The 115,343-nt window shown below is 42.7% G+C and carries 91 protein-coding genes, 1 tRNA gene and 1 pseudogene; 35 read left to right on the forward strand and 58 right to left on the reverse strand.

The features are described 5' to 3' along the window. Positions 1–244: 244 nt before the first annotated feature. The 8 genes from GGD38_RS32780 to GGD38_RS32815 all read right to left on the reverse strand — a co-directional run bounded on the left by GGD38_RS32780 (position 245) and on the right by GGD38_RS32815 (position 13,283). Positions 245–1,321, reverse strand: coding sequence for a dipeptidase (locus tag GGD38_RS32780; protein WP_375302325.1), 1,077 nt, complete (start codon positions 1,319–1,321; stop codon positions 245–247). Between the two features lie 163 nt (positions 1,322–1,484). Next, on the reverse strand, positions 1,485–2,516 hold the full coding sequence (locus GGD38_RS32785) for a PfkB family carbohydrate kinase (protein WP_375302326.1): 1,032 nt from the start codon (positions 2,514–2,516) through the stop codon (positions 1,485–1,487). 114 nt (positions 2,517–2,630) lie between these two features. Further along, on the reverse strand, positions 2,631–3,095 hold the full coding sequence (locus GGD38_RS32790; RefSeq protein WP_375302327.1) for a RidA family protein: 465 nt from the start codon (positions 3,093–3,095) through the stop codon (positions 2,631–2,633). A 23-nt stretch (positions 3,096–3,118) separates the two neighbouring features. Beyond that, positions 3,119–4,435 (reverse strand): gluconate:H+ symporter, encoded by a 1,317-nt coding sequence (locus GGD38_RS32795; RefSeq protein WP_375302328.1) that lies wholly within the window; start codon positions 4,433–4,435, stop codon positions 3,119–3,121. Between the two features lie 16 nt (positions 4,436–4,451). Then, positions 4,452–6,725, reverse strand: a complete 2,274-nt coding sequence (locus GGD38_RS32800) for a family 20 glycosylhydrolase (RefSeq protein WP_375302329.1) — start codon at positions 6,723–6,725, stop codon at positions 4,452–4,454. Between the two features lie 27 nt (positions 6,726–6,752). Continuing rightward, positions 6,753–8,387 carry an alpha-L-fucosidase gene (locus tag GGD38_RS32805; protein WP_375302330.1) on the reverse strand — a complete coding sequence of 545 codons (1,635 nt, stop codon included), beginning with the start codon at positions 8,385–8,387 and terminating at the stop codon, positions 6,753–6,755. A gap of 192 nt (positions 8,388–8,579) precedes the next feature. Then, positions 8,580–10,112: a SusD/RagB family nutrient-binding outer membrane lipoprotein gene (locus GGD38_RS32810; protein WP_375302331.1), complete on the reverse strand. Its 1,533-nt coding sequence runs from the start codon at positions 10,110–10,112 to the stop codon at positions 8,580–8,582. Between the two features lie 21 nt (positions 10,113–10,133). After that, the gene (locus tag GGD38_RS32815) at positions 10,134–13,283 is read right to left on the reverse strand and encodes a SusC/RagA family TonB-linked outer membrane protein (protein ID WP_375302332.1); all 3,150 of its coding nucleotides are present in this window, start codon (positions 13,281–13,283) and stop codon (positions 10,134–10,136) included. Positions 13,284–13,720: 437 nt separating this feature from the next. On the opposite strand from GGD38_RS32815, the gene GGD38_RS32820 reads away from it, so the two are divergent. Next, on the forward strand, positions 13,721–14,503 hold the full coding sequence (locus GGD38_RS32820; protein ID WP_375302333.1) for a DeoR/GlpR family DNA-binding transcription regulator: 783 nt from the start codon (positions 13,721–13,723) through the stop codon (positions 14,501–14,503). 5 nt (positions 14,504–14,508) lie between these two features. Here GGD38_RS32820 and GGD38_RS32825 read toward each other — a convergent pair whose 3' ends face one another. The 6 genes from GGD38_RS32825 to GGD38_RS32850 all read right to left on the reverse strand — a co-directional run bounded on the left by GGD38_RS32825 (position 14,509) and on the right by GGD38_RS32850 (position 23,005). Beyond that, the gene (locus GGD38_RS32825) at positions 14,509–15,615 is read right to left on the reverse strand and encodes a bile acid:sodium symporter family protein (protein WP_375302334.1); all 1,107 of its coding nucleotides are present in this window, start codon (positions 15,613–15,615) and stop codon (positions 14,509–14,511) included. Positions 15,616–15,680: 65 nt separating this feature from the next. Next, complete coding sequence (locus GGD38_RS32830) at positions 15,681–16,607, reverse strand: RraA family protein (RefSeq protein ID WP_375302335.1); 927 nt, start codon at positions 16,605–16,607, stop codon at positions 15,681–15,683. Positions 16,608–16,616: 9 nt separating this feature from the next. Continuing rightward, positions 16,617–17,879, reverse strand: coding sequence for an amidohydrolase/deacetylase family metallohydrolase (locus GGD38_RS32835; protein WP_375302336.1), 1,263 nt, complete (start codon positions 17,877–17,879; stop codon positions 16,617–16,619). Positions 17,880–17,914: 35 nt separating this feature from the next. Further along, positions 17,915–19,141, reverse strand: a complete 1,227-nt coding sequence (locus GGD38_RS32840) for an aminotransferase class V-fold PLP-dependent enzyme (RefSeq protein WP_375302337.1) — start codon at positions 19,139–19,141, stop codon at positions 17,915–17,917. Between the two features lie 221 nt (positions 19,142–19,362). Next, the gene (locus GGD38_RS32845; protein WP_375302338.1) at positions 19,363–19,830 is read right to left on the reverse strand and encodes a RidA family protein; all 468 of its coding nucleotides are present in this window, start codon (positions 19,828–19,830) and stop codon (positions 19,363–19,365) included. Between the two features lie 271 nt (positions 19,831–20,101). After that, positions 20,102–23,005, reverse strand: a complete 2,904-nt coding sequence (locus tag GGD38_RS32850) for a TonB-dependent receptor domain-containing protein (protein ID WP_375302339.1) — start codon at positions 23,003–23,005, stop codon at positions 20,102–20,104. A gap of 477 nt (positions 23,006–23,482) precedes the next feature. On the opposite strand from GGD38_RS32850, the gene GGD38_RS32855 reads away from it, so the two are divergent. Together GGD38_RS32855 and GGD38_RS32860 are read left to right on the forward strand one after the other, a co-directional pair. Continuing rightward, positions 23,483–24,250: an SDR family NAD(P)-dependent oxidoreductase gene (locus GGD38_RS32855; protein ID WP_375302340.1), complete on the forward strand. Its 768-nt coding sequence runs from the start codon at positions 23,483–23,485 to the stop codon at positions 24,248–24,250. Positions 24,251–24,341: 91 nt separating this feature from the next. Beyond that, entirely contained in the window at positions 24,342–24,926 is a 585-nt protein-coding gene (locus GGD38_RS32860) for a Crp/Fnr family transcriptional regulator (RefSeq protein ID WP_375302341.1), read from the forward strand. A gap of 597 nt (positions 24,927–25,523) precedes the next feature. Here GGD38_RS32860 and GGD38_RS32865 read toward each other — a convergent pair. The 7 genes from GGD38_RS32865 to GGD38_RS32895 form a co-directional block, all read right to left on the reverse strand. Then, positions 25,524–26,051, reverse strand: a complete 528-nt coding sequence (locus tag GGD38_RS32865; protein WP_375302342.1) for a hypothetical protein — start codon at positions 26,049–26,051, stop codon at positions 25,524–25,526. Between the two features lie 344 nt (positions 26,052–26,395). Beyond that, a complete protein-coding gene (locus tag GGD38_RS32870; protein WP_375302343.1) occupies positions 26,396–27,073 on the reverse strand; it encodes a hypothetical protein in 678 nt (225 codons plus the stop codon). Between the two features lie 14 nt (positions 27,074–27,087). Continuing rightward, the gene (locus GGD38_RS32875) at positions 27,088–27,522 is read right to left on the reverse strand and encodes a hypothetical protein (protein WP_375302344.1); all 435 of its coding nucleotides are present in this window, start codon (positions 27,520–27,522) and stop codon (positions 27,088–27,090) included. Positions 27,523–27,821: 299 nt separating this feature from the next. Continuing rightward, positions 27,822–28,673 (reverse strand): hypothetical protein, encoded by an 852-nt coding sequence (locus tag GGD38_RS32880; protein WP_375302345.1) that lies wholly within the window; start codon positions 28,671–28,673, stop codon positions 27,822–27,824. After that, positions 28,673–30,064 carry a DUF3696 domain-containing protein gene (locus tag GGD38_RS32885; RefSeq protein ID WP_375302346.1) on the reverse strand — a complete coding sequence of 464 codons (1,392 nt, stop codon included), beginning with the start codon at positions 30,062–30,064 and terminating at the stop codon, positions 28,673–28,675. Before GGD38_RS32885 ends, GGD38_RS32880 begins: the two co-directional genes overlap by 1 nt. Positions 30,065–30,543: 479 nt before the next feature. Then, the gene (locus GGD38_RS32890; RefSeq protein WP_375302347.1) at positions 30,544–30,843 is read right to left on the reverse strand and encodes a hypothetical protein; all 300 of its coding nucleotides are present in this window, start codon (positions 30,841–30,843) and stop codon (positions 30,544–30,546) included. Between the two features lie 67 nt (positions 30,844–30,910). Next, complete coding sequence (locus GGD38_RS32895; RefSeq protein ID WP_375303941.1) at positions 30,911–34,009, reverse strand: DEAD/DEAH box helicase; 3,099 nt, start codon at positions 34,007–34,009, stop codon at positions 30,911–30,913. Between the two features lie 267 nt (positions 34,010–34,276). Here GGD38_RS32895 and GGD38_RS32900 point away from each other — a divergent pair, with 267 nt between their 5' ends. Further along, positions 34,277–34,969 (forward strand): hypothetical protein, encoded by a 693-nt coding sequence (locus GGD38_RS32900; protein ID WP_375302350.1) that lies wholly within the window; start codon positions 34,277–34,279, stop codon positions 34,967–34,969. Between the two features lie 11 nt (positions 34,970–34,980). Here GGD38_RS32900 and GGD38_RS32905 read toward each other — a convergent pair whose 3' ends face one another. Together GGD38_RS32905 and GGD38_RS32910 are read right to left on the reverse strand one after the other, a co-directional pair. Beyond that, the gene (locus GGD38_RS32905; RefSeq protein ID WP_375302351.1) at positions 34,981–35,484 is read right to left on the reverse strand and encodes a hypothetical protein; all 504 of its coding nucleotides are present in this window, start codon (positions 35,482–35,484) and stop codon (positions 34,981–34,983) included. 42 nt (positions 35,485–35,526) lie between these two features. Next, positions 35,527–35,757 (reverse strand): hypothetical protein, encoded by a 231-nt coding sequence (locus GGD38_RS32910; RefSeq protein WP_375302352.1) that lies wholly within the window; start codon positions 35,755–35,757, stop codon positions 35,527–35,529. A gap of 305 nt (positions 35,758–36,062) precedes the next feature. On the opposite strand from GGD38_RS32910, the gene GGD38_RS32915 reads away from it, so the two are divergent. The 7 genes from GGD38_RS32915 to GGD38_RS32945 all read left to right on the forward strand — a co-directional run bounded on the left by GGD38_RS32915 (position 36,063) and on the right by GGD38_RS32945 (position 40,595). Beyond that, on the forward strand, positions 36,063–36,398 hold the full coding sequence (locus GGD38_RS32915) for a helix-turn-helix domain-containing protein (protein WP_375302353.1): 336 nt from the start codon (positions 36,063–36,065) through the stop codon (positions 36,396–36,398). Between the two features lie 59 nt (positions 36,399–36,457). Next, a complete protein-coding gene (locus GGD38_RS32920) occupies positions 36,458–36,838 on the forward strand; it encodes a hypothetical protein (RefSeq protein ID WP_375302354.1) in 381 nt (126 codons plus the stop codon). Positions 36,839–36,847: 9 nt separating this feature from the next. Continuing rightward, positions 36,848–37,789, forward strand: coding sequence for a toprim domain-containing protein (locus GGD38_RS32925; RefSeq protein ID WP_375302355.1), 942 nt, complete (start codon positions 36,848–36,850; stop codon positions 37,787–37,789). A 195-nt stretch (positions 37,790–37,984) separates the two neighbouring features. Continuing rightward, on the forward strand, positions 37,985–38,338 hold the full coding sequence (gene mobC / locus GGD38_RS32930; RefSeq protein ID WP_375303942.1) for a plasmid mobilization relaxosome protein MobC: 354 nt from the start codon (positions 37,985–37,987) through the stop codon (positions 38,336–38,338). After that, a complete protein-coding gene (locus tag GGD38_RS32935; RefSeq protein ID WP_375302357.1) occupies positions 38,335–39,342 on the forward strand; it encodes a relaxase/mobilization nuclease domain-containing protein in 1,008 nt (335 codons plus the stop codon). Before mobC ends, GGD38_RS32935 begins: the two co-directional genes overlap by 4 nt. 27 nt (positions 39,343–39,369) lie before the next feature. Further along, positions 39,370–39,858 carry a hypothetical protein gene (locus GGD38_RS32940; RefSeq protein WP_375302358.1) on the forward strand — a complete coding sequence of 163 codons (489 nt, stop codon included), beginning with the start codon at positions 39,370–39,372 and terminating at the stop codon, positions 39,856–39,858. Positions 39,859–39,992: 134 nt separating this feature from the next. Next, positions 39,993–40,595 (forward strand): WG repeat-containing protein, encoded by a 603-nt coding sequence (locus GGD38_RS32945; protein WP_375302359.1) that lies wholly within the window; start codon positions 39,993–39,995, stop codon positions 40,593–40,595. 66 nt (positions 40,596–40,661) lie between these two features. Here GGD38_RS32945 and GGD38_RS32950 read toward each other — a convergent pair whose 3' ends face one another. From GGD38_RS32950 to GGD38_RS32965, 4 genes are all read right to left on the reverse strand, one after another. Continuing rightward, entirely contained in the window at positions 40,662–41,081 is a 420-nt protein-coding gene (locus GGD38_RS32950) for a hypothetical protein (protein ID WP_375302360.1), read from the reverse strand. Between the two features lie 6 nt (positions 41,082–41,087). Beyond that, positions 41,088–41,363: a hypothetical protein gene (locus tag GGD38_RS32955; protein ID WP_375302361.1), complete on the reverse strand. Its 276-nt coding sequence runs from the start codon at positions 41,361–41,363 to the stop codon at positions 41,088–41,090. Positions 41,364–41,371: 8 nt separating this feature from the next. Next, complete coding sequence (locus tag GGD38_RS32960) at positions 41,372–41,578, reverse strand: hypothetical protein (RefSeq protein ID WP_375302362.1); 207 nt, start codon at positions 41,576–41,578, stop codon at positions 41,372–41,374. Positions 41,579–41,719: 141 nt separating this feature from the next. Continuing rightward, positions 41,720–42,148, reverse strand: coding sequence for a hypothetical protein (locus GGD38_RS32965; RefSeq protein ID WP_375302363.1), 429 nt, complete (start codon positions 42,146–42,148; stop codon positions 41,720–41,722). A gap of 811 nt (positions 42,149–42,959) precedes the next feature. Between GGD38_RS32965 and GGD38_RS32970 the strand changes: the two genes are divergently transcribed. The 9 genes and pseudogenes from GGD38_RS32970 (at position 42,960) to GGD38_RS33010 (ending at position 50,026) form a co-directional block, all read left to right on the forward strand. After that, positions 42,960–43,220, forward strand: a complete 261-nt coding sequence (locus tag GGD38_RS32970) for a hypothetical protein (RefSeq protein ID WP_375302364.1) — start codon at positions 42,960–42,962, stop codon at positions 43,218–43,220. A gap of 56 nt (positions 43,221–43,276) precedes the next feature. Further along, positions 43,277–45,157, forward strand: coding sequence for an ATP-dependent endonuclease (locus GGD38_RS32975; RefSeq protein WP_375302365.1), 1,881 nt, complete (start codon positions 43,277–43,279; stop codon positions 45,155–45,157). Positions 45,158–45,322: 165 nt separating this feature from the next. After that, positions 45,323–46,033 carry a phospholipase D family protein gene (locus GGD38_RS32980; protein WP_375302366.1) on the forward strand — a complete coding sequence of 237 codons (711 nt, stop codon included), beginning with the start codon at positions 45,323–45,325 and terminating at the stop codon, positions 46,031–46,033. A 12-nt stretch (positions 46,034–46,045) separates the two neighbouring features. Continuing rightward, positions 46,046–46,591 (forward strand): hypothetical protein, encoded by a 546-nt coding sequence (locus GGD38_RS32985; protein WP_375302367.1) that lies wholly within the window; start codon positions 46,046–46,048, stop codon positions 46,589–46,591. Between the two features lie 71 nt (positions 46,592–46,662). Then, entirely contained in the window at positions 46,663–47,640 is a 978-nt protein-coding gene (locus tag GGD38_RS32990; RefSeq protein ID WP_375302368.1) for a phospholipase D-like domain-containing protein, read from the forward strand. Positions 47,641–47,882: 242 nt separating this feature from the next. Beyond that, positions 47,883–47,954 (forward strand): annotated as a pseudogene (locus tag GGD38_RS32995) (DUF3885 domain-containing protein); the annotation flags it as partial. Positions 47,955–48,002: 48 nt separating this feature from the next. Next, positions 48,003–48,737, forward strand: coding sequence for a hypothetical protein (locus GGD38_RS33000; protein ID WP_375303740.1), 735 nt, complete (start codon positions 48,003–48,005; stop codon positions 48,735–48,737). 32 nt (positions 48,738–48,769) lie between these two features. After that, positions 48,770–49,504, forward strand: a complete 735-nt coding sequence (locus tag GGD38_RS33005; RefSeq protein ID WP_375302369.1) for a metallophosphoesterase — start codon at positions 48,770–48,772, stop codon at positions 49,502–49,504. 24 nt (positions 49,505–49,528) lie between these two features. Continuing rightward, on the forward strand, positions 49,529–50,026 hold the full coding sequence (locus GGD38_RS33010) for a hypothetical protein (RefSeq protein ID WP_375302370.1): 498 nt from the start codon (positions 49,529–49,531) through the stop codon (positions 50,024–50,026). 312 nt (positions 50,027–50,338) lie between these two features. Here the strand turns inward: GGD38_RS33010 and GGD38_RS33015 are convergent, their stop codons facing one another. Together GGD38_RS33015 and GGD38_RS33020 are read right to left on the reverse strand one after the other, a co-directional pair. After that, entirely contained in the window at positions 50,339–51,472 is a 1,134-nt protein-coding gene (locus GGD38_RS33015) for a YhcG family protein (protein ID WP_375302371.1), read from the reverse strand. A gap of 176 nt (positions 51,473–51,648) precedes the next feature. Beyond that, a complete protein-coding gene (locus GGD38_RS33020) occupies positions 51,649–52,866 on the reverse strand; it encodes a site-specific integrase (protein WP_375302372.1) in 1,218 nt (405 codons plus the stop codon). An 873-nt stretch (positions 52,867–53,739) separates the two neighbouring features. Between GGD38_RS33020 and GGD38_RS33025 the strand changes: the two genes are divergently transcribed. Continuing rightward, entirely contained in the window at positions 53,740–53,955 is a 216-nt protein-coding gene (locus tag GGD38_RS33025; RefSeq protein ID WP_375302373.1) for a helix-turn-helix domain-containing protein, read from the forward strand. A 95-nt stretch (positions 53,956–54,050) separates the two neighbouring features. On the opposite strand, the gene GGD38_RS33030 is transcribed toward GGD38_RS33025, so the two are convergent. Together GGD38_RS33030 and GGD38_RS33035 are read right to left on the reverse strand one after the other, a co-directional pair. Next, positions 54,051–55,073: a hypothetical protein gene (locus tag GGD38_RS33030; protein WP_375302374.1), complete on the reverse strand. Its 1,023-nt coding sequence runs from the start codon at positions 55,071–55,073 to the stop codon at positions 54,051–54,053. Positions 55,074–55,376: 303 nt separating this feature from the next. Beyond that, a tRNA-Ser gene (locus GGD38_RS33035) sits at positions 55,377–55,461 on the reverse strand. Between the two features lie 448 nt (positions 55,462–55,909). On the opposite strand from GGD38_RS33035, the gene GGD38_RS33040 reads away from it, so the two are divergent. From GGD38_RS33040 to GGD38_RS33050, 3 genes are read left to right on the forward strand one after another with little or no spacing between them, the layout of a single operon-like run. Then, positions 55,910–56,392: a hypothetical protein gene (locus tag GGD38_RS33040; protein WP_375302375.1), complete on the forward strand. Its 483-nt coding sequence runs from the start codon at positions 55,910–55,912 to the stop codon at positions 56,390–56,392. Then, positions 56,385–56,915: an AAA family ATPase gene (locus GGD38_RS33045; RefSeq protein WP_375302376.1), complete on the forward strand. Its 531-nt coding sequence runs from the start codon at positions 56,385–56,387 to the stop codon at positions 56,913–56,915. The genes GGD38_RS33040 and GGD38_RS33045 overlap by 8 nt, the downstream gene beginning before the upstream one ends. 13 nt (positions 56,916–56,928) lie before the next feature. Continuing rightward, complete coding sequence (locus GGD38_RS33050; protein ID WP_375302377.1) at positions 56,929–58,209, forward strand: hypothetical protein; 1,281 nt, start codon at positions 56,929–56,931, stop codon at positions 58,207–58,209. Between the two features lie 4 nt (positions 58,210–58,213). Here the strand turns inward: GGD38_RS33050 and GGD38_RS33055 are convergent, their stop codons facing one another. From GGD38_RS33055 to GGD38_RS33080, 6 genes are all read right to left on the reverse strand, one after another. Continuing rightward, positions 58,214–59,164 carry a nitrilase family protein gene (locus GGD38_RS33055; RefSeq protein WP_375302378.1) on the reverse strand — a complete coding sequence of 317 codons (951 nt, stop codon included), beginning with the start codon at positions 59,162–59,164 and terminating at the stop codon, positions 58,214–58,216. 54 nt (positions 59,165–59,218) lie between these two features. Beyond that, positions 59,219–60,016, reverse strand: a complete 798-nt coding sequence (locus GGD38_RS33060) for a DUF6597 domain-containing transcriptional factor (protein WP_375302379.1) — start codon at positions 60,014–60,016, stop codon at positions 59,219–59,221. Positions 60,017–60,025: 9 nt separating this feature from the next. After that, positions 60,026–61,396 carry a glycoside hydrolase family 28 protein gene (locus GGD38_RS33065; protein ID WP_375302380.1) on the reverse strand — a complete coding sequence of 457 codons (1,371 nt, stop codon included), beginning with the start codon at positions 61,394–61,396 and terminating at the stop codon, positions 60,026–60,028. A 35-nt stretch (positions 61,397–61,431) separates the two neighbouring features. Beyond that, positions 61,432–64,332 carry a glycosyl hydrolase 115 family protein gene (locus tag GGD38_RS33070; protein ID WP_375302381.1) on the reverse strand — a complete coding sequence of 967 codons (2,901 nt, stop codon included), beginning with the start codon at positions 64,330–64,332 and terminating at the stop codon, positions 61,432–61,434. Positions 64,333–64,466: 134 nt separating this feature from the next. After that, positions 64,467–66,110 carry a family 2A encapsulin nanocompartment cargo protein cysteine desulfurase gene (locus GGD38_RS33075; RefSeq protein WP_375302382.1) on the reverse strand — a complete coding sequence of 548 codons (1,644 nt, stop codon included), beginning with the start codon at positions 66,108–66,110 and terminating at the stop codon, positions 64,467–64,469. 2 nt (positions 66,111–66,112) lie between these two features. Beyond that, positions 66,113–67,036 (reverse strand): family 2A encapsulin nanocompartment shell protein, encoded by a 924-nt coding sequence (locus GGD38_RS33080; RefSeq protein WP_375302383.1) that lies wholly within the window; start codon positions 67,034–67,036, stop codon positions 66,113–66,115. A gap of 206 nt (positions 67,037–67,242) precedes the next feature. On the opposite strand from GGD38_RS33080, the gene GGD38_RS33085 reads away from it, so the two are divergent. Further along, complete coding sequence (locus GGD38_RS33085; RefSeq protein ID WP_375302384.1) at positions 67,243–67,509, forward strand: hypothetical protein; 267 nt, start codon at positions 67,243–67,245, stop codon at positions 67,507–67,509. Between the two features lie 82 nt (positions 67,510–67,591). On the opposite strand, the gene GGD38_RS33090 is transcribed toward GGD38_RS33085, so the two are convergent. Then, the gene (locus tag GGD38_RS33090) at positions 67,592–67,945 is read right to left on the reverse strand and encodes a hypothetical protein (RefSeq protein ID WP_375302385.1); all 354 of its coding nucleotides are present in this window, start codon (positions 67,943–67,945) and stop codon (positions 67,592–67,594) included. Positions 67,946–68,086: 141 nt separating this feature from the next. Here GGD38_RS33090 and GGD38_RS33095 point away from each other — a divergent pair, with 141 nt between their 5' ends. Both GGD38_RS33095 and GGD38_RS33100 read left to right on the forward strand, forming a co-directional pair. Beyond that, the gene (locus tag GGD38_RS33095; protein ID WP_375302386.1) at positions 68,087–68,554 is read left to right on the forward strand and encodes a hypothetical protein; all 468 of its coding nucleotides are present in this window, start codon (positions 68,087–68,089) and stop codon (positions 68,552–68,554) included. An 86-nt stretch (positions 68,555–68,640) separates the two neighbouring features. After that, the gene (locus GGD38_RS33100) at positions 68,641–69,120 is read left to right on the forward strand and encodes a GNAT family N-acetyltransferase (protein ID WP_375302387.1); all 480 of its coding nucleotides are present in this window, start codon (positions 68,641–68,643) and stop codon (positions 69,118–69,120) included. Between the two features lie 12 nt (positions 69,121–69,132). Here GGD38_RS33100 and GGD38_RS33105 read toward each other — a convergent pair whose 3' ends face one another. Then, positions 69,133–69,792 (reverse strand): tetratricopeptide repeat protein, encoded by a 660-nt coding sequence (locus tag GGD38_RS33105; RefSeq protein ID WP_375303943.1) that lies wholly within the window; start codon positions 69,790–69,792, stop codon positions 69,133–69,135. A gap of 112 nt (positions 69,793–69,904) precedes the next feature. Between GGD38_RS33105 and GGD38_RS33110 the strand changes: the two genes are divergently transcribed. The 5 genes from GGD38_RS33110 to GGD38_RS33130 all read left to right on the forward strand — a co-directional run bounded on the left by GGD38_RS33110 (position 69,905) and on the right by GGD38_RS33130 (position 74,357). Continuing rightward, a complete protein-coding gene (locus GGD38_RS33110) occupies positions 69,905–70,825 on the forward strand; it encodes a hypothetical protein (RefSeq protein WP_375302389.1) in 921 nt (306 codons plus the stop codon). Between the two features lie 254 nt (positions 70,826–71,079). Then, the gene (locus GGD38_RS33115; protein WP_375302390.1) at positions 71,080–71,553 is read left to right on the forward strand and encodes a carboxymuconolactone decarboxylase family protein; all 474 of its coding nucleotides are present in this window, start codon (positions 71,080–71,082) and stop codon (positions 71,551–71,553) included. Positions 71,554–71,662: 109 nt separating this feature from the next. Then, on the forward strand, positions 71,663–72,001 hold the full coding sequence (locus GGD38_RS33120) for a YciI family protein (protein WP_375302391.1): 339 nt from the start codon (positions 71,663–71,665) through the stop codon (positions 71,999–72,001). A gap of 92 nt (positions 72,002–72,093) precedes the next feature. Next, positions 72,094–73,344, forward strand: a complete 1,251-nt coding sequence (locus GGD38_RS33125; RefSeq protein WP_375302392.1) for an RNA polymerase sigma factor — start codon at positions 72,094–72,096, stop codon at positions 73,342–73,344. Positions 73,345–73,448: 104 nt separating this feature from the next. After that, on the forward strand, positions 73,449–74,357 hold the full coding sequence (locus GGD38_RS33130) for a hypothetical protein (RefSeq protein WP_375302393.1): 909 nt from the start codon (positions 73,449–73,451) through the stop codon (positions 74,355–74,357). Here the strand turns inward: GGD38_RS33130 and GGD38_RS33135 are convergent. Continuing rightward, entirely contained in the window at positions 74,354–74,695 is a 342-nt protein-coding gene (locus GGD38_RS33135) for a DUF488 domain-containing protein (protein WP_375302394.1), read from the reverse strand. The two genes, GGD38_RS33130 and GGD38_RS33135, sit on opposite strands and share 4 nt — an antisense overlap. Before the next feature lie 343 nt (positions 74,696–75,038). Beyond that, positions 75,039–76,040, reverse strand: a complete 1,002-nt coding sequence (locus tag GGD38_RS33140) for a helix-turn-helix transcriptional regulator (protein ID WP_375302395.1) — start codon at positions 76,038–76,040, stop codon at positions 75,039–75,041. Positions 76,041–76,148: 108 nt separating this feature from the next. Between GGD38_RS33140 and GGD38_RS33145 the strand changes: the two genes are divergently transcribed. The 3 genes from GGD38_RS33145 (at position 76,149) to GGD38_RS33155 (ending at position 77,782) form a co-directional block, all read left to right on the forward strand. Beyond that, on the forward strand, positions 76,149–76,628 hold the full coding sequence (locus GGD38_RS33145) for a hypothetical protein (RefSeq protein ID WP_375302396.1): 480 nt from the start codon (positions 76,149–76,151) through the stop codon (positions 76,626–76,628). A gap of 238 nt (positions 76,629–76,866) precedes the next feature. Next, positions 76,867–77,163, forward strand: coding sequence for a T9SS type A sorting domain-containing protein (locus tag GGD38_RS33150; RefSeq protein WP_375302397.1), 297 nt, complete (start codon positions 76,867–76,869; stop codon positions 77,161–77,163). A gap of 172 nt (positions 77,164–77,335) precedes the next feature. After that, positions 77,336–77,782, forward strand: coding sequence for a response regulator (locus GGD38_RS33155; protein WP_375302398.1), 447 nt, complete (start codon positions 77,336–77,338; stop codon positions 77,780–77,782). 888 nt (positions 77,783–78,670) lie between these two features. On the opposite strand, the gene GGD38_RS33160 is transcribed toward GGD38_RS33155, so the two are convergent. From GGD38_RS33160 to GGD38_RS33240, 17 genes are all read right to left on the reverse strand, one after another. Further along, positions 78,671–79,315 carry a hypothetical protein gene (locus GGD38_RS33160; protein ID WP_375302399.1) on the reverse strand — a complete coding sequence of 215 codons (645 nt, stop codon included), beginning with the start codon at positions 79,313–79,315 and terminating at the stop codon, positions 78,671–78,673. Positions 79,316–79,341: 26 nt separating this feature from the next. Continuing rightward, positions 79,342–79,650 (reverse strand): hypothetical protein, encoded by a 309-nt coding sequence (locus GGD38_RS33165; protein WP_375302400.1) that lies wholly within the window; start codon positions 79,648–79,650, stop codon positions 79,342–79,344. Between the two features lie 354 nt (positions 79,651–80,004). Next, a complete protein-coding gene (locus GGD38_RS33170) occupies positions 80,005–80,715 on the reverse strand; it encodes a LytR/AlgR family response regulator transcription factor (protein WP_375302401.1) in 711 nt (236 codons plus the stop codon). Continuing rightward, the gene (locus tag GGD38_RS33175; RefSeq protein WP_375302402.1) at positions 80,712–81,746 is read right to left on the reverse strand and encodes a sensor histidine kinase; all 1,035 of its coding nucleotides are present in this window, start codon (positions 81,744–81,746) and stop codon (positions 80,712–80,714) included. Before GGD38_RS33175 ends, GGD38_RS33170 begins: the two co-directional genes overlap by 4 nt. Positions 81,747–82,023: 277 nt before the next feature. Then, positions 82,024–82,602 carry a collagen-like protein gene (locus tag GGD38_RS33180; protein ID WP_375302403.1) on the reverse strand — a complete coding sequence of 193 codons (579 nt, stop codon included), beginning with the start codon at positions 82,600–82,602 and terminating at the stop codon, positions 82,024–82,026. Between the two features lie 41 nt (positions 82,603–82,643). Then, a complete protein-coding gene (locus GGD38_RS33185) occupies positions 82,644–83,663 on the reverse strand; it encodes a type IX secretion system membrane protein PorP/SprF (RefSeq protein WP_375302404.1) in 1,020 nt (339 codons plus the stop codon). Between the two features lie 135 nt (positions 83,664–83,798). Beyond that, positions 83,799–85,802 carry an OmpA family protein gene (locus GGD38_RS33190; RefSeq protein WP_375302405.1) on the reverse strand — a complete coding sequence of 668 codons (2,004 nt, stop codon included), beginning with the start codon at positions 85,800–85,802 and terminating at the stop codon, positions 83,799–83,801. Positions 85,803–85,890: 88 nt separating this feature from the next. Continuing rightward, a complete protein-coding gene (locus tag GGD38_RS33195) occupies positions 85,891–86,886 on the reverse strand; it encodes a PorP/SprF family type IX secretion system membrane protein (RefSeq protein ID WP_375302406.1) in 996 nt (331 codons plus the stop codon). Between the two features lie 274 nt (positions 86,887–87,160). Next, a complete protein-coding gene (locus GGD38_RS33200; RefSeq protein WP_375302407.1) occupies positions 87,161–91,414 on the reverse strand; it encodes a PKD domain-containing protein in 4,254 nt (1,417 codons plus the stop codon). A gap of 28 nt (positions 91,415–91,442) precedes the next feature. Beyond that, complete coding sequence (locus GGD38_RS33205) at positions 91,443–103,715, reverse strand: right-handed parallel beta-helix repeat-containing protein (protein WP_375302408.1); 12,273 nt, start codon at positions 103,713–103,715, stop codon at positions 91,443–91,445. A gap of 317 nt (positions 103,716–104,032) precedes the next feature. Further along, a complete protein-coding gene (locus tag GGD38_RS33210) occupies positions 104,033–105,358 on the reverse strand; it encodes a DUF4302 domain-containing protein (protein WP_375302409.1) in 1,326 nt (441 codons plus the stop codon). Positions 105,359–105,603: 245 nt separating this feature from the next. Then, a complete protein-coding gene (locus GGD38_RS33215; protein WP_375302410.1) occupies positions 105,604–106,506 on the reverse strand; it encodes a putative zinc-binding metallopeptidase in 903 nt (300 codons plus the stop codon). 106 nt (positions 106,507–106,612) lie between these two features. Next, positions 106,613–108,064 carry a RagB/SusD family nutrient uptake outer membrane protein gene (locus GGD38_RS33220; RefSeq protein ID WP_375302411.1) on the reverse strand — a complete coding sequence of 484 codons (1,452 nt, stop codon included), beginning with the start codon at positions 108,062–108,064 and terminating at the stop codon, positions 106,613–106,615. A gap of 214 nt (positions 108,065–108,278) precedes the next feature. Further along, positions 108,279–111,917, reverse strand: coding sequence for a SusC/RagA family TonB-linked outer membrane protein (locus GGD38_RS33225; protein WP_375302412.1), 3,639 nt, complete (start codon positions 111,915–111,917; stop codon positions 108,279–108,281). A gap of 385 nt (positions 111,918–112,302) precedes the next feature. Continuing rightward, the gene (locus GGD38_RS33230; RefSeq protein WP_375302413.1) at positions 112,303–113,430 is read right to left on the reverse strand and encodes a FecR family protein; all 1,128 of its coding nucleotides are present in this window, start codon (positions 113,428–113,430) and stop codon (positions 112,303–112,305) included. A 59-nt stretch (positions 113,431–113,489) separates the two neighbouring features. Next, a complete protein-coding gene (locus tag GGD38_RS33235) occupies positions 113,490–114,071 on the reverse strand; it encodes an RNA polymerase sigma factor (protein ID WP_375302414.1) in 582 nt (193 codons plus the stop codon). Between the two features lie 576 nt (positions 114,072–114,647). Further along, entirely contained in the window at positions 114,648–115,265 is a 618-nt protein-coding gene (locus GGD38_RS33240) for an RNA polymerase sigma factor (RefSeq protein WP_375302415.1), read from the reverse strand. Positions 115,266–115,343 lie beyond the last annotated feature (78 nt).

The raw sequence follows: 115,343 nt of genomic DNA on the forward strand, positions 1-115,343 counted from the left end.
CTCAACCTGTAAAGCAACTTCAGGATTACCAAATACCTATGTATAGTTGCTTCAGGATTTATTCTTCACGTGTATAGCTATTTCCGGACGAGACACGTGTCTTTTCTTCGGGACTGAGTTTATCCTTCTTCGCCCCACGTTCGTACATTCTTCGCAAGTTGTTCGCAAATTTGCGAAGAAGCCCCTAAGCATTCCCGAAGCAAGTACGAACAATTTGCGAACAAAGATGAGCTGTAAAGCTTTGCTACAAAGTGTCCCACGCTTTCCGCAAAAAGCGCAACCAGTTACCATGCATAATGGCTTCAATGTCTGCAGGGGCATAGCCGCGTTTTGCCAGTAATGTGGGGATCTTTTGCAGATCTGCAATGGTTTCCAGGTCGTAGGGCGATTGTTCTTTACCAAAAGCGCCATCGAGGTCGGTGCCAATGCCTACTTGCCGGGCATTGCCTGCCAGTTGGCAGATATGGTCCAAATGGTCGAGCATTTTTTCGAGGTTGCAGTGCATGCCTTCAGGGGTAGATTGCTGCCGTACCCAGTTAGGCACCATCATCCAGGCATCGAGCGCCCCGCCAATAACGGCATCTCTTTCTATCAATGCCCTTATCATATCATCACTGAACTGGCGGTTGTGATCAACCAGCGCCCGGCAATTATTATGACTGGCCCATACCGGCCCTTTAAAGATATCCAGCGCATCCCAAAAGGCATCATCGCACAAATGCGTGGCATCGAGGATCATATTTAACCGGTCCATTTCCCTTACAAGTTCTTTGCCCATGGCATTCAACCCACCGGTAGCATCGGTACCGTTGGCGTAGCGACCGGGGCCATAGTGGGCCGGACCAACCGCGCGCAATCCGTATGCCTGAGCAATTTCAAGGTGTTTTAGTGTAACAAGGGAATCGGCCCCTTCCAGGCTCAGGATATAGCCGATGGGTTTATTATCATTGGATTCGCCATTCAGCCACAAAGCCAGATGGCTTTCGAGACCGGTTTTGTTTTTTATCATTACCATTTCACCCGCGGCTTCCATGGCTTTGTACCAGGCCAGCTGTGCCTGCGTTTGCGCCCATGCCTGTTCGGGCGAATGCCAGCCGGGCAAAAGATTATCGGGCGCCACATATCTTGCAATTTGTGTGGCTACTACCAATCCAATATTTCCCTGTCGTAATTCGGGCAAGGCCACTGTGCCTTTGGCCCTATCTGGTTTATCAGTTAATCCGGTCTCACGTTTGCGAATGTCCATAACCGGCTGCCGCAGATCGCGGTTCCATTCCATGGCATTCATACTCAGATCGAGGTGTGCGTCTATAGTAAACATGCTAAGTTCTTGCTTGTGGATTTTGAGTTCTAAAATTGTTGTTACCAGTCGCCGGTTACCAGTTGCCAGGTTCGCGGCCAGGCAGGTAATCATGAATTATATAGCGAGTTTCGAATTGAAGCCCGGAAACCGGCGACCGGTAACTGGTAACCCGCTTCTATCATTATCTAATAATTCTTCCCGACGAACCAGTCTGTATAAATTGTTCTACCTCCATCTTAGAGACAATCGCCCAGTCGCCATGAATGCTTTGTTTTAAGGCACCGCAGGCAGTGGCAAATTCAATAATGGCCTGTGGCTGCAATCCATTCATCAACCCATATAACATACCGGCGGTAAATGCATCGCCTGTACCTATTTGATCAGTGATAAATGGTAACCGGTATGCAGCAGAAAAATAATACTGGCCGTCGAGCATAAAAGCGCTGGAATAAATATGCACCGGTCCATCTGTTTTTCGAAAGCTCATGCCCAGCGTTTTCATATTCGGCAGCTGTTTTTGCAATGCTTCACTACATTGTTTGAACCGGTCTTCCAATGAATCATTTACATCAGTATTGATGCCATAGTATACGGCTGCGGAATCCAGGTCGGCCACTACAATTTCACTGGGCTCTAATAAGGCCGGCATAATATCGGCCGCCTTCCTGCCATATTTCCATAAAGTGCTGCGATAATTGAAATCGGCTGAGATGATGACGCCGTTCTGTTTGGCTGCTGTAATTGCTTCAGCACATACGTCCGCGGCACTTTGTGACACTGCAGGCGCCACGCCCGACCAATGAAAATATTGCGAATCGCTAAGCGACTTTTTCCAATCAATCATACCGGGTTGCAGCTCTGCATAAGATGAGCCAGCCCGGTCATAGATCACCCGCGTTGCACGGATATGATTACCCGGCTCGGTAAAATAAAGGCCCAGCTTCTCGCCCCCATATATAACATGATCGGTAGCTACACCATGACTTTGCAATTGCTGAATACCGGCCAGTGCAAGATCATTTTGCGGAACACGGGTAACATACCTGGTAGTAACACCCAGGCGCGATAACAACACACACATATTGGCTTCTGCTCCTGCATAGTATGCTTTGTACTCCTGGGTCTGTAAAAAACGTTGCGATCCGGCGCTGTGCAACCGCATCATAAATTCGCCAAATGCGGTTAACTGAACAGGACTGGGTGTCATCATCATTCATTGCATTTTCAACAATTATAACCCAAATTCGGCAGTCGGCAATCGGCAATCGGCAATTTCGCTCATCCTCAACCTCGCGTCAACTGGTTAACTCGTCAACTTGTTAACTTGTCAACTTACCAACTCAAACATAGCTTCGATCTCCACCGGAATATTATCAGGGAGAGAACCGAAACCCACGGCGCTGCGAACGCCGATGCCGTTCTCTTCGCCCCATATGGCGGCAAACAATTCGCTGCAGCCATTAATGACATAAGGATGCCGTTCAAAATCGGGCGTACAATTCACCATACCCAGCACTTTTATAACCCTTTTTATTTTGTCAAGACTGCCAACATGCGTGCAGATCGTTGACAACATGGTAAGGCCAACCTGCCGCGCTGCCAGCTTACCCTCTTCCATATTCAACTCACTTCCTATTCTACCAATAATAAGGGTCTTATCGTCCCGCACGGGCCCGTGGCCAGATAAATACAGGTATTTACCATCGATAAGAAAAGGTTTGTACACTCCCAGTGGTGTGGGGGCAGGAGGTAATTTCAATCCCAGTTTTTTGAATCTTTCTTCTGCGTTCATGTGTTCGGTGTTTGTAATTTATATTAACCTATTGTGGAATTCAGGATCATTACACCAACCAGTCCGGCTACAGCTACAATTGTTTCCATAACCGACCAGGTCTTTAAGGTGTCTTTTATGCTCAAATTGAAATATTCTTTAAAAAGCCAGAACCCCGCATCATTTACATGCGAAAACAATAAACTGCCGGCGCCTACTGATAATACCATCAGATTGGCATTCACCGATGTTTTAACTAACAAAGGCGCAATGATGCCTGCTGTTGTTAATCCCGCCACTGTAGCCGAGCCTACACAAATGCGAATGATACCTGCCATACACCAGGCCAGTACCAACGGGTGCACAGGCCAGGTTTCCAATGCAGACGCTATTTGTTTGCTTACGCCGCTTTCTGTTAACACCTGTTTCAATGCACCTGAGCCGGCAATGATCAGCAGGATCATACCAACATCCTTAACCGCATCGGCATAAATGGCCATCACCGATTTCATTGACCGGCCACAGCCAATGCCTAACGTAAAAGCAGCCACTAACACAGACACCAACATGATCAATGCTGGTTCGCTGATAAGGGCTAGTACCCCTTTTACTGAATTATTATTCTTTAAGAAATAATTCAACACAGTGGTAGCTGTAAGCAAAAACACCGGCAACAAGGAAGTGAAAAAGCTATTGGCCGTTCCCGGCAACTGTGTTTTATCAATTGCCTGCGGCTTAAACAGCTCCAATGGTTCAGACTTTATATTCCCCACAATTTTTGAAAACAGTGGACCGGCAATGATAATGGCCGGAATGGCAATGAGCAATCCATATAATAATGTAATACCCATGCTGGCCCCAAACTGTGTTACCAGTGCAGTTGGCGACGGGTGTGGCGGTAAAAAACCATGCGTTACCGATAAAGCCGCCAACATAGGCAGGCCAATATATACAGCAGGTAATTTATACTGATATACAACGGAAAAGATCAGCGGCACCATCAACACAAATCCTACCCCATAAAACAAGGGAATGCCAATGATGAACCCGGTGATCATTAACGCCCATTGCAGATAGCGAACGCCAAATGCGTGCATCAACACGGTAGCAATTTTTTGTGCAGCGCCACTTTCTGCTACCAGCTTGCCCAGCATGGCACCCAAACAAATGATGCTTACCAATGACCCCAATGTATCGCCCATACCCTGCTGCACAGCCGACATAATTTTTTCCGCCGGCAGTTTCAATAACAAACCTGCCAACAGGGAAACTATCAAAAAGGCCAGAAAAGCATTCACCTTTCCCCAGGTTATAAGCAGGATGAGTATAACAATACAAAGCAATACGATTAGTATGGACATTTCTTACTATTATTTTTTATTCAACCACAATTTCATCGATCAACAACAGCGCATTACCCCCGGCGCCATATTCACCCGCAGGTATTACGCCCTTGTTGGTGCCTATCACTTTTATATATTGCACCTGTACTGGTGTTACGGGTACATCCACTTTATTGATGCCATTGACAGGAAATGAATTTTGCCGGTATAGTTCCGTATAATGTTCGCCATCTTTTGATGCCAGCAACTGCAGGGTAACCGGGGCCCACATACGCTGCCAGTGATAATTGAGCACTTGCAATGCCAGGTGTTGCACCGTTTGCTGCTTACCCAAATCGATCACTGCCTCCAGATCATTTCCGCTAAAGCCCAGCCACTGATTATCGTTATACCGGTTGCTGCCAAACAATCCATTTACAAGGGTTGTATTACCGGGGTTGAACCGGTCAATAGGTTTATTCAGCAAAGTTACGGTGGCGCCCACTGCTTTATGTATACGAAATGATTGCTGAAACAACCGACCTGTAGGTTGATGTTGTCTGTTAAAGAGCAATGCCTTTACTGTACAAGTATTTTTAATTTCAATTGCACTGGTATATAATGAACTTTGTATAGTAGGCACCGTATTATCGGTTGTATACCTGATGTCGCTGCCGCGTGCAGCACTTTGCAAATTTATTTGCAAAACATTGTTTTGCACAGGTACCGCAGTGTAGGTGATGTCATCAAAATGGGGGTCGTAATTAATTTTCTGGTGCTTCAGCAGCGATGCTTCTCCACGTAACCGGTTCAGGAAATTCTCATAATTGCGTTTTGATTTCGGTGTCCAGGCCAGCTCGGCCAGCGCCAGCGCGCGGGGAAAGATCATATAAGCAGCCTGCGCTTCACTGGTGTAATACTCGCTCCACGCCTGCCCTTCTACTCCCGCTAAATAAGTTGTTGTTGCACTATCTGCATTTCCGGCCAGCGGTTCGTACCCATATACTTTTTGCAACGGCGTAAAACCACCGGCTGCCAGTGGCTCTTCAGCATATAAGGATTGGTAGTAATCAAAATAGCAATTCGTTTCAGGAGTCATGATTACGGAATGATGTTGTGCTATAGCTGCCTTGCCACCCTCCTCGCCACGCCAGCTCATAACAGTAGCGTTAGGCGCCAATCCGCCTTCCAGTATTTCATCCCAGCCAATGATCTGCCGCCCTTTACTGTTAACGTATTGCTCCATGCGTTGAATGAAATAGCTCTGCAACGCATGCTCATCGGGTAAGTGCAGGGTTTGTTTACGCTGCTGGCATTTTGCACAAACCTTCCATCTTGTTTTGGGGCATTCATCACCGCCAATGTGAATATATTTTGATGGGAAAAGCGTCATAACTTCATCGAGCACATTTTGCAAAAACACAAAGGCGCTATCGTTGCCTGCGCAATACACATCATCAAACACACCCCAGAATGTAGCGGTAGTATAAGGCCCACCCGTACAACCCAATGTTGGGTACGCCGCCAGTGCAGCGGATGCATGTCCGGGCATTTCAATTTCAGGAATGATGGTTATATGCCGGTCTGCCGCATACTGCACCACTTCTTTTATTTGTTGTTGTGTATAGTAACCGCCATACCGTTTGCCATCGAAACGATGAGGCAATTCTTTTTTATGGCCTATCAATGTTTCATTGCGCCAGGCGGCTACTGATTGCAACCTGGGATATTTTTTTATTTCTATCCGCCAGCCCTGATCGTCGGTCAGGTGCCAGTGAAAAGTATTGAACTTGTACAGGGCCAGCCAATCGATGTACTTTTTTATAAAGGAAACCGGGAACAAATGCCGGCTTACATCAAGCGCCATTCCTCTATATGCAAAACGCGGATCATCGTTTATGGTATAACACGGGACTTCGATACTGCCTTTTCCGGCTTGCCACAATTGTCGTAGGGTCTGCAATCCATACAACACGCCACTGGCATCATGCCCAATACAACGGATCGATTTTTTATCTACATGAAGCAGGTATCCTTCTTTATGTGGAATGCCAGTGGAGTCGATGGACAGGGAAATAAAGTTATTGCCGGGCGTTATAGTAGTTTTTGATAATGGTTTATTTCCATAGGCCAGCACATAGCCGTTTAACAATCCGGCCATTTTGTTCAATGCGCTATCAGTTACCACAATTTTTGTAGTGCCATCTATTATAAATGATCCTGTTGAAGGTGTCATTGTTACTGGTAAAGGGATCACAGCGGGCAATGCCTGGCTGCCGGCCTGTGCCAGCGCCCATAATGGCATTGCAATCAATAGTACCTTCGCCAAGAGGTATGTACGTATACACTTCATAACTTAGGGGTGCCCCAATTTTTTATCTCCATCTAATTCAATGCCGCTGTATTCTGCCACGGCCTTATATTCATACTGTCCTTTTTTCAACCCACTGACCGTACCTGAAAAATTTCCATTTTTATCAATGGGTACGGTAGCCGATCTTATCCAGGGGCCGGTGTACAGGTCTTCAATTTGACCGTGATACGGCCGGTAATAAAACCGGGCCTTCACTGGCGTGCCCGGTTTAAAGTTTAGCACTTTACCCGACAACACCATGGCTGTTGCGGATGAACGGGCATCTAACGTTACCACCTGTACGGGTTCAATGGCAGGTTGTATATTTTCAATTTTTATAACTACCGGGTTGGGCCATTTATGATCGTCGTAAATGCGTTGGGTACGAAAAACCGACACTACCAGTCCGGTATCTGTTTGCCTAAATGACGGGCTCACCTTTTTACCGGGTTTGTATTCCTGAATAATACCATTTTGTCCCAGCACACTGATTGCCGTATTGGCTGTTGCTTTTACCGAATGAAGTGTAAAACTTTTTTGATCCCCTTCTATCCAATCAGGTAAACCGGTAACCAGGGCATACAGCGTTTGTTTGTTAGCAGTTGTAGTGAACCAGATATTCTTCTCCCGGCTGATCACCCATGGGTGCACATTGTCAACCGCTTCCCGGTTTATAAAATACCAGGCCGCCAACTCCCGCAATCTGTCCTCCTGCTCCCCTGCCAATTCTCCATTGGGTTTGGGACCAGTGTTCAATAATAAGGAACCGCCTTTGCTTCTGGCTTCAATCAGCAATTCAATCAGGTTAGTACCCGATTTGTATCTTTCATTTGTAGGTTGAAACTGCCAGGCCGTACCAATGGTAATACACGATAACCAGGGTTTTTGAATGGTTACACCCGGCAACATTTGTTCCGTTGTTTTTAACGCGCCTCTGGTTATCAAAATGTCTGGTTGCAATTTCCAGCAGGTGGCTTTCACAACTTCTTTCGGTTCGCCATCTATGAACAGCAGATCTATCTTTCCATAGTTGGTCATCAACTCTTCACATTGAGTACGGGTGAACTCGTCAAACTCCTTTTTTACTGCATCGCTCATTACTACGTTATCGCGACTGATAAGCATATTATGGGTATGCAGAAAATTAAAATCCTCGGGTGAAAAATAAAAACCTACCTGTAGCCCCGCCTTGCGCGTAGCTTCAACAAATTCTTTCAACAGGTCTTTATGGTAGGGCGTATTCATGATGTTGAAAGCGGTTGTCTTCGTATCCCACATACAAAACCCCGAATGGTGTTTGGTAGTGAACATGATGTATTTCATGCCAGCCAGTTTGGCAAGGGCAGCTATCTCTTCCGGATTAAACTTTGACGGATTAAATGTTTTTGGCAACTCGTTAAAATACCGGTTCACATAGTCGTCAGATGCGCCTACCAGCGAATGACTGATCACAATACCCAGCTGCGCATCTACACTGAAATGAATGAACAAACCGCCCGCCGAATTGCGCAACCACTCTTCGCGTTCCGGTTTATTCAGATTATAATCACTGGCTTCTCCATCCTTCACCACATCGTGCTGTGCCCATGCCATTATACATTGTACGATACAGATTAAAACAACGATCGATCTTTTCATGCAACTCTTTTCTTTTTTGAATGCTTATTAAAAGAGGGCATAGACATACCCTCTTTGTTACACTTAAAATCTACTTGAAATTTGTATGAGAACTCTTTCCAATAGGCAATAGGCAATAGACAATTGGCAATTGGCAATTATGATTCAGAGGGCTTAGTTTTGCCAATTGCTTATTGCCTATTGCCATTTGACTTACTTATCCCACCAGATATGGGTTAACAGATCATTTGCTCCCTGCCGGGCTATAGCAGCCTGATAAGAATCGCCATTAAGGGTTTGCTCGGTGGTTGGATACAACATTCTTCTAAAGAACCTGCCCCCCGTTGCATTGCCTGCATAATTATTGGGCACCAATGCGGGGTAACCCGTACGGCGGAAGCTGGCAAACACCTCCTGCGCATCAGGGAAAATGCTCACCCAGAACTGGGTATAGATCTGTTTCATTTGATCATCGAAAGAGCCACCGGTGTTCAGCGGATTGGCCGCTACATAATTGTCGATAGCAGCCTGAGCAATAGTTCCGTCCTTGCCACCAATAATAGCCCATTGCCGCATGGCAGCCTGAATACCCTTTTGATACAGGGAGGTGGCAGTAGAGCCACTGTACCAACCTCTCAACGCTGCTTCTGTTAACAGGTAATATGATTCTGCAGCTGTAAACACCAGGCGCGGCGAATTCATTAACAACAGTGTTTTAGGGTTAGGCTCTGAATAGGTAATAAAATCAGCAGGCTTGGCATTGGCCAGGGTGGCCGGCATACCTTTCGCCAGCGTTACCGATGTATCGGGCACCTTGTTATTCCATACAACAGCCATCATCGGTAACCGGGGATCGTTGGTACTTTTCAAATAAGAAATGAAAACATCGTGGTATTTGCCCCCTTCCGTATTCTTGTTGCCATCCTGGGCAATGTAATCGCTGTTCCACAGGTTAAATGCCAATGGGTTTTTATTGATATCCTGGCCGGCAGCCAAATAACTCATTTTGGCAATGTCTGCATCATCTGTGATCACGCCACCGGCAATGGCTTTGGTGACCCAGTTCTTGGCGGCACTGGCATCAACTTTTGTCATGCGCATACCAAGGCGCAACATTAAGGAGTAGGCGAATTTTTTCCACTTATCAGTAGCACCGCCATAGATGAGGTCAGATGCGCCAAAAGTTATTTTATTAGATGCATCGAGCATTTTCGCTGCTGCATCCAGTTCAGATAACATGTCGGCATAAATAGCGCTTTGCGGATCATACGCTGGTTTAAAGAGAAAAGAATCATTGCCCAACCCCGCCTGAAAGTATGGAATATCTCCGTACAGATCGGTTAGGCGGCTGTAACAATATACCCGCCAGATCCTGGCTTCTGCATACAGATTCACCTGCGATGGTTCATCTTTAACTGCTTTTATCACAATGCCCAGTTCGTTGATCTCTTTGGGATAGGCATCGTCAAATGCCTTATACGTTTGTGAGATCTGGGCGGCATTATATTTTGACCCAAAACCAGCCACATCGTTATAACTGGTGGTATACTGCATAGTGCCTAACAAAAAGTTCAGCATATTGGCGGTACCATCATACTCAGCTTTTGTAAACACATATTGTGGATATACTTTAGCCGTAGTTTCGGGATTGGTATTGATGTCTTCAAAATTCTTGTCGCACGATTGCAGTGACAACATGCCCATTAACCCCAGTAAACCACCTGCATATTTTATTATATTTTTCATATTGTTCTTCTGTTTAGGTAATTATAATTTAATGGACAGGTTAAGGCCATACGATCTGGTACGGGGCAACCCAATTGATTCAAAGCCCTGCGCATTGCTGTTGGTAAAGCTTTGCTCAGGATCGAAGTTTTTGGTATCCCTATACAAAATGAACAGGTTGCGGGCCACAAATGAAATGCTGGCCGCCTGAATCTTAGCCAACTTTATTTTGCTTACAGGGATGTTGTAAGAAAGAATTACCTGGCGCAGTTTTATGAAGCTGCCATCGTGCAGGAACAGATCTGAATATACTTTATAATTATCGTAGTAGTTGCGCAATACGCCGCCGGCCTGCGTTATGGTAGTATCGTACGGCGCGCCGTTTTGGTCAACACCTTTTAACTCCAGGCCTTTATCGCGACCGGGCAACGTGCTTTTTAACTTGCCCATCCGCGTAGCATATACTTCGAAAACAGAGAAGATCTTGTTGCCGAATTTTCCATCGAGCAGAATGTTCAATCCCCAGTTATGATATTTGAATTCATTGGTAATACCCATAGTATAGGGCGCCACGCTGTTCCCTAATGGCATCAGGTCGCTCATTACCGGCAGGTGATTGCCCCGGTTAAAGATCACATTGCCCTGCGCATCTTTTTTCATAGTGGTGCCCACAATAGTTCCATACGGCTGGCCCTTGATGTGTTGTAAAAAGGCCCAGTTACCAACGGAGTTGGCTATTTGAACTGAGCTTAAGCCGGGCGCCAGGTCCACTACCTTGCTTTCATTCCAGGCAAAATTGTAGCTTACATTCCAGCTGAAATTAGGGCGGCTGAGCGGCTTGCCGGTCAACAATACTTCAATACCCCTGTTCCTTAATTCCCCAACGTTCATGATCACGGAATTATAGCCCGAGGTACCAGAGATACTTGTTTTAACTATATCATTGGTGGTTTGGCGGTTGTAATAAGTAAAGTCGAGCCCTAACCGGTTATTGAATGTTTGCAATTCAAAGCCGCCTTCATAGGTAGTAGATGTATACGGTTTCAGGTCGGGGTTAGGGATATAGTTCTGCTGGTTTACATCCTGTGTTACGTTCAGCAGGGGCTGGCCTGCGCTGGCCACATTGCTATACGTTTGATAGATGGCATAGGGATCAGGCGCGCCACCACCCACCTGCGCCCATGAGCCGCGCAATTTGGCCAACGTAATAAAGCCGGGCAGTTCAAATGCATCGGACAGTATTAAGCTGCTACCAACACTGGGATAAAAGATATGGTTGTTCTTTGTACTTAAGGTAGAGAACCAGTCTTCACGTGCCGTAAAGGTCACAAAGAACAGGTTTTTGAAATCAAGGTCGGCTGAACCAAAAACCGAATTGGTAGTAGATCGCTGTGTAACGGGCCTGGTAGTAGAAGATGCTAAGTTTGAAACACTATAGAAATACGGAATGATAAATTGTTTACCGGTAATATTTTGCTCTTTGTTTGCAAACCTGCGGGAGTTGCCCCCTACCATGGCGCTCAACCCAAAATTTTGGGCAAACCTGGTGCGGTAAGTAACATTCAACATGCTGTTGGTTTCAGACAGATCCGATTTCAACCCCACATATTCACCTAACGGCGTATACAGCGCACCGGTTGGCAGCACGTTTGTATAATTATAGTTATAAAAATCACGACTTACAGTTCCTTTTATTACCAGGTTTTTTATAAGCTCATATGAAATAGATGCCTGGCCAATAAAGCGGTTCTTCACATCATCTTCCTTCCATTTGTTGATGACAAAATAACCGTTGGAGGCAATGGCGGCATCGTTCCAGATGGTTTCATTACCGGCTGAATCGTAACCGGGTTTTAGCCAGCCTACATCAGCAGTGTTAGCAATTTCAAGGGGCGTCCAGTTGGGATTACCCAATGCGTCGCCCGCACCTGTACGGTTATGTCCCTGCTCAAGGTTGTATTGCGCCAGCGCTTCGATATTTATTTTGGAACCCACTTTGCCATTGAGGGCCACATTAAACGTTTTTCGTTTATACGTGGTGCCGGGCAAAATACCCCTGCTGTTGAGGTCGGCCATTGAAAAGCGGTAATTGAAATTATCGCTGCCACCTACAAAGGCCAGGCTATTGGTAAACGTGGTACCGGTTTGATAAAAATTCTGAAGATTATTTTTCTGGGCAACATAGGGATGGGTTTTTCCATCTACGCCCATATAATTGGTAGAACCATCGATGGGGGCGCCCCATGATTTTCTTCCCGATGCCTGCGCATCAGACAAAGTGGTGGGCATAACCCCATCGAGCCCCTGGCCATATTGATACTGAAAATCGGGAATTACGGCTACATTATCCATGGTGAGGGTGGAATTATATTCAACCCCAAGGCCGCGTTGCGCCTTTCCTTTTTTAGTAGTGATAAGAATGACCCCGTTACTGGCGCGTGAACCATACAATGCGGCAGCAGTACCGCCTTTCAACACCGTGATAGACTCAATATCATCAGGATTGATGCCTGCAATACCATCGCCTTTATCAACGTTGCTGGTGGTACCATTTACCGTGGGGGCGCCGCCAGGCACGGTATTATCGAGCGGCATACCATTAATTACATATAAAGGCTGGTTATCGCCGATCATGGAGCCATTACCGCGGATGGTAACCCGGCTTGAACCGCCCGGACCGGTTGACAAACCTGCCGCATTTACCCCTGCAATTTTACCAGACAGGGCGTTGGCAATATTGTTTTCACGAGCCTGGGTGAATTCGCTTCCTTTTACTTCTGATACGGCGTAAGCAACCGCTTTACGGTCTTTCTTCATGCCTAATGCAGTTACCACCACATTATCGAGCATATCGCCGGTCCCTGCTTTTAAGGTTACAGATACCGGCCCCTGCGTGGGATCAACGGTGATGAGCTTTTTTTCATAGCCTACCGACGTAACAGATAATTGAAATGTGGAAGACTGAAGACTGACAGGAATGTTCAAAGCGAAGTTCCCCTTTAGATCTGTGGTAGTTGAAGTAGAACTTTTACCGGAAGTGAGGGTTACCGATGCATTGGGGATGCCTGTTTGGTCTGCTTCATTTTTAACCACCCCTCTTAACAGGGCAGATTGCGACAGACCTGTAAGCGAGATCAGCAGATGGAAACATAGCAGCAGGCTGCCCAAAGCAATAGTGTTGACTCGTTTCATAAGCGTTTGAGTTGAGTAGAAATGTTTGGTTACGTTGCAAATTCTGTTACAATTTAATAACAAAAAGAATACAAACTGCAAATTATTTGCATTAAATGAAATTATTTCTGCAAATAGCTAGAATAATTAAATCTTGTAATAGCGAGTACATACCAATTGCAAAAGATCGCTTATCTAGCTGTAAGTCAATGGTGGCAAGAAAGGTGTCGTAAATTATTTGACATTGAAGAAGGGTGTAATTATATTTGCAAAATATTTGCACCTGCCGCATTATTGCAAGGGTTGCAGAAACAGACGCACTAAGATTTGTGGCCCTTAGGATCGTTTTGTGAAAATAAAATGTTGCAACCCTTGAATAAGCTTACTTATTTCGTGCTAAAAGTTTGAATTTTGTCAATTGAAGACCTATCCCAATCTCATTAATGCGTTAACAGATTATGGTAAACAATAACCCAAATACGCCAGCGCCGGTTGCCTTGCAAAAAAAGGAAAGGAAGAAACTGATCATCAAACAGGTGAATATACATACCCGTTTAATGTTTACCGACCTGGTAAAACTTATAGATGTATCAGAGGATACCATCCGGCGGGATGTGAACGAACTTGCCGAAGAAGGACAGGTGATAAGAATAAAAGGCGGGGTAATGTCTGCAGCCTACCATATTGGCCATGAATCACAAACCTACTCACAACAACACAAAGAGATCATAGCCGATAAAACCCTGCAGTTATTAAGGGAAGATATGATCGTGCTCATCGGCGGCGGCACTACCATCAGAGAGTTTATAAAAAAGATCCCGCCCACTTTACGTGCTACGTTCATTACCGTGAACGTGCTTACGGCAGTGGAACTGCTTGATAAACCAATGATCAAAACCATTGTCATCGGCGGCCAGATCTCTACCTATAGTCAAATGACCGTAAGCGGCGAAGTGTTTCAATACCTCAGTAATATTAAAGCCGATCTGTGCGTGCTGGGCATAAATGCTATTGACAGCAAAAGCGGCCTTACCGATTCTGACTGGGAAACCATTCAGGTAAAAAAAGCCATGATCAACGCTGCTGATAAGGTGGCTGTGCTCACCATTTCTGAAAAAATGAATTCGGCAATGCAAATGAAAATTGCCGATCTGAATGAGATCGATTATTTAATTACAGAACTGCCACCCGATCATCCTGAACTGCAGGCTTACAAAGCTAAAAACCTTACGCTTTTATAGAAGTTTTAAGAACCAGCATCGGTATTCAGCAGATTGCGTTCTTTTTCAACCGGCGGCGGATTCCTGTGCCAATAAGAGGCTAAAATAGAACCGGTAATATTCATTAACGGACCGAAGATGGCAGGCGCCAATCCCAATGTAGCCGCCTTGCCCATTGCCTTCGCCAACCCCGACGCCAGTCCTCCGTTTTGCATGCCTACTTCAATAGCGATCGTTCGTGCGTCCCGTTCGGGCAGGTTAAATAATCTTCCTATCCAGAAACCGAACAAATAACCGGTGGTATTATGAATAAGGGCGCATATTATTAATGCCGGACCGATCACGATGAGGTTATCACGACCGGCAGCCACAATGATCACAATAATGAATGCGATCCCAAACATCGAGATCAGCGGCATGATCTTATCGAGCCAGGCTACCTTTCCCTTAAAGAACCTGTTGAACAACAAACCGGCGCCAATGGGTATTACCACTATCTTCACGATCTCCCACATCATAGCCAGTGCGTTAACTTGAATAAATTGTCCGCCCAGCACTTTCATCCACAACGGTGTTAAAAACGGCGATAACAGCGTGGCGATGGCCGTTAGTGTAACCGACAGCGCCAGGTTCGCATTGGCCAGATACGACATTACATTAGAGGCCATGCCACAGGGCATGCTGCCGATGAGGACAACACCGGCTGCAATTTCGGGGGGAAAATTAAACAGGCGCGCCAACGCATAACCAGCCAGCGGCATAAAGGTGAAGTGCCCGAATAAACCAATGAGCACGGCTTTCGGCATTTTTATAACACCGGCAAAATCTTTAACGCCCATTTCGGTGCCCATCCCAAACATGATGATCTGTAACAAAGGAGTAAAAAACGACGCCAGCTTTACCCCATGCCAGGTTGAAAAGTATTGCGGATAATATAACGCGGTAGTCACCGCGGCAAAGATCACAAGCGTGAAGGAAAATCCCTTCAATGCTGCGTATGACCTGACACCAATGGATAAACTTAGAAAGCAGCCGATGAGCCAGGGGCCTGCAAATGCGACGCTATCAATTACACTGAATACAATATACGCTATTAAACATACAGCAGCGATAGGCAAGGTAATCTTTGTCATGGTTCGTCCTAAAATGTGGATGATCAAAAGTCAATTTTCAAAGGAAAAGATGTTTTGAGTTTATGCTACCAGGTCCGGTTCTTCATATACTCATCCAGTTGGGCGCGGGTCATGGGAATCTCATTGGGGTTCTTTTGTAACCAGTCCAGAAAGTCCTGTTTTATTTTATCGGTCCATTGGTTATCGATCTGCCCGGGCGTGTATTTACCGGCCTTTAACATGCTGATGCCAAATTTGTCTTTAAGAACAATAAACTCCGCTGTTACGATCACCTTTTCGGCAAGGTGGGCCGGAATGAACAGCACCCCGCCTTTTTTCGCGATCACCAGGTCGCCGGGCATAACCATGGCGTGGCCGATGCGAATGGGAGTGTTCAACCCCATCAACACTTCCTCTTTCAGGTACGATGGGTGCCACTCACGCACATACGCATTGAAACCTTTTATTTCCGACAGGCCTTCCAGGTCGCGGGCGGCTGCGTCAAAAACGACACCATTGCCCGACTTGCTGTAGATGGCATTGCCCAGGTTACTCCCTATCAATGTACCACCAGAAATTTTCCCAAAGCCATCGGCCACATACACATCACCTTTTGTAAGCATATCGATGGGCCAGGCATTGGTATTCCCTACGCGGCCATCCTTTTTGCCCCGTTCTTTTATATTCTTCTCCACGTCTGGCCGGCTGGGCATAAAGCAGGCCGTTAAAGCCCGTCCTACAACCGGCGTATCGGTGTGCACCGTTTTCCAGTTGCCTTCATACTGACAGGTATAACCTTCATTGTTCAGGATCGTCCAGGCATCTTCAATAGCAATACTGCGGGCCCTGCGAATAAGGTCATCAGGAATCTTCGGGCGGCCATCGGCAAACCGCTCCCCTTTCCATTCGGCCGTTAAAAAAATCAGTTCATCGCGTGGAATTGTTTGCGCCTGTATAACTATCGGGAACAGACATGCTAACCAAACTATCGTACAAATAAGGATCCGTTTCATGATACTATTTTAATGGCCACCGGCACCTGGTTTAACAATTGTAACAGGTGTTGTAATGCCATTGAGGTCATATACAATCTTTCCGCCCCTGATGGTCATTTCACATTCCAGCTTTTGGGTGCCTTCCACTTTATAACCTGTATAATCGAAATAACCGAACTTACCCGTGCGAATGCCGAAGATGGCAATGTCGGCAATGGCGCCTTCGGATAAATGCCCTAATTCTTCGTGTTTTATTTCCTGCGCCGGATTCCAGGTAACGGCCTGTATCACACTTTGCAGGTTCATACCTACGCTCATAAGTTTCGACATAACATTCAACATATCTTTCATGGATGCATTCATGCTATTGGTATGAATATCGGTGCTGATGGAGTTGGGGTAGAACCCGTTCTTAATGGCGGGTATAGCCTGTGAAAATGCAAAACTGATGGAGCCATAGCCTACATCAAATAAGATCCCTTTCTTTCTTGCTTCCAGTACAAAGGGTTTAACTTTTTGTGTATTTATATCAACCACAGGTTCCCGATCGCGCAACTGGCCAAAGCAATGCGTAAAAATATCGCCGGGCCGCAGGTGTTTCATAAACAATTCTTCAATAGATAACGGCGGATTGCTGCCGCCAAAATCGATCATCACCGGCGTATTGGCCATGGTGCCGGCTTTCACCGCTTCATCAACCGGCGTCCATTCACTGCCTACATAATGCGCTACTTTAATGCCTACTATGTAATCGTGAAAGCGCCTGGCCGTGATGCCGGAGAGTTTGCCATCCATGTCTTTTGTATCCTGTTCGTATACGCCACCCCGCATGCCTTCGCCCACGATATTTAAAAAGGCAAGCACCCGGGTTTGCGACAAATCGATCACCTGTTTTTTAAAGAGGGGGAAGTTACGCCAGCCCGAACTGCCGGCATCTACCACCGTGGTGACGCCATTTCTGAAAGTAAAAGCATCGGGAATTACGGCCAGGGGGCCATTGCTGTAAGCGCGTTCCGGATCGGTTCCATAAAAAACATGCACATGCGCATCGATAAGTCCGGGAGTTACATATAGTCCTTTAGCATTAACAACCTGCGCGGCCTTCGACTCATCAATGCTTTTTGCCACCTTCACAATTTTGCCATCGTTCACGGCAATGTCCATCACTTCATTAATATTATTCTTCGCATCAATTACATGTCCGCCTTTTATAACTATAGCATAATTCTGCGCAGTAGAGATGTGCCATACAAACGTTAACAGCGCCAATAATATACCCGCTTTTGCCATTGGTTTGGAGTTTAGTAATGGAAAGTGGATATTTTTTAACCAACTGCCTTCATCAATTCTTCTTTAATTCGGCCGGCAACAATTTTCTCCTGGCCCGGTTTCAACATCCAAACGGTAACCGTGATGCTGCTTTCTTTTGCCCCACCGATCTCGATAGAAGGAGCGCCACTGCGTAATTTTTCCTGCAGGTCTTTCCCTGACAATTTCACTTTACCTGCATCCCATGCTATCTGTAAAGTGGGCGTTACATTACCAAGTTCCGGCACGGTGATACTGGTAGTTACGCCGCTTACAGTTTTGGCAGCATTGTCAATTACTGCAGTGGCTGCTTCCCACGCTTTCCATTCTTTGTCATGATCATCTTTAATATATTTATCAAGGGCTACATACATGCCCAGTATTTCTTCTTTATTTACTTTAAAGCCGCGGCCGATATTAAAACCACGGGGCGGCATGTGCAGGCGGGCTGCAGCAATGATCTCCTTTTTACCCATCAGCAAGCCGGCGCTTTGCGGGCCGCGTATTGCTTTACCACCGGAGATGACTACAAAACTGAAACCCATATCATTGAACTTCCACAGGTTTGATACCGGCGGCACGTCGGCGGCAATATCAATAGAGGTAGGAATATTGTGCTTTTTGCCAAGGGCTACCCACTCTTCATGTTTTATTTTGCCCTTATCGGCTTCTATATTCAAAAAGTGTAACAAGGCTGTTTTCTCATTAATAGCCTGTTCCACTTCTGCAACGGTTTCAACATAAATTATTTTACAACCTGTATTCTTCAGGGCGTGGTTGTATACTATGTCATGTGCTTTTTGAATGATCACTTCCGACTTCATGCCTGTACCATCGAGGTGCGGCAATTGTTCTACTTTTTTTTGGTCCATACCGGTTAATATACCAGCCAGGCCCAGGGTCATGCCCGAGAAGGCGCCCGAGGTAACCACGGCTGCTTCGGAATGCACCAATGCTGCGATCTTCTCTCCTACTTTATCCTGCAACTCATCGAGCATGCAAAATTCAGAGGCGGCGCTTTGTATGGCATCCAGTACATAATCGTGCATCAATGAACCGGTCATGGCTGTGAAAGTGCCGGCAGCATTGATAAAGGTGCGAACACCCAGTTCTTTAAAAAGAAAACGTTTTTCTGCATTTTGAGGTGCGGATGCGGGTGCGGCGGCAGCGGTAAAGGGAATAATGGAGACGCTGCCGGCATAAGGTACCAGTGCAAATAATTTGATCAATTCTCTCCGTTGCATACAGTTAATTGGTGGTTACTGCCCGCCCGCAAATAGGACCGGACGGAGCGATTGTTATGGAATCTGTTTGGTTGGGTGAGTACACCTGTTTCAACAGGGCAATGGTAAAACGGGCCAGAAAGAATAAGCACATTGAGAACCGCAGTGACAAAGTGATAAGAGAATAAGAACTGCGACACTGCGGTAGAGTAATCGAACCTTAACCTAATGTTGCCGCGGGTTTATACATAGGCAATGCAATCCATTTCAACTAAGGAATCACCAGGCACGCCGCCTTTGGCAACCGCCACGGTAGTACGAACCGGCGGCTTTTTTCCAAAACGGCCTTTAAACACTTCATTCATTGCCTTGTAATCGTTGATATCGTTGAGGTATACGTTCACCTTCAATACTTTTTCCATGGAGGAACCGGCTGCCAGCAATTCTTTTTCCAGTTCTTTCAACACATGATCGGTATGGGCTTTGATATCTCCGGCAAAATGAGCGCCTTTGCCAGCAATAAATACCATTCCGTTAAACTTTGTGACACCGGAAAAAAGCGGCACATCCTGGTCGTCAGTTATTACATTAAAGACTTCTTTTTCATTGGGCTTGTCGGCAATTCCGGCTTTTGCGAATAAGCCCAGTCCTACAGTTCCGGCAACGGAGGCAAACAGTTTTTTCAGGGCATTTCTGCGTTCAGTTATCATCTGCAATTCTCTTTTAAAGCGTTAATGATGGTAAGAAGTGGTTACATTTCCTTCCACTAATTTAGTCCTATCATGCAAATCTGCAAAAATTAATTGCAAATAATTTGCATAATGGTATCAAAAGTGTATACAAATGCGGTAAAATGGCTGAAACGGAAGAAACAAATCGCATTTTTTGCAGATTTCTTCAGTACAACCAGTGCATGGATATAAAGCTAAACCCCGGCGGTGTTCTGCCGGGGTTTGTTTTTTATATATAGTTAAGACCGCCTTAGAAATTTACAGCCAGCTTTGCGAATAGGCGCATTCCATTATAACCCATTTGCACGGCATCCCATGGGCCGCCTGTTTCACCGTCATATGCCTGGGCATTGGCGGCGGGTACGATGCCCAGATCGGGATGCACATTGAAGATATTGTCAGCTCCCCAGAAAAGGCTGACGGTTTTGGAGAACCTGTACGAAAAGAACAGGTCAGAAACCACTTTGCCATTATAGTTAAAGATCTCAGGCACCAGCGGGCCCGATTGGTCCGCTCCCAGGTTAACAACCGGCGTGATCCCCGTCCCTATCAAATCGGGGTCGCCCTGCTTCCCTGTTCCTGCCAATGAATTGTCTCCTGAATAGCCATATCCTTTTAGACTGATCTTTCCAAAGTAGGTGAAATGCGTGCCTACCGTAAATTTATTGACATCGTACTGCAGGTTGAGGCTGATCTTGGCGGGCGGAGCCGAAGCCTTTACAAAGTATTGTTCCCTTCCACTGAAAAACGTCTGTTGATGAAGATAAGTATCATTCAGTACCGCAGGCACATTGACCTTGTCGATCTTCATATGCTGAAGATTTCCGGCAAGCAGAACGCTGAATTTGTTCCTGCCCCAACTCTGTTTCCAATCGGCCACAACATCTAACCCGTAATTCGAGGTATTGACGGCATTGGCGAAAAATTGCGCGCTATTGACCTTCAATGCCTCCAGCGTATTGGTAAGTTTTGAATTGAGCGTAATGTCTGTTGCCTGGAAGGTACCGGAAAGAACGACCCTGTTCGTGATCTTTACGTAGTAGCCGTCTATGGTGAGGGTAAAGTTATTCGCCGGCTTCCAGGTGCCGCCCACGCTGGCATTCACCGATTTCTCCTGTTTAAGATCAGGAATGCCTGCGGCCCGGGTTATGGGGCTATAGTTTGGGGCGATTTTCACCAGAGAGGGCACTCCTGCCACCACATTGCTTTCTGTAATGCTGAAATTTATCTGCTGCAGGGAAGGCGCTCGGTAACCCGTGCTCACGGAGCCCCGGAGGTTGACGCTGTTGGATAGCCTGACACGTGTGGCCAGTTTATAGGTATTCACGAATCCAAAGTCTGAATAGTTCTCCAGCCTAACGGCGCCGTCTACCAGCCAGGCCTTTGTAATGTCAATGGCTACATCTGCATAACCGGCTATGTTGGAACGCCTGGCCTTGTGCTCATCTGACGGCTGAAAACCCGGAAAACCCTGCGCGCCTGTAGCGGGATAGGTAGTATCTCCGTTTGGATAGGCGATTGGTTGAATGCTGTAATTCGCGTAGGAGGCTTCTTCTCCTTTGTAAATCGCATACTGCTCATGCCTGAATTCAGCGCCAAAGGCAAGGGTCATTCCTTCTGCAACGTCGTTGTATCGCTTATCTATATCAAGGTTGGTCGTGTTCTGTAAAAAATAGAACCCGCCGTCATTGAAATGGTTTTTGGTGGCACCGGCTGCTCCGAGCGAGGAATTGAAGGTCCCATCACCGTAGTAGTGGAAGTTATTGCCGCCTGCCGTATTGCTGATGTCCCAATTCCACTCATTGGCTGTTCCCCTGAAGCCCACCGCCAAAGATGCGTCGGTTATATGTACGTTTTCGATGGGATTGTAATAGATATCAGCATCCGGAGTAATACTCACCGGATCGGTATAAGAGATAGAGGCTGGCCCGGAAAAATGCATGATACCCGGTACGAAGATCAGGTTTCCATTGCCATCGTTGGGGAACCGCTCGGGATGCCCGGTGAAATTCCTGGAGTAAGCAAAGGCATTGGAGTTTTTATAATTGTAAACGCCAAATGCATAGAAGCTGGTCTTGGTGGTGAGAGGGATCTCTGAATTGAGCATGAACCCGCCCGAAGTGACGGAGGCGTCGCCCATGGCCCTGCGCACATTGTTAACAGGGAGTGCTTTCGAATTGGAAAATATATTGGTGTCGGGCGCCTGACGAAAAGTTTTGCCCTGGCTCAGGAAATTAAGGGAATAATTGAGGAATCCTTTATTAGGGCCTATGGAAAATCCGTGATTCAGGCCAAATGAGAACGTTTGTCCGTCGAACCGGTTTCCCGTAACATATTGATCAGGTTGAACACTATTGAGCGAATTGTATTTATGGTCATAAAAGGCGGAATAGCCGGCGGTCACAGCAAGGTGATCCACATCCCTTTTCAACATGATATTCATTACCCCTGCTATGGCGTCGGACCCGTATTGCGCGGAGGCCCCGTCGCGCAGGATCTCAACTCTGTCGATGGAGGCCTCCGGAATGGCGTTCAGGTCGGTGCCTGAATTGCCGCGGCCGCGCGTGCCAAACAATGCTACGAATGCAGTCTGATGGCGGCGTTTGCCATTGATGAGGACCAAGGTTTGATCGGGTCCCAGGCCCCGAAGGGTTGCCAGGTCGATGGCATCGGCGCCGTCGCCCCCGCTTTGCTTATTGTAATTGAAAGAAGGTGCTGTCATATTCAGCAGGGAGGTAAGCTCCATTTTACCCGTAGGCAAACCCACCTGATTCACTTTGATGACATCCACCGGAACAGGTGTTTCCGTCTTAGCCCTTCCGGCGCCACGGTTTCCCACGAAGACGATATCAGTTAAAGTGGTGGAGGCGGGTTGAAGGGCGAGTGTAACCTCGGATTGGCCATTGAGCGGGAAGGATTGCGTACTGTACCCGATGAAGCTTATTTCCAAAATATCATTGGCCGCCCCTACCTTGATATTAAAAACGCCATCGTTATTTGTAGAGGTACCCACTTTGCCGATGCCGCTCTTTACCGTAGCACCCACCAGCGGAGTTCCTGTTTTAGCATCGACCACTTTGCCGGTGACCATCTTCTGGGAATATAGCAGGCAGGAGGATAGCACATGGCATATCAGCAGCAGTGTTTTTCTCATATAGCAAGTAATTGTTACCATTAAGTTAACTATATTCAAAGAGGTAAAAAAACCAACTGCAGGTTGTAACGAACTTCGTTTTTAGCAAAATTGATTTAGATTTAGGAAAGATACCACGCTAACATAGGAATATAAGAAATACCATCAACGCCGATGATAATCTCGGAGCGTTTGAGCTTTTTTACATCAGCATAGGCCAGGCCGGTATAACAACTAAACAATAAAATATCGTGTACAATCGCAGTCGGCCGGCGGTAAATTATTGTGCGGTCAAGCTTGTAGTCCGCTTCTGTTAGGCCTATTCGTTCGACTTCCCGTAAGGTCATTTTGAATTGGCAAACGGGTCTTTTAACAGCCAACCGTATCCGGCGACAATAAAGGCCATTCAATAGTCGCTGTGTTTACGTGACATTTATCACCATTATTTTGTGGCAAAAGTCCTTGTAGCAAAGGACATGTGTGGGTGACATTTGTTGAATGAAATTAAAAAACAAAGTAACTGTGGTTACCGGCGGTAACAGCGGTATCGGTTTCGGCATATCTGCTTCCTTTAGTAAGGAAGGGGCAAAAGGTGCTATCACCGGAAGAAACCAGCAAACAATAGACAAGTCTGTTGAGCAATTGGGAACAAATTTTATTGGAATTAAGGGTGATGTAACAAATCTGGATGATCTGGAACTGATCTTTAAAGAAACGTTCAACAAGTTTGGTAAGATTGATGCATTAGTGGTGAATGCAGGCGGCGTGGTGGATGGGACGCCAATGGGATCAGTGTCGGATGTAGGAGAGGATGGATTTGACAAGTACATGGACCTGAATCTGAAAAGTGTCTATTTCACGGTTCAAAAGGCGCTACCGTATTTAAATGATGGTAGTTCGATTATCTTAATAGGCTCTACAGCCTCTCATCGGGCGGCCCCGGGCATGTCTATCTACAGCGCCGCTAAAGCTGCTGTAGTTTCCTTCGCAAAAGGGTTTTCACTGGATCTGTTAGCCCGTAGGATCAGGGTGAATGTGCTTTCGCCCGGCAGTATCGATACGCCGGTGTTTGACAAATTCGCACCTCCCGAACAGGTTGACCTGATTAAACAGTTCTGGGTGAACCAGATCCCTGTGGGCCGGCTTGGCCAACCTGCTGATATCGGAAACGCGGCTGTATTTCTCGCGTCTGACGAATCAACCTTTATTTTGGGCAGCGAGCTGTTGGTGGATGGCGGTATGACAAATATCAGTCTGATGAAATAAAGCTTTAGTAAATGGCAGCTTGCCTTTGTGATAGCAGGCTGCCGTTTGTTGCTACGCGTTTTTTGGATAGCTTTGGCAAAAGCTTTTTAAAATGTTCGAAGTTTTTGCCAACTACCTGAGGGTAAATGGAGGGCTGACCGATGAGGATCTGAAACTTGTAGAGGCGGTAACGATACCAAAACGGATTCGTAAACGTCAGTATTTACTACAGGAAGGTGATGTCAGTCGTTTTAATACTTTTATTACCAAAGGATGCCTTCGGTTGTACCACGTAGGGAACGACGGTACCGAACATATCCTTCGATTTGCCGTAGAAGATTGGTGGATCAGTGATTATGAAAGTTATCATTCCGGACTTCCTTCTAAATTTAATATCGATGCGTTGGAAGACAGTGAGCTGTTGCTGATTGAAAAAGAAAGGTTCGATGCCTTGTGTGAAACAATTCCGCGGTTTAGAAAACTCAGAGAAAAATTAGACAATAAAAATTTCGAAATAACCCAGAACAGGATCCTTAGCAATATCAGTGAAACTACCGAAGAGAGATACAACAATTTCGTTAACATGTGCCCGCATATATACAACCGCGTTCCGTTGCATATGCTCGCTTCTTTTCTGGGTGTATCTCGCGAAACCTTAAGCCGGATGAGGCAACAGCAACAAAAGAAAACAGAATGACTAGCTGGCGGTAACAATACAATGTGTCTACCGGAATTAAAGATCGGAAGAGTAAAGCTGTCCGTTGTTATGAATGCCTGAATCATCAACTCCCAACTTTTCATCTGATTCCTAATCCTCTATCCAATCAACATGCCCCCTTAAATCCCCAACTTTTCAACCTGAGCCATAAAATGCAGTAAAAGCAGGTATGCCTAAAAAGCAAAAAACCTGCAAATCATTGATTTAGCAGGTTTTATTACTTTAAGTTTATCTCATTTAACTGAGCCGAGCGGAGAGAGAGGATTTGTAACCTACCCTACCCCTTATTGTTAGTCAGTTAGTTGAGTGCTGCAAAATGGGTGACTCAATGGATGACGCTGGGAATTTTTTAATTTATAAGAACTGATATCGTTATATAAAGATAATAAAAAACAAGTCTTACTATTACGTTCTATATGTATGTATTAAAAAGTGTCCAACAAACCAATCAACAATTGGCCTTACAAAACCATTACAATCGACGTCTTACCGTAATTTTTCAATTCTTATAAAATAAAATTGAGTAAAAAATGCTACCTGTGAATGTTCTAAAATTCTACTAACGGATTTGCATAGTTATTGTCCGTAAAAAGCTTTAGCATTGATATAATGTTCAAGTTTTGAAACGATTTCGTTTTGAAATCGTTCTGATATTCGCCGTTCTTCGGAAGTACTAATATCACTTTCCTTTGTCCAAACATAATCTGCACCGTTATCAACCGCTCTTATTGAAATACCCGTCTTAGTTGTGTCAACTTGAAGTGAATCATTAGCGTCACCATAAAATGAAACATAATACATTTCTTCTGGCTCTGATTTAAAATAAAAAATTCTACTGTCTAAAAAATTATATCCTCTTTCTTTCCAATCATCTCTTTTTTTCCACTTGTCAGGTATTTTGTATTCAGGATATTGGGCAAATAGAGAATCAATCGCAATAATTACTTTTTTCTTTGATGCGGGAAATGTTATAGTTGCAAAACCTCCTAGCGTCCCTGCACCAAGACCACAACCAGTCAAAGCGACAGTAAATAATGTGGCTATAATTCGAGTAGTCGTCATATAATTTACGCTAATATCAACGATGAGCTGCATGGCTGACATTCCGTGTTAGTTCAGCCGGAACAAAAGTTAAGCAGCGGACTAGAGTTGAAGATATAAAACAAATCTGATAATAATAATCATGACTTAGGACTAAGCAACCATAATCCCTTTAGTTTATCATCTTCTGTTCGGTTGCATAAAATATTTGATATGGCATTTCCATATTCAAACAACGCCTAAGGATTATTATGGACCGGACGGGATATGTGCGGTCTTTATATCTTCAGGAAAATCAGCTATTTAATTTTTCGGTCGATTTTTTGGTCGATTCAATGAGCTGGGGAGGGTTATTCTTACCTGGGTTAGTGCAGGTAGACGTTGGCTTTATAAAGGTAGGTTTTATTTTATTTATCCTGACAGGCCGCTATCATGTTCCCCAAGTCTGAATATGAGGCCTCATTTAAAGTTTCCAAATTTTCGACCAGCCATTCCATAACATTAATAATATTTGCTGTTTTCGAACCTTCACTTGGAGAATGCTTGAATACCGAAACTTGTTTACCATTTAGGATTCGAGAAAATACATAAACAACACCATCAAGTACAAACCCACCCGCTTCAGGTTTTCTGGCTTCTAAAATAGCGGTATCTATTAAAGAGTAAAGCTTGTCGCCAATCTCCTCTCTCAATTCCGCAGCTACAATCTTTTTCTCTACTTCAGTTATGCTGTTATCTTGATAAAAAAGATACCAATAATTTGTAACCAACGCAGTATAGGTAATCGAATATTTGCCGGGTTTCTTATCAATTACTAATAAACTTTCCGGCTCAAAAGCCGGCTTTATAATCAATGAAAGTTCACTTTCAGATATTTTATCGAATGGCAATAACTCTGCCAAGTTGTTCTCGTACCTGCTTGAAACATCATTGCCCGTTTCATATTCAAAGGGCTCAAAATATTTTTGCGCTTCAATATGTAAAAGTTGACTTTTATAATGACTTTCACAAATAGCCAGTTTTTCCGGCGTATCTATTTTTCCAAAGATCTCGAATTGTTTTCTGTATTCTTCAAATGAAATCATATATCGATGCTATATTACCATTCTATATTCAATTTGTCATCAAAAGGTACTTCTAACTTTTTGAAGTCCCTTATTCGCTTAACAGATTTCTCCTTTACATTAATAATGTAAATGCCTGGATTATCAGACCAAGGATCTTCTAAAATTTCTACTTCAAAGTCATTGATTTGCTTGGCTGAATAGGGCCATTCAAATATTTCTTCACAGGTTGAGTGGATTTCACTCAATTTGAATGTTTCGATGGGTGTCCATAAATAAGAAGTATGACCTAGAAGCAAAGCCCATTGCTCCTTTTGATCAATGATACCCAAAGTAGGGTCGCCACAGGAGGAGCCAAGATAGATTTTTGAATAGATTTTCTTGTTTATTATATAACCATATTCAAATTCATTACCTAGAATATAGACTTGGCTTTCTGCGAGTATTTTGAAGTGTTCAGACAATTTCATAATAATGATACAAATGAGAGAGGGCTGTGAACCTACCCTAACCCTTATTATTAGTGAGTTAGTTTAGTTCTGAAAATGGGATACTCAGTGGATGACACTTGTGGTTCTTGACACTATAAGAATTGATAATATTTGGTAAAGATAAATAATGCCAGGCAGAACCAATTTGATTTATGATGATTTCGATACAAATCGAAGGGAAAACGGAGAAGGTTAGCATCCGCCGAGTAACGTCTTTTCGTACAGGTTAAAATTTAATATCATTAACAGGTCAAACGCTAGGCAAGGATATTCTTTTATTAATTAACCTCCGAAAAAGTACAACATTTATCTTTCCATTTTTTTGCCTTTTCTGAATCATATGTAATTGTTAATTCCCAAGTGGGCTCGGCCACTGTTATATTGTTTAGTGAGTTATCAATCGTCAATATAATATTTTCGAAGATTACTTTCCTTTCATGCAATTTTCTTGGATCGCTTGTATAAAACAACTTTACCTTGCCACCTAAGGAATTAATCAGTTGTTTTTTTGTTTGTTTTCTAATATGCTCATTTTGCTTTCCTCCACTTTGGATTGTATAAAATTCTATATGCTTACCCTTGATACTCGATAGATATACGGTATTCTGTTCTCTATCAAAAATACTGACAGTGGTTATATATTTAGGAATTGAAAATACTTCTTTAAAAAACTTAATTATTTCTTTATCTGTTTTAAAATTTTGATAAGAAACATTACAAATATTTTTGGATAATAGTTCGATAATTAACCAATGCCGATTAATTGGTGTCGCATGTTCAAAAATGGTTAAAAAAGGAATAATTCCGATCAAATTGTTTACATCTTTTATTGTAACAGGAATTAGCAGTGGTACTTTAGCCGTTTTTGCAATTTCTATGAATTCTTGCATTAAAGTATTCTTCGGTACTGTTCTCTCTATTTTTAATCTATTTTCATCCTGTAATTCTTTAATTAATGCCTGAAAGGCATCTCTATTTGAAACATTTTCTTCAATGAGGTCAATAAACTTTCTTGAAAGGCAAATTGATGTGGTACTATTATAAATAATATTGAAAAGCTTTCTATTGTTTTTATAATTATTAAATTGAACGCAAGATTCAATCACGTCAATATTAGGAAGTAAAACCATTATAGAAGTTCTTTTACGAGTGAGTAAGATGAATCGTAGAAACCAGATGGAAATGCAGGAACTAATTTTCCACCATCAATTATTTTGTGTTCAGTTACCTTGAACTTTCGCGGCTCCCTTTTAAAGTAATGAATAGTAATGTCTTCAGGCTTTATATTAAACACCTTGTTCTTCACTAAAACCTGGAGTTTACGGACTATGTGTTCACTATGTGTTTCAATGAAATAAGTATTTTTAGCGCCAATACTCAAGAGGGTTTCAATAAACTTGGCCTGTAATGTAGGATGAAGGTGTACTTCTGGCTGTTCAATTAATATAGTCTGACCATACTTTGTATAATGTTCTGAAAGCAGGGATTGAAAAAGAATAGGTATTTGAAGAGATACGCCATAACCAACATCTGTAATATTAGACCAAAAGTCTTTAGTTTTAACTTTTAAGGCTACAACCGGTATTTGTTTTTCTTTAATTATGCTTACTTCCTCAGCAATTCCAAACGCCTTAATAGTACTGTTTAAGAGTCTAATACGTTCATTATATTGTTTAACTGATAAAGTATTATCACTAAGTGTGTTTATAAACTTTTCAATATCAATTAATTTATAGGTTGATTTTTTATCTTCTTGAAAATAAAACCGTCTGGGTGACGTCCCAATTGGATTTACAAATCTAATTTTGTCAATTTGATCTTTTATATAATTCTGGAAAACTAATAAATATGCAATAGAATGATAAACATACGACCCTTTGTCTCCAAATTGTTCCTCACACTTGATTTTAAATTCTGCAGCTACTAATGTTAAAAAACCATCTTTAAACGAGAAGCAATTTTCAATTAATCCACTATGCTCCTTAAAAGAAAACCTTAAATCGCAATTTAAGTCTCTGAAATTTTTATTTTCGTCTTTAAACCGCTTTTGAACAATTTCCAAACTCCCAATCCTATCGTTTCTAAAGACAGTTTTGATCGAGCTATGATCATTTAATTTTGAGGAAAAATCAAATGACACTTGAGTAACCGAATTCTTGTAATCATTAACTATTCTTTTTATTCCTGCCAACCTGGACTTATTTGCGTCTCTGTGTGAAATATCGGAGAAAAAATCAAGGAAATAATCAAAATATTTTTCACCGACGTTAAACCCAATCGAAATTTTTCGATTTTTTTTGTTATAATAAACAACTTCTTCAAAATTCCCTAAATTCGTATAGTCTCCATTTAGTTTTAAATTGACTTCCGTAGGCGAATCCAGTGTTTGTTTCAGAGCAAGTAATAATTTCAACAGAGAGCTTTTCCCTCCACTATTTTCTCCAATAAGAATATTTATTCTAGAAAAATTGAATGTTTGATTTTGAAAACTCCTATAATTATGAACTGATAAATTAAACATATTAATTAATAATCTTTAAGTATTTACTTAGATGATAACTCACAAAACCATTCTACTTGAACTAACGCTAACCTAGTCAATTTATATTAATATTGCAACACTTCAGCTTCCAAATCTTATTACCTTCAAACAAAAAAGGTGTTTTTCACGTTGTTCAAAGTGGACCATTTGTATTTTAGGTATTGTCTCTATACTTTGATATATGCTACACGCATAAAATAATATTCGATAGCTCTCAAGTTAAGGACAATGAAGCTATAGCCTAGTATTGGCAAAACGAAATAACAGCAATACAAACGAGTAGCCCGACAGTATTCAATGTCAAATAATATCAAATGAAGTTAAATCATTCATTTAATACTCTATCAATATGCCGGATCGTACAAACAGCTGTTAACTGTTCAAGAAAAATTAGCCGGATTAATATAAAGTCCACATCAAAAAAGCGATTGATATTTAGAAATAAAGAGTCAGGCATGTTAGTAGTCATCTGTCATTTCAACCCAAGTACCAACATATTTTCGCGACAGTTTTTTGTTTAATACAAGCGTCACCGGCTTTTCTGTAAAAAGTTCGACAATTAAAGGCTCAGTGCCTAACAGACTATTATGTTCAAGAATAAACTGGCCATCCTGTTCTTCAAGCCGGTATTGTACGGAATCGACCAACCGACCATTAACCTGCAATGTTGTCTCCTCAATAAAGCGATATCGAAATCCCTGATCATTGGATCGGAAGGTTTTGTTTCGGATCATTTCTTTTAATTTTTCCAAAGTCATTCGATAAGTTTTTCATGATGGAAGAATATTACGGCATGCAATTGGATTAATTAATCTGTTTGCAAAACTATGTTTCAAATATTGGAAGTACTTCCATCACTTGTACATTATTTTGCTGCATCTCTTTATACTTAGCTATTGATTGCAGGGCGAAACTATATTTTGTTTCATTACGACCTAGCAAACCGAACAACACATTCGAATCTGTGTTTGCTAGAGCATCCATAGTATGTATATCTTCCGCGTAAAGCTTCAAGTAATCTCCTCTGGAAAAATTTCTTCCAATATAAAAACCAATGTGGGAGAGTTTAGAGGGAATACCGAGTTCTAAACGAACAAGCAACCGAGATAGTTGAGTCGGTATACTAATACCAGGAAACAATATTTCTATTACACGCCCAATAGTAGGAAGTACGTCACAGGCCCTTGAGGTGATGCCTCTGATCGCCCCTGCTGCACCATCAAAGCCTCCGCCGAATTGAGTCATTACAGTTTCAATTTTATTCATTGGCGTATTTGATACCCATAATATAGATGCAACCGCTTTTTTAGCACGTAAGGTACCAATCGTGGAAGCCTCTCTGCCGGTTCCCCGCATCATATTGATAATTGGTATCGGCACACCTTGACGGCTTATTTCTGCAAACCATGTTTGGGGTTCTTTCTGTGTGCTTTTTTTGTTCATTGGAAAATAGACTTGTTCAAGCTCGGTGGTCAGTTGAGCAAGTGCGATCATACTTAACTCGCTGACTTCTTCTTTTTTTAAATGCTTTAATGCCGAAACCACATTTAGCATAGAGTCGACCTCCAGACCAGCTTCACCAGTAAGGCGGCCAAGTGGGGTAAGCAGATATAAACCATTTGTTACTGTTACAAGGTTGTTTAATCGCAATTCTGTTAATGCCTTCGATAACAACTCGTGGCTCCACTTCCAGGTTTCTAGTTTGCGTTTATTTTGAATGGCTCCAAAACTTGATTCTAAAAACAAGCATATATCTTCTGCTGATAATCCGGTTTTTACCAAGTTTGCTGCCAACACTCGTAAAATAAGAGTTTTAGGATCGGTGGACTGGGAAAGGAAAAGCGACTGGATATCTTCCGGGTCAGCCTTAATGTAGTTCTGCCAGATAAAATATTCTTCATGCGCGTTCATGGCAACCACAAACGACATACCCCTATTTGCGAATCCCAAACGCCCCGCACGACCTATGATATTTTTATATTCAGCAACACTGTACGGGATTTCCCCTGGATGTTGAAGCCCCGCAACAATAACGGCTTCTGCTGGAGTGTTGACACCCATTGCAAGTGTAGTAGTTGCGGCTATTACTTTAAGTTCAGAAGAAGATTTACGAAATTGTTCTTCAACAATTAATCGTTCTTCGGCATCAAGATCAGACACATGAAAAGCCACGCCTCCGGCCAACACCTTACGAAGTTTCTGGGATGAAAGTGAAGGATCTCCCTGCGGCATTGACTTCAGTGCCTCATTCGCTGGTGGAAGCTGTAGAGAAGTTGCAAGATATCCAGCACAACCACTTGCTTCACCCCGGGTCTCTCTAAAGACGATCACTTTTTTATCTTCACTAATCAATTTAGTTACAAGCGGAATGATCAAGTCCTGGCTGCTGCCTTTTCGATAAAAAGGTTGTATAAAATTGGGAATAACTTTTTCTTCTTTTGTATCAGAAGCGATATAGCGAAAACTGCCATCAGCCCTAATAATACCTTCATCAAGAGGCACCGGTCGCTCTGTTCTTTTCAGAAGTTCTGCTTCCATCCAGTTTTCAAAACCATTGGTATTTCCTATGACAGCGGAAAGTGCGATAAGTTGAGGCGCTATACCCTGCTGGCGCCTAACTTTTAAAAGGGTCATTAAAAATTCCAGGTTAACACCCCTACTTTTATCAGTGACCATCTGTACTTCGTCAACAACCACAACACTAATTTGCCTAAGTATATGAGAGTTTGCTATGGCTAACGCGGAAAATTTTTCATAGGTCATTAAGCAGATATCAAATTGTCCCCGCATCAGAGGCAGTATGTCATCGCTTGTGCTTTCTCCAGTAGCTTTTATTGTTTTGATACCATATTCACCATAAGAGGTTCGAAAATAATTCAGTTTATCATTGACCAAAGCTTTTAAAGGAAAAAGAAAAATACTTTTTTTTCGATTTAACGCATGATTTATCGCAGTCAGTTCTCCGATCATCGTTTTGCCCGAGGAAGTTGGTGCAGAGACAAGCAGGTTTTTCCCCTGAAATAAGCCAAATTCATTAATGGCATCAAGTTGTAGCTGATTGAATGTGGAGAATTGTTTTAGCCATACATTAATTATAGTCTGAGGGAAACCATGTGCCAGTAATGATTGAGGAGAAGGATCGACCTTTGCTGCGCACCGTTCAGGAAATACTGCTTGATAACACTTTCCACGGATGAAAACCGGCCATTCCAGGCCTCCATCGATATGGCCCAGTAAAACAGGATGTTGAATTTTACCTATACTTAACGAATAATCCTTAACACGTGTTGTAACATACTCCAATAGCTTAAAAATAGATATACGACCGTTTGTAAGAACTTCTTCAGCACCCTCCATTGCATTGAGCAAATGATATGTAAGTAAGCCATGTCCATGTTTAGTTGTCTCCCAAGCCGGTTCAGTCGCTCCCGAAGCTGTGAGAATTAATCTTCCTTTACCGGACAGTTGCTCCAAGAGAGTTTGAGTAGATACCAAAGATCTAGACTTATGTGGCGCTTGAATAGCTTTTGCTCCCATTCCACCTGAAAAGCAACAATCGAGTATACAGACAAGTTGTTTTGAAGGAATATTTGTTAGCCATTCTGCAAGTGTACTCAAAGGAATACCTGAAAACACCAAGTCTTCCAAATTTGTGTCATAAGCTATTAATTCATGAGTATCAGATCCGTGCCCAGAAAACGTGATCACAACAATATCGTCTTTGTCACAATCATACAGTGATTTTATCTGAGTTTCAATATTAATTCTTGTGGCTTGCTGATCAGTCAATAAAGTTGTTTGACCTCCCAGTGTATCTGAGAACAGTGCGTGAAGAGCTGACGCATCTCTTTTTGCACAATTTAACCAGGGTATACTTACAGACTCGAACCTGTCAATACCTATAAATAAACCTTTCAATTTCATATAGGGTTATTTTTAAGATTTACTTTTTTAAATATATGAAATAAGACCAAATCAAATGTTGACAAACAATAATTTAAACAACAATTCGGTCGTCTTACTCTTTTTTCAAAACATGAAAAAGCCTTAGAATGATAATTCATCTATAATAAAAACATTGCTTTTTAATAAATTTCATCCCTATATGAAATATTAGCCACTTGATATGAATCAATTTTTCTATCTTTAAGTAGAAACCGTTAGTATATGCGAAGAGTGAATTTGAGGAACATGAAATCCTTCATAACGAGGGAGCACACATTAGACATTAACACCATAAGATCGTTGTTTATAGCGGAAAATGAGAAACATCTTGAGCTAAATCCCACCTGGAATTTTAAGGCGACCCGAATATCAGTAATCGGAACTTATTGGTTCAGAGAGGTTTTGATGCATTTTGCGCTAATCATGGCAATTAGCGTACTACTAACACTAACACATTGCAATAGCTGGCGCTCACTGTTTGCCGCCATTTTAATTGGTGGTCTTCCAGCCTTGTTTAGCCTAACGGCATTTATCTACTTTCCCTCTTTTTATTGGAACTTTTTGCCGAAACTCGAAGTGATAACTGGTGAACAAGAAAAATTGGCAATCCAGATCGCGGAAACCACCAAGTGCAAACGCACCCAGTTCCAATCGCCTACCCTTATAATTATATATTACGTCAATTCTAAAATTAGCAACGCGCCGTTACTTCCTGCCAATAATCAATCGGCAGCACTCCTTAATAAGCTCTATGGTTCGGACAAAGACAAATTAAAACAGAACCTTTCCAGGCTATATAGGTTACCCAGTCTTTCTGCAAAAGAGCGTGCTGAAATGTTAAAGGGAGTTGAATATGCAAGATCATTTTTCAAAGAGACAGGCAATACTAATTCAGCAAAAATCCTTGATGAACTTGAATTGAAATTAAGCAAACCATAAAACGGTTTATTCTACTTTACCTGCATTGACTCATATTTACCTTTCCACTCCAGGAACTGGGCATTGATAATCGTATCAATGTTATCGGCATTTGCGCCTTCCCAATAAAACTGCTCTCCCGCCTCTTCTAAATCCTGCCGAGCAAAGGACAATAAGTAAAAATCAAACAACTTTTTGTCATAGTCTCTATCGCGACACAATTCCCTTAGAGTACCTAAGATCACTTTTGTTGACATCTTTAAACTGAGCGCTTGGTCTATTAAATAATAAACGTAACCATAAACAATTTCCTCTTCCGGCATTGCATCTAAAGTAAGCTCCTTTAGGGTATGTTTGATGATTTCCTCTAATTGAAAACGGTTAACATCTGCGGACAATCCTGCCAATAATATAAGATGCTCTGTTTCAAAACCAGCCTCCATCATTTCCAAAGCCCAATCCTTCCAATCTTCAACCGACTCATACGGCAATACTTTATTTATAAGTACTTTATATGTTGACTTTACTATGTGCATGTCATAATTTTATTTTGGTGGAAATGTTGCAAAAGTCGACCATCAAGAAGCATAATAATCAACTTTCCCATCCTGGGTCAGTTCAAATGTGATTTCATATTTCTTTTCGAATTCATTCGCAGATTCCTGGCTGCATAGCCAGCCCATGTTGGGATCAGGCACATTGCCCATTTTATAACAATCTTCGGCTGCCGGCACCATTGCATCTTCAATTATTTCGGCAATAATTCTTTCGCAGTTCTTACACTTTACATACAGCTTATTTGTGTCCATTTTATCTAAATCATTACTTATTAGGTCAAATATACCTGTTAAAACGGCATTTTTTCAATCTCTAAGTATACTTGGCTTTTTTCCGCTTACCCCACTTCGTATGTTGCAATTCTAAAACAGATAAGTGTATGAAAGATTTTGTGCAGAACGGTAACGCTGTTACCTACATGCTTTTCTTGTATGGGTCACCCGTTCTGTGGTGCAAGGCAACGTTTTCTATACGAGCCTCGCCCCACACTCTGCTATTTCCCTTTTTCCCTAAAGCATCTTTACATTATTAATTCACCATTAAACCAGTAACGTGTATGAAAGAACTATCGCAACATGGCAACACGCCCATATTGTTTCCTTATGAGCCGACTATATACTGGCAAAACATCCGCCAGATTATCCGGGAAGAAGTAGCCAAAATAGAAAAAGACACGCCAAAAGGCAATGTGCTGGAAACACCCGGACTAATCTACAAACCACTTTTGAAGATCACGGAACTGTGTACCCTGTTCCAGGTCACCAAACCAACCATTTACAGCTGGATCAAAGTCGGCAAATTGAAACCGGTAAAAGTCAGGTCAAGGGTTTATTTCCTGTTCCAGGACGTACAAAAACTTATGAGTACGGAATCCCAGGACACGGATGCGTAACCGTTTCTTTTCACCAGCTCAATTGAAAACGCATTTATAACATTTAAAACTTAATTCTTATGGCTGAATTTAAAAGGCAAACATTCCAGCTAAGTACCGGAAAGCAGATCAGGTTACACGGAAACAGTTTCTTTATTAACCGGAATTTGGAGATTGGCGAAGGCTTTGTCCCCAATGTCTTTTCCTTATTCGAGGAGCAATCGGACGGTAAACCATCCTCCACAGTATCAAACCCACACAAGTTAACACCTGAGGAGCTGGGCGAGCTGGCGGATTACAATATCCGGCTCTGGCTGGATCTAAAAGATAGTATCCGTAACAGTGGCATCAATAATCCCAAAGTTTTCAGCCGGGAATCTATTCGCGGGACAGATAATAATATCGCTGATTCTATCCCAAAATACAAACGGGAAAAACCTAATTCTAACAAAGAATCTTAAAACTAAAGTATGAAACAGTTATCGTGTGAACAGGCAAAGCAGATTGATATGATCGATTACTTGTCTTCATTAAACCATCACCCACAAAGGGTGCATCACCAGGATTTTTGGTATCTGTCGCCATTACGTGAGGAACGGACAGCCTCCTTCAAAGTAAATAGACCGCTCAATGTATGGTTCGATTTCGGACTCGGCAAGGGTGGCGACATTATTGATTTCACGACCCGATACCATAATTGCACAATCAGCGAAGCGCTTTTAAAACTATCAAGCTCTCAAAATCAGCCAACCCTTTCTTTTCAAACGCCTACTGTCTTTGGCGGGCCGATGGTGCCGTCTCTCCGCCTTGCTGGTGAAAAAAAGGAGGCCACAGACTCCAAAATTATGGTGCAAGACATCCGTCCATTGGCAGCAAACAGCCTGGTAGAATACCTGGCTAAAAGACATATCCCGCTGGAAATTGCCAGCAAATATTGTCAGGAAGTTGATTTTAGTCTTTATGGAAAACAGCATACCGTAATTGGTTTTCCGAACAATTCCGGAGGATTCGAGCTTCGAAACGAAAATTTTAAAGGTAGCAGTTCACCAAAAGACACCACTTTTATTGACAACAAAATGGAACACATCACCGTATTTGAAGGTTTCTTTTCCTTCCTTTCATTTTGCGCAATCAATAAAAGTGGCACCTCTCCCATTACAAACAACCTGATACTTAATTCGCTTTCATTTCTTGACAAAAGCCGGGAATTACTCGACAAACATCTGCGTGTTCACTTGCTCTTAGACCAGGACACCGCAGGTAAAACCCATACGCAAAAAGCGTTGGACTGGAACCGGGATAAGTATATCGATAGAAGTGAACTTTATCGTGGCCACAAGGATTTAAACGATTGGTTAATACATCACCAAACCCAATTACAGCAAAATCTACAGCCTAAACGACGGCTATAACAGCTTTATGCAATCGTGTTTGCTTTAATGCCACATCGAGCACAGCACGAAGGTGAAAACCATTAATACCATTGGCCAGTTTTTATGGCGAGCGGTGTGTTTGTAGAACAAAAATTGCCTGATGGCCAAACACACGCTCGCTTTTTGCTCCCGCTGGTCGCAAAAAGAAATACAAAATACATTAAACTGAAGTGTATGAATCATGAGGAAAAGAAAAAGAGAAAAGCCGGAAGACCGGCTAAAAATATCAAAAAGGAGATAAATGCCAGTGTGCGGTTTAGTCGGGTCGAGTATTTTATAGTTAAAGAAAAAGCCGCCAGCTGTGGCTTCTCAGTTTCAAATTATATCCGCAGGGCATCTATTCATTCAACAATAACTCCGCGTTTAACGGCCGAAGAACAACTTTTAACCAGGCAATTAGTGGGCATGACCAACAACATGAATCAAATGGCAAAGGCCTGTCACCGGGAAGGATTATTTCAATCAATGGTCATTTTTGAGAAATACCGTCAGCAATTAAACGAGATCATTAAAAAATTGAAATCATGATCAGCAAAGTAGTTCCTGCCGATTCTGTTTATCATACCTGCCGCTACATCTGCAATAAACCAGGATCAGAAGTATTGGCAACCGATGGTGTGCGAGAATTTGATTACAAGTTGATGGCAGAGGATTTTATCCGCCAGCAGCAATTACGTCCGGGAAAACAAAAAGCATTTTTTCACGGTATACTAAGTTTTCATCCCACAGAAAAACCATCAAATGAAACATTAACGACAATTGCCGCACAGTACCTGGATCGATTAGGAATTGTAGACACCCAGTATTCAATCGTTAAACATACCGATAGATCACACCTGCACCTGCATGTTGTTGCCAATATGGTTGACAATAATGGTAATGTCATAAAAGATAATTTCACAGGAATGCGGGGCAAGAAAGTAGCCCAACAGCTTACACAGGAATACAAATTAATACCCGCTATAAAAAAGGATTTGGCCCTTACCAACCTGGAAAACATGAACGAGCATGAGGTTGTCCGGTATAAGATATACATGGCCATTGCAGAAAATCTGCCGAATTGTAATTCATTAAATGATCTCGTAACGCGGCTGAAACATCAGGGTATTGACACGCAATTTAAATACAAGGGACAAACACAAGAGATACAAGGTGTAAGTTTTAAAACAGGTAATTACTCCTTTAAAGGCAGCCAGGTTGACCGAAAATTTTCATTTGCGGGATTACAGAAAGCGCTTACAGATGGAATAAAAGAAAATCTTGATACTGTACCCGACGAAAAAGAAGAAACGATTCAACACACGAGCACCAAAGAAACTTTTAGGAAAATTCATTCTTTATCAAAAAGTAATTCGCAAAATACGTTCTCAGACGGCGGATACAAAAGAGCCGCCGATGTTCTCAAACAAATGAATAAAGCATTTGATGATCTTGTTAAACCTGAACATTCGGATGATCATCTACCCTATGAACTTACTCAGGAAGGATATCGGCGTAAGAAAAAGAAACAGTCGCACAAGCATAAACGGTAAGTATTGAACCATTAAAAATGTATGAATATGACGGAACAGAATCGTGAAATATCTACCCCTTTTGCAGAGGTGGTAACAAATAAAATACAAAAACAGGGGGAACAAATTTCTGCAATTGAGAAAAAGCTGGAGACAGTTGCCGACACTTCACCGGTTTTACTGGAAATAAAAAAACAGCTAACAGAAATTAAGGTAGCCATTATTGCTATAAAATTCCCCACCAAACAAATGGAAGAATTGTCGGGGAATATGGCTACTGGTGTTGCATTATTAAAACAGCCGGTAGAAAATAAAGTAATACATCATCACCATGTTCATAAGATCATCCTAATTTCTGCAGTATTATTTATTCTGCTATGCCTGGTATGCTGCGGCTGGTATAATACTGCCCAAAAGCTGGATATACATAAGGCGAACGATTTTAAATACCGCCACCTTAAACTAAAAAGCAATCAATTTACAACAACTGCTTATTATCACCGACAGCTTATACAAGACCCAGCCGGATTTTTCTAAAGCAGTTCTGCAAGGAGAAGACTCCATTCGTAATATGATACAGATGCAGGTGGATGTAAAAGAAGCAGAGGTGAAGGAATTGAAAAAGAAGATGAAATAGGTATGGAAATATCGAATTAAAGAATCTATCAATTATGCGACTTTTGTTAATATTTATTTTTATTGTTTCATTTCTGATGAACTGCAAGGATCAAAGAATTAAGTACCATTCGAAATTTGAAAAAATCCGTCCAGCAGACACCATTTTTCATTTAAGTCCCATTTTAATTGACAATTGTTGGGGGTTTGCCGATTCATCAGAAAAAATCAAAATACCGCCTCACTTTGACGGTGTTTTACATTTTACAAGCTCCCTGGCTTTAGTGTGGGATAGTCACAAGTGCGGTTATATTGACACTGCTGGCAATATTGTTATTCCCTTAATTTATGACAGGGCTTTACCTTTTTTCGAGAACAAAGCTGTTGCCTGCTCGAACGGAAAATGTGGATTTATTGATACAACTGGCAAAACAGAACAAGGCTTTATCTTTGATGATTGTCGAAGTTTTTCTGAAGAGATGGCACCTGTAATGCTGAAAGAAAAATGGGGTTACGTTGACAAAAAAGGAAATATTGTGATAGACTATAAATTTGAAATGGCCGAATTATTTGATGGTGATAGTACGATGGTTATGTTGGACGGTGAATATCGTTGGATAGACAAAAAAGGAAATTTTGTTGATACTTTGATAAACTAGCAATTAAAAAAAGTCCCAGTGTCGACACACCGGGACTTTATGGTATAATGGCTCTGATTAGCAATTTTAACAGCGGCTTATACTGGCCAACTTTTGTTTATAATCTTCTATTTGCGCTTTGGCATACGAAATAATCTCTTTCTGCGCCTGGTTTAGATCTTTAGTTAAGCTTAACTCTGTTTGCAAGAGCTTAACCTGTTCCGTGAGCTTTTGAATTTGTTCTTTAAAAATATCTACCTCGAAATTCAACTGGGCAACCTGATCATTGCGCAGGCTCTTAAGTGGCTCTTCGACATAGTAGAAATTAAAAAAATCTATTTTAAGCGCCTCGGAAATAGTCATCAACAATTCAGTTGACATCGATTCTCGGTCGTATATGTCAGGTATCGTTTTTTCATTTTTGTGTATCAATGCGCCAAATTCCTTATAAGTGAGTCGTTTTCTCTCTACCTCCACTTGAATGATGCTTCCAATGTGTACACTCATGACCCGTCATTGTTTTCTTATTCTTAGGTTAAGTTCATATACGGCCATATTGAGCATTAGAAAGGTCTCCAGAAAGAATATTATTTCGCCAATTTCCTTATCTGGATTAATAAATGCTGCATTTTCTGAACCCATTGCTCCTTTGAATAATCGCCAAAGGGTAATATTCACATCTTCCTGTGTCCATATATCATAGAATAATTTTATCACTTCTTCAGGCGATTCGATATTTTTTTTACTAAAAAAACAACCATCTTTAAATATGTTATTTTTGTCTATCATAGCTGATATTAATAATTAGTCATTTCAAATATTTCGCTATCACCCAAACCAGTTACCTCCCTGATCACCTGCATGGCTGCCGCTTTTGTTAAATTGTCACTATTCTTTTGAATATACCGTGATATGGTAAATTCAGTACATCCTAGCACATCCATCAATCGGCGGCGGGTGGTAGGGTTATTTATTGCTTTGAGTGCTTTTTGAGTAAGTTTCATAAGTGGAAAGGTTTTAACGGCTTGATTATTGGAATCGCAGTAGGATTAAAAACGGGCCTTGAAATAGATTTTGAGGAAGGTAAACAGATGCTACTTCTGATTTCTGATACGTGATATTTTCTCTTTGAGATGTTTTAACATCTATTCATACCTGTTCTTTTCTTCAAGTATATCTCCTAAAGACAAATGATCTGTATAGCCACACTCCCATTTTGATTTATCCAGACGTGCCAGATTCGCCTTAGAAAACCGGATATTGTTACAAAACTCAATTACCTTCTGAAGTAATTCGCATAAAAAATAAAAATTGTCTCCAAAAAGCTTTTCTATATCATCACCTACCTTCCTATCAGTAACAAAAAAATATAAGGCCGATGCGGCCGCATCTGAAAAGACTGTCGTTCCCACGTCAACACCATGAGAAGAGAAAAAGAAATATACAGAGTTGGCAATATCTTCCTCATTAATAGTCTGGTCAGATAACTCCAGGAACTCATCAATTACTTGTATTAGCTTCTCCTCAGCTTTTACCCTTTCGGTGTCGATGGAAGGCTTTGTTTGAGTTTCCATTTTAAGCGCATTAGGTTAGCAAATAATTGAGGCGGGTGACGGTTAGTTAATTCTTCTAGTGTGGATACCTTTTTTTAGCTTTCTTCTCTCTTTTTTCCGGCGCTGTTTATGAACACGATTCCTTAATACAAATGCAGCTTCAATTAATTCCTCCATCTTTTCATAGAAATACATATGATTACTACGCTCATGGGGATCGCTGGAAATACTACGTGCGCTGGAAACGACTTCAGTAAGCCAATCCCAAAATATTTGCCGGGTCTCGTTTAAATGGTAACATTGAAAGAACTCTTCAAAAACCTCCAAAGGATTGCGTATTTGGTCCTCATCGAGCCGAAGCGGCTGATTGTACAGTGTGGATGCTTGTTATAGGTTTTGCCAGAAAATGATATCCCAGGGCGGGCGACTAATGGCTCATTCATGTGAAAAAATTTTAGGTTACATGATATGGTTTGATGAGCCTTGAGGAGGTAGGTTTGAAAACGATTAAAAACCGGCCAAACACGTATATAAAAGGGTTGGTGCCTACCGCCCCTGCCACACAGGCCCTGAGAAGCCCCCTACCGAATGGTAGGCAAATGCGAAGGAGCAAAATAGGCCCAACCCTATATTGTAAATATAGAGATTGGGCTTCACTTACTCTCGCATTTGTTGAATTTCTCAGGTTCGTGTGGCGAGACTCGTGAATAAACCTCTTTTACAAGAGGTAGTTTCCAATTATACACAAGATAGAGAAAAATATCTCAATTTGGTCGAATTCGACCAAATTGTTTTCCACAAATGTTTCCATCTTTCTTTTTTAAGAAACACTATGGACACAAAAACAAAAGAAGAAATCAGGAAACAATTTGGAGAATACCTTCAGCGGCACCGTGAAAACGTGCTTAAGGTAAAAAGTGTAAGAGAATTGTCGTTTACATCTACTATTGATAATAGCAAGCTGAGTAAAATTGAGAAAGGGCAGATAAATTTTGGGTTTGATAATTTGTTGGAGATTGCTGTTACATACAAGCTTACTCATAAGGATGTTTTGGGATTTGCCATAAAATCACTTAAAGACAACGAGGAATAGAATAATTTCATAATTAAAGTAGCCTTAGCAATTTCTGGTAACCATATTTCTTGCATATGATCACCGATATTTATATCCCTGAAGAATTCAAAAGCCAATATTATTTCCCGGACCAACGGGATTGTATAAGTAAACTAAACCGAATCAACATATTCATTGGGCCTAATAATTCAGGGAAGAGTAGATTCTTACGAGGTTTATTTATTAATAACACTGATTTTAAACAAAGCTCAATAGACTTTAACCAGCTCAATGAAGATGTACATAGAATTAGTGAGTTAATCGAAAAAAAAATTGTTGCCAAAAGATTAGTAGATGTAGAAGGAAGTGGAATAAACGGTGTGCTTAATACGATAACAACAATAAAAAACAAACTCAAAACTGCTAAACTTCCAGATGATTATTCAACTTTACTAGAGCTTAAAGAATTTGTAGACCGACTATCTCAAATTCAGGTCGAGAGTGTAACACTACCCCAAAATGTGTTATCAACTAATTCAAATTATCAAGGACTAAATTCAGAGCTTGGCTTTATAGGCCTAAGCTTTAGAAACAGTATTACTGAAGCAAGCAATGTTGAACTTTTAAAACACAAAAAAATTTACATTCCTATATTAAGAGGGTTAAGACCTTTACAGAGTGAAACAAAAGATTCCATTTCCCCTTATAACAAGTCTTTCGACAACTACAAGCACCGCACCATTCATGATTATTTCCCATCTAATAAAAGTGAAAACTTAGATATTTTCACAGGCTTATCATTGTATGACGAGACAACTGATATGCTTTTAGGATCATCTGAAGAAAGAAAAAAAATTAAAGATTTTGAAGAATTCTTAAGTAAAACATTCTTCAATGGACAAACCATAAACTTAATTCCCAACCGGAAAGGTGATTGTCTGAATATTACACTTGGTGAAGAAGAAAGACCTATACATAGCTTGGGAGATGGTATTCAAAGCCTCATCGTTCTTCTATATCCCATCTTTTTCAACTCAGATAAGCCAATTCTGTGTTTTATCGAAGAACCAGAACTTTCTCTTCACCCTGGAATGCAGCGCCTATTCATTGATACAATAATTAATCAACAATTTAACCATTTTCAGTTTTTTATCACAACCCACTCTAACCATTTATTAGATATGATTTTAGACCATAGTCAAATCTCTATCTACAATTTTGAAAACGATGGCATATCAAAAAACAAAAAGCATTTAATTACTAATACCAGTAACGAAGATATTAAACTGTTGGATTCAATTGGAGTGAGAAACTCTTCTGTTTTTTTGAGTAATTGCACAATCTGGGTAGAAGGAATATGTGACCGTCTTTACATAAATAAATATTTGGAAATTTACCAGGTAAATGAATTAGGTGATAGATATGATATTGATAGACTGAAAGAAGACCTTCATTTTTCATATATAGAATATGGCGGAGCCAATATTGTTCACTACTCTTTTGACAATGAGAAGAATTGGGAGAAAATAAAAGCTTCTCAAATTAGTTCAAAGATCTTATTAATAATGGATGAGGACGGAACAAGCGAAAATCCTACCTCCCAAAAGTCCAAAAGAATTGATGAACTAAAAACTCATTTAGGAAAGAATCTGATAGTACTTCCTTGCCGCGAAATTGAAAATACTTTATCAAAAAATATCCTCTTGAAAACAATTCAGGAGTTAGAAAATAATGAAAATTTAAATTTCGAAAGTGTAAATGAAAAAGATTATAATAATCAATATTTAGGAAGCTATATAAACAATTCAATTAGTGAACTTAAAAAAAATTATGCGGCTCAGTCCGGAACCATATCCAATAAAATTCAATTTTGCAAGACAGCGATCAAGCATATTCAAGCGATTGACGACTTGAGTGAAAATGCAAAAGACATAGCACAACGTGTATGGCACTTCGTTAAAAAAAATAACCAATAACGTATTACTCGCAGCCTTTCATTAAATAAAAGCGTCCTACAAACACATCGGATTTGGCATTATCCAACGACTGTTGATCCGGGCGGAAACCAAACATAATGACTACAATTTGTTTATATCCTTTAGCTGATTAATTTTGATTTCATTAATCAAATTGCTTGCGCTATGCCTGAGTTCTTAACCACCCGTGGTGTCTCAAACCATATTGAAGATATAATAATTAAAAGTAAAAGTAAACTAATCTTAATATCCCCTTTCCTCAAATTATCTCGACCATTTTTTCAACGCCTAAAAGACGCTACAATAAGAGGCGTAAAAATCACTATAGTATATGGAAAAAACAAATTGAGCCAAGAGGAGCAGACCAAACTTGAAGAACTGCCAAATGTCCAAGTATTTTATTGCCAGGACTTACACGCTAAATGCTATTTCAATGAGGTTAAAATGGTAATCACATCAATGAACATGTACGAATTTTCTGAAATTAACAATCGTGAAATGGGTGTGCTCATCGACCGAACAAATGACAAAAAGTTGTTTGAGGATGCGATGGAAGAAACGAAATCTATATTACAGTCTGCCATCCCCAACGCGTTAAGACTTCCTAAACAATCATCTCTCAATAAAAATACTAAGGAGCACAGAAACACGTCCCTACCTTCTCACCATGGATATTGTATCCGGTGTGAAAGTCCAATAACATACAATCCCAATAAGCCCTATTGCCCTGACTGCTTTGATATTTGGTCAGAGTATGAAAATCTGCATTTCCTGGAAAACGTATGCCATTGCTGCGGATCTGAAGAAGGCACCAGTATGAATAAACCTTTATGCAGGCGATGCTTTTCAGAATGGCATAAACAACAACTTAAATAATACATCAATGCTATGAAAGAATTAAAGGATTTAGATGACATTTCATACATAAATAAAGACTACGATTATCAACCGCTATTAACACCCAAACTAGATCAATCGCATACACAAAACTTTACTCAAGAGCTAATTAATGAAATCGTACTGTGGAAGGTTAATCGTTATGCAAATCTTACAGCAGAAATTTTTGATCTTCTAAATTCCAATCTTTTGCGCGGAAACGAATTAGATCTTGAATTTACGAAACTAGTATTAAAAGAACTTTTAAAAATGCCAGGAATTCGTCTTCCCATGGCATCTACAATATTAAGATTTAGAAACCCAAATGTTTACCAAATAATTGATCAACGAGCCTATAGGCTTTTGTTTGGTAAAGAGCTAAGAGTAACCGACCCTAGAAATGATAAGGTGATTGATCAACAAATTATACTTTATTTAGACTATCTGGAAAAATTAAGAGCTACAGCTTACGAATACTCATGGCAATTTTCAGAAATGGACCGCATCCTTTACATATTGGACCTAAAATACAACAAAGATATTCCCATTAAAACCTGATAGAACATTTTGATTGCTGCATTTAAGCGGCATAGAAAAATCTACTTTAATTCTTCATAAACCATTACGCTATGGAGCAATTTCTTACAGGCGACATATGGAAACAAGCCAACAAGTATTTAGTTAATCAGCATGAAAAAACAGCGTGCATTGCGTATATAACATCAAATAAATTAAAGTTATCTAACGGCGACTCTTTAATTTGTGACGCCTCAGACTATGCCATAAAATATGGACAAACATCTGCCAAGATAATTATGTCATATTATAACAAAGGCGTTAAGGTATTTTCAAATGGGGCATTACATTCTAAAATGTTATTAACGGAAAAGCTTCTAATCATAGGCTCCGCAAATCTTTCCCAAAATAGTGCTGAAAAACTTACAGAATCATCAATACTTACAGACAGCGATGTTCTTATTGCTCAAGCAAAAGTATTTTGTTTTAACTTATTGCAAGAATCACATCCACTGAATGACAAAGACATTAAAACATTACTTAAAATAAAAGTGATAAAGCGCCCTTTTAAACCAGTAACTAAATCGGAGACAAGACAAAAGATATTTGGCAATCGGTATTGGTTTATTTCAGCCTCTCCTTTGAAAGATAAAACATATGATAAAATCAAGGATAAAGTGGAAGAAACAACGAGCTCTATCTCCCAAAAAACAAAAATTGATGAAGAAAATATTAGATTTCTTCGCTGGAGGGGTGAAACAAAGTTTACAAAAAATGCTAAGGAAGGCGACCAGATTATACTTAAACTCAATAATGAAGACAAAACGCGTAGCTATATATACCCACCTTCTGTAATTTTAAAAAAAGAGGTAACCAATGGCTTTACATACTTTTATCATGAAGATAAAAAAGCAGAGGAGAGAAAAATATCGTGGACGAAATTTCAATCAATGATTAAAAACATTGCGCTTGAAAAAAATATTACAGCAAGAGCCACCACACTATCACAATCAGATATACAAAAATTAAAATTTGTTTGGAAAATTCCTGAAAAAAAGTCTAACAGGCACACTCTTAGCAAGGATAACTAAAAGCCAGATTAACGGGCTTTTAGTTATCAACTCAAGAGATATCCTATCTAGGTTTTGAGTTATCGTAAGGATCACCTGGGAGATGAAAAAAACGAATAAACCAATTACTTCTTATTGGAAACGGAATGCGTCACTTCAATGAACAAAACGGTCGTGTTTTAATGCCGCCAACCATTCTTTATGTAGGGCTCTTTGTCATAACTGATAAAGGATTCCACATGTATGACGACAGAGGTTGCTAAGTGTGGAGTAACAGTGCAGATAAAATTCATGACATTTATATCAACCGAAATAACTGGATTGTCGACTATCACAGGCCGGAAATTGATGAGATTTTTAAATTAAAGATATACACCTTATTAATGAAAAAATGGGTTTTTAAATTACTGACACTTGGACTCGTGACAGGCTGTTACTCCGGCAAAAAAGAAACAGTCAAATTGAGTATTATCCTTTTCGGATACGATTCTATCGCCTGTTATTATGGAAACAGTACTGAATTGGCGGATCTGAGATATGGGAATATAACCGATTCACTATTCATGGATACGATTTTAACTAAAGCAAGAGACCGAAAACCGGATCAAATTTTATTAAAACCAGGAGGTGGCGCTGGTGTACTTGGAAACTGGCAGCACCTTGACACGTTGTTTAAAATAAATAATTATAACAACACAAAGATCGACACTCTTGACGAAAAGGAACAGAAATTATTTAATACAACATCGATAATTCCATGGCTGAAAGAACATGAACAATTTTTGAAACTTTTTTTACCCAGGGAAGAAAACGAACATATTACTGTTCCTTCAGACAAAACGCTTACTGTTCTTATCATAGATGAACATGAAGCGTATGCATATAATGGAACTAATGTGAAAAATGGAAGTAAATACACGTATGAAGAACTTGGCTTGTTCCTGGCAACAAAGAAATCACGATCGGATTTTTTTGTTTTAATAAAACCTGGCGGTAAAAGTTCCTACAAAAGCACTTTAGATATACTTGACTTAATGACAGTCAAAAAGATAAAGAATTATAAAATGGAAGAGCCTACCAAAGTGGAACAGGCTTTTATTAATGAACTGCAAAATTAAAATTTTAAATAATCCGTTCTATTGATAATACTATGAGCACCTACGTCATGGGAGATTTACATGGGCAATTTCAATCACTTAAACAATGCCTGGCTAAGTGCAACTTCGATTACAACAAAGATACTTTAATCCAACTTGGAGACGTAATTGATGGCGGAGGGGAAGCCTTTGAGTGCGTGGAAGAACTTTTAAAAATAAAAAACCTTATTGCCTTAAAAGGTAATCATGATGATTGGTTCCTGGATTTTATAAGAACAGGGCTTCATCCGGCTGCATGGACTTATGGCGGGATTGATACTGTAAAATCATACGCATCAAATGTCGGCAAAACACCCATTATAAAAAAAACACGACAGGGTTACAAAACCTCTCTCACTTCTGATGACATCCCATTATCGCACAGGCATTTTTTTGAAAGCCAAAAATTATATTATATCGATATAAACAACAACTGCTTTGTACATGCTGGCTTTAATCCGTTTCAACCTTTCCATGAACAACCCGCCCCTATTTTTTATTGGGATAGAATCTTATGGCAAACTGCAATGAATTGGCAAACAAAAGCAAAACTTAACAGCGACATCGAACCATTTGGAATAGTGACGAAGTTCAATAATATATTCATCGGGCATACGAATACTATGAAATGGGGCATAGATAAGCCGTTAATAGCTGCGAATATTTATAACATTGACACTGGTGGAAGCAAAGGTGGAAAATTGACTATAATGGACGTGAATAGAAAATGCTTTTGGCAATCTGATTAAAAATAAAACATTCGAAAAATTACAATGCGGCACATTGCAATAATAATATTGACGACACTAATAATTTCTTGCGACAGAACAGAGCATAGAGATTTTATATCTATAAGCGACTGCCTGGTTTATGATGACGAGGTAATAACTGAACCTATTTCTCATGGGCACGTAGAATACATTGATCCTGCAAAAGCTTTGGGTTGTATTAAAGAGCAATTAAGTAATGCTTATCTCTTGTATTATGACACCATTCACATAGCAGTTTACAATCAACACCCAAAAGATAATTTTAAGCTCATCGAAAGCTTAATCAAGAATTATCAAACTGACACAACAAGACTTTCAAGATTCGTTCATTTTGATTCAAGTATAAATATCACTGTTACCAGGCTATGTAAAGACAAAACTAACGAAACTTACTACAACGAATATGCCGACTGGCGAGATATGGAATACTCGACAATAACTAAACCGTTCACTAAAACAAAAGATGAGTTAATTACAACATGGTATAAGTGGACAGAATAACAATATCGATATACTCCACGTTAATAGCGTTCTTTGCTCGCCTGACCTTGGTCCCGGCTCAAAGAAGAAAAAGCATACTTGCAAAAAAAGCCGGATAGACCGGCTTTTACAATGATTGAAAGCTATTTTTCTATTTAGCTTGGGACTTTTTACACAATTTAGGCAATCCTACTTTCTTAAGAAACGCTGACGCCATTTCCCTTTTCTTAACAAAGTAAGGATCTTTAATGTATCGTTGTATTACCCTTTTATTTGTTACTCTTACCATACCAGGTATTTTCATTTGAGTTATTCTTTCCATCATTATCCCTTTTAAATTAATTTTCTTAATTGATCACTATCCGGCAACACCTGCTGAATTTCTGCTGGCGGTTCACTTGTATTCCTAAACGTGGCAACGCCCATCGGAGTGTTCATGTTTCTGATTGAGTATTGTACAATTGCATCATGCTTTTCCTTACAAAGAATGATACCAATGCTTGGTAATTCATCTGGTAGTTTAATTTTGTCATCCAGCACATTCAGGTAAAAATGTAATTGACCTGTATACTCTGGCTTGAAATGGTCTTTCTTAATCTCAAAAGCCACAAGACGCCGTAGGATACGATTGTAGAAAAGTAAGTCAATTGAAAATTCATGACCGTCAACATCCAGGCGAAATTGATTACCTATAAAAGTAAACCCCTTCCCCATCTTTAGAATAAATTCGGTTATATTGGAAACAATGCGATGCTCAATTTCACTTTCGTTATGATCATCACCTAACTGGAGGAAGTCTAGCAGATATTTATCTTTAAAAAGTTCCGCAGTCGCATTACTATTTATGGATTCAATTGTTGTATCAAAATTATGGTGCAGTTTTCCGATTTGCTGGAACAAGTTCTCATTTACATGATGCTCCATTACAGAAACCGACCAGTATTCTTCTGCAGCCTTTCTCATATAAAACATTCGTTCTTCGAGCGCTTTACATTTATTCAGCAGTATTAAATGATGCGTGAATGTAATCGAGAAAAAATTGGACAGAACAGGGTTATCGAATCGTATAGTCGATGAAAAATCATCCATTATCTGATCACCTTGCAATTGGGCAGTTGTCGACTGCCCAATTATATTACATTCTAAATCAACGCCTTGTAATTGGGCAGTCAGTAACTGCCCAATTGGAGTATTTTCATAGGCAACATAAAACTGTCGCATATTTTTGAGATTCCTGGCTGAAAATCCTCGAAGAGTAGGAACTTGCTCCTTTAAATCAGTTGCTATTTGTGACAATACTTTATCACCCCAACTTTGCTCAGTTATTTTATCATTAAGTGATTTGCCGATATAATAATATAACAACAGTTGCTCCCTGTTAACAAGCCGAGCTGCAATGAATCGACTTTGGGAAATGCGAAATTTGAGGTCTTGTAATAATTGAGTATAATGCTGATTAGTTTCCATATTATTGATTTATTGGTATTATTAATTAAAACAACTTGACTACCCTTCTGTACTAACCGAAACCCATCCTACTTTATCCACAGCTCCTAGTAAACGAAGTGTGCAATCATTGTAGCACAATTTGGTAGAGCGATTTAGCGCAGCTAGTTTGCCCATCTGCTCTAAACAACTCAACTCTAAATAAACTTGCTTCTCAACCCCTTCATATCCTCCCCTATCTTCTTATCCAAAATCTTCGCATAATGCTGCGTAGTTCGAAGGTTCCGATGCCCCAGCATCTTTGATACCGTTTCAATAGGCACTCCGTTAGTGAGTGTTACTGTCGTAGCAAACGTATGCCGGGCAATGTGGTAAGTAAGCGTTTTCTGTATTCGGCATGCGTCTGCTATTTCCTTTAGGTAGGCATTCATCTTCTGGTTGCTGAGTATCGGTAGCACCAGGTCTTTTTCCTGGCAGTGCGGATGATCTTTGTACTTGCTAATAATGGTAAGGGCAGCAGGTAATAAGGGAATGCGGGCGCTGATATCTGTTTTTTGCCGACGGCTTACCAGCCATTGTTCGCCATCAACGCCGATGATGATTTCCGAGCGCTTTAACTTCTTTACATCGGCATAAGCCAGACCGGTATAGCAACTGAACAGGAAAATGTCGCGCACTACCTTGAGCCTGTCAGTTGGAAATTGTTGGGCGATCAGGGTTTGCAGTTCGGTTTCGGTGAGCGCTACGCGTTCTACCTCTCGTAAGGTCATTTTGAAATTGGCGAAGGGGTCTTTTGATAGCCAGCCATTGCGAACGCATCTGTTGATCACCTTCCGGAAATTGGTGAGGTATTTTATGGTGGAGTTGTGATTACACTTGCGTACGCTCTTTATCCAGAATTCGTACTCGCTTATAAATTCATAATCCAGCTTACTGATATCAATATCGTCTACCTTATACTTCCATTGCAAAAAGGTATGGGTATGGCGGTAAGCCGTTTGAAACCGTTCCAGAGTACCTGGTGCGTATTCCAGACCTACCAACGCCGCCATCTGCTCATTGTGCTTTTTAAACACTTCCATCAGCATGTACTTGTGTGTCTGCACCTCTTTACCATAAAAAACGGTTTTTACGTTCTCGGCAGTTACCGGGTGGCCATGATGAATTAGGTGCTGCCGGGCTTCATACACCTTTCGCTGTAACAGATCGAGATAAGAATTAAGCGACTTTACCGCTTCCGTCTTTCCATCGGCCCTGCCGGCATCACTATTCCATTTGGCCGGATCACACTTTCGCTTGGTGCTGATATCACGACCAACCCCATCGACCGTAATGTGCAGATAAATAAAATGCTCAACAGCTTTGCTGCTTTTTGACTTCTTGATGAAGAAAAACAAACCGAAACTCTTTTCCATAATGACGCGCATTTAATGGTTTAAAATTACCCCGACGGGGCAGTTAAAAATTGAGTTCAGTTCTTATAAAGTGTTAATAAACAGCGCCGTATGCAAAGATCATTGCGTCTTTATAAAGTTAGGTATGACGCAACGAATGACTCCGGAAAACGCGCCCATAAAGTGCAGTAAAAGCAGGTATGCCTAAAAAGCAAAAAACCTGCAAATCATTGATTTTGCAGGTTTTATTACTTTAAGTTTATCTCATTTAACTGAGCCGAGCGGAGAGAGAGGGATTTGCGGTCACTCAAATACGCTCCTACAACCACCTCATTATCAACGTTTTTCGCAATTCTTTTTATTTAATTTGGTTCTCTTTGTTCCGTGTTTTGTTCCGTTTTTTAATTTGGCTGAAAGCCTTACCTGGCATGGGTTTCAGCTGATTTAAAGTATCCATTGGCCAGCTTTTTTTCGGTATTTTAACCTCTGTTATTTAAATAATACAAATAATAGTCCTCTTTACTTTTTCGCTTTTGGGGGCTTCTACTTTCACTATATACAAGTGCTCTTTTGGAATCTTTAATTGGGTTCCATCCATTTATTAAATCAAATTCTATGTCTTCTCTAAGTTCTACTATTGCAGAAAGCCGGGCACTAAGCTCTTCTATTCTGTTGATACCTTCCCGCCTTTTGTAGCAGTGCACCTTCCCTTCATGTTTAAATCGAAAGTAAACATACCAGTCTTTTGACAGGTGGTTATTATGCTGGCAAATGACCGGCTTCGTGTAGCACTTCTTCCCGAAAGACATTTCTTCCTCCCCCTATATACAAATATACGCATTTGGATACACATATGTATCCATTAAATTTTAGCCGAAGCCGACTTTTGAGCCGGTGAAAAATCCGGCATCTATAAAAGCGTTCGCAACACACCTAAGAGTTCTTAGGGAAAAAGCCGGTATGTCCCAACAGGAACTTGCCGATACGGCAGAAATATCGAAGATTACAGTTCAGCGGATAGAAAATGCGAAGTATAGTGTTACGTTGGATACGTTAATCTCTATTGCAGGAGCTTTGAATATGCCCTTAAAGAAGCTGGTTGATTTTTAATTAAAGTTATGCACTATTTAAAATAGCTTTTACATTCCACTTCAACTCTTTATGCTGTCCTTAATAGGATTACCCCAAAAATAGAAGCATCGGTTTTAATTAGTTTTACCGTTATTTTCTTTATTAAAGACTTTTAAAAATTCTTTATACGATGATAACATATCTAAATCAACTTCCTTTTCAATTTTAGCCTTCTCAATATTGAAAAGAGTCTCGTCTTTATTTAATTTAAAATTCCGCTCTACAGTTGATAGCTTTTCAAGTATACTAGAAATCATCTCTGAATTTTCTAATAAAAATGCAACTTTGAGAGCGGATATTTTACAGGAAATATTCGTTAGCTCATTCTGGAAGTACTTTGCATCATCAAGATTATTTTTGTACAACCTCAAAAAGAAAAAGGCGAAAACCTGAACAGACACAATAAAAACAAAACGTGGCAAAAAATGAATCAGAAATTTGGTAAGGTCACTAAAATCCTTGTTAACGAATAGAGTATACGATAAAATTGTTATCGCTGCAATAGTGCCTATTATTCCGATAATAAGATTAACAATCGAATTTCTTTGGAGTTTAGCTATGTATTGTTCAGTGTTGTTTTCTAAAGGCCCCAAAATTGCCTTTACTTTTTCATACAATCCATCTTTTTCGTACAGAGCTTTATATTGGTCTTTAAACCTTTTGATTAGATTAGCTTCAAGATTTGAAATAGTTTTATTATAAACAACATTCTCTATTTCTTTAACAGTGACATTTTGTTCAATATACTGTGTGAGCTTTTCTTTAATATCCCGGTCATTATTCAGGCTTCGTGCATTAACATATTTTATTAAATAACTTCTGTCTTTAAACAACCTGTTTCTTGTTTTGTCAATGTCAGAATCTGAGCTTAGAAATTTTGTAATCAATGGCACAATAACACCCACTGTAAAAATGAGTGCTCCAAATAGAATTGCAAACATTTGATTCCTTTCTGCAATATTGGCTGGATTTTCTTCCAGAAGTTGAGGCTTAAAAATACCAATAGAAAAAAGAACTATCCCCAAAATGGCAAAGCCTATAGGAACAACCTTAGGCATTAATTTTCTTAAAACAATGTCAAGTTTTGATTTTTTCATGAAGCTAATTTGTTTGGTGCCGTCAGGTTATTATATCGAGGGAGTATAAATTCAAATTGATACCTTATTACAGAATTAAACTACTATCTCAAATTCTACGCAGCCTTAGTATAATTAATTAAACCTTAGCTTTTTGTGAAAGGAGATGTTACAACTAACGAACGTTTATTATGCGAATATATGAGAAAGTTCAGATTAAGAGATGTTCCGTTTTGATTCCTTTTTGGTTCCGGAGTAGTTCCGGGGTGTAGAGAGTAAAAATCAAAAAACCCTTGATAATTCATTGATTATCAAGGGTTTACGCGGAGAGAGAGGGATTCGAACCCCCGGACCTGTGACAGTCAACGGTTTTCAAGACCGCCGCATTCGACCGCTCTGCCATCTCTCCGGGGCAAATGTAGGGCGAGGATTTAAACTGACAAAAAAATCTGAAAAATTTAGTTAGAATATTTTTTCAGCGTAACGATTACTATTTCAATATTTTGCAGTAATATCCGCGCGAGGGATTGAAGTGTTTTTAGCGCCACAATTGCCTCCTAAATCGGGCATTGAATTAAGCTCGCCTTCAGCTATTGCCATTGCAGCGGAGTTGTATCGCAATTGTACCACAATGGTAGCTTACTGGTCTCCGTACTGCCTGAGCATTGCCTGGTTATTGTACAGGGCCCTAATGCGCGCAAGACCATTCTTAGACAACTCCCTGAGCACCCCCTTACCATTCCCCTATAGTCCACCGCCCATTCTGTCCAAAGCCCACCACATTTTTTCTTACTACTTCAATTGATTTTCAGACCTTTGACTTAAATAACTTTACCTATACCAAATTAGCTGCTCTTATGAAAAGAATCTTCATGCCCCTGATGGCATCAGGCATTTGCATTATCCTGTTATCTGCCTGTAAATCAACAAAAACGCCACAAGCCCGCCCTAACCTAACAGAAGCAACCAGCAAGTGCGACCAGCCAATTAAATACTACTCGGAAAAGATCAGAAGCGCGAACGGACAGGAAACCAGCTTTAACACCGAGGTCACCATAAACCCTTTAAACAAGCTCATCAATTTGGTGAGCGAACCGCCTAACCAGGATAAAGTTGCTTTTACCGTGGTAATTGAAAGTATCGATTGCAACTTTAACGCCGACCATACAGTTGGCCAGGCCCTTTACCACGGATACATAAATCAAAAAGACGGCACCACCACCAAAATAATCCTCAAGCTGGAGGCCAACGATGGCATTCTCACCATCTCGCAAGGCAATCCGGAAGAGAAAGGGGATTATGTGATCATCATTTCTAAATGGGAAATCGTACATGAATAACCTGTATATCATCTCGGGCGGTCCCGGTTCAGGAAAATCAACGCTTTTGAAAGCCCTTGCTCAGCATGGCTTTCCCTGTATGCCCGAAGCTGGCCGCGCCATTATTCAACATCAACTATCCATCGGCGGCACCGCCCTGCCTTGGGCCGATCGCAACCTTTTTGCCGAACTTATGCTTAGTTGGGATATCCGGTCCTATTATGATGCGCAGGAATTAAACAAACCTGCACTGTTCGACAGAGGCATTCCTGACGTAATGGGCTACCTGCGGTTGTGTAATTTACCGGTACCACCTCATATTGTAAAAGCAGCGCATACCTATCGCTATCACCAACGCGTGTTTTTAGCCCCGCCGTGGCAGGAAATCTTCACCCAGGATGCCGAACGTAAACAATCATTCGATGAAGCCCAGGCCACTTTTAATGCTTTATCGGCGGTATATCTCGAACTGCAGTATGAATTGTGCCTTCTTCCATTTGCGTCCGTTGAAGAACGCGTTACATTTGTGCGGAAGAATCTATAACCAACCTGAATAAATGACTGATACAAAAGAGTTAAAAAAACGTTTCAAAAGTTCTATCGAAAGAGGAACAGGCGAAGCGTATTTGCTAATGCAAAAGAACCCCAACCTTAATTTCTCTGCTGAAATTATTAAAGCGACATTAACGCCTTTAAGTTACGACCCGCAATCTGAAGGCAGCAGGGGCCCATACCTTTGGGAACTTATTGCATTGTCAAAACAACAGGACAAAATTCGTACTGCAATCCTCAATGGATTGGCCAATGAACAGGAAGACACCTGGGCATTGGTACAGCTTTTTGATCTGGCAGCCTGCTTTGCCAAACAGGGCGACAAAACCGCCCGGCAAGCCATATACGACCGATTTTTTAAAAAGATCATCGAGGGTTCCGGCTGGTGTGGTTATAATTCGATCGTTGACCTGGATGGCCTGCAGGGATTACTATTCATTGCAACCACCATTGGGCAGGCGATTGAAAAAGACCCTGAAACCTGGCAGGACAATATGATCATCGATCACTTTCAGCGAAAACATCCGGCAATAAAAGCCCGAAATGAACTTGAAAAAGCCGGCAAAACCAATCGATTTATAAAGCTCTATCTCCACAATATTGACCAAACAGAAAAACGCAGAGAAGAGTGGGTGAAGAAAAATCCCCGTTCCAAAATAAACTATGATACTATAACAAAAAACATCAATAGCAAACTGAGGGTCCCTTACTATGGCAAGGATAAGTTATTGAAGAGCGATATAAAAAAACTGGCGGATGATTTTCTGAAAGAAACCGACCGCCTGAAACTCGAAAAATATTGCCGGGTATTCGACAAGGTTAAATATCCTTACGATTATAAACCGATACTTGAACTCGCAAAAAGCAAAAACAAAAAAAACGACCGGCTGGTAGAGTTTGCCTGCGGTGCATTGAAATACTTTTCGGGGTCAGATATCAGGAAATTTGCAATAGACACATTAAAGCAAACAAAAAGTCCATGGGATTACCTGGACTTACTGGTATTAAATTTTAAAATCGGCGACAGTAAATTATTGACTGAAATTGCCCGGAATTGTAAAAACGAACATGACACCCATGCTATAGTATGGGGAATAGTAAATATTTACCGTGCTAACAAAACGACCACCTGTAAGAAACCTTTAGAAGCGATATATGACAAATTAAATTGTAGCAGCCATAGAGAAGACATTGTACGCATTTTGAAAGAAAACAACGTCTTATCAAAACAGATCAAAAAAGAGCTTAGGTACGATTTTGATGAAAACATAAGAAAGCTTGCCTGAGCCCCTACTCCTTTTTCATCCAGGCCACCTGCTGCACACCGTTATGCGGGTCGGAAATAATAGCACCATATAATGCCGGCCGTCTGGCCATTTTATACCGGTGAGCCCCTGCCATTTGTAATTTCTGCGGAACAAGGGTAGCAATAGCAATATCATCACCTAATTGCCTGCATTCTTTAAGCACATCACCAAAAGGATCGATGATCATTGAACAGCCGTTCTTCAACTGATCGTCGTCCATTCCTATAGGATTTGAAAAAACGACATAAACGCCATTATCGTAAGCTCTTGCCGGCAACCATTTCATTAACCAGCTGCGTCCCTTTAAGCCGTCAAACTCTGCGCGTAGCGTTGTAGGATCCTCTTCCCGCTTTTCCCAAAGCACCGGGTCTACAAAACCCGCTCCCGGTCTTGGTGAAGGTGTGCACATGGTAACATGAGGCATAAAAATAATATCAGCTCCCAGTAACGTAGTAGCCCGTACGTTCTCGATGATGTTATTATCGTAGCAGATCAATATACCACACTTCCAACCTAACAGTTCAAACACCACATATGAATTGCCCGGGGTAAGATGCGGATTAATAAATGGATGCAACTTGCGGTATTTAGCCACCAGCCCGTTTTTATCTACACATACATAGGCTTTGCACAGGGTACCATCGGCCATTTTCTCAAACAAACCGGCTAAAATAACAATATCAATTTCCCGGGCAATGGCAATCAGCTCCTGTACGCTTTGGCCGTCGGGTATTAGCTCTGCAACTGCTGCGAGTTCATCCCGGGTCAGGTGGCGCGCAAATGAGTAGCCCGTAACAGAACACTCATGAAAGGCGATCACCTGTGCTCCCTTAGCTTTTGCCTCTGCAGCCAGTTTGCGAATGACACTTAGATTATACGCTTTATCATTATTGCGGTTCTCAAATTGCGCCGTAGCGATCTTTATAGGTTCCATAGTATGTAAAATTAAAACCGGCATACTACAGCTGATTGTAAAAAACCGACAATCTTATAATTGAAGAAAATTCAGTGCCAGCGCGTGCACCTGTTCATGATACTGTTGTGGAGTAAAACCGGTAAACTTTCTGAAGTCCTTTATAAAATGCGCCTGATCAAAATAACCGCTGTCATAAGCAACGGCGGCCAGACTTTGCTTTTCATTCATCCGTTGCATTCTTTTTGCGCTGGCGTTGAGCCGTACAATTTCAATAAAACGTTTTGGAGTAATACCTACTGTTTGTTTAAATTTCCGTTCAAGCGTTCTTTCTGTTACAAACAACGTTTGCAATAACAACTCAACCGTCATTACGCCTTCGTGCTGTACAATATACGTTACGGCCTGTACTATGATGGGATCGGGCCCTTTGCTTTTTACCACCTGTTGCAGCAGGAAATTATTGAGCAACTGCACCCGTTCATTAACCTGTGTAACACGCAGCAATGCATTCGTTATCTCATGCATTTGGTGTTTTATTATTTCTTCTACAGGAAAAAAACAATTGAACAGCTCATCGGCCGGAACGCCCCATAAATGATAAGCCCCATAGGGCTGCAGCACAACTACTATCCAATTAACATTACCGGTAAGCGTAAGATCATGATATGTTTTTATTTGCCCATATAACCAGCAGGAATGAACAGCTGAAGCTTTATCCGAAGCGCTAAAAGCGGCATTACCCAAATTAAAAACAAGCCCGGTATTACCGTCTGCAAACAGGCGGTGTATGCTACCGGCCGGTTGCAAATCATTCAGCACCAGGTAATGCCTTACAAGGTGCGCTAAAGCAGGATGTGGGGGAATTTGCATGCAGCAAATTTAAGGCTTCTCCATAAACCCCTTCACATTCTCATGAATATGCTTTTTCTCCTGCACGGTACCGGTGGTAATTTTCTTTAGCCATACATTTTCCACCGGCAGCTCCTTTTGCCCCAGTATGCGGGAAACGAATTTCACCTCGCCGGAAGTTATGTTCTTAAGGAAGACGTTCTTTATTGGCGTTAATCGCTTTTCGTAAGTAGGCACCAGCGTACGCCATTGATACAACACATCGGTTTCAATACCCAATACACCGAGGTCTATTTTGCCCGATTTAATATGGTTTGCATAAATATTATTCACGTAACCACCCATTCGCTCGTTGGTCTTTATAAATAACAGGTGATTTAATTTGGCGCCTTCTACCACCGTGCAGCTGTCGATAAAAACATTTTCAATACCGCCCGACAATTCACTTCCTATTGCTACCAACTGATGACCGTTCTTAACCGTTAAATTTTTGATCACAATATTCTTTGAAGGCGTTTTCAGGATCCAGCCCTCGGGATTTCTTCCTGATTTTATGGCAATGGCATCATCACCCTGATCGAACACGCAATTCTCAATCAATACCTGCTGGCTCATTTCAGGGTCTACCCCATCGTTGTTATGGCCATGCGCATATACTTTTATATTTCTGATCACCACATTTTTTGCCAGGTAGGGATGTATGGTCCAAAAGGGACTGTTGGTGATTGTAACCCCTTCCAGCAAAATATTTTGACTCCGGTTAAACTGAATGAACTGTGGCCGCAGGTGAGCGGTGTCGTTAACCATTTGCCTGTCCTTAAGCGGTGCACGGTCCCAGGCCAGGTTGTACAAACGTTTTATACTTTCCATATGCGCACTTGGGCGGGCAAACCATTCTTTCCATACATTCATTTGCGCTTTCAATTCACCTTCGCCGGTAATGGCTACATTGGTACATTTATAAGCATATACGAGCGGAGAATAATTCATACACTCCATGCCTTCCCAGGTTGAATGCACCGCCGGTAAATAATCTGCCGGATCCTCCGAAAACAATAACACCGCGCCTTTATTTAAATGCAGGTTTACATTGCTTTTCAAATGCACCTTACCCGTAAGCCATTCCCCTTCGGGAATAACCACTACGCCTCCGCCCGCTTTATTGGCTTTATCAATGGCAGCTGCAATGGCCTCACCTGTTTTTACCTTATCGCCGGCAACGGCGCCCAGCTCTGTAATATTTATGCGGATGCATTTACTAAAATCCGGCACTTTGATCTTCACCACGCCAAAGGGCGCATTTACTTTTATTTCATTTACTGCAACACAGGGTTTCTTTTCCTGAAATGAAAAGAACATAACAGCACATACAAGCATTAGAGCTATTCCGGTATTCTTCATTATGGCAATTTTCTATTTTATTATTTAAAACTATTTTACAAATTACCATAACCTGGTTTCAACCCACCCAGGTCTATACGCATCTCTTCAAGCATAACGCCCGGGTCAACACAATATACTTTTAATTTATGCAGCCCCTTATCGAGATATTGTAATTGAACTTTTCTTTCTGCACGATTACTTAATACATTCCGTTTCCATTCTTCCCTTCGGCCTTCCGTTTTAAAATCAACCAGGGTTAAAGGGCCATCATCTACCGATACTGCATACCGGTTACTAAAGTTATTATTTACCGGGTGGGTAGGTACCGAAAGCACGGTCATGGTTGGTGTGGCAGGTGCGAACGTATAAAAATGATACTCCACAAAATGCGCTTCTTTTTTTATTGTTGCCGGGTCGGGCTTCATGGGTTTATCTCCTATTTTTGGAAGAGATGCGCTCAATACGGCGCTCTTATGCCCCATATCCACATACCTTTTCCACTGAAATGGGCCGGTACTGTCACCAATTACCGCATAACGGCTTGCATCAATAGATACGTAACCATAGTTTTCAAGCTTAGTAAGGTTCGATACTTTTGGCCAGGTCAAAGGGCGTACCTGTACCAATACTTCTATTTGTTTCTGATTGCCCTTGAAAATAATTTTTCCGGTCAATGGTTTATTTGCCGGCGCTTTGCTCCAGTCGATACTAACACAATTGCTCAGTTGGTTCATACCAGGTTCTGCGGTTAGCGTACCACTGGTGCGGGTTAGTTTGATCCAGTCATCGGCGGTGGCTGTCCAGTTAACCGCTGCGGTATCACATAAAAAGAGATCGATGAAATATTCCTGTAGCCCAATTGTATTAAAAACAGGTAACTGCAATTTGCCGGCCTCACCAATTAATGAAGAATCTTTTGTAACAAAACCTTCAGGCGCAATACTCCAGCCATCACTTGCATCAATTGAAATTTCAGGGAGAGCAGGTTCTTTAAAAACCGGCAGATCGCGCGGTTTCATCGACATCATATTTTTCCACTTGCCGCCCGCCAGTGTATCATTATAATAGACCGTTTCCTTAACTATACTGTCATATGCCGCCTTTGACATTGCAGCATACTCTTTGGCGCTTAAGCGGTTTTGTTTTGCATAGAACATAGCTTTATCGCGGTAAAGGAATTTCTTATTCATCCATGAGGCGCATACCACAGGATAATAAGCCAATTGATAAAATGCAGCTTCGCCCGGTTTGCCAGCCAGTTTTGTTCTGTGCAATTTCATCTCTTCTTCCAATCGATCGTATTCAAGAATTCGCATGTGGGCCTCATCGCCGTAATAAAAATGATTGTATTCTGTATTGGTTGTTTGTGTTGTGGGCTCCGTACGGCTCCAGCCCATAAACTCGGGCTTTCTTTCATACATGGCCCTATAATGCCTCATCAGTGTACTACCAATGGAATTAACTTCTTTAGGATCTTTGGTAATGGTGCGTCTTACAAATTCATCGAGGATGCCCGAAAGATATTGACGAGCTACAGATTCCGGGTCATAAGCCAGGCGAAAGAAATAATCGGTCATGAACTCAAGTGGTTTTATATCGCCCACATTCAGCACCCATATTTTGCTGGCCCCCATTTTATAAGCCTTCAGCAATTCTTCTTTCATTAATGTTGGTGGTGTGCTACCGATCCAAAGATAATCATGCGGACGCCCCCAGTACGATGCATGATAATAAACCCCTGAACCGCCGGAACGTTTTCTTTCCGCGTCATTATTTAACCGGCTTATATAACCGTAGTTATCGTCGGGCCATACCAGGGTAATATCATCGGGCACTTTTAAGCCATTGTCATAAATATCCAATACTTCTTTATATGCAGTAAATACCTGCGGAATAGACTTTGCCGGTTTGCCCCGGTATTTTGAAAGCAGTGCGCGTTGATCTTTCATGATCTGCTCAAGCAAAGGAACAGCTTCATTATTATTTTTTACGCCTTCCATGCCACTGTCGTGCACACCGCGCATACCCATTGTATACAGCACATCGTTGGCAGTTGTTTCCTTTACGCGGCTTTCCCAATAATTATATACCTTTTCTTTATTGGTAACATAATTAAAATGCCCCATGGTCTTTTCATCCCATTCCCCCACATTATTACGCATCATTGGCTCGGCATGGGAAGTACCAATAATGATGGAGTAATCTTCGGCCACTTTTTTATTCTCAGGATATGAAAAGAATGCTTTTGTACAAGGATGCATGGCGGGCCAAATAAGATTCCCTTTTAACCGCAAGATGAGTTCAAACACTTTTGCATAGGTCTTTGGACCAATATCGCCGGTTTCGGGTTCAAATGTTTTGGCAGCCCAGGGTTGCAGGCCCCAGTCTTCATCATTGATGAAAATGCCGCGGAATTTTACTTTGGGCGAGTTAGCATATTGTTCGCCTAATGTAAGGATCAAATTATTTTGCTGCGTTACCGGCGCATCGGCCCACCAGTACCAGGGCGATACACCTAATTTTTCCGACAAACTAAAAACGCCATAAGCGGTACCACGGGCGTCGCTGCCGGCAATGACCAACAATTTTGAAATACCGGGCTTTGGTTTGTCGATCACCTTAAAGGCGTATGCTTCCCATTTACCCTTTACATTTTTATAAGCAGCAGTGGTTCTATTAAAATACGGCTTTACAAGCGGCGACTCAATATTACCGATGACAATTACATTTCCTTTTAACCCGGCAGCTTCAGTAACCACCTGCGCCTGGGTATTGGTAGCCAGTTTAATATCATTTGCCAGTAAATGGGCTGCTATGGAATCGAGCTTTGGGCCGTTTTTACTATATACGATCTGCAGAGGGTTTTCCTTATCAGTAAATGGAAAGTCCTGGGCCAGCGAAACGGTGGGTACTATAAGCAACAAAAACAAATAACAGCGGCAAAACTGGTTCATATGGCAATTATATTGAGCAAATGTCTTTTCAAATATAAACCGGCCAGTTAATTTACCACCCTGTACCATCCCGGAATTTCAAAAAAAAAGCAAAGAGCATTAACTCTTTGCTTTTACCAAAAGGGGAATAATGGTCAATAAACTTTGTTCCGGATTTTATACAATGCTTCTACCAATGCATCAATATCACTGCAGGTATTGTACAAAGCCAGGGATGGGCGTACGGTGCTTTCTACCCCAAAACGGCGTAAAATGGGTTGCGCACAATGATGGCCCGATCGTACGGCAATACCCCATTTGTTTAACCAGGCGCCTACTTCTTCGGTTTTAAATCCATCGAGCGTAAATGATAAAACCCCTGCTTTATCGGCAGCAGTGCCAATTAACCGCAACCCTTTTATTTGTTTTAACAAATTGGTGGCGTATACAAGCAAATAATGTTCGTACTCATTTATAAGATCGATGCCTATATGCGTAACATAATCGATAGCAGCTCCTAAACCTACTGCATCGGCAATATTTCCGGTGCCTGCTTCAAAACGCCCGGGTGCCGGCTGATATACTGTTTTATCAAACGTCACATCTTTGATCATATTACCTCCGCCCTGCCAGGGTTGCGTTTCATTCAACAATGCTTCCTTACCAAACAGTACGCCAATACCTGTTGGCCCAAAAACTTTGTGACCCGAAAATACATACCAGTCGCAATTAAGCTCCTGTACGTTTACCCGCAAATGTGATACAGCCTGGGCGCCATCAACCAATACTTTGGCGCCAATGGCATGGGCCATACTTACTATTTCTTTCGCCGGCGTAACAGTACCCAGCGCATTGGAAACCTGTGTAAATGATACCAGCCGCGTTTTGGCATTCAATAGTTTTGCATATTCATCCAGCAATACCTGGCCATCATCGTCAACAGGAATAACACGAAGCACCAATCCTTTTTTAGCGGCCAGCTGTTGCCAGGGAACAATATTGGCATGATGCTCAAGATGACTTACAATTATTTCATCACCCGGCCGCAGCTGTTCATCGCCCCAGCTTTGCGCCACCAGGTTAATGGCTTCGGTAGAACCGCGTACAAATACAATTTCATTGGGCGATGCCGCATTTATAAACAACTGTACTTTTTTACGGGCGTTCTCATACGCATCTGTTGCCCGTGCCGCCAGTTCATGTGCTGCTCGATGAATATTTGAATTTTCATGCTCGTAGAAATAACTTATTCTATCAATGACCAGCTTTGGCTTTTGTGTGGTAGCTGCATTATCGAGCCAAATAAGGTTGCGGCCATTTATTTTTTCAGCCAGTATGGGAAAATCGGCTTTAACCTTTTCTACATCAAATGGTGCGCGCACATTGGCCGGCAGGCCATTCCCGTCTTTTAGCGATTGCTTGCCCGACAGGAAATAAAAAGCCGGCTCTGAAAAATTGGGAACATACGGCAATTGCGAGCCGGGCGTAAATGTTTGAATGGAATTAAGTGCCTGTTGTAACTGCTCGTCAAAGCTTGCCACTCCACCACTGCCCGCAACCGATTTGGGAATTTGTCCATCAACAAAATGCGGATCGGGCAAACTGGTTTGCGGATGACTGATATCCTTTACATTTCCCTGGTCTGGCGCAGAGGGTGAAACACCGCTGGCGGGCTTATCGATATTGTAAGTGGGAATACTACTGGCATCGTTGGGCGCTGTTTTAAAGAACTGGTTGGCCAGTTGCTCAAGCCATTTTATATCGGGCGTACCGTTTGTATGTCCATTATTAGTACTCATAATTAATAATTGTATTGATGATACTTGCCAACTTCAACATCATCGAGCACGGCCAGGGCATCATCGACCAATACGGCCAGCGAGCAATACAATGAAACGAGGTAAGAAGCAATGGCCTGGTGGTTGATACCCATAAAACGAACCGATAAGCCGGGCGACTGTTCTCCTGGTAAATTGGGTTGATATAACCCTACCACGCCCTGACGGCTTTCACCGGTACGCAATAACAGGATCTTTGATCTGCCATCTTCAATAGCTACCTTATCAGAAGGGATCAATGGAATACCACGCCAGGTAAGAAATTGTGAACCAAATAATGAAACGGTTGGCGGCGGTACACCACGGCGGGTGCATTCCCTGCCAAAAGCAGCAATGGTAACGGGGTGCAATAAAAAGAAACCGGGTTGTTTCCACACTTTTGTAATCAGCTCATCCAGGTCATCGGGTGTTGGCGCGCCACTGCGGGTACGTATGCGTTGTTGCGGCGCTACGCTATGCAATAAACCATACTCAGGGTTGTTGATCAACTCACTTTCCTGACGTTCTTTAATGGTCTCAATGATGAGGCGTAACTGCTCTCCTATTTGATTGTATGGTTTACTATACAGATCAGACACACGCGTATGCACATCCAGTACCGTATTAACGGCACTCAACATGTACTCCCGCGGCGACTCAATATAATCAACATAAGTTTGCGGCAGTTCCCGTTCATCGCGACCCGAACAGTCAACCTGAACACTGCTGGCATCCTTTACTTTATTAAGCCGGTATATACCCGATTCCACAGGTATCCAGTTCAATAAATGGGTAAGCCAACGGGGTGAAATGGTGATCATTTGCGGAACAGTACGTGTAGCTATTGCGAGTTGCCGCGCCGCCACATCGCCAAGGGCGGTTTGCTTTTTTGTTAATTCTTCAGCCATAACAGTTTATTTTATGATAGAATAAAAATGTATCCGTAGGTAAACAGCTATTAATCAATACACATTCTCCACAATTATTATAGACTTTACAAACACAGCAGCAGCACTGGTTTTGAAGTTAAAGAATTATTTACACATTTAGTCCACTATTTTTATATAGTATACAATTTTGTTCGTTAATATTGCAGTAACATGAATGTATAATTATGACCAGTAAAGATTTTGAACAACTAAGCAAATACGATCAAATAAAGGTCATTAAAGAACATGGGGTGTTCCTGGCCGATAAAGTTATTTCGGGCGACCGGTACTTCCTGTATGCCATTAACACTTTTTATGTAGAGCTGATCCATGAACTATCGAACATTCATTGTGAGGGTTTAGCAATAGCCCGTGTAATTGACGATGCTGCTGAACTTAGCCATTATCACGAAAGACCGCAATTGACCTACAGCTTACTTAACATGAACTAACAAAAACTACCTACCATGGAAAGTGAAGGATGTGACGGGTGAGCCCATACCTGCCGGCTAAGTACTACGCATAACCGGCAGCCTATATTGAGGTACGTTTAAGGGAATAATCGGTCAGTTCTTTTTCGGGATAATTGCCATCGTGCGACCAGATCTCTAAATGATCTATCAATCCGTCTTTAAAGAAAACAGTTGCATCGGCCCCAATGGCCAGGTCGGGCGATTTAATTTCAACCCCGTTCAATACCAACGATTCTTCGGTGAGCCTGTATTTAATAATATCTTCGTCGTGGGAGAAACTTACAAAAAGTCCGGAGCTGGTATAATGATAGTCGCTTTCGGTAAGGGTTTCAATCTGCATTTTTGCCTGGCCATCTACATCATCGCCATCGAGCAATAAATTCAAAATATCTAAAATAAGTCCTGAGTGTATCATAGAATATTAGTTGGCAACCGGCGCCCTTGCGCCATCCTCCAAAAAAACGTTAATACTGGCCCTATATTATGAGGGTCATTTGCCCGGCCCAATTTTAATACTATTTTTAAGGTGATGGCACTGTAATTTTACATTCTTGCCATGATGCCTATGCGTTATTTATATACAATTATAATATTCTTTTTGTTAAGTTGTTCGTCGGCCGAAATAACAAAAGAAAATTACGAGGTCCGCAGCAGCGGCGCAAGCAGGGTTCAGCGAATAGAAATGCATTTAAGCGCTTTTGGGGTTGAATCGGACAGTTTTCCGTTCATAGACGTTTACATTGATTTTTCGGCCGATTCAAGCCATTGCAAAAAATGGTATTATAATCCAAAATATAAAGATTCGGTTTACAGCCTTTCAAAAGCAGAAATGCTGATCATTGCCTCCCTGATCGAAAAAACCGACCTAAGCAAATTAAAAAAGGAATATTCCGTTTCCAAAACCGATCAGCCCTCCTCAAAAACCACCATCTATTTTAACAACAATACACTCCAGTTCAACGATTATGGCCTGGCGGCCGACTACCCATTACCACAATTGTACAAGCTTGTTTATAAATATTAATTGATCTGATACCCTTGTATTCAACACATCTGCACCTGTTTACAAATTGGCATTCATAATATCTTTGCGGTGAGGAAAAGACAATTATGAATACCAGCAAAACGATCACGTTCAGCAAAGCATCGACACAAGCGGAGTTTGAAAAAGGCAAACAGCTTTTTCTTCAATATATTCAATCGCTCAATTTTGCCCTAACCTTTCAGGATGTTGACCGCGAGCTGGCAGAAATTTCTACAGAATACAATGCGCCAACCGGTGCGCTTTTGCTTGCTTTTGATAATGATAATGCCATCGCCTGCGCAGGTGTACGTAAAATTGATGGCGCAATTGCCGAATTGAAAAGGATGTTTGTTGACCCAAACTATCGTGGACTTCAACTGGGTCAGCAAATTTTACAACAGGCGCTCGATGAAGCAAAACGGTTGGGTTATGAGCGCATAAGGCTCGACACGGTGCCTCATATGAAGGCCGCCATTAATATATACAAGGCGGCGGGGTTTTATGAAATTGAACCGTACAGGTTCAACCCCATTGAAGGCGCTATTTATATGGAGAAACAACTATAACCTGCTTTTACCTTAGCCTTTTATTTGTGTTACTACCATTTTAGCCAATTCAACATTGCCTGTTGTTGTGTATGGATCATTGATAAGTGTGGTAAGTATCTGCAACGCTTCCTCTTTGTTGCCGGCTTCATTCACAATAACTGCTTTATTGAGCAAAAGAATTCCCTGTGTATCTGCATCGGGGTCTTTTGAAAGCCCTTCATCAATATATTTCTCCCTCGTTTCCATATTATCTGTTAAAAGCGCCAGTTCCTTCCAGGCGGGTGCAAAATCAGGAACGTTGGCAAGAATGGTCTTTACTATTTCAAACTTTTTGTCAGCATCTTCCGTCCACTCAATTTGCAAATAATAACCGTACAGCCCCTTCGGAAATTTTCCGGCAGCCTCGCCCTGCAAGGAGTACAAAGCAGTTTTTGTGGTGAAAAAACCTTTAGGCTGCAGGCTGTCAGTCTTCTGATAAAACTGTAGCGCCTTGTCAAAATCACCCTTTAATAAATAAGTAAAGGCAAGATCGTAATACGGATATGCCCAATCGGGCTGAATGGCTATGGCCTGTTCCAGTTTAGCAACAGAGGCTTCATAATTTCCTGCCTGACCTAATTCTCTTGCTTCAAGGTGAAGCTTTTGAGCTTTTGCGTCAATACTTTGTTCCATTTTGACAAAATAATACATTCAACTAACAGTTACAAGTCAGTTGTTTCATATACAACAGAATTGCAATACTGCAATTTTTAAAAACATTAACTATGAAATGCCTTGTCTAATTTCTAACTTAGGTAACGCTATGTATAAACCCTTTGCCATTTTGCTGCTGCTGGCTTTTATAGCCTGTAAGCCCAAAAATAAACCCGCTGCTTCTACTGCCAAAACCGATACCATCATCCCGCTTAGAGATACGGCTATTTTACCTTACACGGCACCCGACCACCTGCGGGATTCGCTGGAATGGCGGCATAAACTTGATAGCTTTTACGCAATAAAACCAATTGCCATTTATGCCCCTGCCAAACATGGGTATTACTATAACACCCTGGTTGCCGATGTAATTGATACTGCAAGCGTAACCACCACTCCACTTGTGTTTGCTGACACAACCATTACAAAATTGGATAAAAAAGGAGATAATATTATATACCAACAACATATCCTCAAAAACAACCGGTTTAAGGTAGAAGTTATTGCCACCGGAAAAAACCTGGAAGATCGCCGCCAAATAATTATCAATGGACATAAGCTGCGTTACGGAATTGAGCTCGATATATCGCTGTCGGGCACACAGTTTGCAGACCGCATTGATATTGACCCAACTGAATGTTCACTGATGACATTCGGCACAAAAGAATACCTGTTCCTAAAAGGCTACATAGAAATGTGTACTGGTATGGCCTGTGGCGTTTCGTACTACCTGTTATACGACCCGGCTATAAAGAAAGCGATGATACTTGAACAATTCAGGTGTGATTTTAATAAGGGGTACGATAAAAAAAACAATACCCTGGTATTTATTGACATGAACTCATTTAACGAACATATGCCCGAATACCAATGTTATATGACCACAGGAAAATTGTACCGGTTCACCCATACAGGTAAAATAAAACCAGTGTATGATAAAACAGGTAAACCAATTAGCTTTACGGCCTGGTGCAGAAACCTTGATTCGCCCGTATATGTAATAAAAGGAAACTTTATAAGAAGTAATTAATTTCTATTTTTTTCGTATATTACAATAGGAAAAGCACAAACCCAACTGCTCTGCAACAAAATAGTTTTCACTTACCCATTAAATATCAAAGGGCGGGTCACTCTTAAAGAAGGACCCGCCCTTAATTTTTTACCGCCCGCGCCTGTCCCCTCCAAAAAAAATTTAAAAATATTTTGTGCGGCCTGTCCAATCCGGTTCGCTTCAGTCATTATTGAAGTATAAAACATATTTCAATACTTATAAATTCAAACAAAATGAAACAAGTAGTAAACATTTTTGAGAAGGGACAACGCGCGTTCAAAGCATTGAACACACTGGGCGCTTATTGCCATAAATCACCGGTAGAACAATCGCTGTTGAATCTTATTTATTTTCGCGTATCACAGCTCAATGGCTGCGCTTTTTGTTTAGATATGCATTCGAAAGACCTGATAGACGCCGGCGAACAGAGCCACCGCCTGTTTGTGCTGGATGCATGGCGCGAAGCCCCGTTCTATACCGAACGCGAACGTGCAGCGCTGGCCTGGGCCGAAGCATTAACAAAGATCAATAATGGCCAGGTTGATGAGGTAACTTATAATGAAGCATTAAAACAATTTTCAGAAGAAGAACTGATCGATCTAACGTTTGCCATCATCACTATCAATGGTTATAACAGGGTAAATATTGCTTTCCCTAATCCGGCGGCTGTGGGAACTTACACTCCGGGAATGTTTGCGACAAACTAGTTGCCAGTTACCGGTTACCAGTTTCCGGGCCCCGGCAACCGGCACCCCGGTAACTGGTAACAGCTTCTCATGTACGATCCATTTTATATCATTCATTAAATACAACTATATGCAAGAGTTTATGTTAATATTCCGCCAACCGAGTTATGATTACAGCAATATTTCACCTAAAGAAATGCAGGCCCTTGCTCAAAAATGGCAAGACTGGGTAGGTGGTATTGCAGCACAGGGCAAGCTGGTTGCCACCGGCACCCGACTGGCTACCGAAGGAAAAGTTTTGAGAAAAGGCGGTGTGGTAACCGATGGTCCCTTTGTTGAAATAAGAGAAAGGCTTGGTAGCTTTGCAACTATTAAGGCCGAAAACATTGACGAAGCAATAACCCTGGCGCATGGCTGCCCGGCATTGGATGCTGATGGAAGTGTTGAAGTAAGGCCAGTATATAAATAGTATAAGGGCGGGTTCTCCGCCAGCTGGCGGAGAGCTCGCCCTATTAAACACAAAGGTGAGCAGCCCTGAAAGGGCTACCCACCTTATCAATTATGGAAAAAGAATTTGAATCATTAAAACAATTGTTCCAGCAGGAGTTTGCCAAAATGGTGGCGGTTATAAGTAAACAGTTCGGCCTGGAACATATTGAAATGGCAGAAGACATAGTGAGCGATACTTTTCTTACCGCCTCAGAAACCTGGGGTATGAAAGGTATACCGCCCAACCCTAATGCCTGGTTGTACAGCGTTGCCAAACAAAAAACATTATACCATTTCAGGCGCCATAAGATCTATGAACAAAAAGTAATGCCTGAAATAAAAGCGCAACAATCACCCCACGAGGAGGAAACTGACATTATCAACTTCTCGCAACAAAATATTCGCGATAGCCAGTTGCAAATGTTGTTCGCCATTTGTACCCCCGCCATTGCCAGTGAAGCGCAAATAGGCTTGGCATTACGCATTCTTTGCGGTTTTGGGATCGATGAAATTGCCGAGGCATTTCTTACCAATAAAGAAACCATCAATAAACGGTTGTTCCGCGCAAAAGAAAAACTGCGCGAAGGGAATGTAACACTGGTACCTATTGACGATACCCTAAGCGACCAGGAACTTTCGAACCGGCTCGATACCGTACTTCATATTATTTACCTGCTTTTTAGCGAAGGATATTACTCACAAACAGAAAACACCATTCTGCGTAAAGATCTTTGCGTTGAAGCTATGCGCCTGGGTGCATTACTTACCGAATATGACCGCACCAATCAACCAAAAACAAATGCCCTCCTGGCGCTGATGAGCTTTCACAGCTCGCGCTTCAATGCCCGAATAAGCGATAACGACACCATGGTATTATACGATCAGCAGGATACTTCGCTATGGGACATGGCCCTTATAAACCAGGGCATTCATTTTTTAAACAATGCCGCCAATGGTAATGAAGTAAGCTCGTACCACCTTGAAGCAGGCATCGCCTACTGGCATTGTATAAAAGAAGATTCAACCGTTAAATGGGAAAACATATTACAACTGTACGATCAGTTATTGCTTATTAATTATTCACCCGCGGTAGCATTGAACCGCCTCTTTGCATTATATAAGGCAAAAGGCAGAGATATAGCCCTGCACGAAGCTGCCAACCTCCCTTCTACCGACAGTCATTTCTATCATTTGTTAATGGGTGAGCTATACATCAAACACAACGACAAAAAAGCCCTCTCCCATTATCAAAAAGCTTACACCCTGGCCAAGACCCAAACCGAAAAACAAGGTATACAGGAAAAGATCAACCAGCTGTTATAAAAAATATTTTACCGGTTTCGCTTATTGGAAACTAACTGCTTATTAATTTTACGCCCATTTTGAACTATGATATGGTGATCAAATAACCGTACCCCAATTACCTTATGAAACTACATTTGTTGATCGTGTTTCCTGTTATTGTAGCTGTATTGTCGGGCTCATTACATGAGGCCTTTAATACACCCAAAGAAGCAGGCAAGGCCCCTGCCCCATCCAAAGATTCTTTTAAACGCGCTACCACATTTCATATAGAGGACGTTGAGCGGATGAAACAATTTTTCATTTCCAACGCTTCGCTTAAAGAGCAACCCAAAGACTCAAACTGGCGCCCCGGCTTCCGTCATAAATGCATTAATACGGTAAGGGCGGCCATTGAAATGTTATTCTATGGCGAAAGCAGCATACCCGATAGCCTGTATAGCCGCCGGCATGTATTTAATGGCTTTCTTAACAACGATATCGGCGCACTGGCCAAACGCCTGCAGGATAACCATTTTGTACGCAGTTACGACACCGTTCGTTTTTTAGCGGTACGTAAAGGCCAATGGGTATCTATTTCAAAGGCAGATCCTGTATCGCGCGGACTGCCACCGGAAGCTATGGAAAAAAGTCTGTGGAACACCCTGCTTACGCGGGTTGGTAAAGAACGGGGGTTTAGCGTGTTCCTGGTTTCGGTATGTGATGGGTATCATGCAGCCCTGTTAACCCTCGACCACCGCAACCCGGCCAACCTGAAGGTATATTGGGCCGATCAAACCCATAAACATCCCTGGCGCTTTTACAACAACAATAATAAACTGGAAGAGGTTGCGGGTAAATTTGGATGGGAAGTAATGCATGCAAGCGGTCCGCATACGATAGGCAAAGGCACACCCCGCGGGCTCGATAACTATATGTTGTACGCTAACAAAAGTTTTTGGTGCGATTGTGGACGACCCGCCCAAAAACCTAATGATTGTTGTGCAGGAAATTGTTTTCCGTTCATTCAAATATGGAGATTGCAGGCGCCCTAATGTAACAATCCCGCCAGTACAATTGCATGGTTCTCTTCTTCATCCTTTGCGCCAAATAACAGGGTTACTTTCTTATTCTCCTTTACAAGCGCTTTCAACTCTTTCAGTGCAGGATTTTCCTTTAACTCAGCGAGGTATTTCTTTTTAAAATCGGCGAAACTTCCTTCGCCCCCATGAAACCATTTACGTAGTTCGGTAGAGGGCGCCACTTCCTTTAACCAGGTATCTATGGCAGCATCTTCTTTCTTAATACCGCGTGGCCATAACCGGTCTACCAGAATGCGATAACCGTCGCGCGGAGCAACTGGTTCGTAGATCCTTTTTACAACTACAGACATAGCATCTTTTTAGATACAATATACTAAACTGTGGCTTTCGTTGTTCATGGCGTATGTTGCAGGTTGCAGGGTGCAGGTTGCAGGAAAGACAATACAGTTACCGGGCACCGGTTGCCGGTTTCCGGGAAAGGCAAAATACAGTTGCAGGTTGCAGGGTACAGGTTGCAGGGAAAGACAAAATACAGTTGCAGGGTGCAGGTTCAGATGGCAGGTTACAAGGCGAAGCAAGTAAGGCTGCCTGAACAAAAGTTTGAGCTTCGAAATTAAACCCCTGTAACTTGTATCTTGTAACCTGTAACAGACCGTAAGAACATACTCTCCATCTATTCAACAAAGGCCATTATCATTTCTTCAGTTTCCCCGGCGGAACACCAAATTTCTTACGAAAGGCGCTGTTAAAGTGTTGTACGGAAGAATAGCCCAATTGGTCGGCCACCTCTTTAATGGGAACATTGCTGCGGATCAGTTCGTGGGCCTGGTTCAGTTTATAATCGGCCAGGTAGCCAAACACGGTATTATTGAATAAGGTTTTAAAACCCTGTTTCAACTTGAACTCATTGATTCCGGCAATTTTTGCCAGTTCGTTAAGCGATGGTGGTTGCGCAGCATGCTGCACCAGGTAATCTTTGGCAAAATAAATACTATCGGTATCGTGCCCGGGCTTTATGATCAGGGGCGCTTTATAGATGGCGGCATTGATAGAATCATCATACATCTGTGCCTGCAGGGCCAGCAGCTCTATACATTTCGATTGCAGGTATAACATTTTTAACCCACCCTTAAGCTTTACATTCATAATATCATGAATGATCTGGTGCATGGCAATGGAAATGGGCATGTTCTCACGGCTCAGGTCGTTTTCATTGCCCTTCGCTATTACTTCGGCAAAGCGCATCAGCGACGGACAGCTATCCTGTGCCAGCTCAAGAAAAAAGCGGGTGGTAAAATGCACTTCCATAAACTTGTAACGTTCCTGTCCCCCATATTCGCCGGTGCCTGAAAACACCGGGGTATAATGCATATTATGTTCGTTGGCTTTGAAGTGATGTTCCTTACCGGAGTGAATGTTCTTCATGGTGCCGTTGCCCTGTAAGGTGAAGTGCATTTCAACCAGATCAACATGGCCGGTTACTTCATAATTCAATCGCTGGCGTTGTTTCATCAACAGATCGCCATATACAATGTAGATGCCCGAAAATGCCAGTTGCACCATTTCGGCATCGCCAATGGGAAAACTATATACATCCCTACGTTCGGTAACAAGGGGCCGCTCAACCATTTCCTGTGTGAAGATATCACCCACCTCATACTTCCGCCCCAATTCATCGTAAACTTTAACGCCCATATAATCCGTTTAATGTAAATCTTTATCCGTATTATATAAATATGACCCGGTTCGCGCTTTATACTTTTGTAAAGGTAAATTATCTGCTTCGCAATTAAATCATATAGAATGTTTCACATATCTAAACACACAACACAATTGCAACCGGACGAACCTGATAATTTTGAATTAACGTATTCGGTAGACAACAGTGATCCTGAAATAATGGTTCAGGCAAAAGAACTGTATAATAAACAGGCCACCCATCACTTCTTTGCAGGCGACGAATCAACGGTTGAGATATTCAACGCCTTAAAAGAAATTGCATTGCAAAACGATCATGAATATTTTGGAATATTGGAACTGCATCCCGATTATGAAGCAGTTTTAGCCATGTTGAAACTGTTGGTAGATGCGGTACCAGAGGTTCCGGAAAAACCTGCACAAGGTGCCATTCAATGGATGGATGACATGCACCCCAATTGCTGGATGGCCTGGCAGAATGCAACCTTCTATCTATCTGGTGGCGAAACATTAATCAGCAATTTCGAACAGTATCTGCTACGCCGTAAAGTAAGCAAGAGGCAGATCCGTATAATAAAATTATAACTTGTACGCATTTAACACAGGGTGTTTTACAAAGATTTTCAGTAAATAGAACATAGCGATTGGTAAATACCATGTTTGCTTAACCGAACTTATTAACTATATTCTAATAGCGTTTTAATATATAAGATGTTAGAATTACGTTTATAGCAAACAGCGTATGAATACTATTGTCACCTATCAGGATAAGTCTTAACTTCATCGCGCACTTTCAATTAACATTATCCGGTTTACCAATCCTATGAATACCTTGCCACTAACCAACCGTTTAAAAAAACGCTTACAACGCGTGACTGTATACCCCAACCTGGTATCACAGCAAAAATTCTGGCTTCAATTGTACCACATTGAAAAATGTGTTTTTACTGTACAATTATACTCCCTAGCCGGCCAGCAGGTTTATAAACATTTTTTGTATCACGCCGATTTTCATTCAATCCATACGGTGCAACTTCCCCGGCATATTGACCGTGGTATTTACAAGGTAGCCATCAGGTTTGGTGATGAGCATTTTGTTCAGCCTATTGTCATTGACTGAACATTAAGCACAAACCCTTACCGGCCTGCCAATACAAGTATTTGTTTTCCACATCCCCTTTCTATTGGCTGCAATAGCGCGCGCCCCTGCACGTTTTTTTTACCACAGGCAAAACCGGCAATGCCGGCCACCTGACCAATACAATCATTAATACCTATAAAATCCCAGAATCATGGCCTTGTATCCCGATATGAAGATCTTCGTTGTAGATGACGACATCTTTTGTATTACATTATATGAACAATTCCTGCGCAATTTGGGCTATACCAATATAATATCTTTCAATACGGCCGACGACTGTTTGCAGCAGATAAAGGAACAACCCGCCCTGGTGTTTATGGATTATAATATGGAAGGAATGAACGGTATTGAAGCGTTACGCAGGATCAAAGCCTTTGACCAGCATATTCTTGTATACATTATTTCAGGACAGGAAAATAAACAGGTAGCCATGGAAGCCCGCCAGTACGGCGCCATGGATTATGTAATAAAATCGAGCTTTAGCCCCGATAAAATGGCCACTACCATGCAACGGGCAGAACAATCGTATGTGCCGCCTCGCAAGAATGCTAAAAAGTCTTTTTTTGACAAGGTAAAATCAGGATTGGGGATTAACTAACATCGCTTACCGAACCAATACTATATGCAACAGGGGCGTTCCGCTACGGCGGAACGTTTTTTTTATTTTCAATAAATCGTTTTGCTAACCAAACCGAGGTACTTTAACCCATAATATTCCTATCGGTATTTTTAATTTCAGCGTTGCTTCGCAACAACGGTCCATTGCTAGCTTACTTCGGAGCATTGCTACGCTACTTCGAACCGTTGCTCGCTGTAATTTGACAATTGCAAGCTTACAATGACATCAAAGTCGCTTACAATTTATTATTGCAATGAGATAGCCGTCATTGTAAGTGATTTGCAAGCCAATTGCAAGCTGCAATGGTCCATTGTTGGGTTGCAATGGTCCATTGTTGGGTTGCAATGGCCATTGCTGTGGCTGCAAGGGTCATTGCAACATAGCAACGGTACATTGCAAGCGAGCTACGTGCCAAAGTCAGCAACTTACGTTCCATTGTAAGCTAACATTATATAAATGTCAGCTACTTACGCTCCATTGTAACGAAACAACGATCCGGAGCTATATTGCAAAGCATCATACAGAAAAAGCAACCCACCTTAGTAATAACATCTGCGGCATTACTGTTGTGCAGAGGAGCTTTGCAGCCAGGCTACCCGCCATTGTAACGAAACAACGACCCTATATCACAAAAAAACACCATCCGCCTGATGACGGATGGCTGTTTTGTCCTTGATCCTATGTGTTGTCCTGTACCTATTCCCTATTAACAACGAGTTTATAATATTTTAAAAATTTGTGAGCCGGGTTATTTAGCACCAGGAAAGTTGCTGCTGCATTGTTGCTTTCCGACACAAAAACTACTTTTGAGAAAGTATATTGCCCGTTCATATCAACTGATGTTATCCGGTACATAACAACCCCTATCTACGGCAATGCATCTATGTACTCACTTTTAACCAGCACTGGTTGTTTTTTCTTTTTGTTCTTCCATTCCATAGTAACGCCAACAATAAAATTGCGGCCATTACTAAATGGCTCGAACGTATATACGGGTATGGTGAACCGGTTAAAGGTAAAACCTACCATAAAACCCGGCTGTACGTCATGACCTATCAACCTGTCGTGTGTATGTTGTAGCGAAAGCCCCGCATACAACCATTTCAGGCTTTGATAAACCCAGTTCGCTCCAGTCATATACGAAGTGATCGCCATACCCGGCGGTTGATCGTGAATATTGTATTGTGATTGAGAAGAAAAGAAAAAATTATTCAGGTCTACATTGATGTTTAGTCCGGTTGAAATACCCTGCCATCGGCCCATTGACCCGCCCAACATGGGCACTATGGAATAATTGAGCGTATGGGTTCCTCCCGTGAACGCCCGGCCCAGGTACAATGAAAATGTTTCGGCATCTTCATAATTATATCGTGCCTCGGCATACCAGTTTTTGGGATGCTGATACTGCATTATGGGCATATAACCAGGGGACTGACCTGTATTGATGATCCTATACTGTTCAAAGGTAATTTTAGACTGGGCAAATATTGGCCCGCACATAATCGCCAGCATAATTAATAATATGGAACAACTTTTAATCATGCATATTCGTGTTCCACCGGCTCCAATTCTTTCTTTGCACCAACAACAACTATTGGGGCACTAATGAGTTTATCGAAAATAGAGATCTCTTTTAAAAAAGGATTCCAATAGAAGATCAGTTTTTCAATAGGCTTCCAAAGTATTACCCAGCTAAACACATCCAATGCATTGCTGAAGGCAGAATGTATACGGTGTTCTACATTAAAGATCAACGGCATTAAGCCCTGAAAGAACATTACAATAACTAAACTGAATATCAGCAGTACCCAGTTGCGCTTTTTAAATTTTTTAAATTCCCGGATCATTCACATTAAAGTAACCATCGATGGTTTGCTCGTTGACCTTTAGGAATATATTGATCCTTTTAAAAAGCGGATTACTCATAACCTGCTTTTTTCATTAAGATTTCACCTTAACAACCGGCTATTGCCTCTTATCTTTCTCAACCAGGTTGTTTTGATTAATTATAAAAAACGTGTAATGTTATGGTATTCAGATGTGGATTATACTGGTTAATAAAACAATAAATAAAAGCACCTAGGTTCGCATGGGAGATGTAGTTAAACATATATAAACGGGAATAATCCCAAAAAGAGAATACAGTTCGCAGTTTTCAGTTTACTGTTCCGCAATTTTATGAGCTCACGATTAAGGCTTTACTAGCTTTTTCTTTTAGTCAATTGCTCTATTACACCTTGATAAGTTTCGCCAACGGGCAGCTCGAGCTGATCGATGAATACGCTGCTTTTCCTGACAGAAGTGATGCTATCGACAGATACAATGTAAGATTTATGTATACGAATGAATTGGGACGACGGAAGTTCTTCCTCAATAGATTTCATACTCATGCGTACCAGTAAAGGTTTGGCGGGCGCCAGTAAATTGATCTTAATATAATCTTTCAATCCTTCAATATAAGTAATGTCTTTATAGATCACTTTCACCTGGCGGTATTCGGCACTTACAAAGAAATAAGGCGGACCAGTATCGGTCGATTGCTTTGCAGCTTTCTTTAACTGGAACAATTCATATGCCTTATTACAGGCCAGCATAAAGCGACTTAACTCAACGGGCTTTAATAAATAATCGACCACATTGAGATTAAACCCTTCCAATGCAAATTTTTCATACGCAGTGATCAGGATGAACATGGGTCGCTCGGTAAGACTTTGTATAAACTGCAGCCCGGTAAGGCGCGGCATTTGAATATCGGTAAACACCAGATCTATATCCTGTTGCTGCAGCACTTTATTAGCTTCAAACACATCTTCACACAAAGCCACCAGCTCAAGGTAAGGCACATGGCTGATGTAATCCTTTAACAATTGTAATGCAAAAGGCTCGTCATCTATAGCTATACACTTCATCATGATTGCTGCAGGTTTAGTTGTAACGACACCGTGAACCAGTTATCAATATCATTTATCAACAGGCTGTACCGGTTACCGTATAATAAATTTAGCCGTCTTTTTACATTCTGTAATCCTATGCCCGAAGTTTTATCTTTTATTTCATCGGTATTCTTATTGAATTTATTGGCCACCCTGAAATAAAGCATGCTGCCACTGGTGTGCAGCTCCACTTCAATCACCGGATCGCTAATGGCGCTAAGCCCGTGTTTGAAAGCATTTTCAATAAACGGGATCAATAACATGGGTGGAAGGCAATACTCTTCCTCCCCGGGCTCCATATTCACTTTCAGCTTCACCTTGTTGCCAATACGTTGCCGTTGCAGATCGATATAGCTTTGCAGGTATTCCGTTTCCTTTTTCAACGACACCGTTTCTTCATCGGTTTCGTACAGAATGTACCGCATCAGTGAGGAGAGTTTTATGATGGTTGGCTCCAGTTGTTCGCTTTTCAGGCGCGCCATGGCCAGCATGTTGTTAAGCACATTGAACATAAAGTGCGGACTGATCTGCGACCGCAAAAACGACAATTCCGTTTTCAGCGTTTCTTCATGACGCTCCTGCAACAGTTTATCAGACTTTACCTTATCCTGCGCCTGCCTGCTGGCTGTTCCTACCGCCAGTACCGCCAGAAAAGGGATCAGGTTAAAGAACGAACTGGGAAATATTTTGAAAGGGCGGCTATAAATAAGCAAGGAGAACAACCCGCCATGGATCAGCATGAATACAGCGTACAAACCCAGCACAGTGCCGGCATAAGCAAAATACCTGCGGGTATACAACAGCCGTGGCGTAAGCACCGAGGTATTGAAATAAAATACCGGAACAAACAGAACACTGGTAAGTATGTGTAGCAAAAGAAACCCGTGATCATCCGGGTGTTTGGGCCGGCCTGAATCATAGCGCGTTAATAAAGGGAGCGATAAAACGATAGCCCATGCCGCAATATGCAACACGAGCTTACGCCAGGGAATATTTTTAGAATTGTTCATAGTTAATGGCATACAAACTTACATAATAAACTATACCTATTCATACCGCAATGATTCTATAGGAATGATGCTCTGCTTCAGGAGGTGATTTTTGGATATGAGACCAACCGGCTAAACACAGCGACATAACATCAAAATAAAAACCCCGGCGGTTTGCCGGGGTCCAAACGTAACGCACGAGAAAAAGCACTGCCCATACCTATTTTAATGCATTTACGCGGTTACGTTATGTAGTGATGAAATAGCTTATATCAATTGCAGTAATAAATTCAAAACATTAATCCTTTAAACCCAGGTAGGCTTTCACTTCCGAGTAGTTATTCCAGTCAACCTTTGTTTCGCGGCGAACATGTGCTCCGCCGGGAATAAGTATATACCGGTACTGACGGAATTTGGCACCTGTAGAAGGATCGGTAGCGGTAGATGCATTCACGTTTGCATCGAGCTCAATCAATCCTTCAATAAAGAAAGGGGTGATCTGAGCGTTGCCTGAGCGGTAAGGCAGTACAGATACTATTTTTTCAGCCTGGCTTCCCAGATTGATGTACACCTTTACTTCACCGGTTGTCAGGAACTGATCGGTAAGCTTTGGTTCATCTATTTGGGTAAAATAGATACCACTGGCCTGGTCAAGCGAATAACCCAGATCGAGCCAGTCGGAGTACAATACATTAGCGGTTCCGGGATCGCCTTTACCGCCTGTGGCGCCATTTGCGCCTGTTGCGCCGGTGTCGCCTTTGTCGCCTTTTTCACCCTGCGGCCCCGGATCTCCTTTTTTACAGGCCGTAACGGTTAAAGCAACAGCCAGCATGTAATAAAAGAAATGGCGCAGGCTCCATTGTTTTGTGCGTTTCATGTTTTTTTTGGTTTATGGTATTTGTTTATGAAAAAAAGAGTTTACCAAACATTTTTAGGACAACTATCATCGTATTTATTACCGAGCAGAAAGCCTATCATTATTTCATGCGAACCTTTGCTCACAATATTTAAACCCGAGGTTGTATAATCGTATGAATAGCCAATATTGAAGCGATGACTAACATTCAAACCCACCATGGCGGCAAAGCCATCATCGATCCGGTAGCCGGCGCCCAGCCAGGCTACATCGCGATACTGCAACTTGGCATTGAGATCGACTTGTGTGGGCATAGGTTGTACATACTTTACCATTACCGAAGGAATAAGATTAAAATCCGCCCCAATTAAAAAGCGATAACCGGCTGTAGCAAACAGGTGTGGCACTGTTTTACTGTCAGTTGATTTTACGGCATTGTCTGAAAAGCTTACTTTTTGTGAAATGATCTGTTGAGCGGAAATACCTAAAAAATAATCGGCGGAGTATAAGTAAACGCCGGCCATAAAATCGGGCTTTGTAGTATTTACAAGCCCGTTGTTATACACAGCGGGGTCAACCTGTATGTTACCAAAATTCAGCTTATTACTATTTAAACCGATACTCGTAAACCCGGCGCCAAAACCGGCAGCTAAACTTGTTCTTGCACTTAACCCTATGTGATAGGCATAGGTGCCATACATGGAAAAATAGTTAAGAGGCCCTGTGCGGTCATTGATCACCTGTAAGCCAACTCCATGATGTGGTTCGGCCGCTGTATATTGCTCCCAATACCGCTCACCGCGCGGGTTCTCACCCGGCACTTCAAAAGATGTGGCCGTAGTGCGATAATCTTTTTTATTAAGTGGCGTATGTGCGGTTAAATAAGTAGTTACCGGCGCATCCTGCACCCCCGCCCACTGGTGACGGTGACTTACCTTTATATCGGTATAATTCTCAATACCCGTTAATGCGGGGTTGAGGATGTATTGGTTAAGAATGTATTGTGTATAGTGTGGCTTTTGTTGGGCCTTTGCATCTATATAGGATGCTATTACCCACAATAGTATAATTGTCTTTTTCATGGTGCTTACGTTTTTTATAGTGACCGGCTAGTGGTTAGTAGTAAATGGCTAGTGGGCTTTTATGCGGCATTCGCTGTTTTCCGTTTCTCCCTTTATTTCCCACTAGCCACTCGCCACTTACCACTAGCCATCAACCTATTTCCCCAAAACTTTAAATTCAGTTCTACGGTTCTGTTGACGACCCTCGGGATTATCGCTTCCATCATCATTGCTATTCGGTGCAATGGGCTGTAACGAACCATAACCCTTCGCCTGTAAACGACCTTTATCAATTCCCTTACTAATAAGATATTCTACGCATGAGCGGGCGCGTGCTTCTGACAGGCGCTGATTATATTCATTATTACCTTTATTATCGGTATGGGCGCTTAATTCAATGGTGATCTCAGGATGCGCTTTCAGCAAACCAACCAGTTTATCGAGCGAGGCATATGATTCTTTTTTAAGCGTTGCTTTATCAAAATCATAATAAATATTATCCATTACAATGGCTTCATCAATCGGCGGCACATCTTTAACCAGGCAAATAGCAGGGTTCACCAACAGATCTGCTTCTTCATCAACCGGTGTATAAAACGGTAATGATCCATTGCCGTAACCGCTAATGGCAGCAACGGCTTTGAGTGGCTGATACTCATCGAGCGTAAATGAATAGTTACCATCACTGGCTGTGGTTTGGGTATACACCACTTTATTCTGCACCGTATCGAGGATGTTGATTGTAACGCCTTGTAATGGCAGCTGATCTTCACAAGCCACCACCTTACCGCTTATCTGTTTGCGGGGCAATACTTTCCGCAGGTAAAACAATTCCAAACAACACACAGCCTCCCGGTCACTGCTAAGCCAAACATCTTCCAACACATTTCTGGCGTTGCCTTTACTCACAAAGTAGATATCGTCTTTTACCGAATTAACAGGATAACCAAAGTTTACGGGTAAAGCCCATTTATCAATCTCGCCTTTACTGTAAAAGAAATCATAACCACCCATGCCTACCCTCCCATTACCCGAAAATACCAGCGTTGAAGAGGGCGCATGATAATAAGGCGCCTGTTCATCATAAATAGTATTTATTACCGGTCCCAGGTTCTCTGTGCGTATTGGTGTACCGCTCCCGTCGAGCTCAGCATACCAAATGTCAAAACCGCCATAACCGCCGGCTTTATCACTGGCGTACAACAAGTATTTCCCGTCAGGCATTACAAAAGGCTGCTGGGTGCTGGCGCCCGATGCATTGATGAGGCTATCGAGCAACACCGGTTCGCTCCAATCGTTCCCATTCTTTTTACTGCTGTAAATACCCGATACTTTTTTACCGCCGGTTATCATCCAGCGGGTAAGGAAAAGCGTATTACCATCGGGCGTAAGGCTTACCACCCCCTGGTGTTGGGTATTGGCCTGCGATAGGGGCAATAACTTCACTTCACCAGTAAGGCCGTCATTTACCGGTGTGGTATATACCCGGTTAATATGACTTTGGTCTTTTCCCCTGGTACTGTCAATACGGGTTGAAGTAAACAATAACGTATTTTCGTTCAGCCATACCGGTGCATAGTTAGCACCCTCCATATTCAACGGTGTACCGGCCTTTTGCACATTGTACAGCTTCAGGTCTTTCTTTTTTAACTGGGCCTGAATAAAACGCAGGCTCATCAATTCCTTTTTTGCCGATTCAGTATACTGATCTTCCGATGTATGTTCATCAAGAAAGCGATTGAATTCTTTTTCCGCCTGGTCATAATTACCCAGCGCCCGCAATTCAACAGAATAGTAATAACGGGCCAGTGGAAACTCGCCGGCATTGGCTTCTAAGGTTTGCGCATAATACTGCGCCGCCCTGGTATGATCGTGCAACAACCGGTAACTTTCCGCCACACGGTACAAGGCCAACTGTTTACTGCTTACCGGCACATTGTTCTTTTTCACTGCCGATGAAGACACTGTATATGGACTATATTCTTCTTTCTTTAATTTCTGTTTGGCAGTACCCAGGTATTTTTCATAATACTGGGCAGCCGAATAGTAATCGGCTTTTTTATAATAGTTATCTGCAGCCCGCAGGTAATCGTATGTAAACTGCGCATTGGCCGCTATCAAACTACAGGCTAATATTCCGGTGGCAATTATTTTCTTCATACTACGTTTTTAATAAGGTTATGAGCGAGAAAAATGGCGGTTGGTAGAAACCAACCGCGAAGGTTTCAGGACATTGGTGTACCTATGACTATAAGCGCGGACAGACAAAATCTACTTCGGGCGTCCTTACTGATCTTCTACCAATAAAGGACAATGATATTTCAAAGCTGTTTGAGCCATTGGCCATCTTTCCCAGATCGGAAGTATTGATATCGTAGCTCACTCCCAGCACAATATTTTTATGGGCAAACCCTACAAAGGGCGATAATGCATCTTTAAAGCGATAGTTGGCGCCCAGCATTACATCGGTGCCGGGTGCGGCAACAAGGCGGGCATAAGCACCCGCCATTTTCTCCGTGGCCGTTCCCTGCTTCAGGTATAATATATTGGGTGTTAAACTTAGTACATCAGATAAGGTTATACGAACACCGCCATGGACCGTATAGCGTAAGGGCAAGCGGGCTGTTCCGGTTTCGCTGAATTTATCATCGGGACGTGTAAGATGCGCTGCAGAGAAGCCACCGAATATATTCAGATTTTTACCGGGCTGTGCATCGTAATAAAGAATACCGGCAGCAGCATCAAAAGAGGTGGCAGATGTTTTACTAAAGGCCTCGGCAGAAGTAGCGCCGGGGTTGTAACCCGTGATAGGGTTCCACTGATCGCCAAACGTAAGCTTCGACCGGTTGAACCGCCGTTGTATAACACCTATCTGCATTCCCATGGCTATGCGATGGTTCTCGTTCTGCCCCAACCGTACACCCGTATAAGAATAACTGGCATATGCGGTAAGATAATTATAACCGCCATCACCAGCCGTTTGGTTCAATACACTGGCGCCAAAATTGGAGTTCTTATTTGTTGTAAAATCAACCGCCACACCCGGTGTAGTGAACGGACTGCTTATATTTCCCCACTGCGAACGATAGATCCCCGATACCCGGTAATCGCCGTCAAATGCACCCGTTAATGCCGGGTTCAACCAGGCAGGATATACATAATATTGTGAGAAATGGGGGTCTACCTGGGCGTGTAGTTGGGCACTCAGGAAGATCAACAGTAATGGTATCAATATCTTTCTCATAACGTTTCGTTTTATGATTAATGCTTTCGTGAATCGGCAATCGTGAATTCGGCAATCGTGAATCGGCAAATGGCCCCTCCCCAACCCTGGCCCCCCTCCAGACCTCCCCCCAGAAGGGGGGAGGCCACCTTTTAACTCTATTTTTATTTGCCTTCATCACCTCTATCAACTATATCACCTTTATCAACTTTTCAACTTCATACTTCCTACTTCTTACCTCCTACCTCTTACTTCATATTCTTAGAATCATCTCGCACACTTTTCACAACCATTCTTACCTAATTATCGTAATAGAACCCGACAATGGCGCAAACCCATTCTTCAAATGAATCACATAATAGTAAGTCGCCATTGGCAGCGGCTTACCGCCCACCGTTCCATCCCAGGGGGTACCATAGCCAGAAGAATAATATACCCGCTGACCATACCTATTGAAGACAGCCACGGTACAACCCGGGTAATCGCTCAGGTTAGTGATATTCCAGGTATCGTGCACCCCATCGCCATTGGGAGTAAAGGCATTCGGCACATTAACCGGTTTCAATATTTTCACTTTAAGGAAATCGGCAGCAGTACACTGTCCTTCACCGGTGGCGGTTAGCGTATACGTTTCGTCGATCATCGCCTGTAACAGCGGTCTTAATTTATTGGCATTACTAAGACCCGTAGCCGGCGACCAAATAAATGAGAGCGACGTTGAATCATTGGCTGTTGGGTTGAATTGCACTACGGTTCCCTGTGGCACCGTAAATGAAGTACCCGCATCAATAACCGGTTGCAGGTATACCACCACCTGTTTGGTAACAGGTTGCGAAGTACAATTGGCATTATTGGTGACTTTTAACTGAACAGTATAGTTACCCGGTTGCTGATAACGTTTTGTTGGGTTATGTTCTGTACTTACCGAACCATCGCCAAAACTCCAGTTCCATTGTGTTATGGTGCCGTTGCTGTTGGTGCTTTCATCATGAAACTCATTATCTGAACCCTGGCATAATGTATCGGGCGTTACAGTAAAGGCCGCAACTGGTTTATCAAAGAAAGATGATAACTGTTTTGATACCGAACCAGCACAGCCAAACGAAGAAACCGCATCGAGTTTAACAGTGTATGAACCGGAAGCCGCATAGGTATGACCGGCGTCTTTCACATGCGATACTGTGCTGTTGTCGCCAAAGTTCCACGTATAGCTCAGGGCACTTTGATCGGCCACTGTACTTGCATTTTTAAATTCAGCCAAACCACCCGGCATACATACCGCTGCTGGCAAACTGAATGCAGTTACCGGCAGCGGATGTACTGTTACTATCCGGGTTGCTGTATCACTGGTGCACCCCTGATCACTCACTGCCACCAGCTTTACAGAATACGTGTTATATGTAGGCCATGTGTGTGGGAACGCATTTGCATTGTTAAGGGCCGTCCAGGCAGCATCGCCAAAATTCCATCGCCATGAAGTAATAGACCCTGATGTAATGGTCGACTGATCGGTAATAGTTGCCGACTCGCCTAAACAAATATCAGGTGTTGCGGTAAAACTGGCTGTGGGTTTGGGATATACCGTTATGCTGCTTGTTATTGATTCCGTACAACCAGCAGTGGTAGTAAAAGTATAGGTAATGGTATGCGTGCCTGCGCCTGCTGCAGATGGCGTAAAACCACCTGCGGCTGTTGTACCGGGGCCGCTATATATTCCTGTACCCGGCACTCCATTGGTAACTGATGCAAAAGCAACATTAACCGAGGAATTGATGTTGCCGCAAACAGCAGGCAATGATGCATACACCAACTTTGGCCGCAAGCTAAAGGTAGCCGGCACCGTAATATTCTTTGTACAACCGTTGGAAGTAGTTACACTGAACTGTATAGTGTAATTGCCAAAGGAATAAGTATGCGTTGGGTTCTGTTGGGTAGAAGTATTCGGGTTAGCCGGTGTAGCGTTGGGATCGCCAAACGTCCAGCCCCAACTGCTAAGGGTTTGTCCATCTGGTACTTTTGTAGTATCAGTGAACTGTACAATGCCATTATCGGGCAAACACCCTGCGGGATAACTAAAGCCCGCTATTGGATTGGCATATACGGTAACCGGAACCTGCGCGGTATCGCTTACGCATAACGCGCTTACCTTAACCACATGTTTTGCCGTGTACGTTCCATAAGTAGTATATGTAGCCGATTGCTGGCTATTATTCGTAGCATTGATGACGGTATTATTTCCCAGGTCCCAATACCAGCTATTAAGGGGTACGGGACCGCCATAAGAAGAAGTTTCATTAAAGGTAATACTACCACCTTCGCAAATAGCTGCAGGTGCAGCATTGAGGGTTGTTACCGGTGGCGCATATACGGTTATTGATTTGGTAACATCTGCCATACAACCATCACCGGTTACTACGGCCAGGTTTATATTTTGTGCGCCGGGCGCTGCCAATGCTTTATGCGGGTTCTGCACACTATCCTTACTGCCATCGGCAAAGGTCCACTTCCATTGACCAATGGTATACGAACCTGTTGAAGCGGGTCCCGTAAACAACACCGTATCCTTCACGCAACCGGTAGGATGCGAGAAGGTAAAATCGGCCGTAGGCCTTGGTTTTACTTCTACTGTTATCTTTAACTCTTCCGTATTGTTACAGTTGTCTAATGACAAACTGGTTGAACGTATTGGAATTGTATAGGTACCCGGCGTATTGAAATTATATGTTCCAGGTAACGTGTATTTATAATAGGTTATACCATTTACCGTTTCGGTGCCATCAAAGGCAGCTGATGCAGGGTCTAAGGTTACATCGGTATTAGGGGTAACAACAGCGCCCAGCGAACTGATATTCCATACCAGTTTCAGCGGTTGATAGCGAATAAGGGCCGATAACTTCACAGGCGTATTTACACAGGTGAACTTATGGCTGTTCTTACCACCATTGGTGGTATCGGGCTCATTGTGCACACTACCTACTGCATTCAGATTGTTCAAATAGGTACCAATGTTGTATGCATAGCTTTCAACATTACCCAACCCATAGGTAATACCGGTAAATGCAGAATCGCAGGTTACCAGGCATTGCCCTAATGGCGCGGCCGGCGGTAAGGGACTGTCCCACCGTTTTATTACCACCGAATAACCGGGCATGTTAGGATGTGCGTATGAATGCGTGGGCATTGGATTACCGCAGAACTTCAGCGAGGTAAGTCCCAAAGTTGGTACGATCAACGTACAGTAATTCACAGAAATGGACTCTTTATTATTCCGGAAGAAGCCAACGCTTTTAGTCGCCTGCTCTATGGGGCTTAACACCACCATTTCAGGATCACCCAAACCGGGTAAACAACCGCCGCCGGTCATAAACTGCATTACTTCAATAGGCTTGTCGGCTTCTATTAAATCGGCCGTACTGCTTTCATATATATAGAAATTACCGGCTAAAAGTGGCGACGGTATGGGTGCGCCATTTACCGTAACAACCGTTGCCGGATCGCGCACCGCTACTTTATAAGTACTTCGTGCAAATGAATTGGCGGTTGCAGAACCCGAGAAGGGCGCCGTTAAATACTTTTTACCCCAGGCATGTTGCGGGAATAATTGCTGGTTATCATTATCGCCCCCACCGCTGCCGCAGGAAGCGGGATTAGCGGTACGGCTGCTACCCGCAAATACCGCAATGGGATAACAATCATTGGCGCCATTGGCCATGGATCGTACAATGGTGCCTGAAAGATCTTTACCGGTTCCTGAATTACCGCCATTCCCATTAGCATCGGCGCCGTCGTTGGCGCCTATTACCTGGTAGATCTGGCCTTTCATTAAGGTAATGGTAGACGTTTGGCTGGGTCTAAGCCCTGTTAAATTCTGCGCTCTTGTTACCACCTTAGGTGTTACCTGTATCACCGTATTATCTTTACTGGCTATTACATACATCCAGTTATAACAGTCGCTGGCATAGCTTTGCCTGCTGTTCAACGATACATAGGAATAACCCCAGGCAGTTACAGGTAGCAACATTGTTGCGCCGGAAGACATAGAACCATAGATATGCGCATAGGCTACTATGGGCACATTACTTTGTATATGAATGCCTTTCTTTCTAAATATACCTGCGCCGCCTGTACCCGCCGGTGGCGGATCGGTAAACAACCGTGCATCGTAGTTAGGATCGCTGAACGGATCACCCGCTGCTGCCGGCACATTCACAACGCCCTTGGGTATAATATCACTTGAGATAACCGTATATGCCGGAATGGTATAGGTCTTTCGCCACCAGGTTGCGGGAACCAGACCACTGCTGTCGATAGTTACAGTAACAGTAGCAGGTTGATCTTCTGCACTCAGGTATAACACCATGTTCATATCGTTCGTCAGCTGCTCCATGAACTGGTGGTGCCCATACCCTACCCAAAACTCCGTACCCCGGTTCGATACATTCTGTGCCCGGGAGCACAGGCTGGTAAGTATAAATACCACCAGCACTATGCATCCAGACAACTGTTCCTGAATATAACCCCTGTAAGTATGTTTTAAATTGATCTTCATAAAGTCTCCTTTTTCATGAATACATCAGTTATCGAATCAGGTTGATTGCCCCTCTCTTATCCATCACTGTTCCATCGGTAAGCACCATTCTGCACACATACATGTATACACCGCTTGGTTGCGCTTTGCCTCTGAAGGTTCCATCCCAGCCCCTTGTTTGATCACTTGTTTCGAACAGTTTTTCACCCCACTGGTTAAACACTACCAGTTTCAGTTCCCTGATCTTGTAACCGTATATTCTTAACATATCGTTCAACCCATCGCCATTTGGTGTAAAGCTGTTCGGGATGAACACACCATCGGGCAATACCTGTTGCGACACGGGTGCACTTATATTATCAACACATACGCCTTTCGCTTTTACCACTATGGTCACTGTTTGCATAGGTTGCAAACCGGCCACCGTATGTGTAAGCCCTGTTGCACCCGACGATGGAACCGACCAGTTTGCGCCGCCATTTATCGATACTTCATAACCAACAGCACCGGGCACTGCATTCCATTTGAACCGTACCAGGTTCGAAGTCACGGAGTCAACTGATACCACCGGTTGTGTTATGGCGCTTTGCACAGCTACCGATACTTTCGTCCGCTCGGAGCTACAACCCGTTGTTGAACTTTCCTGCACATAGTAATCAACGCCGGCTGTTACATTGGTTATCCTCATGGTTGGGCCCGTGCCTACCACAGCACCGCCGGTTACTGCATTGTACCAGGTATAAGTAGCGCCTGCGGCCGGATTCTCTACCCGCAGCGTGGTATCACCACCGGTACACACCACCACTGATTTCGCATTTACAATTGGTATCGGGTTCACTACTATTTCTTTGGTTGAATCGCCCACACAACCATCGGCAGTGATCGCCTGTAAGTTTTCTTTATAAGTACCTGGCTTATCGTAAGAGAAGGTCACTCTTTGTCCGTTGGCTTTGCTGCCATCGTGGAATTCCCATTTCCACTGGTTTACGGCAATACCATTCTGCGCGGTCTTCTCACCAACAAACTCAGCTACATCTTTTACACAACCCGAGAAGTTCACAACAAAGTCGGCTTTCGGCGCCGGCACCACCTGTACGAAGATGAGGTCGCGGCCGGTGTGATCACAGCTTTCAATATCGGGGTGATCATATACTATCTCTATGGTGTATACGCCCGGTGCAGCGAACTTATAATCCTGGTTAAGCGGGAACAGGTAATTCCTAACACCGTTTATCATTATGCTGTCTGAAGCAACCGGATTGTTCACGGTTACATCGGCATTGGGTGCCAATCCCGGAACGCGGCTTAACTTCCACGTAAGTGTAGTTGGTTTGAATGGCAGGTAACCGGTAAAGCGGAAAGGTGTGCCTGCGCAGGTGTAATCGGCTTTGCTGCTACCATTGTTTGTATTACTGATGGTTCCCAAACCTTGCAGTGTTTTCACCATGGTACCCACGTTGTAACCATAGCTTTCTGCACTACCCAATCCATACACCAGACCCAGGTAAGCCGAATCGCTTTCTACTGAGCTTTGTCCTGCCCCGGTCGGCCATTTTTTAATGGCTACGGTATAACCGGGCTGCGAGTGTGCATAGCTGTGTTTATCAGCCGCCGGTATGGCGGCCCATGGAATACCATCGATCTTCAGCGAAGCCATACCATTATCAGGAATGATCAAGGTTAAATAGTTGATATTAATGCCGCTCAGGTTATTGCGATAGAACCCTGAGAATCCATCGACGGCTTGTTCGGCCGGACTTAAAATATTGCTCTCCGGATCGCCATCACCGCTGGTGTTAGGACAGCTGAATGATGATGACATATACTGTACCATGGTAACAGGGTTATCTGAGGTAATAATATCGGCCGTATTGCTTTCGTATTGGTAATACCTGTTATTGATCAATGAAGACAACGGCAATTGTATATTATTCCGTTTCACTACCGTAGCCGGGTCCTTCACCAGTACACGATAGATGTTCGTCATAAGCGTACTGATATTCGCACTGGTTGACGTTGGCGCCGTAAGGTATTTTTTACCCCAGGCCGAGTATGGGAACGTCTGCTGCAGGAAGAGGTCGCCCGAGCCGCCTGCGGCAGAACCGCAACCCAACGCGGTACGGGAGCTTCCCGTGAATACGCCAATTGCATGACATTCATTATTTGCATTGGGAACTGCTTTTATAATTGAACCTGTGAGGTCGTAGCCTTCACTTCCGCTTTGCATAGCACCCAACACCTGGTACACATCACCGGCGTTTAAGGTTATGCGGAATGGTACATTGGCCGGCCGGCCGCCAAGCGTTGGCACCGATGGGGTGATCTCCACTTCCGTATTGTTCTTATCGGCCACCACCATAATAGTAGTATATGCGCCGGTGGCTGTATAATTCTGCCGGTTGTTCAGAGAATAATATTCATAGCCCCAAACGCCAACCGGGAACAACATAGTAGCGCCTGAGTTGGTGCTGGCAAAAATATGTGCATAGGCAGTGATGGGCACATCGCTCACGATGCTGATACCGCGGTTATAAAGACCTTCATCGGTGAGGCGGGCATCATCGAGTCCGTCCTTCGGTAAATAATCAGAAGCCTTTGTGGTGAACGGCGGTATCACATAGTTACGCACCCAGTTGGTACCGTTTACCCGCACCTGTACATTCGCAGGTTGGTCGGTGGTGCTCATATACAATACCATTTCCTGCAAATTGCCACCGTTGGTAAAGTCCCAGCTACGCTGATAGCCTACCCAGAAGCGCTTGCCCCTGTTCGAACTGTCTTTTTCGGGCAGCACCGGTGGCGCATATGGATTTATTAATCCTGTAAAACGATCTATATAATTTACATTGCCTTGTGTGATCTTTTTCTTCAGTACATCTACACGACTGCTAAAGCCTACTATCCATGCATTGGAGATGGTTGTTTTACCAAGCCCCAGCTGGTTTTGATCGGGAATAGAGCCCTGCCATGGATCGAGATAGAATAACTCCATACCATAATCGTAGTTGCCACCACCGGGGATATCAACTTTAGTATAGAAGAACATACTATCGGGCCTCGGTTGCAAATTGGCGGGCACTACACCTGAATAGCGTCTTGCTTCCAACGTTGCAGGCACGGTTGCCCCCCAGTTGATCTTCATTACCGTATCGGTACCATACATAAAGGTTTGAACCTGGTTGGCCACAGGCGCTGCCGGTGTAGCCGTTAACACAGTTGGCAATGCTGTTGGGAAGAACTCATACGCTCCCAGGTCGGGCACACCCTGTGTTAATGTAACCGGACGAATGCTGTCGTTAATATCGCGGTTATTACCGGCTATCTGTACACCACGACCATGCATGGCCCACACATCGGGTTTGGCAAGGTCAGGATGAAGGTCGTTATCACTTACCAGGGCAGGTGCGTAGCCTATTGAATACCTGTCCCAATAAGAACCTGCACGCCAGTCGGTGAGTGTAGCAAATGTACCTGCGGGGTTAGCGCGTTGTACCAGCGAGCTGCCTGTTGTGTACAACATATTATAATCACTGGTAAGCGACTGGCTGCTGTTGTTTACATACAGCGCGGTACCACCGCCTTTATTTGAGAAGATGTTATTACGTAACTGAACGCTGGTGGCCGCCGTGTTCAATAAATACATTGCATGGTTATTGGTTGCTGCTGTTGACGTACTATGCACGGTATTATTGAAATAATCGGCCACACTGAAATTATTATGATAAATGCCATACGATCCGGCGCCACTGGTATTTATGGCCACGGTATTGTTCTTAACAAGCACACCGGGTGAGCTGGTCAAATACAATCCGTACAGGGTGCCGGCATTATTATTAACAGCAGTCACTATATTATTGGCCAGCTTACCACGAACCGTTAATGAGGTATCACAATTGATAAGCGCTATACCATATACAATAGTAGTGATGTCGTTGAGCGTAACATTATTACCTGTAACCTGGTACGATGAGTCGGCATCGGTTACATTGATGCCATAGGCCGATGCATTTACTGCACCGTTCAGGGTCACGTTATTTTTATTTAACTGCAGGCGTTTGTGATTGGCGGCATAAATACCGTATTGATAAGCACCCGTTACCGTATTGCTGTCGATCACATGATCGATGGTTAATCCAGCAGCGGTGCCTGTACCGGTAAAGTAAATACCACTTGAACCATTGTTGATGGTATTACCCTTTATTACGTTGTTTGTTCCTTTTAACTGGTAAGCATACACCCCGGCAATGGTATTGGAAGCAACGGTAACTGCAGGTGCTGCTATTATACAATTCACAACACTGTCGTACGAAGCTGTACCGGCCAGTTCCACTACCCTGCCTGCGGTTGCATTGCTACCGGAAATGGTCAGGTTTTTAAAGATGAAGTAACGGGTACTATCAAGCTTTAGGGTATAGTTTGAGGTGCCGTTGGCACTATAAGTAAGGTTTACCGAGCTGGCAACGCCATTCTCTGCCTGGAAGGTAACCGTATTGATAGCTGAAGTATTGGGAATATACGGTATCCTGATCTGCTCGGTATAGGTACCGGCTGCTACATCAAATACGATCGGTCCGCTGATACCACACAACAATGCATCCACTGCTGCCTGGAACGAAACGAAATTGGGCAATGTAGTTCCACCCGCCGGATTGATGGTATACCTGCCGGCCAGTAAGATATTATTCAACGTTACCTGTACCGGTGCTGTATATACTGTATTACCCGTACAGGTAACTGCTGCACGGTACCAGGTATTCAGGGTCACTTTTGTTTTGTATTCAGGGAAGTATTGCACCGGACTAATATCTGTCCAGGTTACCCCATCGGGCGACGATTGCCATTGGAATGTAATAGCCCCCAGTGGTGAATGACCGGTAACATCCAGTTCTATCGGCATTTCAAGACACAAGCCTGTATTAGGTGTAACTATTGCCGTACCTGCCACCGGTGGCGTTTGGCATGGCAACGGAGCAAACTCATAAGCGCCTATATCGGGCGTGGTGGTTGAACGCACCACATCGAGGATATCTGTTGCAATACCCACCGGCGTACCCTTGTTATCCAGGGCAGCCAGCATAGGCTTTAAGTTACCAATACTTACATCGGTATACAGCGGATTATGATTAAGCGAGCTGGCATCTTTGGTTGATGCAGTTGTCCAGTCGAACAACGTAGTGCGATTTGCGGTATAAAATCCTACATGCGCATTGGAACCAGATACAAAGAAGTTATTATAATCCGACAATATTTCACTCCCTGTTGTATTGAGGTAAATGGCGTGTTTGGCGCCGTTTCCACCCCTGCTTACGGTTACAATATTGTCGACAAACTGAATACCGGTGGCGGTAGTGGTTTGATAAAAACCTACTGTTGCGCCGGTGGCTGTACTCAATGCATTATCTAATGAGATGCTGTTATGATAATACCACACCTTGCTGGATCCTGTATTATACAGGGCATAGATTGGACCATTACCATCGAGCTCATAGAAGATGTTATTGCTCACCGTATCTTCCGTTGCAGCAGATACGCCATTATGATAAATACCATAGAGTGTGGCCGTATTAGCTGAGAGGCCGCCAAAGAAACGGGTGAATTTATTTTTAGAAATACTTAACCTGTTGCTTGGGGCCGCAGTTACATATATACCATATACACTGGTGGCGGTATTGGTGCGCGTTGCACGGGTAAATGTATTACCTGTCACCTGCGTATAGTTGGTACCGGCTATGTACAAGCCATAATTATAGAAATCGGTTATAATGTTATTGGTAAAGCTGTTATTGTTTAAGAAGGCGGTGGCCGTTGTACTACCTACCAGGGTAGCGCCATAGTAACCACCGTTAATGGTATTGCGGTCGAACACGTTGCCATCGCACAACGTATTGCCGGTGGTGGTAGCGCCCGATTCCGATGAATTGATAACAATACCTGCATACTGGTTGCTGGTTGAAGAAACCGAAGTATTGATGGTACACTTACGGAAAGTGTTTGAATCGGCATTGTTTACCAATTGCACACCATAACCATATGTGCCGCCGCCGGCTTCAATTACCAGGCTGTCGAAAGTAATATGGTCGGCGCCATTTAGTTTTATTACTGCCCGCTGGCTATTGCTGTTTGCATTAAATGTGATGGTATTGCCATTGCCATTGAATGTAATGGTATTTATGGCAGAGGTTCCGCTGATGCTATCGAGCACCAATTGCTCGTTGTACGGCCCCGAACCTGCCACTACATTAAATACGACAGCACCGCCAATTCCGCAACCCATGGCTGCTTTGGCATCGTTAAAGGAAAGGAAGTTACCACCGGGTTTACCAGGCTCGTAGGTACTTAAACCGCCCTTGTTAATAGTATATGTTCCATTGGGCAATGCCGGGTTCACTACCAGTTGCACCGTATCGGTATATACGGTATTGGCGCCACAGGTGATCAATACCCTGAAGTAAATAGTGGTATCGGCAATAACGGTTGTATCGGGCGTAAGCATGGGCGTACCCAAGTTGGTAAACGGCCCTGCTAATGTTTTGGCCTGTTGCCACTGGAAGGTTTGCCCGCTGCCGAATGCACCAATATTTAAATGGAGATATACGGGTTTGTACTGGCAGATAGTATCGGGCGTTACATCCACTTTACCATTCACCAATGGTACTGCACAAGGCAATGGCGTAAATTCATAAGCGCCTATATCGGGTGTGGTAGTACGGCGTACCCGGTCGTTGATATCATCGCTAACACCTATGGCTATACCTTTATTATCGATACCTGCATTACCTGGCGTAAAGTTGCCGGCAATGGGATCAACAAAGGCCGGCGTAATGGCTAATGATGCTGCATCCAGACTGGTAGCTGCCCGCCAGTCAGCCAGGGTTTTACGGGCCGAACCAAAGAAGCCCAGGTTGTTTGTGCCTGCTGCCGAATTGAGATAATAGTTATTATTATCGGCACCGGCAGGGGCATTGGTGGCCAGGTAAATACAATACTTGGGGCCTGTACCACCGCGGGTTATTGAAATATTGTTGTTATAGAAGAAGATACCTGCAGCTGCCGTTGTTTGGTAAAACCCTCTGGTAGCTACGGTTGATGTTGAAGAAATTTGATCGAGCGAAATGGTATTATGTAAATACCAGGCATAGCTTGAACCGGTATTTGCCAGCGCATACACCAGGCCATTACCATTTACATCGTAAATAACGTTGTTACTTACAATGTTCTCGTTATTGGCGCCACCGGTTGAACCGCTTGAGTTATTAAAGTTAATACCATAGAATGCAGCTGTGCTGGTTGGCGCACCACCAAATGGATTGAAGATGCGGTTCTTTGTAACAAAACAACCTGCATTCTTTTCGGTGGTGAAATAAATACCATAGAAATCGGTAACCGAAGTACGTGTTGGCCGGCTGATGCGGTTCTTATCTATCACCGTACCATAGCTGCCAGCCACATAAATACCATAAGAGTAGAAATCCTTTATTATGTTATTGGTGATCTTATTATATCCATTGGCGCCATTGGCAAAAGTGGCGGCCAGGGTAATGCCATAATAACCACCGGTAATGGTATTACCAGTAAATTCATTATAATCGCTCAATACATTACCTGTTGTTGTAGCCCCTGCATCGGCGCCATTCACCACTATACCGGCAAAGTTTTGCGTGGTTGATGTGGTTGACAGGTTAATAGTACAGTGCTGAACCACGTTCGAATCGGTATTGCTCATCAGCTGTACACCATAACCATAAGTGCCATTACTGGCATTAATGATCAAACTATCTAATATAACATATCGCGTTCCTTTTAATTTTATTACCGCCCGCTCATTGGTATTGGTAGCCGCAAAACCAAGTACGGCGCTGCCCACACCTTTAAACGTTACGGTATTTGTAGCTGAGGCGCCGGGAATCGGTGTCATGATCAACTGTTCGTTGTAAGTGCCGGTACCATTCTCTACTTCAAACCGTACCCAACCGTCGATACCACATTTAATATGATTATAGGCATCGTTAAAGCTGATGAAGTTGGGCAGTTGATTTGGCTTTTGGTTATTAATGGTAAACACCCCATGCACCGGTGTGGGCGATATCACTTTCACCGTTGCCGAATTGGCCGACGTGTTACCTATTGTACAAGTGGTAACTAACCGGTACCAGTGTGTGCCCACTTGCGAGGTGGTCAATGAAATACCGGTGGCACCGGGAATATTCGTCCAGGCCAGGCTATCTAATGAAGATTGCCACTGGTAAGTAATACCATTTCCGGTACTGATGCCGGTAGCGCTCAGCGTAAATGGTTCTATACAAACCGTACTTGTTGTTGAAACGGCCGTACCGGTATTGGGTGCGCCGGTACAATCGGGCCATTCGCCAATGAAGATATCATCGAGGCCAATATCGGTGGCTCCAAAATCGGCCGTTGCACGGAACCGGATAACCGTAGTGGCAGAAGTTGAATTAAAGAACAATACTTTTTGCGCCCAGGCCGAACGCAGCCCTACACTATCTATTCGGGTAAAGGTGGCGCCGCCGTTGGTTGATATTAATACAGTAAGGCTATCGTCGCCACTGGTATTTATATAGCTAAAGGATAACCGTTTATTGGGCGCGCCAACGCTGGCATTTATATGCAGATCGAAATTACCCTGCGCACCATCATCTGCATTCCAGCTGTGGAAGCGGGCCGAATAAGAACCCTGTGCTGCTACCGGGGCATATGCACCATTATTAACACCACCCCAGGCGGCAGAGGCACCATCATCGTGCCGGCGCCATGAATCATCGCCGGTAGCCGGGTTATTTATCCAGAAATTATTGGGTATTTCGCGGGTATCGCAACCATTTACCCAGGTATTCTCAAAACTTTCCTGGTAAGGCAGGGTTGTATACTGCGGTGTACGTAAAGGCACAAACACCGGTACTGAAGTAGCAGACTGACCACCATTGGTACAGGTGATCAACATGCGGTACCAGGTAGCCGCAGTTTGAGAAGTATTGAGTGTTTCGTTGGTAGCGGTTGAAATATTTGTATAAGTAACGTTGTCGGGCGATGATTGCCATTGGTAGGTAAGGCCATTTTGTAATGGCAGCCCGTTTACACTCAATATAAACGGCGAACCAGGGCACACCATGCTATTATTCGATACCGTAGTACCAGGCACCGGTGCTCCTGAACAATTCTCCAGGTTGTACATCATCAGGTTATCTACGCCAATATCTGTAGAGCCAAAATCGGCCGTTGCGCGGAACCGGATAACGGTAGTTGCAGAGGAAGAAGTAAAGTTGATCACCTTTCGCTCCCAGCCATTGTTTACCTGGTATGAATTCAGCCGTGTGAAAGTAAGACCGCCATCGGTTGACAACAATACCTGTATGGTATCGTTACCCGATGTATTTATATAATCGAACCGAAGGCGTTTGGTTGGTATACCTGTATTACAATTCACATAGAAATCGAGCGCACCCACCGAACCGCTGGAGGCCCAGGCGCTATGGAAACGCGCTGAGTAAGAACCATGCGTTGCAGGCGGATTATAAGCGCCGCCGGTAGGTGTAGACCATGCAGCCGATGCCCCATCATCGAACCGGCGCCAGCTGTTGTTACCGGTAGCAGGCTGGCTACGCCAGAAGTTATTGGGTATATCGCGGGTATCGCAACCATTTATCCAGGGATCTTCAAAGCTCTCAGTAAATGGCAGCGTTGCATACGCTACCGCAGTTGTATTCACCAGCAATGGAGCCGACAAAACTGTTGAGCCACCACAGGTTACAGACACCCGGTACCAGGTACTGCTTGTTTGTGAAGTGGCATACACAGCGCTTACTGCTCCGGTTATGTTTGTATAGGTAACATTATCGGGCGATGACTGCCATTGATAGGTTTGTCCCGACCCGGCCGTGCCGCCATTAAGACTTAAGGAGAACGTAAGCCCCGCACATATTGGGTTGGCAGTGCTCACTACCGTGCCAGGCACCGGTGGTGTGGTACAGGCTGCTGTTACAAATTCAATTGCGCCAATATCGGGTGTGGTGGTACTGCGTGCACCACCCAGCAGATCGGTTGTAACACCTACAGCAACACCCATATTATCGAGGAACACATTGGCAGCCCTGAAATTACCCGCACCAATATTTACAAACTGCGGGTCGAGCGATACACTGCTTACATCGAAACCAGTACCCTGCCAGCCGGCCATGGTTGACCAGGCCACATTGTAGTAGCCAATATTATTGGTACCACCCGATGAATTTATAAACAGGTCGTTATTGGCTGAAGAAGTTACACCGGTACTTGAGTAGTACAAACAATATTTGGTACCCGTACCGGCGCGCGTTATATAAATAAGATTGTTCTTCACATTTACATTATCGCCATATACATAACAGCCGTATGTAGTGCCGCCGGTGGCCGCAGCATCATCGAGCACAATGGTGTTATGATAATAGTTCCAGTTATTATAACCCGGGCTATAGATCCCATACACATCTCCTGCCCCATTGTTAATATTATACACCAGGTTATTTTCGGCCCGGTTTGGTTGTGTGGCCGAATTACCGGTAGCAACAAGATAAAGACCATAGGCTGTAGAACCGCTGCCGGTAGCCCCATCGAACAGGTTATGAATACGGTTCTTTTCAATCAGCGTATTTACACTTGAGCTCACATATACCCCATACGCGGTTGACACGGTTGAGCGTGACGGCCGCGACACATCGTTACCTGTTACCAGCACATTGGTATTCCCATACACATAAATAAAATACAGGTAAGCATCACGCACAATATTCTTCTCAATGACATTATTAGTATTTAATACAGAAGTGCTGCCATACAGATAAATACCATAGTAACCGCCGTTGATGGTATTACCAGTGATCTTATTATAGTTTCCATTATTACCTGAAACTGCCGTTGAGGTAGCAGAACCATTTATTACAATGCCGGCATAATTGGTAGCAGTTGATGAAGTGCTTGACGTAATTGTACATCTTTTAATAGTGTTGCTATCGGCTTTATTGGTAAGCACAATACCCCAGCCATATGTACCGCCCGACACATCTACATTCAAACTATCAATTGTAATATGCCTGGCGCCATTGAGGATAATGGCTGTTCGGTTATTGGCATCGGACGTATTATACGCAAGCGTAGCGCCATTACCGTTGAAGGTAATGGTATTGGCAGTTGATGAACCGCCTATATATGGAATGGTAACCGTTTCGGAATAAGGCCCGCTACCCGGCACTACATTAAACACAACGGCACTATTAATACCACACTTAATAAAGTTCACTGCATCGTTAAAACTTTGAAAGTTGGTACCACCGGTTGGCTGCAGGCTGTTAATGGTATATACACCACCCACTAATGCCGGTGATGTTATTTGAATAAGATTCGTAGTATCGGATTGCCCGCCATTGGTACAGGTAACTATGGCGCGGTACCAATGCGTTACACTTTGATTACCCGTATAAGACGGCAGTGTGGCCCCCGGTATATCTGTGTAGGTGCCATTATTGGTAAGGGCCGATTGCCACCGGTAAGTAATACCCGACGCTACGGTTTGCCCTGTAAGAGTTAATGTAAAGTTTTGCGCCATACACACATTGCTCACTGTGGTAGAAGCGGTACCGGCTTTTGGTTTTCCGGTACAGGCGTTGGCGGGTGTCCAGGAGAAAACTATATCGGGCCTTGTAGTTTGATTACCCGAATTGGAAGTGCTTGTGGTGCCGCAAAGATTACCCTGGTTATCGGCATTAAAAGTATGTGAGCCATTAAAAGATAATCCGGTTGTCCAGGCAATGGTAGGGTTCTCAATAAACCAGGTGCCTGAAGTATTGCCAGGATCGCCATCGCATACTTCAATAAGAATATTATCAGTACCATTCCAGAAAAACGGCGTAGGGAATATAAACTCGTTAGAGCCGGCCACTGCCTGGTAATCGGCAGATGCGGTTTCAACGGGCGCCGAGGTAAAATCATCCCAGGAGTTGGTGGAAAGCGTGGCTACCGTGGTGCCGCCTATTTTCATCACCAGCTTTTCCGTTGGCCCGGCCCCATTCACGTTTAGTACGTTAAATTTAATTGACTGAATGGTACCCGGGCCCATACCTGCTGCTGACAATTCAGATGCCAGATAGAGGTATTGCGCCCGGCTACCTTCAAACCAATCCTGAATGGGACAGGGATACGTATTATCGGCATTACCGGTAGTGCCGTTCCCTATACTAATATCAACCTGGGCATTGAGTTGAAATGCTGTAAACAGCATCAGCAACAACCCGCCTATTTTTTTTACAAACCTGTATGAGTAGCCGTTTCTCATGGAGCAGTATTTAGTATTATTGAGAATCTTTCTTAGTTTCTGTTAGGGGCATAGCGGTCCCAGGCCGGTAACCAGCCACTTGTCGTGAAACGGCAAACGTGAAACGTGAAAGGCCTCGCTAATTTTTCAAAATGCCAAGCGAGTTTACGCAGCCAAAATTTTATAGCCTATTGCATTACAAACGTGAGTCTCGAAATTGAGCGCCTTTTTTCACGTTTCACGTTTGCCGTTTTACGTTTCGCGATTGCCGTATTCACAGGGCCGAATCAGCGAATGGTTTTACATAGAAAACAATATGTTTCTATAGCGACCTTGTATTAATTCCGCCAACTAATCCACGCCTTGGCGTCTTTAGCACTTACCATATCGTAACTGGTTTCGCCGGTTTGAACAAACCACCAGCCGCTGGTTGTGCTGTACAATAGGTCTTTTGTTTTAAAAGCGGGTCCTGTAGTTGGGTACGGGCCTACGGTGAGGTCGCCCAATGAACTAAAGACAACCCGGCCGTCTGATTGAAAAGCAGGTTTTGCAGCAGTGCCATAATGAAAATCAATGTCATTAATGGCTGGTATATAATAGAAGGGTACCAATGCATCGAACGATGAACCGGATGAAGGTTGTATACCCGGCCAGTAAGTAAAGTAATAATAGCTCGATGTATCGGTGCGCAACGAGTGTACGTCAAATGCGTCATCAACGCCGTTTACGTGAAAACCATCCACAGAGATCCAATAGCTTTGTGCAGCTGCGCCCCAGTTCCACCACTGGCGTGCAGCCTGTACATCGGGATTTATTGGTTTGATGGCGCCGGCAATTGTAGCATCGGTATTATTTACTTTTACCTGTATGGTATTGGTTGTGGAATTAAAACCGGTGATGGTAAAACCGGTAATGGTTGTGCTTCCGTTAACCACGGGAATAGTGAATTGAATACCCGCAGGTGAAAAATAATAAGGTGTGGTAACCGTATGTACTGTTCCGGAAGCATCTTTCCAGGTAATGACTGCCGTTTTAAATATTGTATTGATCTGTATCTCATATTCTGTACCGTTATAAGTGAGGCGTTTAAAATAGTTCAGGATCTTTCCCAGGTTTGCCAGTCCGGTCATATTATTACGCACCTGTTTATTTTCCCAGGCGGCCCGGTCTTGCACAGTAGCCTTACGCATAATGGCTTTGCTGCCGTTAAAGCGTCCGGTGAGCAAAATGCTGTCTACGGTACAGGTATCTATTGAAAATTCAAAATCAGAGATCAGGCCACCGCCATAATAGCCGCCATTCACACTTGCATCAGGGTCGGCCAGCATATGGATGTAGGAATAGGTATCAAAAATAAGACAGGGCTGTTGTAACGATTTCAACCGAAAGCTGCTCTCCTTTTGTACGCCTGCAGTGGTAGTATCAAAATCGCAATTCATGAACACGCGATTGCTTTCATTGAAGCGGAAATAAAAGCTATAGGTATTGCCCAGCTTGGTTACCAATGTGGCCGTCCAGCCATTGGCAGAACCCGTTATTATAGACTCATAATTTCCCAGCTGTTCATTGATGCGATCGTCTACATCTTTATTGAAGGCGGCTTTTTCTTTGTTACATGAAACAACTGTTGTGAATAGAATAAGTGTGTATAGTATCTTTTTCATAATCATTTTACTTAATCGTGAAACGGCAAACGTGAAACAGGCCGGTAGGGGGAGGGGCATCATTTTAAGGCTCAATATTCTTTACCTGTATCAACTTTATCAACTCTATTAACTTTTCAACTCCTCGTCAACTTGTTAACTCATCAACTAACTTCCCCTTCTCTCCCTTCGCCTTTTAATGAACACTATCAGAAAGAGGAAACACCAACAAATGATATGTATTTTTAAAGCGTTATTCATCTTTTTCATTTTATAAGATCATCAACCGCTTTGCGAACCCTCGTTTGCAATCGATAGAAATCCATTCCCCACACATCTTTATAATACGCCACTACCATTGCTTCTTTTTTACGCAGTTTTGCTTTGGCATCGGCCTGGGTAATTCCGTTTTGACTGGAACCGGCCGGAATGGAATTCACGATCTTATCGAAACCGGCTCTCCCTTCTGTTAGCATCATAGAGATCATTTCTACAAAATCTTCATCGGGAGCCGACATAGCATAAGCCGTTACAAAACCATCCCGCCGGGCAGCGTTGTCAGACACATTATTCCAGTTGGCGGTGTAAAAACCAGGCGTGATCCTTTTATAATCGTCAGGGTATAATACGTTCTGGTGAAGAATATGACCAAACTCATGCTCAATGGTATGGAACATTTGTTTGATGCCCATTGAATCGGAAGGTTGATAATCGGGCATCACTTTCGTTCTGAAATCATTCAACACATACAATACGATCTTACGACCGCCTTCGGCAGTACCCAGCGTAATGGTACCATCGGTATTCCAGCTGGCGCTACCGCACAACACAAAGAACTTCGGACAATACGTTTTCATAAATACCTCACCGGCTTCGGCGATATAGGTATCTATCCAAACCTTTTTCACCGCTTCCATTACAGGCACTATCTTTTCTTCGCGCGGCGGCACCAGGTTCTTGTTCAATTCCAGTTCAAACTGGTCCCACTTATACTTTACTGATATGTTGAAGGGTTTGGTTAAGTTGGAATAGATCCAGTTATCGATGGGGCCTTTTTTCCAGCCATCGCCACCCAGGCCAGGGATATCATCAACACTGCCCAGGTCCTCACTTTTTTTGCAGCTGACGCCTAATAAGATTACTAATAGATATGCTACAATGATCCGCATTTTATTTAGCAGTTTGTGGTTTATGGTTTGTTGTTTGTGGTTATCCTTGTTCTAACCTACCTGTATTCACTTTTTCATTTCTCATTTTTCATTTTTCATTTCTCATTTACCTGGGGTTTTGTGCTATACCCGCCTGTTTTGCCACATCGGGGATCTGAAACACCCGCATGGGATCATCGGCTTTCAGGGTAAGCTTTGGCCCATCTACTGTTTCATGAACAACCGGTAATTTATACCGTAACAGATCGAACCAGCGCATACCTTCCTGTACAAACTCGGCGCGTTTAAAATCCATTACCGCAGCCAGCGCCCCTGCCTGGGCATCGCTTGTACGATAAAATGATCTTATTTTACTGGCAGTAATATTATGAGTAGAAGCACTGTAATTGTAAATGCGGGTGCTGGCGTAAGCGTTTAAGTCAGCTACAACATCATTGATATTATTCAGGTACACGTTTGCCTCGGCCCTGTTGAACAACGCTTCTTCGGTAGTGAACAATGGCACCATCACATAAGCATCACCTATTTCGGCATTCACCGATTCACGAACGAAGTATTCATTCACTTTAGGAATAAAATAGTTATTGGTTCCGCCGGTGTATAACTGGTATCTGAAAATGCGGGTACCGCCGGTTACATTGGGCGCCAGCAGTATTTCATTTGCTTTCGAAGCATCCAGTCCATACCGCACCCCGATGTAGTTCCGTGCCCAGATCGATTTTGTTTCTACTAACAATAAATTAGCAGGTTCTGTAGCCTTTGCATACCGGCTCCATAATTCATTATAGGTAAGAATGCGGTATTCGGTATTCCATGGACGAAGTATAGAAACAACATTGTTATTAGGGAATACTTTTGAGGCATACTTCACTACCTCGTCGTACTTTCTTTTGAACAAATAGAACCGTGAAGCAAAGGCATAAGCGGCCGCTTTTGTAAAATGATAGCGGGGAACACCATAGGTTTTGTCATCGATCAATTCCATACCTTCCAGCAGGTCTTTCTCTATCATGTCATATACATACTGCACCGTTTTTCTTTCATACTGCTCAAACACCACCTTTTCGGGTTTTAATACATATGGTATACCGGCATCACTGCCGGCAGTGTTTGCATCATATACTTTTGAGAAAAAGGTAACCAGCATAAAGTGCGCATAAGCACGGCATACCAGCGCCTCTCCTTTTTGTGCCGCATATTTTTCCGGTTCTTTTTCACATACCGCCAGCGCCTGGTTGGCGGCAGCAATGGCTTTATAACAGGCGTTCCAATAAAACTCAGGCGAATCTTCCTGGTTATTGGCCACGTCTTTGAAATTAAAGGGATCAATATTAGTGCGATCGAGCTGGCCAATACCTTTATCGGCCACATTATCTGAAATAGATTCACAAAAAGCCATATAATTGGCCTGGGGATATGCAGTGCCTAATAACTGCGATACTTTCTCGGGGGAGTTCAACACGGCCCGGTTATCGGGTGGTTGTTCCAAAAATTTCTTACAACTAACTGTTGTTATCAACAGCGTGTAACAGAATAAGATTTGCAATAACTTTCTCATGTCACAATTTGTTACAGGTTTCAGGTTATTTGTTTCGGTTGCCGTTTCGTGAATCGCCTCGCGAGTCGTAAAACGTGAAACGGCAAACGTGAAAGGACTCGCCAATTCCGAGATTCACTTTCGACCTTGCGGCGCCCGAAAATTCTTGCTGATCGCCGATCAAACGCCAACCTCGCAATTGGGCGTTTGCCGTTTCACGTTTTACGTTTCACGATTAAATTCCCACTTTAACCGACAATGTCACTTGTTTCTGTATCGGCTGGGCAACACCGCCCGAGTTAAAAAACTCCGGGTCCTGCCCTTTCAGTTTATCATCGGAATAAATAAGCCAGGGGTTTACCGCTGCTGCGGAGATCACCAGGTTGTTGATGCCTGTCTTTTTTATTAAGCTGTTTTGCACCTGCCAGGTAAGCGATACTGATTTCAACCGAACCATATCACCTTTGGCTACGCGCTGGGTTGAATAGTTGTAATTATTGTATGGATAGGCGCCGCCTAACTGCGCACGTGTAAACGCATCGAGTATAGAAGGCACATTGGTATATTGTTCATCGCCCGGTGTTATCCAACGATCGGCAAATTCTTTGGGCATGGCATTCATATCGGAATAGCTTGTATTAAAGGCCGGATACAACCGGATGGTATTGCCGGCCTGGTAGGTAACAAAAACATTTAGTGACAGGTCCTTATACCGGAATGTATTGGAGAAACCGCCTGTAATGGTAGGATCAACCGGCCCCTGAAAATGGAGGTAACTTATATTATCATCCTGCAAATACACATCAGAGCTGCTTTTACCGGTTTGATCAACAAAAGTGGGTTTACCGGTTTTATGATCGAGGCCTTTATAATCGAGCGAGAACAAACTACGCACCGGGTAGCCCTGTCTGTTACCGCCTTCAGCAATTACAAGGTCAAAAATGAGCGGATTGTTTTTTGCATTGGTTATTTCGGTGGTATTATAACCAAAGGTTGCATTTACCTTCCAGCCCCAGTCTTTATGTTTTATTACTTCACCGCCCACCAGTAATTCCATTCCTTTTGATTCCATATCGGCATAATTGGCCGCTTTAGGCGTTTCGCCGCCAATACCTGAAGTTTTGATCTTGCTGATAAGGTCAAAGCTGCGGCGTTGATAAACATCCAGGCTCATCGTAAGCCGGCGTTTAAAGAAACCGGCATCCAAGCCAAGGTTTGTGGTATATAATTTTTCCCAGGTAAGATCGCTATTCTCGAGGTTAGCCAGTTGTATCACCGACTCTACTTCCGATAGAAAAGGCCTGCGTGAATTGATATTCTTCAGAACAATGCTTGAGTTGGTAGCAGGTCCCATACTGGCGGTAAGGCCGTAACTGGCGCGCAGGGTAAGATAATCGGCCCAGCGCACGTCCTGCATAAATGCTTCCTGCTCTACGTTCCAACTACCGGCTACGCTCCATGTTGGCAGCCAGCGCGCCTTTTTCGATTGTCCCAGCCTGTTTGAACCATCATAGCGAATGGTGCTGCTAAAATTGTATTTTAGGTTGTATGAATAGTTTCCCGAAGCATACAGGGCCACAAAACGATCGTAATCCCTGCTCATGCCATAGTAAGGGAAATTATTCTCAATAGTTTGTTTTAAAATACGATAATCAACAAAGGCAGTACCGCCATTGTCGTATTGATAACCATAGCCGGTATTGGAGAAACGTTGCCTGTCGGCATATTTTACCTGTTGACCACCAAGAATGTTAATACTATGTTTTTCCTTTATGATCTTCGACCAGGTTAAGCTGTTGCGAAAGTCGTAGTTCAGCAACATATCTTCGGTACGGTTATAAAAACCACCATACGGCAATACCACTTCGGGCTGCGCCTCCGGATCATCCGGATTACGGTAAAGAAATTTATTATTTCGTCTTACGGTTGAATTACCCGCTGCCCTGTATGCTTCCGCCATATTTGCATGTTCGGTGATCTGGTGCTCACGTGATGACTTTACATACCTAACGGCACCTACAAATTCATACTTCAGGTCTTTTAAGATCTTATACGATACATCGCCCTGCAGCCGCAGATCGATCATATTCAGATCGAGGTAATTGTTTTTCAGCTCGCTGATGATATTGAACGGCGCAAAGTTCATTCTGAAATTCTCCAGGTTGCCCGCTTCATCATAAGGCGTAATTGTTCTGCTGGTATTTAATGCATAACTGAAGGGATTGATATCAAAATCACGATCAAACTTTCCTTCCACCGGATTGCTGTTGCGCGCCAGGGCGCCCGGCGCTTTCTGCTGACGTACTGAACCTACAGTAGCAAACCCGGCCGATAAGCGTTCATTGAACTTATAGTTATTGCGATAGTTAAGTGTATAGCGGTTTACCTTGTCGGCAATCGTCCAGCCATTATCGCCATAATAGCTGGTTGAGAAATAAGATTGCGATTTTTCAGTTCCGGTAGAAATGCTGAGCGAGTGCTCCTGTACAAAATTATTACGGAACAATACATCGAACCAATCGGTATTGGCCATGGCATAACGCGTTAAAAAAGCCTTTCGCGCTTCGGGTGTGTTCTCCAATGAGAAATTGCCATTTACGCCGTTCATGAGGTCGTACATTTTACCGTACACCCCATAATTGGCGCCATCGAGTATATTTGGACTAAGTATTCCTTTTCTTTCCAGCTCTGCAAGTACCGACATTTGTTCGGCCGAGTTCATGATGTTGAAATCGTTGTACACCGGTTTGAACTGCGTGCTGTAATTACCGGTATAATTAACCGAGAAGCGGCCGGCCTTTCCTCTTTTGGTAGTGATAACCACTACCCCATTCATGGCCCTGGCGCCGTATAAAGCGGTTGCCGATGCATCTTTTAAGATATCAAAGCTCTCGATATCATTAGCGTTCAAACCCGCTACAGCAGAACCCAACAAGGTAGTAGGGTCGCCGCTCGATAACTGATCGTTTGATATGTTCACAATATCTTCCAGCACTACACCATCAACCACCCACAGGGGTTTATTATCACCATTGATAGAAGTGGCGCCGCGCACTCTTATTTTGGGCGCCGTACCAAAGGTGCCCGAAACGTTTTGAATGGAAACACCGGCAGCGCGGCCTTCCAGCATGCGGCTTACATCGGCCACTCCCTGTAGTTTTATTTCATCGGCTTTTAACCGGGTAGCAGCACCGGCAAACTTGTTCTTATCTATATTTTGAAAACCGGTAACAATCACTTCAGACAATACACGTTCTTCTTCGTTAATGAGTTCAACGCTAAGAAACGATTGTCCTTTGTAGAGGACCACGCGTGACGCTTTTCCCACGTACGAAAACCGGATGCTATCACCCGGTTGCGCATTGATCAAAAACTCGCCCTTGCCGTTGGTGAATACGCCTTTATGGTCGCCGAGGTTCTCCACTGAAACCTGTCCAAGCGGGGCATCCTCCTCTTTGCCGGTCACTTTTCCTTTTAATTTATACGCGGGTATTGTATCTATACTGGCGCCTTGTAGTGGATTTATTATAACGGCCTTGCCTTCTTTCTTTTTATCTATGGACCTTATAATAATTATAAAGTTCTCTGCTATTTTATAACCAAGCGAACGGCCGCGGAGTAAGTTCTTCATCACGTCATCTAAACCTGCATCAACAAAATTTACACTTACTTTTTCTTTATCATTAAAAATATCATTACTGTAAAAGACCACAAAACCTGTTTGGCGGCGTATTTCGCTGAACACTTCACTAAACGCCGCACGCTTAGCCTGTATGGTAATTTTAAATTCCTGTATAGGATCGGCAGCCAATACGACAGAGGGTAATGTTGATAGAATAACCACAATGCTTAGGGATATCCAAAACAATTTCATTACCCGGATATTGCGGGAACAACGTCCGGAGGGTAATCTCATAATACAATTAGTTTTTGTATAACTGTTATACTATTAAGACAAGTATTCTTTTAAAACGGGTGACAGCTATTAACTAATTTTTATTTTTTGTATTTCAATTTGAAATAAGTGCGGAAAATACGGTTATAGCTAATTACATTAATTTACGGTTATAGGTAACTGTATATTAAATGCGAAGCTCCTTTAACTAAGAAACTGTTACCAGTTGCCGGGTACCAGTTACCGGGTAATACAAAAACCAGGAACAGCAAGAGGTGGGAAAATAGTTTTGAGTAATGCATTAAAGGGCCGGTAACCGGAAACAGGGAACCGGCGACCACTGGCTAACCGTGCTAAGGTTCCTTTAATTACGGGAGATAATTACAGTACCATTCTCATTCTTATATAGAATGTCGCCGGAGGAAGCAAGATTATTGAAGAAAGCATTTACTGATTTATTGCGATCGAGGGCGCCGGAGAAATGCAGCCCGGGCAGAGAAGGATCTTTTATTTGTACGTTTATATTGAACCATCGTTCGGCAACCACGGCTATCTGCTGCAGCTTTTCATTTCTGAAATAATACATGCCTTGCAGCCAGCCCAATACAAAGGTTTCATCGAAAGTTTCTTTTATCAACGGGCTCTCACTATTATCAACTACCACCGCTTCGCCGGGCTGTAATATAATGCTTTCGCCTTTGGCGTTCTCAACAGATACCGAACCGTTTACCAGCGAAATATAGGTTGACTCCCCATTATATGATTTGATATTGAATTCTGTTCCCAACGCTTTTACCGTTAAACCATTCACCTGAACTTTAAATGGCTGACTGGCCTGATGCGCTACATTAAAAAAGGCTTCTCCTTTTAATTCTACAATACGATCGGGTTGCGTGAACAACAACGGGAACCGCAGTTCCGAAACCGAGTTCATCCAAACCTTACTGCCATCGCCCAATTGAAATGAATAACTTTCACCCGCAGGCACCACCAGTGTGTTCCATGCACCGGGATCAACTTTGGCGTTACGGGCATTTTGCATCCAGTTGGCCAGTGAATCCTGCGCAGAGGCATGTACAACACTGCCATTGGCCAGTTTTATTTGAATGCCCTTTTCATCTGTTTCTTTTGAACCGAAAATACCACTGAAGAAAAACACGGAGATAATTATAATACCTGTAGCAGTAGCCGCTATTGCATAGCGAAGCCAGCGGGTATTTGCTTTGCGTTCAGGCATGGCCACAGTATCGGTAACAGGTTCAGGCACCCGTTCGGGAATATTTACTTTTTGTTGTAAAGCCAACCACGCATCATCTAAATTAAATGCCTGATCGAAGCTTATTGCTTTACGCATAGCATGCACCTGCTGCATCTGCTGCCATAATTGTTCTACCTCCTGGTGCCGGGCGATGAGATCTGAAAGCCGTAAATCATCTTCCTCACCAATTTGGCCCGTCAGCTTATCTATTATGAGTTGCTCGACATCATTCATATCAATATAATTGTTCATGGCAAGTATGCTAAATCAAACATCAGGGGGTGCTAAATATATTAAGACAATAAAATATATAAAACGGGTGACAAGCCGGTAAAATAATAATAGTCGCGCAGACTTTCACGAAGTTTTGCAAATGCGCGCCGGAGCTGCGTTTTAACGGTATTAACGGAAACACCGGCTATAACGGCAGCATCCTGGTACTTCTTGCCTTCCACGCAAACCAGTTCAAAGATACGTTTGCATTGCTCAGGCAACTGGGCAATAACACTTTGTACCATTTGGGCTGTTTCCTGAATTTCCATTACGTGGGTATTTTCAATTATGTCTATACGCTCCTGGTAAGACATTTCTTTTCGGTTAAGCCTGCTCTTATGCTTTAATAAATTTAAAGCAGCATGCTTTACCATGGTAGTGAGGTAAGATCCCAGCGACTGTTGTATGATCTCGAATTTTCGTTCCTGCCAGAATTTTACAAAAACATCCTGCACCAGGTCTTCGGCTTCGCCTTCATCTTGCAGCAGCAGATAGGCCTGTATGCACAGCGATTTGTAGTAGCGCTGGAATAACGTTTTAAACCCTTGTGGGTCCGAGGTTTTAAGCAGTTGCAGTAGGATATGGTCTGTTTCAGCACCCATTCGTTTTTAGTTTAGGCCATTAATAGTTAAGCTTTACGCACCGGCTGTTAACCAGGTACATAAATGTTCGGCATCTGCCATTAAGCAGGTGCACACGTTATTAAGACGGGCGCGGAAATGAGTTGCTATAATTCGTGCATTCCGTTTGGTATACTAACAAGCAATAGAAGGCAATTAACCGGTACGAATTGCTAATGCGATAATTAGCTAATGTGCTAATGTGATAATGAAATACAGCTTTTAGATGAACTGTTCGTCCTTTGAAGAATTATCAAATTACCGAATTATCAAATTGTCACATTCATTCAGGTTTTCTTTCTTGTACTGGATTATTTAACAGCGGATTGGATGCCTAATGTAAGGAAAAAGTTTTGAAACTTACAAACGTTTATGCTAAAAAGTAAGGTTAGCATATTTTTTAGCACGGCTGTAAGCTAATACCGGTGGGCATTTCAAAGCGTTCACCCATTAGTGTTTATTTCATACTTGCTGAATATCATTGTTTTTAACAGGCTGGAAAATAAAAAGCCGGTCCTCTTTTTATTGAAGACCGTCTATTATAATATTTATATAGTACTAGGAATTTTGTTCGCCGCAAAAAACCGCAATGAAATAAATAAAGAGCGGTACGGAAAATAAATTGGCTGCTACCAGCTTTTCACGCATTGTTCTAATGGCGTTTATTCGGTATTGGGTAACCGTTACCGGCGTAAGTTTCAGTTGTTCTGCCGTTGCGGGTATGGTGAGGCGTTCGTAAAAAAGCGAGTTGAAAACAGTTTGCTCCGGTTGGGGTAATTCTTTTACAATGGCCGCCATTTGCTGAAGCGCTTTTTCGCGTTCAGCGCCGTCTTCATTTCTAATGGTTGTTTTAACATCCTGTTCAAACCAGGTAACCTGGGGCCCCGGGAAATTTGCATTTTCAGATTTTATAAAGGCAAAGCAAATGTTCCGTACCGTTATGTACAGGAAAGCCTTGATGTCGGGCAGTTTATTGAACCGGTCGCGCATTTGGAAAAGCTTCACAAATGTTTCCTGGGCAATATGGTGCGCTTCGGACGAATTATTTATTAACTGTGAACCAAAATCAACCAGGGAGGCATAATACTCATCGTATAATTCTTTTACAATAGCATAGTGGCCACGTTGAAATTCGTCAACGATGCTTCGGTTACGGGGAGATAGGGTCATGGGCATAATTGGTGATTGAAATACTTTTTATAACCGGATAAAGCTTCGTAGATAGATGAGTTCGCAGTAATTACAATCAGACGG

It is taken from the genome of Niastella sp. OAS944, assembly GCA_024809215.1.
In the GTDB taxonomy this organism is placed as follows: domain Bacteria; phylum Bacteroidota; class Bacteroidia; order Chitinophagales; family Chitinophagaceae; genus Niastella.

Excerpts from the sequence above, each read along its gene's own strand:
- GGD38_RS32780 (WP_375302325.1), bottom strand. The coding sequence starts at position 1,321 with ATGTTTACTATAGACGCACACCTCGATCTGAGTATGAATGCCATGGAA.
- GGD38_RS32785 (WP_375302326.1), bottom strand. The coding sequence starts at position 2,516 with ATGATGATGACACCCAGTCCTGTTCAGTTAACCGCATTTGGCGAATTT.
- GGD38_RS32790 (WP_375302327.1), bottom strand. The coding sequence starts at position 3,095 with ATGAACGCAGAAGAAAGATTCAAAAAACTGGGATTGAAATTACCTCCT.
- GGD38_RS32795 (WP_375302328.1), bottom strand. The coding sequence starts at position 4,435 with ATGTCCATACTAATCGTATTGCTTTGTATTGTTATACTCATCCTGCTT.
- GGD38_RS32805 (WP_375302330.1), bottom strand. The coding sequence starts at position 8,387 with ATGAAAAGATCGATCGTTGTTTTAATCTGTATCGTACAATGTATAATG.
- GGD38_RS32810 (WP_375302331.1), bottom strand. The coding sequence starts at position 10,112 with ATGAAAAATATAATAAAATATGCAGGTGGTTTACTGGGGTTAATGGGC.
- GGD38_RS32815 (WP_375302332.1), bottom strand. The coding sequence starts at position 13,283 with ATGAAACGAGTCAACACTATTGCTTTGGGCAGCCTGCTGCTATGTTTC.
- GGD38_RS32820 (WP_375302333.1), top strand. The coding sequence starts at position 13,721 with ATGGTAAACAATAACCCAAATACGCCAGCGCCGGTTGCCTTGCAAAAA.
- GGD38_RS32825 (WP_375302334.1), bottom strand. The coding sequence starts at position 15,615 with ATGACAAAGATTACCTTGCCTATCGCTGCTGTATGTTTAATAGCGTAT.
- GGD38_RS32830 (WP_375302335.1), bottom strand. The coding sequence starts at position 16,607 with ATGAAACGGATCCTTATTTGTACGATAGTTTGGTTAGCATGTCTGTTC.
- GGD38_RS32835 (WP_375302336.1), bottom strand. The coding sequence starts at position 17,879 with ATGGCAAAAGCGGGTATATTATTGGCGCTGTTAACGTTTGTATGGCAC.
- GGD38_RS32840 (WP_375302337.1), bottom strand. The coding sequence starts at position 19,141 with ATGCAACGGAGAGAATTGATCAAATTATTTGCACTGGTACCTTATGCC.
- GGD38_RS32845 (WP_375302338.1), bottom strand. The coding sequence starts at position 19,830 with ATGATAACTGAACGCAGAAATGCCCTGAAAAAACTGTTTGCCTCCGTT.
- GGD38_RS32850 (WP_375302339.1), bottom strand. The coding sequence starts at position 23,005 with ATGAGAAAAACACTGCTGCTGATATGCCATGTGCTATCCTCCTGCCTG.
- GGD38_RS32855 (WP_375302340.1), top strand. The coding sequence starts at position 23,483 with ATGAAATTAAAAAACAAAGTAACTGTGGTTACCGGCGGTAACAGCGGT.
- GGD38_RS32860 (WP_375302341.1), top strand. The coding sequence starts at position 24,342 with ATGTTCGAAGTTTTTGCCAACTACCTGAGGGTAAATGGAGGGCTGACC.
- GGD38_RS32865 (WP_375302342.1), bottom strand. The coding sequence starts at position 26,051 with ATGTCAGCCATGCAGCTCATCGTTGATATTAGCGTAAATTATATGACG.
- GGD38_RS32870 (WP_375302343.1), bottom strand. The coding sequence starts at position 27,073 with ATGATTTCATTTGAAGAATACAGAAAACAATTCGAGATCTTTGGAAAA.
- GGD38_RS32875 (WP_375302344.1), bottom strand. The coding sequence starts at position 27,522 with ATGAAATTGTCTGAACACTTCAAAATACTCGCAGAAAGCCAAGTCTAT.
- GGD38_RS32880 (WP_375302345.1), bottom strand. The coding sequence starts at position 28,673 with ATGGTTTTACTTCCTAATATTGACGTGATTGAATCTTGCGTTCAATTT.
- GGD38_RS32885 (WP_375302346.1), bottom strand. The coding sequence starts at position 30,064 with ATGTTTAATTTATCAGTTCATAATTATAGGAGTTTTCAAAATCAAACA.
- GGD38_RS32890 (WP_375302347.1), bottom strand. The coding sequence starts at position 30,843 with ATGACTTTGGAAAAATTAAAAGAAATGATCCGAAACAAAACCTTCCGA.
- GGD38_RS32895 (WP_375303941.1), bottom strand. The coding sequence starts at position 34,009 with ATGAAATTGAAAGGTTTATTTATAGGTATTGACAGGTTCGAGTCTGTA.
- GGD38_RS32900 (WP_375302350.1), top strand. The coding sequence starts at position 34,277 with ATGAAATCCTTCATAACGAGGGAGCACACATTAGACATTAACACCATA.
- GGD38_RS32905 (WP_375302351.1), bottom strand. The coding sequence starts at position 35,484 with ATGCACATAGTAAAGTCAACATATAAAGTACTTATAAATAAAGTATTG.
- GGD38_RS32910 (WP_375302352.1), bottom strand. The coding sequence starts at position 35,757 with ATGGACACAAATAAGCTGTATGTAAAGTGTAAGAACTGCGAAAGAATT.
- GGD38_RS32915 (WP_375302353.1), top strand. The coding sequence starts at position 36,063 with ATGAAAGAACTATCGCAACATGGCAACACGCCCATATTGTTTCCTTAT.
- GGD38_RS32920 (WP_375302354.1), top strand. The coding sequence starts at position 36,458 with ATGGCTGAATTTAAAAGGCAAACATTCCAGCTAAGTACCGGAAAGCAG.
- GGD38_RS32925 (WP_375302355.1), top strand. The coding sequence starts at position 36,848 with ATGAAACAGTTATCGTGTGAACAGGCAAAGCAGATTGATATGATCGAT.
- mobC (WP_375303942.1), top strand. The coding sequence starts at position 37,985 with ATGAATCATGAGGAAAAGAAAAAGAGAAAAGCCGGAAGACCGGCTAAA.
- GGD38_RS32935 (WP_375302357.1), top strand. The coding sequence starts at position 38,335 with ATGATCAGCAAAGTAGTTCCTGCCGATTCTGTTTATCATACCTGCCGC.
- GGD38_RS32940 (WP_375302358.1), top strand. The coding sequence starts at position 39,370 with ATGACGGAACAGAATCGTGAAATATCTACCCCTTTTGCAGAGGTGGTA.
- GGD38_RS32945 (WP_375302359.1), top strand. The coding sequence starts at position 39,993 with ATGCGACTTTTGTTAATATTTATTTTTATTGTTTCATTTCTGATGAAC.
- GGD38_RS32950 (WP_375302360.1), bottom strand. The coding sequence starts at position 41,081 with ATGAGTGTACACATTGGAAGCATCATTCAAGTGGAGGTAGAGAGAAAA.
- GGD38_RS32955 (WP_375302361.1), bottom strand. The coding sequence starts at position 41,363 with ATGATAGACAAAAATAACATATTTAAAGATGGTTGTTTTTTTAGTAAA.
- GGD38_RS32960 (WP_375302362.1), bottom strand. The coding sequence starts at position 41,578 with ATGAAACTTACTCAAAAAGCACTCAAAGCAATAAATAACCCTACCACC.
- GGD38_RS32965 (WP_375302363.1), bottom strand. The coding sequence starts at position 42,148 with ATGGAAACTCAAACAAAGCCTTCCATCGACACCGAAAGGGTAAAAGCT.
- GGD38_RS32970 (WP_375302364.1), top strand. The coding sequence starts at position 42,960 with ATGGACACAAAAACAAAAGAAGAAATCAGGAAACAATTTGGAGAATAC.
- GGD38_RS32975 (WP_375302365.1), top strand. The coding sequence starts at position 43,277 with ATGATCACCGATATTTATATCCCTGAAGAATTCAAAAGCCAATATTAT.
- GGD38_RS32980 (WP_375302366.1), top strand. The coding sequence starts at position 45,323 with ATGCCTGAGTTCTTAACCACCCGTGGTGTCTCAAACCATATTGAAGAT.
- GGD38_RS32985 (WP_375302367.1), top strand. The coding sequence starts at position 46,046 with ATGAAAGAATTAAAGGATTTAGATGACATTTCATACATAAATAAAGAC.
- GGD38_RS32990 (WP_375302368.1), top strand. The coding sequence starts at position 46,663 with ATGGAGCAATTTCTTACAGGCGACATATGGAAACAAGCCAACAAGTAT.
- GGD38_RS33000 (WP_375303740.1), top strand. The coding sequence starts at position 48,003 with ATGAAAAAATGGGTTTTTAAATTACTGACACTTGGACTCGTGACAGGC.
- GGD38_RS33005 (WP_375302369.1), top strand. The coding sequence starts at position 48,770 with ATGAGCACCTACGTCATGGGAGATTTACATGGGCAATTTCAATCACTT.
- GGD38_RS33010 (WP_375302370.1), top strand. The coding sequence starts at position 49,529 with ATGCGGCACATTGCAATAATAATATTGACGACACTAATAATTTCTTGC.
- GGD38_RS33015 (WP_375302371.1), bottom strand. The coding sequence starts at position 51,472 with ATGGAAACTAATCAGCATTATACTCAATTATTACAAGACCTCAAATTT.
- GGD38_RS33020 (WP_375302372.1), bottom strand. The coding sequence starts at position 52,866 with ATGGAAAAGAGTTTCGGTTTGTTTTTCTTCATCAAGAAGTCAAAAAGC.
- GGD38_RS33030 (WP_375302374.1), bottom strand. The coding sequence starts at position 55,073 with ATGAAAAAATCAAAACTTGACATTGTTTTAAGAAAATTAATGCCTAAG.
- GGD38_RS33040 (WP_375302375.1), top strand. The coding sequence starts at position 55,910 with ATGAAAAGAATCTTCATGCCCCTGATGGCATCAGGCATTTGCATTATC.
- GGD38_RS33045 (WP_375302376.1), top strand. The coding sequence starts at position 56,385 with ATGAATAACCTGTATATCATCTCGGGCGGTCCCGGTTCAGGAAAATCA.
- GGD38_RS33050 (WP_375302377.1), top strand. The coding sequence starts at position 56,929 with ATGACTGATACAAAAGAGTTAAAAAAACGTTTCAAAAGTTCTATCGAA.
- GGD38_RS33055 (WP_375302378.1), bottom strand. The coding sequence starts at position 59,164 with ATGGAACCTATAAAGATCGCTACGGCGCAATTTGAGAACCGCAATAAT.
- GGD38_RS33060 (WP_375302379.1), bottom strand. The coding sequence starts at position 60,016 with ATGCAAATTCCCCCACATCCTGCTTTAGCGCACCTTGTAAGGCATTAC.
- GGD38_RS33065 (WP_375302380.1), bottom strand. The coding sequence starts at position 61,396 with ATGAAGAATACCGGAATAGCTCTAATGCTTGTATGTGCTGTTATGTTC.
- GGD38_RS33070 (WP_375302381.1), bottom strand. The coding sequence starts at position 64,332 with ATGAACCAGTTTTGCCGCTGTTATTTGTTTTTGTTGCTTATAGTACCC.
- GGD38_RS33075 (WP_375302382.1), bottom strand. The coding sequence starts at position 66,110 with ATGAGTACTAATAATGGACATACAAACGGTACGCCCGATATAAAATGG.
- GGD38_RS33080 (WP_375302383.1), bottom strand. The coding sequence starts at position 67,036 with ATGGCTGAAGAATTAACAAAAAAGCAAACCGCCCTTGGCGATGTGGCG.
- GGD38_RS33085 (WP_375302384.1), top strand. The coding sequence starts at position 67,243 with ATGACCAGTAAAGATTTTGAACAACTAAGCAAATACGATCAAATAAAG.
- GGD38_RS33090 (WP_375302385.1), bottom strand. The coding sequence starts at position 67,945 with ATGATACACTCAGGACTTATTTTAGATATTTTGAATTTATTGCTCGAT.
- GGD38_RS33095 (WP_375302386.1), top strand. The coding sequence starts at position 68,087 with ATGATGCCTATGCGTTATTTATATACAATTATAATATTCTTTTTGTTA.
- GGD38_RS33100 (WP_375302387.1), top strand. The coding sequence starts at position 68,641 with ATGAATACCAGCAAAACGATCACGTTCAGCAAAGCATCGACACAAGCG.
- GGD38_RS33105 (WP_375303943.1), bottom strand. The coding sequence starts at position 69,792 with ATGTATTATTTTGTCAAAATGGAACAAAGTATTGACGCAAAAGCTCAA.
- GGD38_RS33110 (WP_375302389.1), top strand. The coding sequence starts at position 69,905 with ATGTATAAACCCTTTGCCATTTTGCTGCTGCTGGCTTTTATAGCCTGT.
- GGD38_RS33115 (WP_375302390.1), top strand. The coding sequence starts at position 71,080 with ATGAAACAAGTAGTAAACATTTTTGAGAAGGGACAACGCGCGTTCAAA.
- GGD38_RS33120 (WP_375302391.1), top strand. The coding sequence starts at position 71,663 with ATGCAAGAGTTTATGTTAATATTCCGCCAACCGAGTTATGATTACAGC.
- GGD38_RS33125 (WP_375302392.1), top strand. The coding sequence starts at position 72,094 with ATGGAAAAAGAATTTGAATCATTAAAACAATTGTTCCAGCAGGAGTTT.
- GGD38_RS33130 (WP_375302393.1), top strand. The coding sequence starts at position 73,449 with ATGAAACTACATTTGTTGATCGTGTTTCCTGTTATTGTAGCTGTATTG.
- GGD38_RS33135 (WP_375302394.1), bottom strand. The coding sequence starts at position 74,695 with ATGTCTGTAGTTGTAAAAAGGATCTACGAACCAGTTGCTCCGCGCGAC.
- GGD38_RS33140 (WP_375302395.1), bottom strand. The coding sequence starts at position 76,040 with ATGGGCGTTAAAGTTTACGATGAATTGGGGCGGAAGTATGAGGTGGGT.
- GGD38_RS33145 (WP_375302396.1), top strand. The coding sequence starts at position 76,149 with ATGTTTCACATATCTAAACACACAACACAATTGCAACCGGACGAACCT.
- GGD38_RS33150 (WP_375302397.1), top strand. The coding sequence starts at position 76,867 with ATGAATACCTTGCCACTAACCAACCGTTTAAAAAAACGCTTACAACGC.
- GGD38_RS33155 (WP_375302398.1), top strand. The coding sequence starts at position 77,336 with ATGGCCTTGTATCCCGATATGAAGATCTTCGTTGTAGATGACGACATC.
- GGD38_RS33160 (WP_375302399.1), bottom strand. The coding sequence starts at position 79,315 with ATGCTGGCGATTATGTGCGGGCCAATATTTGCCCAGTCTAAAATTACC.
- GGD38_RS33165 (WP_375302400.1), bottom strand. The coding sequence starts at position 79,650 with ATGATCCGGGAATTTAAAAAATTTAAAAAGCGCAACTGGGTACTGCTG.
- GGD38_RS33170 (WP_375302401.1), bottom strand. The coding sequence starts at position 80,715 with ATGATGAAGTGTATAGCTATAGATGACGAGCCTTTTGCATTACAATTG.
- GGD38_RS33175 (WP_375302402.1), bottom strand. The coding sequence starts at position 81,746 with ATGAACAATTCTAAAAATATTCCCTGGCGTAAGCTCGTGTTGCATATT.
- GGD38_RS33180 (WP_375302403.1), bottom strand. The coding sequence starts at position 82,602 with ATGAAACGCACAAAACAATGGAGCCTGCGCCATTTCTTTTATTACATG.
- GGD38_RS33185 (WP_375302404.1), bottom strand. The coding sequence starts at position 83,663 with ATGAAAAAGACAATTATACTATTGTGGGTAATAGCATCCTATATAGAT.
- GGD38_RS33190 (WP_375302405.1), bottom strand. The coding sequence starts at position 85,802 with ATGAAGAAAATAATTGCCACCGGAATATTAGCCTGTAGTTTGATAGCG.
- GGD38_RS33195 (WP_375302406.1), bottom strand. The coding sequence starts at position 86,886 with ATGAGAAAGATATTGATACCATTACTGTTGATCTTCCTGAGTGCCCAA.
- GGD38_RS33200 (WP_375302407.1), bottom strand. The coding sequence starts at position 91,414 with ATGAAGATCAATTTAAAACATACTTACAGGGGTTATATTCAGGAACAG.
- GGD38_RS33205 (WP_375302408.1), bottom strand. The coding sequence starts at position 103,715 with ATGAGAAACGGCTACTCATACAGGTTTGTAAAAAAAATAGGCGGGTTG.
- GGD38_RS33210 (WP_375302409.1), bottom strand. The coding sequence starts at position 105,358 with ATGAAAAAGATACTATACACACTTATTCTATTCACAACAGTTGTTTCA.
- GGD38_RS33215 (WP_375302410.1), bottom strand. The coding sequence starts at position 106,506 with ATGCGGATCATTGTAGCATATCTATTAGTAATCTTATTAGGCGTCAGC.
- GGD38_RS33220 (WP_375302411.1), bottom strand. The coding sequence starts at position 108,064 with ATGAGAAAGTTATTGCAAATCTTATTCTGTTACACGCTGTTGATAACA.
- GGD38_RS33225 (WP_375302412.1), bottom strand. The coding sequence starts at position 111,917 with ATGAAATTGTTTTGGATATCCCTAAGCATTGTGGTTATTCTATCAACA.
- GGD38_RS33230 (WP_375302413.1), bottom strand. The coding sequence starts at position 113,430 with ATGAATGATGTCGAGCAACTCATAATAGATAAGCTGACGGGCCAAATT.
- GGD38_RS33235 (WP_375302414.1), bottom strand. The coding sequence starts at position 114,071 with ATGGGTGCTGAAACAGACCATATCCTACTGCAACTGCTTAAAACCTCG.
- GGD38_RS33240 (WP_375302415.1), bottom strand. The coding sequence starts at position 115,265 with ATGCCCATGACCCTATCTCCCCGTAACCGAAGCATCGTTGACGAATTT.